Source organism: Pseudomonas sp. JV414 (genome assembly GCF_032424305.1).
In the GTDB taxonomy this organism is placed as follows: Bacteria; Pseudomonadota; Gammaproteobacteria; order Pseudomonadales; family Pseudomonadaceae; genus Aquipseudomonas; species Aquipseudomonas lini.
Window position 1 is genome coordinate 115,343 of the sequence record NZ_VYKC01000020.1, and the last position, 115,343, is coordinate 230,685.

Annotated in this window: 94 protein-coding genes (2 of these 94 running past the window's edge); 60 read left to right on the forward strand and 34 right to left on the reverse strand. The window is 58.7% G+C overall.

All coding sequences use genetic code 11. The features are described 5' to 3' along the window. Positions 1-72: the 5' end (the start) of an inner membrane protein YpjD gene (locus F6R97_RS20255; RefSeq protein WP_030129838.1), read on the reverse strand. The gene continues 741 nt to the left of window position 1, outside the view; 72 of the gene's 813 nt are visible here — the first part of the coding sequence; the start codon lies at positions 70-72; its stop codon lies beyond the left edge, outside the window. Positions 73-282: 210 nt separating this feature from the next. Between F6R97_RS20255 and ffh the strand changes: the two genes are divergently transcribed. From ffh to rplS, 5 genes are all read left to right on the forward strand, one after another. After that, on the forward strand, positions 283-1,659 hold the full coding sequence (gene ffh, locus F6R97_RS20260) for a signal recognition particle protein (protein WP_008014733.1): 1,377 nt from the start codon (positions 283-285) through the stop codon (positions 1,657-1,659). 249 nt (positions 1,660-1,908) lie between these two features. After that, positions 1,909-2,160, forward strand: coding sequence for a 30S ribosomal protein S16 (gene rpsP, locus F6R97_RS20265; RefSeq protein ID WP_003198088.1), 252 nt, complete (start codon positions 1,909-1,911; stop codon positions 2,158-2,160). Positions 2,161-2,165: 5 nt separating this feature from the next. After that, on the forward strand, positions 2,166-2,702 hold the full coding sequence (gene rimM, locus F6R97_RS20270) for a ribosome maturation factor RimM (RefSeq protein ID WP_008014731.1): 537 nt from the start codon (positions 2,166-2,168) through the stop codon (positions 2,700-2,702). Then, complete coding sequence (gene trmD, locus F6R97_RS20275) at positions 2,684-3,457, forward strand: tRNA (guanosine(37)-N1)-methyltransferase TrmD (protein ID WP_173667518.1); 774 nt, start codon at positions 2,684-2,686, stop codon at positions 3,455-3,457. The genes rimM and trmD overlap by 19 nt, the downstream gene beginning before the upstream one ends. Before the next feature lie 45 nt (positions 3,458-3,502). Then, the gene (gene rplS / locus F6R97_RS20280) at positions 3,503-3,853 is read left to right on the forward strand and encodes a 50S ribosomal protein L19 (protein ID WP_003175895.1); all 351 of its coding nucleotides are present in this window, start codon (positions 3,503-3,505) and stop codon (positions 3,851-3,853) included. 330 nt (positions 3,854-4,183) lie between these two features. On the opposite strand, the gene suhB is transcribed toward rplS, so the two are convergent. Continuing rightward, complete coding sequence (gene suhB / locus F6R97_RS20285; protein ID WP_008014726.1) at positions 4,184-5,002, reverse strand: inositol-phosphate phosphatase; 819 nt, start codon at positions 5,000-5,002, stop codon at positions 4,184-4,186. A 145-nt stretch (positions 5,003-5,147) separates the two neighbouring features. On the opposite strand from suhB, the gene trmJ reads away from it, so the two are divergent. From trmJ to F6R97_RS20390, 21 genes are all read left to right on the forward strand, one after another. Further along, positions 5,148-5,918 (forward strand): tRNA (cytosine(32)/uridine(32)-2'-O)-methyltransferase TrmJ, encoded by a 771-nt coding sequence (trmJ, locus tag F6R97_RS20290; protein ID WP_038981726.1) that lies wholly within the window; start codon positions 5,148-5,150, stop codon positions 5,916-5,918. 2 nt (positions 5,919-5,920) lie between these two features. Next, the gene (gene cysE, locus F6R97_RS20295) at positions 5,921-6,697 is read left to right on the forward strand and encodes a serine O-acetyltransferase (protein WP_007903579.1); all 777 of its coding nucleotides are present in this window, start codon (positions 5,921-5,923) and stop codon (positions 6,695-6,697) included. A gap of 239 nt (positions 6,698-6,936) precedes the next feature. Next, complete coding sequence (gene iscR / locus F6R97_RS20300; protein ID WP_007903581.1) at positions 6,937-7,428, forward strand: Fe-S cluster assembly transcriptional regulator IscR; 492 nt, start codon at positions 6,937-6,939, stop codon at positions 7,426-7,428. Between the two features lie 50 nt (positions 7,429-7,478). Further along, a complete protein-coding gene (locus tag F6R97_RS20305; protein WP_030129843.1) occupies positions 7,479-8,693 on the forward strand; it encodes an IscS subfamily cysteine desulfurase in 1,215 nt (404 codons plus the stop codon). An 85-nt stretch (positions 8,694-8,778) separates the two neighbouring features. After that, a complete protein-coding gene (iscU, locus tag F6R97_RS20310) occupies positions 8,779-9,165 on the forward strand; it encodes a Fe-S cluster assembly scaffold IscU (protein WP_003443374.1) in 387 nt (128 codons plus the stop codon). A 34-nt stretch (positions 9,166-9,199) separates the two neighbouring features. After that, positions 9,200-9,523 carry an iron-sulfur cluster assembly protein IscA gene (gene iscA, locus F6R97_RS20315; RefSeq protein WP_007903589.1) on the forward strand — a complete coding sequence of 108 codons (324 nt, stop codon included), beginning with the start codon at positions 9,200-9,202 and terminating at the stop codon, positions 9,521-9,523. An 8-nt stretch (positions 9,524-9,531) separates the two neighbouring features. Beyond that, positions 9,532-10,053 carry a co-chaperone HscB gene (gene hscB, locus F6R97_RS20320; protein ID WP_008070981.1) on the forward strand — a complete coding sequence of 174 codons (522 nt, stop codon included), beginning with the start codon at positions 9,532-9,534 and terminating at the stop codon, positions 10,051-10,053. Between the two features lie 51 nt (positions 10,054-10,104). After that, entirely contained in the window at positions 10,105-11,970 is a 1,866-nt protein-coding gene (gene hscA / locus F6R97_RS20325; RefSeq protein ID WP_038981731.1) for a Fe-S protein assembly chaperone HscA, read from the forward strand. After that, positions 11,970-12,311, forward strand: a complete 342-nt coding sequence (gene fdx, locus F6R97_RS20330) for an ISC system 2Fe-2S type ferredoxin (protein ID WP_048395462.1) — start codon at positions 11,970-11,972, stop codon at positions 12,309-12,311. Before hscA ends, fdx begins: the two co-directional genes overlap by 1 nt. A 14-nt stretch (positions 12,312-12,325) precedes the next feature. After that, on the forward strand, positions 12,326-12,526 hold the full coding sequence (gene iscX, locus F6R97_RS20335; RefSeq protein ID WP_050681789.1) for a Fe-S cluster assembly protein IscX: 201 nt from the start codon (positions 12,326-12,328) through the stop codon (positions 12,524-12,526). A gap of 92 nt (positions 12,527-12,618) precedes the next feature. After that, complete coding sequence (gene ndk, locus F6R97_RS20340; RefSeq protein WP_007916882.1) at positions 12,619-13,044, forward strand: nucleoside-diphosphate kinase; 426 nt, start codon at positions 12,619-12,621, stop codon at positions 13,042-13,044. 28 nt (positions 13,045-13,072) lie between these two features. Further along, positions 13,073-14,221 (forward strand): 23S rRNA (adenine(2503)-C(2))-methyltransferase RlmN, encoded by a 1,149-nt coding sequence (rlmN, locus tag F6R97_RS20345; protein WP_007903600.1) that lies wholly within the window; start codon positions 13,073-13,075, stop codon positions 14,219-14,221. A 12-nt stretch (positions 14,222-14,233) separates the two neighbouring features. Beyond that, a complete protein-coding gene (pilW, locus tag F6R97_RS20350) occupies positions 14,234-14,992 on the forward strand; it encodes a type IV pilus biogenesis/stability protein PilW (protein ID WP_007903601.1) in 759 nt (252 codons plus the stop codon). Beyond that, positions 14,992-16,023: a RodZ family helix-turn-helix domain-containing protein gene (locus tag F6R97_RS20355; RefSeq protein ID WP_315866988.1), complete on the forward strand. Its 1,032-nt coding sequence runs from the start codon at positions 14,992-14,994 to the stop codon at positions 16,021-16,023. Before pilW ends, F6R97_RS20355 begins: the two co-directional genes overlap by 1 nt. A 3-nt stretch (positions 16,024-16,026) precedes the next feature. Beyond that, complete coding sequence (gene ispG / locus F6R97_RS20360; protein ID WP_008070966.1) at positions 16,027-17,136, forward strand: flavodoxin-dependent (E)-4-hydroxy-3-methylbut-2-enyl-diphosphate synthase; 1,110 nt, start codon at positions 16,027-16,029, stop codon at positions 17,134-17,136. Positions 17,137-17,160: 24 nt separating this feature from the next. Next, positions 17,161-18,450, forward strand: a complete 1,290-nt coding sequence (gene hisS, locus F6R97_RS20365) for a histidine--tRNA ligase (protein ID WP_315866989.1) — start codon at positions 17,161-17,163, stop codon at positions 18,448-18,450. Positions 18,451-18,490: 40 nt separating this feature from the next. After that, positions 18,491-19,132, forward strand: coding sequence for a tetratricopeptide repeat protein (locus F6R97_RS20370; protein ID WP_315866990.1), 642 nt, complete (start codon positions 18,491-18,493; stop codon positions 19,130-19,132). Continuing rightward, on the forward strand, positions 19,125-20,276 hold the full coding sequence (gene bamB / locus F6R97_RS20375) for an outer membrane protein assembly factor BamB (protein WP_038981745.1): 1,152 nt from the start codon (positions 19,125-19,127) through the stop codon (positions 20,274-20,276). Before F6R97_RS20370 ends, bamB begins: the two co-directional genes overlap by 8 nt. 135 nt (positions 20,277-20,411) lie before the next feature. Beyond that, positions 20,412-21,881: a ribosome biogenesis GTPase Der gene (der, locus tag F6R97_RS20380; protein WP_038981746.1), complete on the forward strand. Its 1,470-nt coding sequence runs from the start codon at positions 20,412-20,414 to the stop codon at positions 21,879-21,881. Positions 21,882-22,103: 222 nt separating this feature from the next. Continuing rightward, positions 22,104-23,252: a pyridoxal phosphate-dependent aminotransferase gene (locus tag F6R97_RS20385; RefSeq protein ID WP_038981748.1), complete on the forward strand. Its 1,149-nt coding sequence runs from the start codon at positions 22,104-22,106 to the stop codon at positions 23,250-23,252. Beyond that, complete coding sequence (locus tag F6R97_RS20390) at positions 23,240-24,031, forward strand: amidohydrolase (RefSeq protein WP_038983610.1); 792 nt, start codon at positions 23,240-23,242, stop codon at positions 24,029-24,031. Before F6R97_RS20385 ends, F6R97_RS20390 begins: the two co-directional genes overlap by 13 nt. A 205-nt stretch (positions 24,032-24,236) precedes the next feature. Here F6R97_RS20390 and leuA read toward each other — a convergent pair whose 3' ends face one another. Beyond that, a complete protein-coding gene (leuA, locus tag F6R97_RS20395) occupies positions 24,237-25,916 on the reverse strand; it encodes a 2-isopropylmalate synthase (protein ID WP_038981750.1) in 1,680 nt (559 codons plus the stop codon). 396 nt (positions 25,917-26,312) lie between these two features. Between leuA and F6R97_RS20400 the strand changes: the two genes are divergently transcribed. After that, positions 26,313-26,669 (forward strand): hypothetical protein, encoded by a 357-nt coding sequence (locus F6R97_RS20400; RefSeq protein ID WP_050681793.1) that lies wholly within the window; start codon positions 26,313-26,315, stop codon positions 26,667-26,669. A gap of 136 nt (positions 26,670-26,805) precedes the next feature. On the opposite strand, the gene F6R97_RS20405 is transcribed toward F6R97_RS20400, so the two are convergent. Both F6R97_RS20405 and xseA read right to left on the reverse strand, forming a co-directional pair. Beyond that, entirely contained in the window at positions 26,806-27,627 is an 822-nt protein-coding gene (locus F6R97_RS20405; RefSeq protein ID WP_315866991.1) for a peptidoglycan DD-metalloendopeptidase family protein, read from the reverse strand. A 3-nt stretch (positions 27,628-27,630) separates the two neighbouring features. Continuing rightward, entirely contained in the window at positions 27,631-29,010 is a 1,380-nt protein-coding gene (gene xseA / locus F6R97_RS20410; protein ID WP_038981755.1) for an exodeoxyribonuclease VII large subunit, read from the reverse strand. On the opposite strand from xseA, the gene F6R97_RS20415 reads away from it, so the two are divergent. After that, positions 29,009-29,173, forward strand: coding sequence for a hypothetical protein (locus F6R97_RS20415; RefSeq protein WP_156320472.1), 165 nt, complete (start codon positions 29,009-29,011; stop codon positions 29,171-29,173). The two genes, xseA and F6R97_RS20415, sit on opposite strands and share 2 nt — an antisense overlap. A gap of 99 nt (positions 29,174-29,272) precedes the next feature. Here the strand turns inward: F6R97_RS20415 and F6R97_RS20420 are convergent, their stop codons facing one another. Then, positions 29,273-30,169: a LysR family transcriptional regulator gene (locus tag F6R97_RS20420; RefSeq protein WP_038981756.1), complete on the reverse strand. Its 897-nt coding sequence runs from the start codon at positions 30,167-30,169 to the stop codon at positions 29,273-29,275. A 100-nt stretch (positions 30,170-30,269) separates the two neighbouring features. Between F6R97_RS20420 and F6R97_RS20425 the strand changes: the two genes are divergently transcribed. From F6R97_RS20425 to F6R97_RS20450, 6 genes are all read left to right on the forward strand, one after another. Further along, positions 30,270-31,037: a sulfite exporter TauE/SafE family protein gene (locus tag F6R97_RS20425; RefSeq protein ID WP_038981757.1), complete on the forward strand. Its 768-nt coding sequence runs from the start codon at positions 30,270-30,272 to the stop codon at positions 31,035-31,037. 269 nt (positions 31,038-31,306) lie between these two features. Next, entirely contained in the window at positions 31,307-31,855 is a 549-nt protein-coding gene (locus F6R97_RS20430; protein WP_038981758.1) for a hypothetical protein, read from the forward strand. Positions 31,856-32,072: 217 nt separating this feature from the next. After that, positions 32,073-33,542: an IMP dehydrogenase gene (guaB, locus tag F6R97_RS20435; RefSeq protein WP_038981759.1), complete on the forward strand. Its 1,470-nt coding sequence runs from the start codon at positions 32,073-32,075 to the stop codon at positions 33,540-33,542. Positions 33,543-33,635: 93 nt separating this feature from the next. Further along, positions 33,636-35,213, forward strand: a complete 1,578-nt coding sequence (gene guaA, locus F6R97_RS20440) for a glutamine-hydrolyzing GMP synthase (RefSeq protein WP_007903619.1) — start codon at positions 33,636-33,638, stop codon at positions 35,211-35,213. 177 nt (positions 35,214-35,390) lie between these two features. Further along, positions 35,391-36,083, forward strand: a complete 693-nt coding sequence (locus tag F6R97_RS20445; RefSeq protein ID WP_038981760.1) for a hypothetical protein — start codon at positions 35,391-35,393, stop codon at positions 36,081-36,083. Continuing rightward, positions 36,076-36,801, forward strand: coding sequence for a Fic/DOC family protein (locus tag F6R97_RS20450; RefSeq protein WP_038981761.1), 726 nt, complete (start codon positions 36,076-36,078; stop codon positions 36,799-36,801). The genes F6R97_RS20445 and F6R97_RS20450 overlap by 8 nt, the downstream gene beginning before the upstream one ends. A 106-nt stretch (positions 36,802-36,907) precedes the next feature. Here F6R97_RS20450 and treR read toward each other — a convergent pair whose 3' ends face one another. Then, positions 36,908-37,612: a trehalose operon repressor gene (gene treR / locus F6R97_RS20455; protein WP_008014686.1), complete on the reverse strand. Its 705-nt coding sequence runs from the start codon at positions 37,610-37,612 to the stop codon at positions 36,908-36,910. A gap of 237 nt (positions 37,613-37,849) precedes the next feature. Here treR and treP point away from each other — a divergent pair, with 237 nt between their 5' ends. The 5 genes from treP (at position 37,850) to F6R97_RS20480 (ending at position 45,403) form a co-directional block, all read left to right on the forward strand. After that, the gene (gene treP / locus F6R97_RS20460) at positions 37,850-39,292 is read left to right on the forward strand and encodes a PTS system trehalose-specific EIIBC component (protein ID WP_315866992.1); all 1,443 of its coding nucleotides are present in this window, start codon (positions 37,850-37,852) and stop codon (positions 39,290-39,292) included. A 140-nt stretch (positions 39,293-39,432) separates the two neighbouring features. Continuing rightward, on the forward strand, positions 39,433-41,082 hold the full coding sequence (gene treC, locus F6R97_RS20465; protein ID WP_315866993.1) for an alpha,alpha-phosphotrehalase: 1,650 nt from the start codon (positions 39,433-39,435) through the stop codon (positions 41,080-41,082). A 107-nt stretch (positions 41,083-41,189) separates the two neighbouring features. Further along, positions 41,190-42,413 carry a maltoporin gene (locus F6R97_RS20470; protein WP_038981765.1) on the forward strand — a complete coding sequence of 408 codons (1,224 nt, stop codon included), beginning with the start codon at positions 41,190-41,192 and terminating at the stop codon, positions 42,411-42,413. A gap of 162 nt (positions 42,414-42,575) precedes the next feature. Then, positions 42,576-45,110, forward strand: coding sequence for a phosphoenolpyruvate--protein phosphotransferase (ptsP, locus tag F6R97_RS20475; RefSeq protein WP_048395485.1), 2,535 nt, complete (start codon positions 42,576-42,578; stop codon positions 45,108-45,110). Between the two features lie 2 nt (positions 45,111-45,112). Next, positions 45,113-45,403 carry a PTS transporter subunit EIIB gene (locus F6R97_RS20480; RefSeq protein WP_048395486.1) on the forward strand — a complete coding sequence of 97 codons (291 nt, stop codon included), beginning with the start codon at positions 45,113-45,115 and terminating at the stop codon, positions 45,401-45,403. 223 nt (positions 45,404-45,626) lie between these two features. Here the strand turns inward: F6R97_RS20480 and F6R97_RS20485 are convergent, their stop codons facing one another. Further along, positions 45,627-45,953 carry a hypothetical protein gene (locus tag F6R97_RS20485; RefSeq protein WP_315866994.1) on the reverse strand — a complete coding sequence of 109 codons (327 nt, stop codon included), beginning with the start codon at positions 45,951-45,953 and terminating at the stop codon, positions 45,627-45,629. 793 nt (positions 45,954-46,746) lie between these two features. On the opposite strand from F6R97_RS20485, the gene F6R97_RS20490 reads away from it, so the two are divergent. Further along, the gene (locus F6R97_RS20490) at positions 46,747-48,123 is read left to right on the forward strand and encodes a multicopper oxidase family protein (RefSeq protein ID WP_038981775.1); all 1,377 of its coding nucleotides are present in this window, start codon (positions 46,747-46,749) and stop codon (positions 48,121-48,123) included. Further along, complete coding sequence (gene tadA / locus F6R97_RS20495) at positions 48,123-48,620, forward strand: tRNA adenosine(34) deaminase TadA (RefSeq protein ID WP_095631346.1); 498 nt, start codon at positions 48,123-48,125, stop codon at positions 48,618-48,620. The genes F6R97_RS20490 and tadA overlap by 1 nt, the downstream gene beginning before the upstream one ends. A 129-nt stretch (positions 48,621-48,749) precedes the next feature. Here the strand turns inward: tadA and cmoB are convergent, their stop codons facing one another. The 11 genes from cmoB to F6R97_RS20550 form a co-directional block, all read right to left on the reverse strand. Beyond that, a complete protein-coding gene (cmoB, locus tag F6R97_RS20500) occupies positions 48,750-49,706 on the reverse strand; it encodes a tRNA 5-methoxyuridine(34)/uridine 5-oxyacetic acid(34) synthase CmoB (RefSeq protein WP_315866995.1) in 957 nt (318 codons plus the stop codon). After that, on the reverse strand, positions 49,703-50,482 hold the full coding sequence (gene cmoA / locus F6R97_RS20505; protein WP_315866996.1) for a carboxy-S-adenosyl-L-methionine synthase CmoA: 780 nt from the start codon (positions 50,480-50,482) through the stop codon (positions 49,703-49,705). Before cmoA ends, cmoB begins: the two co-directional genes overlap by 4 nt. Before the next feature lie 172 nt (positions 50,483-50,654). Beyond that, complete coding sequence (locus tag F6R97_RS20510) at positions 50,655-51,143, reverse strand: hypothetical protein (protein ID WP_315866997.1); 489 nt, start codon at positions 51,141-51,143, stop codon at positions 50,655-50,657. A 144-nt stretch (positions 51,144-51,287) separates the two neighbouring features. Then, positions 51,288-51,929, reverse strand: coding sequence for a lysoplasmalogenase (locus tag F6R97_RS20515; protein ID WP_315866998.1), 642 nt, complete (start codon positions 51,927-51,929; stop codon positions 51,288-51,290). Between the two features lie 2 nt (positions 51,930-51,931). After that, positions 51,932-52,324: a protease inhibitor I42 family protein gene (locus F6R97_RS20520; RefSeq protein WP_038981782.1), complete on the reverse strand. Its 393-nt coding sequence runs from the start codon at positions 52,322-52,324 to the stop codon at positions 51,932-51,934. A 218-nt stretch (positions 52,325-52,542) separates the two neighbouring features. Continuing rightward, the gene (gene lon / locus F6R97_RS20525; RefSeq protein ID WP_038981784.1) at positions 52,543-54,960 is read right to left on the reverse strand and encodes an endopeptidase La; all 2,418 of its coding nucleotides are present in this window, start codon (positions 54,958-54,960) and stop codon (positions 52,543-52,545) included. Between the two features lie 320 nt (positions 54,961-55,280). Continuing rightward, positions 55,281-55,643 carry a DUF6124 family protein gene (locus F6R97_RS20530; protein ID WP_048395502.1) on the reverse strand — a complete coding sequence of 121 codons (363 nt, stop codon included), beginning with the start codon at positions 55,641-55,643 and terminating at the stop codon, positions 55,281-55,283. 423 nt (positions 55,644-56,066) lie between these two features. After that, complete coding sequence (locus F6R97_RS20535; protein WP_315866999.1) at positions 56,067-58,475, reverse strand: glucose/quinate/shikimate family membrane-bound PQQ-dependent dehydrogenase; 2,409 nt, start codon at positions 58,473-58,475, stop codon at positions 56,067-56,069. A gap of 214 nt (positions 58,476-58,689) precedes the next feature. Continuing rightward, positions 58,690-60,072, reverse strand: a complete 1,383-nt coding sequence (locus F6R97_RS20540; RefSeq protein WP_315867000.1) for a carbohydrate porin — start codon at positions 60,070-60,072, stop codon at positions 58,690-58,692. Between the two features lie 243 nt (positions 60,073-60,315). Continuing rightward, entirely contained in the window at positions 60,316-61,554 is a 1,239-nt protein-coding gene (glyA, locus tag F6R97_RS20545) for a serine hydroxymethyltransferase (protein WP_038981791.1), read from the reverse strand. 103 nt (positions 61,555-61,657) lie between these two features. Beyond that, on the reverse strand, positions 61,658-62,863 hold the full coding sequence (locus F6R97_RS20550; RefSeq protein ID WP_038981792.1) for a benzoate/H(+) symporter BenE family transporter: 1,206 nt from the start codon (positions 62,861-62,863) through the stop codon (positions 61,658-61,660). Between the two features lie 349 nt (positions 62,864-63,212). Between F6R97_RS20550 and F6R97_RS20555 the strand changes: the two genes are divergently transcribed. The 3 genes from F6R97_RS20555 (at position 63,213) to F6R97_RS20565 (ending at position 65,667) form a co-directional block, all read left to right on the forward strand. Continuing rightward, a complete protein-coding gene (locus F6R97_RS20555; RefSeq protein ID WP_038981794.1) occupies positions 63,213-64,601 on the forward strand; it encodes a PLP-dependent aminotransferase family protein in 1,389 nt (462 codons plus the stop codon). A 161-nt stretch (positions 64,602-64,762) separates the two neighbouring features. Beyond that, the gene (locus tag F6R97_RS20560; protein WP_038981795.1) at positions 64,763-64,993 is read left to right on the forward strand and encodes a VF530 family DNA-binding protein; all 231 of its coding nucleotides are present in this window, start codon (positions 64,763-64,765) and stop codon (positions 64,991-64,993) included. A 2-nt stretch (positions 64,994-64,995) separates the two neighbouring features. Further along, positions 64,996-65,667: a Pr6Pr family membrane protein gene (locus F6R97_RS20565; RefSeq protein ID WP_038981797.1), complete on the forward strand. Its 672-nt coding sequence runs from the start codon at positions 64,996-64,998 to the stop codon at positions 65,665-65,667. 128 nt (positions 65,668-65,795) lie between these two features. On the opposite strand, the gene F6R97_RS20570 is transcribed toward F6R97_RS20565, so the two are convergent. After that, positions 65,796-66,581: a siderophore-interacting protein gene (locus F6R97_RS20570; protein ID WP_315867001.1), complete on the reverse strand. Its 786-nt coding sequence runs from the start codon at positions 66,579-66,581 to the stop codon at positions 65,796-65,798. Then, positions 66,574-67,152: a PadR family transcriptional regulator gene (locus tag F6R97_RS20575; protein ID WP_038981800.1), complete on the reverse strand. Its 579-nt coding sequence runs from the start codon at positions 67,150-67,152 to the stop codon at positions 66,574-66,576. Before F6R97_RS20575 ends, F6R97_RS20570 begins: the two co-directional genes overlap by 8 nt. Positions 67,153-67,664: 512 nt before the next feature. Here F6R97_RS20575 and F6R97_RS20580 point away from each other — a divergent pair. The 5 genes from F6R97_RS20580 (at position 67,665) to F6R97_RS20600 (ending at position 73,460) form a co-directional block, all read left to right on the forward strand. Continuing rightward, positions 67,665-68,162 (forward strand): CS1 type fimbrial major subunit, encoded by a 498-nt coding sequence (locus F6R97_RS20580; protein ID WP_048395510.1) that lies wholly within the window; start codon positions 67,665-67,667, stop codon positions 68,160-68,162. Between the two features lie 107 nt (positions 68,163-68,269). Then, on the forward strand, positions 68,270-70,792 hold the full coding sequence (locus tag F6R97_RS20585; protein ID WP_315867002.1) for a CS1-pili formation C-terminal domain-containing protein: 2,523 nt from the start codon (positions 68,270-68,272) through the stop codon (positions 70,790-70,792). A 35-nt stretch (positions 70,793-70,827) separates the two neighbouring features. Continuing rightward, a complete protein-coding gene (locus F6R97_RS20590; protein ID WP_052248647.1) occupies positions 70,828-72,099 on the forward strand; it encodes a hypothetical protein in 1,272 nt (423 codons plus the stop codon). Positions 72,100-72,158: 59 nt separating this feature from the next. Next, a complete protein-coding gene (locus F6R97_RS20595; RefSeq protein ID WP_038983612.1) occupies positions 72,159-72,902 on the forward strand; it encodes a pilus assembly protein in 744 nt (247 codons plus the stop codon). Between the two features lie 63 nt (positions 72,903-72,965). Next, positions 72,966-73,460 (forward strand): CS1 type fimbrial major subunit, encoded by a 495-nt coding sequence (locus F6R97_RS20600; RefSeq protein ID WP_315867003.1) that lies wholly within the window; start codon positions 72,966-72,968, stop codon positions 73,458-73,460. A gap of 39 nt (positions 73,461-73,499) precedes the next feature. On the opposite strand, the gene F6R97_RS20605 is transcribed toward F6R97_RS20600, so the two are convergent. The 3 genes from F6R97_RS20605 to F6R97_RS20615 all read right to left on the reverse strand — a co-directional run bounded on the left by F6R97_RS20605 (position 73,500) and on the right by F6R97_RS20615 (position 82,170). Further along, positions 73,500-78,161: a dermonecrotic toxin domain-containing protein gene (locus tag F6R97_RS20605; protein WP_315867004.1), complete on the reverse strand. Its 4,662-nt coding sequence runs from the start codon at positions 78,159-78,161 to the stop codon at positions 73,500-73,502. Between the two features lie 171 nt (positions 78,162-78,332). After that, on the reverse strand, positions 78,333-81,446 hold the full coding sequence (locus F6R97_RS20610; protein ID WP_315867005.1) for a transglycosylase domain-containing protein: 3,114 nt from the start codon (positions 81,444-81,446) through the stop codon (positions 78,333-78,335). Between the two features lie 265 nt (positions 81,447-81,711). Beyond that, the gene (locus tag F6R97_RS20615) at positions 81,712-82,170 is read right to left on the reverse strand and encodes an REP-associated tyrosine transposase (protein WP_315867006.1); all 459 of its coding nucleotides are present in this window, start codon (positions 82,168-82,170) and stop codon (positions 81,712-81,714) included. A gap of 650 nt (positions 82,171-82,820) precedes the next feature. On the opposite strand from F6R97_RS20615, the gene F6R97_RS20620 reads away from it, so the two are divergent. Beyond that, positions 82,821-84,242 (forward strand): amino acid permease, encoded by a 1,422-nt coding sequence (locus tag F6R97_RS20620; protein WP_038981811.1) that lies wholly within the window; start codon positions 82,821-82,823, stop codon positions 84,240-84,242. A gap of 170 nt (positions 84,243-84,412) precedes the next feature. On the opposite strand, the gene F6R97_RS20625 is transcribed toward F6R97_RS20620, so the two are convergent. Continuing rightward, positions 84,413-85,537: an OpgC domain-containing protein gene (locus F6R97_RS20625; RefSeq protein WP_315867007.1), complete on the reverse strand. Its 1,125-nt coding sequence runs from the start codon at positions 85,535-85,537 to the stop codon at positions 84,413-84,415. A 243-nt stretch (positions 85,538-85,780) separates the two neighbouring features. Here F6R97_RS20625 and F6R97_RS20630 point away from each other — a divergent pair, with 243 nt between their 5' ends. From F6R97_RS20630 to F6R97_RS20640, 3 genes are read left to right on the forward strand one after another with little or no spacing between them, the layout of a single operon-like run. Then, positions 85,781-86,722: a glycosyltransferase family 2 protein gene (locus tag F6R97_RS20630; RefSeq protein ID WP_038981816.1), complete on the forward strand. Its 942-nt coding sequence runs from the start codon at positions 85,781-85,783 to the stop codon at positions 86,720-86,722. A gap of 1 nt (position 86,723) precedes the next feature. Beyond that, the gene (locus F6R97_RS20635; protein WP_038981818.1) at positions 86,724-88,232 is read left to right on the forward strand and encodes a glucosyltransferase domain-containing protein; all 1,509 of its coding nucleotides are present in this window, start codon (positions 86,724-86,726) and stop codon (positions 88,230-88,232) included. A 47-nt stretch (positions 88,233-88,279) separates the two neighbouring features. Beyond that, positions 88,280-89,833 carry a glycosyltransferase family 39 protein gene (locus F6R97_RS20640; RefSeq protein WP_050682189.1) on the forward strand — a complete coding sequence of 518 codons (1,554 nt, stop codon included), beginning with the start codon at positions 88,280-88,282 and terminating at the stop codon, positions 89,831-89,833. Here F6R97_RS20640 and F6R97_RS20645 read toward each other — a convergent pair. The 6 genes from F6R97_RS20645 to F6R97_RS20670 form a co-directional block, all read right to left on the reverse strand. Next, entirely contained in the window at positions 89,811-91,430 is a 1,620-nt protein-coding gene (locus F6R97_RS20645; protein ID WP_315867008.1) for an FMN-binding glutamate synthase family protein, read from the reverse strand. The two genes, F6R97_RS20640 and F6R97_RS20645, sit on opposite strands and share 23 nt — an antisense overlap. Positions 91,431-91,657: 227 nt before the next feature. After that, positions 91,658-93,064, reverse strand: a complete 1,407-nt coding sequence (locus F6R97_RS20650; protein WP_038981823.1) for an ATP-binding protein — start codon at positions 93,062-93,064, stop codon at positions 91,658-91,660. Continuing rightward, positions 93,061-94,872: a DAHL domain-containing protein gene (locus tag F6R97_RS20655; RefSeq protein ID WP_038981825.1), complete on the reverse strand. Its 1,812-nt coding sequence runs from the start codon at positions 94,870-94,872 to the stop codon at positions 93,061-93,063. Before F6R97_RS20655 ends, F6R97_RS20650 begins: the two co-directional genes overlap by 4 nt. Further along, positions 94,869-95,828 (reverse strand): cytochrome-c peroxidase, encoded by a 960-nt coding sequence (locus F6R97_RS20660; protein ID WP_038981827.1) that lies wholly within the window; start codon positions 95,826-95,828, stop codon positions 94,869-94,871. Before F6R97_RS20660 ends, F6R97_RS20655 begins: the two co-directional genes overlap by 4 nt. 45 nt (positions 95,829-95,873) lie before the next feature. Beyond that, positions 95,874-97,748, reverse strand: coding sequence for a putative bifunctional diguanylate cyclase/phosphodiesterase (locus F6R97_RS20665; protein WP_038981829.1), 1,875 nt, complete (start codon positions 97,746-97,748; stop codon positions 95,874-95,876). Beyond that, positions 97,745-100,051, reverse strand: coding sequence for an EAL domain-containing protein (locus F6R97_RS20670; protein ID WP_038981831.1), 2,307 nt, complete (start codon positions 100,049-100,051; stop codon positions 97,745-97,747). Before F6R97_RS20670 ends, F6R97_RS20665 begins: the two co-directional genes overlap by 4 nt. A 254-nt stretch (positions 100,052-100,305) precedes the next feature. Between F6R97_RS20670 and F6R97_RS20675 the strand changes: the two genes are divergently transcribed. The 4 genes from F6R97_RS20675 (at position 100,306) to F6R97_RS20690 (ending at position 103,517) form a co-directional block, all read left to right on the forward strand. After that, positions 100,306-101,664, forward strand: coding sequence for an HD domain-containing phosphohydrolase (locus F6R97_RS20675; protein ID WP_048395533.1), 1,359 nt, complete (start codon positions 100,306-100,308; stop codon positions 101,662-101,664). Between the two features lie 241 nt (positions 101,665-101,905). Next, positions 101,906-102,340: an NUDIX hydrolase gene (locus F6R97_RS20680; RefSeq protein WP_038983615.1), complete on the forward strand. Its 435-nt coding sequence runs from the start codon at positions 101,906-101,908 to the stop codon at positions 102,338-102,340. 23 nt (positions 102,341-102,363) lie between these two features. Then, entirely contained in the window at positions 102,364-103,002 is a 639-nt protein-coding gene (locus F6R97_RS20685; RefSeq protein ID WP_038981833.1) for a LysE family translocator, read from the forward strand. A 2-nt stretch (positions 103,003-103,004) separates the two neighbouring features. After that, positions 103,005-103,517, forward strand: coding sequence for a GNAT family N-acetyltransferase (locus F6R97_RS20690; RefSeq protein WP_038981835.1), 513 nt, complete (start codon positions 103,005-103,007; stop codon positions 103,515-103,517). 100 nt (positions 103,518-103,617) lie between these two features. On the opposite strand, the gene metR is transcribed toward F6R97_RS20690, so the two are convergent. Beyond that, the gene (gene metR / locus F6R97_RS20695) at positions 103,618-104,535 is read right to left on the reverse strand and encodes a transcriptional regulator MetR (protein ID WP_048395534.1); all 918 of its coding nucleotides are present in this window, start codon (positions 104,533-104,535) and stop codon (positions 103,618-103,620) included. Between the two features lie 120 nt (positions 104,536-104,655). Between metR and metE the strand changes: the two genes are divergently transcribed. After that, the gene (gene metE, locus F6R97_RS20700) at positions 104,656-106,968 is read left to right on the forward strand and encodes a 5-methyltetrahydropteroyltriglutamate--homocysteine S-methyltransferase (protein WP_315867009.1); all 2,313 of its coding nucleotides are present in this window, start codon (positions 104,656-104,658) and stop codon (positions 106,966-106,968) included. 46 nt (positions 106,969-107,014) lie between these two features. On the opposite strand, the gene F6R97_RS20705 is transcribed toward metE, so the two are convergent. After that, positions 107,015-112,576 (reverse strand): dermonecrotic toxin domain-containing protein, encoded by a 5,562-nt coding sequence (locus tag F6R97_RS20705; protein ID WP_315867010.1) that lies wholly within the window; start codon positions 112,574-112,576, stop codon positions 107,015-107,017. A gap of 294 nt (positions 112,577-112,870) precedes the next feature. Between F6R97_RS20705 and F6R97_RS20710 the strand changes: the two genes are divergently transcribed. Beyond that, positions 112,871-113,905 carry an alpha/beta fold hydrolase gene (locus F6R97_RS20710; RefSeq protein WP_050682195.1) on the forward strand — a complete coding sequence of 345 codons (1,035 nt, stop codon included), beginning with the start codon at positions 112,871-112,873 and terminating at the stop codon, positions 113,903-113,905. A 152-nt stretch (positions 113,906-114,057) separates the two neighbouring features. Here F6R97_RS20710 and F6R97_RS20715 read toward each other — a convergent pair whose 3' ends face one another. After that, positions 114,058-114,414: a DUF6124 family protein gene (locus F6R97_RS20715; protein ID WP_038981845.1), complete on the reverse strand. Its 357-nt coding sequence runs from the start codon at positions 114,412-114,414 to the stop codon at positions 114,058-114,060. 542 nt (positions 114,415-114,956) lie between these two features. Between F6R97_RS20715 and F6R97_RS20725 the strand changes: the two genes are divergently transcribed. Further along, positions 114,957-115,343, forward strand: the 5' portion of a protein-coding gene (locus tag F6R97_RS20725; RefSeq protein WP_315867011.1) for a DsbA family oxidoreductase. It continues 279 nt past the right edge of the window; only the first 387 of its 666 coding nucleotides appear in the window; its start codon is at positions 114,957-114,959; its stop codon lies beyond the right edge, outside the window.

A 115,343-nucleotide genomic window follows, 5' to 3' on the forward strand; every position in this document is an offset into this window, starting at 1 on the left:
ATAGAGGGTCGCAGCGGCATATAAGCAGGCGGCGGCGAGGGTGGTAAGCAAACTGGGTGACAAGGGGAGCATAAATCCTGTTAGGCAAGCCCGAAAGGCGCTGAGTTTGGCATAGAACCCCCACAGCACGAAAGACCATGCAACCTGACGGCGAGGTGTCCGCCAGACGCAGTCTTCGCTATAATCCGCGACCTGCCCACGCCGCAGGCTCGCCGAGCACATGTTTATTCCGGTCTGGGCCGCCATTATCCCGGTCTACACAGGGCCTGAAAGGATCGCGCAATGTTTGAAAACTTAACCGACCGTCTCTCGCAGACGCTGCGCCATGTCACCGGCAAAGCCAAGCTGACCGAAGACAACATCAAAGACACCCTGCGCGAAGTGCGCATGGCGTTGCTCGAAGCCGATGTCGCCTTGCCGGTGGTCAAAGACTTCGTCAACTCGGTCAAGGAACGCGCTGTTGGCACCGAGGTGTCGCGCAGCCTGACGCCGGGCCAGGCCTTCGTGAAAATCGTCCAGGCCGAACTCGAAAGCCTGATGGGCGCGGCCAACGAAGACTTGAACCTGAGCGCCGTTCCTCCTGCTGTCGTGTTGATGGCCGGTTTGCAGGGTGCGGGTAAAACCACCACCGCCGGCAAACTCGCGCGCTTCCTTAAAGAGCGCAAGAAGAAGTCGGTCATGGTCGTGTCCGCGGACGTTTACCGTCCGGCAGCGATCAAGCAGCTGGAAATGCTCGCGGGTGAAGTTGGCGTTACCTTCTTCCCGTCCGACCTGAGCCAGAAGCCGGTCGACATCGCGCAAGCCGCTATTAAAGAAGCAAAACTGAAATTCATCGACGTGGTTATCGTCGATACCGCCGGTCGTCTGCACATCGACGAAGAGATGATGGGCGAGATCAAGGCGCTGCACGCCGCGATAAACCCGGTCGAAACCCTGTTCGTGGTCGATGCCATGACCGGCCAGGACGCCGCCAACACGGCCAAGGCCTTTGGCGATGCGCTGCCGCTGACCGGTGTGATCCTGACCAAGGTCGACGGCGATGCCCGTGGCGGTGCCGCGCTGTCGGTACGTGCCATCACCGGCAAGCCGATCAAGTTCATCGGTATGGGCGAGAAGAGCGAAGCGCTCGAGCCGTTCCACCCTGAGCGTATTGCTTCGCGCATCCTCGGCATGGGTGACGTGCTCAGCCTGATCGAGCAGGCCGAACAGACCCTCGACAAAGACAAGGCCGATAAACTGGCCAAGAAGCTGAAGAAGGGCAAGGGCTTCGACCTCGAAGACTTCCGCGATCAGCTGCAACAGATGAAGAACATGGGCGGCCTCGGCGGCCTCATGGACAAACTGCCGAACATCGGCGGTGTGAATCTGGCGCAAATGGGCAACGCCCAGGGCGCGGCAGAGAAGCAGTTCAAGCAGATGGAAGCCATCATCAACTCCATGACCCCGGCCGAGCGCCGCGACCCTGAGCTGATCAGTGGTTCGCGCAAGCGCCGGATCGCCATGGGTTCCGGCACTCAGGTGCAGGACATCGGTCGCTTGATCAAGCAGCACAAGCAGATGCAGAAGATGATGAAGAAATTCTCCGCGAAAGGCGGAATGGCCAAAATGATGCGCGGCATGGGCGGTATGTTGCCCGGCGGCGGCATGCCGAAAATGTAAAGTATTCACGCAAGGGCTTGCTCTTGCATCTCCCACATGGAAGTGGGATCTCCAGCAAACCCGCACTTGGCGGGAGCTGACTGGCCGTTTTCAACGACGGCTCTATAGCAAATCTGCATGGCGACCGATAGGCCGCCGGAAAAAGACATTTGCAAAAGTCCGGATATTCCTTAGAATATGCGGCCTTTCGGGCACCTATGCCCGCTGTGCCTTTAGATTTGCAGCACCGACTACAGGAACGATGTTCACATGCTAACAATCCGTCTTGCCCTTGGCGGCTCCAAAAAGCGCCCGTTTTACCACTTGACCGTAACCGACAGCCGCAACCCGCGCGACGGTTCGCACAAGGAACAGGTTGGTTTCTTCAACCCTGTTGCTCGTGGTCAAGAAGTTCGTCTGTCCGTGAACCAAGAGCGCGTAGCCTACTGGCTGAGCGTTGGTGCACAACCTTCTGAGCGCGTTGCTCAGTTGTTGAAGGAATCTGCTAAGGCTGCGGCCTGAGCTATATGAACGCGACGCCAGCTGTTGCCGATGATTTGATCGTTATTGGCAAAATTTATTCTGTTCATGGCGTTCGCGGCGAAGTGAAGGTGTATTCCTTTACTGATCCGACTGAAAACCTGTTGCAGTACAAAACCTGGACGCTCAAGCGCGAAGGCAATGTGAAACAGGTCGAGCTGGTCAGCGGGCGTGGGAACGACAAGTTCCTGGTCGCAAAGCTCAAGGGTCTTGATGATCGTGAAGAAGCACGTCTTCTGGCTGGTTATGAGATCTGTGTGCCGCGCAACCTGTTCCCTGAATTGACCGACGGCGAGTACTACTGGTACCAGCTGGAAGGTCTGAAGGTTATTGACCAACTCGGGCAATTGCTCGGGAAAATCGATCATCTTCTGGAAACCGGCGCCAATGATGTAATGGTGGTCAAGCCTTGCGCTGGCAGCCTGGATGATCGCGAACGCCTGTTGCCCTATACGGAGCAATGCGTGTTGGCTGTCGACCTTGCCGCAGGCGAGATGAAGGTGGAATGGGATGCGGACTTCTAAACGTGGCTAACCTGCGCGTAGAAGTGATCAGTTTGTTTCCCGAGATGTTCTCCGCCATCAGCGAGTACGGCATCACCAGTCGTGCGGTGAAGCAGGGGCTGTTGCAGCTCACCTGTTGGAATCCGCGAGACTACACGACGGATCGACATCACACTGTGGACGATCGCCCATTTGGCGGTGGTCCGGGCATGGTGATGAAGATCAAGCCCCTGGAAGATGCTCTGGTTCAGGCCAAGGCAGCAGCCGGGGAGGCGGCGAAGGTAATTTACCTGTCCCCCCAAGGCCGTCAACTGACTCAGTCGGCGGTACGCGAGTTGGCGAATCTGGATGCATTGATCCTGATTGCTGGCCGCTATGAAGGCATTGACGAGCGTTTTATTGATGCTCATGTCGATGAAGAGTGGTCGATTGGCGACTATGTACTGTCTGGCGGCGAGCTGCCGGCGATGGTCCTGATCGATGCGGTTACACGACTGCTGCCTGGAGCTTTAGGGCATGCGGACTCCGCCGAGGAAGATTCCTTTACGGATGGTTTGCTGGATTGCCCGCACTACACCCGACCGGAGGTGTATGCGGATCAGCGTGTTCCCGACGTATTGCTAAGTGGCAATCACGCGCATATCCGGCGTTGGCGTTTACAGCAGTCCCTTGGTAGGACCTTTGAACGACGCGCCGATCTTCTGGAAAGCCGCTCGCTTTCTGGAGAAGAGAAGAAGCTGCTCGAGGAATACATCCGCGAGCGGGACGATAGTTAACAACGTATCGATGGTAGATCCGACGATTTACCTTAGGAGCACAGCATGACTAACAAAATCATCCTTGCACTCGAAGCAGAGCAGATGACCAAAGAGATCCCTACCTTTGCCCCGGGCGACACCATTGTCGTTCAGGTGAAAGTGAAGGAAGGCGATCGTTCGCGTCTGCAAGCGTTCGAAGGCGTAGTTATCGCCAAGCGTAACCGCGGCGTAAACAGTGCTTTCACCGTTCGTAAAATCTCCAACGGTGTTGGCGTAGAGCGTACTTTCCAGACCTACAGCCCGCAAATCGACAGCATGGCCGTTAAGCGTCGCGGTGACGTACGTAAAGCCAAGCTGTACTACCTGCGTGACCTGTCCGGTAAAGCAGCTCGCATCAAGGAAAAACTGGCTTAAGTCCAGCTTCCGATGCCGAAGCGCCAGCCTGTTCAGGCTGGCGCTTCAAGAAAATGCCTCGTATCGAAAGATGCGGGGCATTTTTCGTTATGGGTGCATCAAAAGGCGGTCGCTCAATGCCGGCCAGTCAGGTGCAATTCCTGTGGGAGCGGGCTTGCTCGCGAAAGCGGTGTCAGTCGACGTTGATGTTGTCTGGCACACCGCTTTCGCGAGCAAGCCCGCTCCCACATGGATCGCGGCGTAAGGGGGGGATTTTGTGCGCGAAAAAGAAAACGCCCCGAACAGGTCGGGGCGTTTTCTTGAGGTGCTGCGGCTTTTTGGGTTTTTGCGTTAGCGCTTCAGCGAAGCTGGCAGGTGCGGCTGGATCGCCGTCAATACTGCCTTGAAGCACTTGGTGTTGCCGGCGACGATGTGGCCTTTCTCAAGGAAGTCGTGACCGCCGGTGAAGTCGCTCACCAAGCCGCCAGCTTCCTGGATCAGCAGGGCGCCTGCAGCCATGTCCCATTCGGACAAGCCCGATTCCCAGAACGCATCGAAACGGCCGGCGGCCACGTAGGCCAGGTCCAGGCTCGCCGAGCCAGCGCGGCGGATGCCGGCGGTCTGGCCAACCAGGGCGCGGAACATGCCCAGGTAGTTGTCGAGGTTGTCCATCTGGTCGTCACGGAACGGGAAGCCGGTACCCAGCAGGGCGCCGTCCAGGCTGGTACGACCGCTGACGCGCAGGCGACGACCGTTCAGTTGGGCGCCGCGACCACGGCTGGCGGTGAATTCTTCCTGGCGAACCGGGTCCAGAACAACAGCGTGCTCCAGGCGACCGCGGTATTTGCAGGCAATGCTGACAGCGAAGTGAGGAATGCCGCGCAGGAAGTTGGTGGTGCCGTCCAGTGGATCGATGATCCACAGGTATTCTTCGCCTTCGATCCCGGTGCCGGCGTGCATGCCGGTTTCTTCACCCATGATCGAGTGATTAGGGTAGGCCTTGCGCAGCGCATCGATGATTTTCTGTTCGGCGGCGCGATCCACCTCGGATACGTAATCCTTGGCGTCTTTTTCGTCGACCTTGATGGTATCCAGGCGCTCGATGGAGCGGAAAATCAATTCACTGGCGCTGCGGGCGGCGCGCAGCGCGATATTCAGCATGGGCTGCATGGATGTGTCACCTAAGGTTGTTAAAGAAAGCCGGGCATTCTATCAGAAAGTTTCTACAGGTGAAGGTCGGCGTTCGCTTTCATAGCTTAACGGTAGGTTGAGCTGTAAGATTCTGCTCCCATTAAAGTGTTCGAGAGCGCCTCCCTTGCTGCAAAACATTCGTGTCGTCCTGGTCAATACCAGTCACCCCGGAAATATCGGCGGGGCTGCGCGTGCCATGAAGAACATGGGCCTGTCGCGGCTGGTGCTGGTCGAACCGCGGTTGTTCCCGCACCACGAGGCTGACGCGCGTGCGTCCGGCGCCGGTGACATCCTTGAAAATGCTCAGGTCGTCGCCACCCTGGAAGATGCCTTGGTCGGTTGCAATCTGGTGCTCGGTACCAGTGCTCGTGATCGTCGCATTCCTTGGCCTTTGCTCGATCCCCGCGAATGCGGCACGAAAGTGGTCGAGGAAGCTGGGCAGGGTGCCGAGATTGCCTTGGTGTTCGGTCGTGAAGATTCCGGCCTGACCAATGAAGAGCTGCAGCGATGTCATTATCACGTGCATATCCCATCAGACCCTGAGTTCAGTTCGCTGAACCTTGGGGCGGCGGTGCAGGTGTTGAGCTATGAAGTGCGCATGTCCTGGTTGGCGGCCGAAGGTCAGCCGAGCAAGGTCGAGAAGGATGAAGTGGCGTCCACCAAGAGTGGTGAGCTGGCGACCATGGATGAGCTGGAGCGATTCTATGAACACCTGGAGCAAACCCTGGTGGCCATCGAGTTCCTCGACCCGGAAAAACCACGGCACTTGATGGCGCGTCTGCGCCGGTTGTACGGACGCAGCTCGGTCAGCCGGGCGGAAATGAATATATTGCGTGGCATCCTCACGGAAACCCAGAAAGCGGCCCGTGGCGAGCTTCTAAAGCGGAAGGATTAATGATGTTCGAGCGTTTGCGTGAAGATATCCAAAGTGTTTTCCATCGTGACCCGGCGGCGCGTAATGCTTTTGAGGTTTTGACGTGCTACCCGGGCATGCACGCCATCTGGATCCATCGCCTGTCATCAGCGTTGTGGGGCATGGGCTGGAAATGGCTGGCGCGACTGGTGTCGAACTTCGGTCGTTGGTTGACCGGGATCGAGATTCATCCGGGGGCCAAGGTCGGTCGTCGCTTCTTTATTGACCACGGCATGGGCATTGTTATCGGTGAAACTGCCGAGATCGGCAACGATGTCACCCTGTATCAGGGCGTGACCCTTGGTGGCACCAGCTGGAACAAGGGCAAGCGTCACCCGACCCTGGAAGACGGCGTAGTGGTCGGGGCGGGCGCCAAGGTGCTCGGCCCGTTCACTGTTGGTGCCGGGGCCAAGGTGGGTTCCAATGCCGTGGTCACCAAGGCGGTTCCGCCCGGGGCGACAGTGGTGGGGATTCCTGGACGGATCATCGTCAAGTCCGATGAAGAACAGGATGCCAAGCGCAAGGCCATGGCCGAGAAGATTGGTTTCGATGCCTACGGTGTCGGTGAGGATATGCCGGACCCGGTGGCCCGAGCCATTAACCAGTTGCTCGATCATCTGCAGGCTGTAGATGGTCGACTTGAAGGGATGTGCGGGGCGCTGAAGGATCTGGGTAGCAATTACTGTGCGAAAGATCTGCCTGAACTGCGCGAAGAAGACTTTGCCTGTGTGAAGGACAAGGATCAGAGCCAGGCCAGCTAGACCGTGTCAGTTTCTTCGCGGGCAAGCCTCGCTCCTACAGGATTCGCGCAACCCATGTAGGAGCGAGGCTTGCCCGCGAAGAACGATAGCGCGCAATTGCTGGCTGTACGCGGTCAGCCTTTGCTATGATGCGCGCGCTCTTTTGCGGGTAAACCTGACTAAAGTACTAGGTCTTATAGTTGACTTAAATACTCGGGAATTGCATACTCGCCCCATTCCGAACTCCGTGGTAATTGTCCATGCGACTGACTACAAAAGGCCGATACGCCGTGACCGCCATGCTTGACCTGGCGTTGCACGCGCAGCACGGGCCGGTGTCCCTGGCCGATATCTCCGAGCGCCAAGGCATCTCCCTGTCCTACCTCGAACAGCTTTTTGCCAAATTGCGCCGCAGCAATCTGGTGTCCAGTGTTCGCGGTCCAGGCGGTGGTTACCAGCTGTCCCGCGACATGCAGGGCATCCAGGTCGCCCAGGTGATCGATGCGGTCAACGAATCGGTCGATGCAACCAAATGCCAGGGCCAGGGCGATTGCCATCAAGGCGACACCTGTCTGACCCACCACTTGTGGTGCGATCTGAGCCTGCAGATTCACGAATTTCTGAGCGGTATCAGCTTGGCTGACCTTGTAACTCGCCGTGAGGTGCAAGAAGTAGCCCAGCGTCAGGACCAGCGTCGTTGCAACAGCAAGGCGCCACGCCTGGACAAGATTGAAGCGTCCGCCGTCGAATGACAGCCAAAGAGCTAGCGGCACGCCAGCCAGCCTGATTTAGGAGATAGTCCATGAAATTGCCGATTTACCTTGATTACTCTGCGACGACCCCGGTTGATCCACGTGTCGCGCAAAAGATGAGTGAATGCCTGCTGGTCGACGGAAACTTCGGTAACCCGGCGTCCCGTTCCCACGTGTTCGGCTGGAAAGCTGAAGAGTCCGTCGAGAACGCTCGCCGTCAGGTCGCTGACCTGGTTAACGCCGACCCGCGTGAAATCGTCTGGACCTCCGGTGCCACCGAGTCCGACAACCTGGCAATCAAGGGTGCGGCGCATTTCTACTCCACCAAAGGCAAGCACCTGATCACCACCAAGATTGAGCACAAGGCTGTCCTCGACACCATGCGCCAACTGGAGCGTGAAGGTTTCGAAGTGACCTACCTCGACCCTCGTGAAGATGGTCTGGTCACTCCAGAGATGGTCGAAGCTGCCCTGCGCGACGACACCATCCTGGTGTCGATCATGCACGTGAACAACGAAATCGGCACCGTCAACGACATCGCAGCCATCGGCGAATTGACCCGCTCCAAGGGGATCCTGTTCCACGTCGACGCTGCTCAGTCTACCGGCAAGGTCGAGATCGACCTGTCGAAACTGAAAGTCGACATGATGTCGTTCTCTGCCCACAAAACCTACGGCCCTAAAGGCATCGGCGCGCTGTACGTCAGCCGCAAGCCGCGTGTTCGCATCGAAGCGACCATGCACGGCGGCGGTCACGAACGTGGCATGCGTTCCGGCACCCTGGCGACCCACCAGATCGTCGGCATGGGCGAAGCTTTCCGTGTAGCCAAGGAAGACATGGCTGCCGAGAACGTACGCATCAAAGCCCTGAGCGACCGTTTCTTCAAGCAGGTCGAAGGCCTGGAAGAGCTGTACGTCAATGGCAGCATGACCGCCCGCGTACCGCACAACCTGAACCTGAGCTTCAACTACGTTGAAGGCGAGTCGCTGATCATGGCGCTCAAGGATCTGGCGGTTTCGTCCGGTTCGGCCTGCACCTCGGCGTCGCTTGAGCCTTCGTACGTACTGCGCGCCCTGGGCCGCAACGACGAACTGGCACACAGCTCGATTCGCTTCACCTTCGGCCGTTTCACCACCGAAGAAGAAATCGACTACGCCGCGCAGAAAGTCTGCGAGGCCGTTACCAAGCTGCGTACTCTCTCGCCGCTGTGGGACATGTACAAAGATGGCGTCGACATTTCGAAAATCGAGTGGGCGGCGCACTGATATTCAAGTCGCCGCAACCGGGCCCTGCGAATCCACGATTGGCAGGGCTTCAAGAGCGACTCCTGATGAGTGAGGATTAAGAATCATGGCTTACAGCGAAAAGGTCATCGACCACTACGAGAACCCGCGCAACGTCGGCAAGATGGACGCGGAAGATCCTGATGTCGGCACCGGCATGGTCGGCGCTCCGGCGTGCGGCGACGTGATGCGCCTGCAGATCAAGGTCAACGAGCAAGGCATCATCGAAGACGCCAAGTTCAAGACCTACGGTTGCGGTTCGGCAATCGCCTCCAGCTCCCTGGCGACCGAGTGGATGAAAGGCAAGACTCTGGATGAAGCAGAGACCATCAAAAACACTCAGCTGGCCGAAGAACTGGCTCTGCCGCCAGTAAAAATTCACTGCTCCGTACTTGCTGAAGACGCTATCAAAGCGGCCGTTCGCGACTACAAGCAGAAGAAAGGCTTGATCTGACTTTCAAGATTTGGCGACGAGTAAGGAGTCACCGATGGCTATCAGCATGACAGAAGCGGCTGCTCAACACGTGCGACGCTCCCTCAACGGGCGCGGCAAAGGTGAAGGGATTCGTCTGGGTGTTCGCACCACAGGCTGTTCCGGCCTTGCCTACGTGCTGGAGTTTGTCGACGAGGTGGTGGCAGAGGATCAGGTGTTCGAAAGTCACGGCGAGAAAGTGATCATCGACCCGAAAAGCCTCGCCTACCTGGACGGCACCGAACTCGATTTCGTCAAGGAGGGGTTGAACGAAGGCTTCAAGTTCAACAATCCCAACGTGCGCGGTGAATGTGGCTGCGGCGAAAGCTTCAACATCTGAGGCTGCGCGTGGGTACTCCTTGTCATTTCGCTTTATTTGAGCTGAAACCGAGCTTCCGTCTGGATCTCGATCAGTTGGCCACGCGCTACCGTGAGTTGGCGCGCGGTGTTCATCCGGACCGCTTTGCAGACGCTTCCGAGCGTGAGCAGCGGCTGGCGCTCGAGCAATCCGCGAGCCTCAACGAGGCCTACCAGACGCTCAAAAGCCCTCCCAAACGCGCGCGCTACCTGCTCGCCATGGGCGGTCGCGAGCTGCCGCTGGAGGTCACGGTGCATGATCCGGAGTTTCTTCTGCAGCAGATGGAGTTGCGTGAAGAGCTCGAAGACCTGCAAGACAGCGCCGATCTGGCGGGTGTTGCAGTGTTCAAGCGTCGCCTGAAGACCGCGCAGGATGAACTGAACGAAAGCTTCGCAGCCTGTTGGGATGATGCAGCGCAACGTGAGCAGGCCGAACGCCTGATGCGGCGCATGCAGTTCCTCGACAAGCTCACCTACGAAGTGCGCCAGTTAGAAGAGCGCCTCGACGATTAACCCAGTGCCGCTCCGGTCGCACGCCTGATATACAGATAAGTCCTGATAACGATGGCCCTACTGCAGATCGCCGAACCCGGCCAAAGTCCTCAACCGCACCAGCGTCGTCTGGCTGTGGGGATCGACTTGGGCACTACCAATTCGCTGGTCGCTGCATTGCGCAGTGGTCTTTCCGAGCCTCTGGCTGACGCGCAAGGGCAGGTCATCCTGCCGTCTGCCGTGCGCTATCACGCCGATCACGTCGAAGTCGGCGAGTCGGCCAAGCTGGCCGCCGCGTCCGATCCTTTGAACACTGTGCTGTCGGTCAAGCGCTTGATGGGTCGTGGTCTGTCCGACGTCAAGCAATTGGGCGATCAGCTGCCGTACCGTTTTGTCGACGGCGAGTCGCACATGCCGTTCATCGACACGGTGCAAGGCCCGAAAAGCCCGGTCGAAGTCTCCGCCGATATCCTCAAGGTGCTGCGTCAGCGCGCTGAAGCGACCTTGGGTGGCGAATTGGTTGGTGCGGTGATCACCGTTCCGGCCTATTTCGATGACGCTCAGCGTCAAGCTACCAAGGATGCTGCCAAGCTGGCCGGTCTGAACGTGCTGCGTTTGCTCAATGAGCCAACCGCCGCCGCGGTCGCTTACGGTCTGGATCAGCACGCCGAAGGCCTGGTCGCGATTTATGACCTGGGCGGCGGCACCTTCGATATTTCGATTCTGCGCCTGACCGGTGGTGTCTTCGAAGTGCTGGCTACCGGCGGCGACAGCGCCCTGGGTGGCGATGACTTCGATCACGCCATTGCAGGCTGGATTATTGAGGGTGCCGGTTTGTCGGCCGACCTCGATCCGGGTACACAGCGCCATCTGCTACAAACCGCCTGTGCGGCCAAAGAAGCCCTGACCAACTGCTCGTCCGTCGAAGTTGCTTATGGCGACTGGAAGGCCGAGCTGACCCGTGAAGCCTTCAATGCGCTGATCGAGCCGATGGTCGCTCGCAGCTTGAAAGCCTGCCGCCGCGCGGTGCGTGATTCCGGCATCGAGCTGGAGGACGTTCACGCTGTGGTCATGGTCGGCGGCTCGACGCGCGTGCCTCGCGTCCGTGAAGCTGTTGCGCACGCCTTCGGTCGCGAACCGCTGACCGAAATCGATCCGGATCAAGTCGTCGCCATCGGTGCCGCGATCCAGGCCGATACCCTGGCCGGCAACAAGCGTGACGGCGGCGAACTGCTGTTGCTCGACGTGATTCCGTTGTCCCTGGGGCTGGAAACCATGGGCGGCCTGATGGAGAAGGTGATTCCGCGCAACACCACCATCCCCGTCGCCCGCGCCCAGGACTTCACCACTTATAAAGATGGCCAGTCGGCCATGGCGATCCATGTATTGCAGGGCGAGCGTGAGTTGATCAGCGACTGCCGCTCCCTGGCACGCTTCGAATTGCGCGGTATTCCGGCGATGGTGGCCGGTGCGGCGAAGATTCGCGTGACCTTCCAGGTCGACGCCGACGGTCTGCTCAGTGTCTCGGCCCGCGAATTGGGTTCGGGCGTCGAAGCCAGCATTCAGGTCAAACCGTCCTACGGCCTGACCGACGGCGAAATCGCCAAAATGCTCAAGGATTCCTTCCAGCACGCCAACGACGACAAAGTCGCCCGCGTATTGCGTGAGCAGCAAGTCGATGCCCAGCGCCTGATCGAGGCGGTGCAGGGCGCTCTGGAGGTTGACGGCGAACGTTTGCTCGACGCCGAAGAGCGCATGGTCATCGAATTGCAGATGCAGGAACTGACCGAATTGATGAAAGGTACCGATGGTTACGCCATCGAGCAGCAGACCAAGCGTCTGTCGCAAGTGACCGATGCCTTTGCTGCCCGCCGCCTGGACTCGACGGTGAAAGCCGCTCTGGCGGGGCGCAACCTGAATGAAATCGAGGATAACTGATGCCGCAGGTCATTTTTCTGCCACACGAGAAGTTCTGCCCGGAAGGCATGGTTGTGGAGGCTGAGCCCGGTATTTCCATTCTCGAACTGGCCCATGAACACCATATCGAGATGGAAAGCGCCTGTGGCGGCGTCTGCGCCTGCACTACCTGCCATTGCATCATCCGCGAAGGTTTTGATTCGCTGGAAGAAGCGGATGAGCTGGAAGAAGACTTTCTTGATCGGGCCTGGGGTCTGGAAGCGCAATCGCGTCTAGGCTGTCAGGCGATCGTCGGAAATGAAGACCTGACCGTCGAAATTCCGAAATACTCGCTCAACCATGCAGCCGAAGCGCCGCACTGATTCAAGGAACCGACATGAGTCTGAAATGGGTTGATGTGCTTGAAATCGCGATCCAGCTGGCTGAAACCAAGCCAGATGTGGACCCGCGTTACGTGAACTTCGTCGATCTGCACAAATGGGTGCTGGCGTTGCCGGAGTTCAGTGATGATCCGACCCGCGGTGGCGAGAAGGTGCTTGAAGCCATTCAGGCCGCCTGGATCGAAGAAGCAGACTGAATCTGCACCGTACGCAGTTAGGCAATACCCAAGAACCCGCGTATAATTCGCGGGTTTAATTTTTCGCAAATTACCGTTTCTGGAGTTACACCATGGCTGTTCAACGTACTTTCTCCATCATCAAGCCTGACGCTGTTGCAAAAAACGTTATCGGCGAGATCACCACTCGTTTCGAAAAAGCTGGCCTGCGCGTTGTAGCTTCGAAACTGAAGCAACTGTCCAAAGCTGAAGCTGAAGGCTTCTACGCTGAGCACAGCGCTCGTGGTTTCTTCGGCGACCTGGTTGCTTTCATGATCTCCGGTCCGGTTGTCGTTCAGGTTCTGGAAGGCGAAAACGCTATCGCTCTGAACCGTGAGCTGATGGGCGCTACCAACCCTAAAGAAGCTGCTGCCGGCACCATCCGCGCTGACTTCGCTGATTCCATCGACGCCAACGCTGTACACGGTTCGGACTCCGAAGCCGCTGCTGCTCGCGAAATCTCGTACTTCTTCGCAGCTACTGAAGTAACCACTCGCTAAGCATTGGCTTAAGAGTGAAGGTGAATCCATGACTACATCGACTGTAAAAACCAACCTGCTGGGTCTGACTCAACAGGAAATGGAAAAATTCTTCGACTCAATCGGGGAGAAGCGTTTCCGTGCCGGTCAGGTAATGAAATGGATTCACCACCTTGGCGTTGATGATTTCGACGCCATGACGAACGTCAGCAAGGCCTTGCGCGACAAGCTCAAGGCCATTGCTGAAGTCCGAGGCCCCGAAGTGGTCAGCGAGGACATCTCCACCGATGGCACCCGTAAGTGGGTGGTGCGCGTGGCGTCCGGTAGCTGCGTCGAGACCGTGTACATTCCCCAGGGCAAACGCGGCACTCTGTGCGTTTCGTCCCAGGCAGGCTGTGCCCTGGATTGCAGTTTCTGCTCCACCGGCAAGCAAGGTTTCAACAGCAACCTCACCGCCGCCGAAGTGATCGGTCAGGTGTGGATTGCCAATAAATCGTTCGGCAGCATCCCGGCGACCGCCGACCGTGCCATCACCAACGTGGTGATGATGGGCATGGGTGAGCCGCTGCTGAACTTCGACAACGTCGTGGCCGCCATGCATCTGATGATGGATGACCTGGGCTACGGGATCTCCAAGCGCCGCGTAACCCTGTCCACTTCGGGCGTGGTGCCGATGATCGATGAGCTGTCCAAGCACATCGATGTGTCCCTGGCGTTGTCGCTGCACGCACCAAACGACGCATTGCGTAACCAATTGGTGCCGATCAACAAGAAATATCCGCTTAAGATGCTGCTTGAGTCGTGCCAGCGCTACATGTCGTCCCTGGGCGAAAAGCGCGTGCTGACCATCGAGTACACCTTGCTCAAGGACATCAACGACAAGGTTGAACATGCCGTTGAGATGATCGAGTTGCTCAAGAACATTCCGTGCAAGATCAACCTGATTCCGTTCAACCCGTTCCCGCATTCCGGTTACGAGCGCCCGAGCAACAACGCGATTCGCCGGTTCCAGGATCAGCTTCACCATGCAGGCTTCAACGTCACCGTACGCACCACCCGCGGTGAAGACATCGATGCCGCGTGTGGCCAATTGGTAGGGCAGGTGCTGGATCGCACCCGTCGCAGCGAACGTTATATCGCCGTGCGCGAGTTGAGCGCCGAAAACGATATCGCAACAAACGCCGCGAACAATAATTAAGAGAGGATCTCTATGTCCCTGCGCTTCGCGCTGCTTGTGCTGTTGGCCAGCCTCTGTGCTGGTTGTGTCCTGTCGGGCGATTTCAACCCGATGAAGACCAGCAAGGGCCGTGATGAAGCGCGTGCCGCTTACGTGCAGCTGGGCCTGGGGTATCTGCAGCAAGGCATGACCGAGCGCGCCAAAGTCCCGTTGAAGAAGGCTTTGGACCTGGATAGCTCGGATCCTGACGCCAACGCGGCGCTGGGGCTGGTGTTCCAGGCCGAGATGGAGCCGGAACTGGCCGATCAGCATTTTCGCAAGGCACTGTCTTCTCGTCCCGCCGATGCGCGAATCCTGAATAACTACGGCAGTTTTCTTTTCGAAGAGAAACGTTACAAAGAGGCATACGAACGCTTCGAACAGGCCGCCGCCGATACCCTGTATCCTGAGCGTTCACGGGTTTTCGAAAACCTGGGCATGACCGCTTCAAAGCTTGGCCAGCGTGATCTGGCCCGCCAGCAACTGGAAAAAGCCCTGCGTTTGAATCGCCAACAACCACGTGCATTGCTGGAAATGGCTGAGTTGTCTTACGAAGACAGGCATTATGTGCCCGCGCGTGACTATTACGACCGTTTTAGCCTGCTCACCGAACAAAATGCACGTAGTCTATTGCTCGGCGTTCGGCTGGCAAAAGTGTTCGAAGATCGCGACAAGGCCGCCAGTTTTGGCCTGCAATTAAAACGACTCTATCCCGGTACGCCGGAATATCAGCAATACCTGTCGGAGCAATGATGAAAGCGGCGCATCCCGAAGTTGTAGCAGCGAATCGCGTTAACCCCGGTGAGACTTTGCGCCAGGCCCGCGAAAGCAATGGCTGGTCGCTGGCCGAAGTGGCCCTCAAGCTCAACCTCACCGTCAATTCCCTGAGTAATCTGGAAGCCGGCGCTTTCGACAAGCTGCCTGGGCACACCTTTGCCCGTGGCTATATTCGCGCGTATGCCAAATTGCTCGGCATGGACCAAACCGTTCTGGTCCAGCAGTTCGACCAATCCACCGGCACCGACTCCCAGGGCAGCAACGTCCACAGCCTGGGACGTATCGAAGAGCCGGTTCGGGTTTCCCACACCATTTTGCGAATTGTCAGCCTGCTGTTGCTGCTCGCGGTGATTGGCGGTGGTTTTATCTGGTGGCAGGATCAAACTTCATTGCGCACCAAGGACCTGACCGGCCTGGCTCCGGAACACGTTGAAGTCGAAGGCGCCGACGGCACCACCCAGATCCATCCTCTGGACGAGCCGGAAGATCAGGCCGTTGCGCAAGGTCAGGCTGAAGGTGAAACGCCTCTTGCGCTGCCTCAGGCCGAGACTTCGACCGAGGAGCCAGTCAGTGCCGAAACGAGCGCTCCGGTTCCCGCGTCAGCGGCTCCAGCAGTAACGCCTGCGGCTGCGGCCCACAGCACTGCTCCGGTTGTCGCGACACCAGCGACGCCAGCCCCGGCTGTTCCCGCTGTACCTGCACCGGTTATCACAGCTCCGATTGCTCCGCCCGCTCCGGCTCCGGCTCCGGCAGCTCCGGTGGCTGGCCAAGGCCAGGTTCAACTGCAATTCACCGCCGATTGCTGGACGCAAGTGACCGATGGCACGGGTAAGGTGCTGTTGAGTGGTCTCAAGCGTAAAGGCGAAAATGTTACTGTCAGCGGCAAACCGCCTTTTTCCGTGCGTCTGGGCTTCGCCCGTGGCGCGCAGGTCAGCTACAACGGGCAGGTGGTTGATGTCGCTCCGTTCACCAGTGGCGAGACTGCTCGCCTGAAGTTGGGTCAATAAGTCATGCACGGCGAATCTCCAATCAAACGTCGCGAATCCCGCAAGATCTGGGTCGGCAACGTGCCCGTGGGCGGCGATGCGCCTATCGCTGTGCAGAGCATGACCAACAGCGATACCAATGACGTGGCCGCCACCGTGGCCCAGATCAACCGTCTGGAAGCCGCAGGTGTCGATATCGTGCGGGTTTCCGTGCCGGACATGGACGCCGCCGAAGCCTTCGGCAAGATCAAGCAGTTGGTCAAAGTGCCGTTGGTGGCTGATATCCACTTCGACTACAAGATCGCTTTGCGCGTCGCTGAACTGGGCGTCGATTGCCTGCGAATCAACCCGGGCAACATCGGTCGTGAAGACCGCGTGCGCGCGGTGGTCGATGCTGCCCGTGATCGCGGGATTCCGATCCGCATCGGCGTCAACGCCGGTTCCCTGGAAAAAGACCTGCAAAAGAAATATGGCGAGCCGACTCCAGCCGCGCTGGTCGAGTCTGCCTTGCGTCACGTCGAGCACCTCGAGCGCCTGAACTTCCAGGATTTCAAGGTCAGCGTGAAAGCTTCCGACGTGTTCATGGCCGTCGCCGCCTACCGCTTGCTGGCCAAGGAAATCGTCCAGCCGCTGCACTTGGGCATCACCGAAGCCGGTGGTTTGCGTTCAGGCACGGTGAAATCCGCCGTGGGCCTCGGTATGCTGCTCGCCGAAGGGATTGGCGATACTATTCGCATCTCGTTGGCGGCCGACCCGGTCGAGGAAGTGAAAGTCGGCTACGACATTCTCAAATCCCTGCACCTGCGTTCCCGTGGCATCAACTTCATCGCCTGCCCGAGCTGCTCGCGGCAGAACTTCGATGTGGTCAAAACCATGAACGAGCTGGAAGGGCGTCTCGAAGACCTGCTGGTGCCGCTGGATGTCGCGGTGATCGGTTGCGTGGTCAACGGACCGGGCGAAGCCAAGGAAGCCCATATCGGCTTGACCGGCGGCACGCCAAACCTGATTTACATCGACGGCAAGCCGGCGCAGAAACTGACTAATGACAATCTGGTGGATGAGCTTGAACGCTTGATCCGCCAGAAAGCGGCCGAAAAGGTCGAAGCTGACGCAGCAGTCATTGCGCGCGGCTAAGTCGAACGAATTTAAGGATTTAAAGTGAGCAAGTCTCTGCAAGCCATTCGTGGCATGAACGACATCCTGCCCGAACAGACTCCCCTGTGGCGTCATTTCGAGGGCACCGTCTCGCGTTTGCTGGATAACTACGGTTACAAGCAGATTCGCATGCCGATCGTCGAGTTCACCGAGCTGTTCAAACGCTCCATCGGTGAAGTGACCGACATCGTCGAAAAGGAGATGTACACCTTCGACGACCGCAACGGCGATTCCCTGACCCTGCGCCCTGAAGGCACAGCGGCCTGCGTGCGTGCGGTGCTCGAGCACGGCATCACCGGCGGCGGCCAGGTGCAGAAGCTCTGGTACATCGGCCCGATGTTCCGTCACGAACGTCCACAGAAAGGTCGTTATCGCCAGTTCCACCAGATCGGTTGCGAAGTCTTCAACCTCGACGGTCCGGACATCGACGCCGAGCTGATCGTGCTGACCTGGCGCCTGTGGGGAGAGCTGGGTATCCGCAATGCGGTCAAGCTCGAACTCAATAGCCTGGGCACCAGCGAGTCCCGTGGTCGTTATCGTGAAGCACTGGTCGAATACCTGTCCGCTCGCCTGGATCAACTGGACGAAGACAGCCAGCGCCGTCTGAAGACCAACCCGCTGCGGGTTCTGGATACCAAGAATCCCGACACTCAAGCGGCGTTGGCCGACGCGCCAAAAATGGCCGACTACCTCGACGAAGAATCCCGCGTGCACTTCGAGGGCCTCAAGGCTCGTCTGGACGCCGCCGGCATTCCTTATGTGATCAACCCGAAGCTGGTTCGCGGGCTGGATTACTACAGCAAGACCGTTTTCGAATGGGTCACCGACAAGTTGGGCGCTCAGGGCACCGTGTGTGCCGGTGGTCGCTACGACGGTCTGGTGGAGCAGATGGGCGGCAAGCCGACCACGGGCGTTGGTTTTGCCATGGGTATCGAGCGCTTGGTGCTATTGCTTGAAACCCTGGAGCAGATTCCCGAAGAAATCTCCCGTCAGGTCGATGTCTACCTCTGCGCCTTCGGTGAAGCCGCCGAGCTGGCCGGTCTGGTCCTGAGCGAGCGCGTTCGTGATCAATTGCCCAACCTGCGCCTGCAAGTCAATGCCGGCGCCGGCAGCTTCAAAAGCCAGTTCAAGAAAGCCGACAAGAGCGGTGCGCTGTACGCATTGATCCTCGGTGACGACGAAATGGCCCAGCAAGTGGTAGGTTTCAAACCCCTGCGTGGCCAGGGCGAACAACAAAGCATTGCCTGGGATGCGCTTGCTGCACACCTGGCCACCTGCGTCGTGCAGGGTTGAAGCTGTCAAACAGCCGATTTAGCGATTAAGGAGTATTGGGGTGTCGAGTACCGAAGACGAACATCTGGCGGAGTTGAAGGACTGGTGGACACGCAACGGCAAGCCCCTGGTCACTGGCGGCCTGTTGGCGCTGGTCATCGTGTTCGGCTGGCAGGCCTTTCAGAAGTATCAGAGCAATCAGTCGCAAGGCGCCTCGATTCTCTATCAGCAATTGCTCGAAACCACGCTGACGCCTGATGGCAAGCCTGATGCTGCACGTGTTTCGGATCTGGCTAGCAAGCTCAACAGCGAGTTCGGCGGCACCGCTTACGCGCAATACGGCAGCCTGTTCGTGGCGAAAGTCGCGGTCGATAGCGGCAAGCTGGACGACGCAGTCAGCGAGCTGAAAGCCATTGTCGACAAACCGGCCAATCCGGCACTCGGCGAAATTGCCCGTCAGCGCCTGGCGCAGGTACTGGCCGCGCAGAACAAGGTCGATGAAGCCCTGAAACTGCTCGAAGGCGATGCCGACAAAGCCTTCCTGGCTACTCGCGAAGAACTCAAAGGCGACCTGCTGGTGCAGTTGGGTCGTACCGACGAAGCGAACACGGCGTATCAAAAAGCCAAGGCGGCACTGTCGGATGAAGCGGCGGTCGGTGGCCTACAAATCAAGCTGGACGACCTGGCCAAAGGGGATGCGTGACGTGATCCGTTGGAAACATGCAGCATTGCTGGCTCTGGCCATATTGGCCGCGGGTTGCAGCAGCAACAGCAAAAAAGAATTGCCACCGGCCGAGTTGACCGACTTCAAAGAAGAAGTGGTTCTGCAAAAGCAGTGGAGTCGTTCGATCGGTGACGGTCAGGGCGAAACCTACAACATGCTGGTTCCGGCGATCGATGGCGATACCATCTATGCCGGCGACGTCACCGGTGTGGTGATGGCGATGGATCGCAGCAATGGCGACGTCAAATGGAAGAAAGATCTCGAACTGCCTGTTTCCGGCGCCGTTGGCGTGGGTTACGGTCTGGTCATGATCGGCACGCTGAAGGGCGAAATCGTTGCCCTGGACGCCAGCAGCGGTGAAGAGAAATGGCGCGCTCGCGTGACCAGTGAAGTGCTCGCGCCGCCGGCCACCAACGGTGACGTTGTTGTGGTTCAGACCCAGGATGACCGTCTGATCGGTCTGGATGCCGCTACCGGTAACCAGCGCTGGTTGTACGACAGCACGCCAGCGGTTCTGACCCTGCGCGGCACCAGCGCACCGATCGTCACCAACCGCCTCGCGGTGGCTGGCCTGTCGACCGGTAAAGTGGTCGCTCTGGATGTTTCCAACGGCGTGCCGGTATGGGAACAACGCGTAGCGATTCCACAAGGTCGTTCGGAGCTGGAGCGTGTGGTCGATATCGACGGTGGCTTGCTGCTGTCCGGCGGTACACTGTATGTCGCCAGCTACCAGGGTCGTGTCGCGGCACTGGACCTGGAAAGCGGTCGTCAACTCTGGCAGCGTGATGCTTCCAGCTATGCCGGCGTTGCTCAGGGTTTTGGCAGCGTCTACGTGAGCCTGTCTGCAGGCACCGTTGAAGGCGTCGACGAACGTTCTACCACTGCTTTGTGGAGCAACGATTCGCTGGCCCGCCGTCAACTGTCGGCTCCGGAAGTGTTCTCCAGCTATGTTGCAGTCGGTGATATGGAAGGTTACCTGCACCTGCTGAGTCAGGTGGACGGTCGTTTCGTCGGCCGCGAGCGCATTGACAGCGACGGCCTGCGTGCCCGTCCGCTGGTGGTGGGTGACACGATTTATCTGTATGGCAACAGTGGCAAACTGGAAGCCCTGACCATTAAGTAAAGACTATGCTTGGGGTTTAACCCCCAAGCGGCCCCGTTTTGCGGGGCTCGCAGTGCTTACAGGCGCTGCCCCGAGCACCAGCCGCTGCCTCGCAGCGGCTTTTGTATTTTCTGAAATAACGAAGTGGAGAGCCGCATGGTTCCCGTAATCGCCCTGGTGGGCCGACCGAACGTCGGCAAGTCCACCTTGTTCAACCGCCTGACCAGGACTCGCGACGCCATCGTCGGCGACTTGTCCGGTCTGACCCGTGATCGCCAGTACGGTGAGGCCAAGTGGCAAGGGCGTTCCTACATTCTGGTCGACACCGGCGGTATCTCCGGTGACGAGCACGGTATGGACGAAAAAATGGCCGAGCAGTCGCTGCTGGCCATTGAAGAAGCGGATGTCGTTCTATTCCTGGTAGATGCCAAGGCCGGTTTCACCGCGGCCGACCAGATGATCGCCGAGCACTTGCGCAAGCGTAACAAGCGTTCTTACGTGGTTGCCAACAAGGTCGACAACATCGACCCTGAAATGGCCCGCGCCGAATTCGCCCCGTTGGGCATGGGCCACGCGATCCCGATCGCCGGTGCTCATGGTCGTGGCATCACCCAGATGCTGGAAATCGCCCTCAGCGACTTCCCGAAAGACGAAGAAGAACCGGAAGAAGGCGAGGAAGAGATCGTTGCCGAAGGCGAGGAAGCCAAGCGCATTCCTGGCCCAAGCGAAAAAGACGGTATCAAGATCGCCATCATCGGCCGTCCGAACGTTGGCAAATCGACCTTGGTCAACCGCATGCTCGGTGAAGACCGGGTAATCGTTTATGACCAGCCCGGCACCACCCGCGACAGTATCTACATCCCGTTCGAGCGTAACGACGAGAAGTACACGCTGATCGACACCGCCGGTGTGCGCAAGCGCGGCAAGATCCACGAAGAAGTCGAAAAGTTCTCCGTGGTCAAAACCCTGCAAGCGATCAAAGACGCCAACGTGGTGATCTTCGTGATGGATGCCCGCGAAGGCGTGGTGGACCACGACCTCAACCTGCTGGGCTTCGCCATTGAATCGGGTCGTGCGCTGGTCATCGCGATCAACAAGTGGGACGGCATGACGCCGAGCGAGCGCGACTTCGTGAAGGTCGAGCTGCAACGTCGACTGTTCTTCGTTGACTACGCCGACATCCACTTCATCTCGGCGCTGCACGGCACCGGCGTAGGCAACCTCTACGCCTCGGTACAGAACTCGTTCAAGTCCGCGGTCACCCGCTGGCCGACCAACCGCCTGACCCAGATTCTGGAAGATGCGGTTGGCGAGCACGCGCCACCGATGGTCAACAACCGCCGGATCAAGCTGCGTTATGCCCACTTGGGTGGTGCCAACCCGCCGATCATCGTGATCCACGGTAACCAGATCGAGAAGGTGCCGAAGTCTTACGTTCGTTACCTGGAAAACACTTACCGTCGTGTCTTGAAGCTGGTCGGTACGCCGATCCGCATCGAGTTCAAGGGCGGCGAGAACCCGTATGAAGGCAACAAGAATTCGCTCACCGACCGTCAGGTCAACAAGAAGCGTCGCATGATGTCGCACCACAAGAAGGCCGACAAAAAGCGCCGCGACAAGCGCTGATTTATGGCTAACCCGGTTCCTGTGGGAGCGGGCTTGCCCGCGATGAACGATAACGCGGTGTACCTGTAACACCGCGGCGTGACTATCGCGGGCAAGCCACGCTCCCACAGGATCGGGTTACAGAAAGGGCGCTTTATGCGCCTTTTTTTATGGGCGCCGTTTGGGCTATTCTCGAGCTCTCCCGTGCCGTCGTAGAGCCGGGTGTAGCGCAGGGAATCACCGATGATCACCAGTAAGCTGCCGAATGTCGGCATCACTATCTTCACGCAGATGTCTCAGCTCGCGGCGCAAACCGGGGCGATCAATCTGTCCCAGGGTTTTCCCGATTTCGACGGCCCGCAGGCCCTGCGCGATGCAGTCGGTCGGCATATCGCCAGTGGCCACAACCAGTATTCACCGATGACTGGCCTGCCGGTGTTGCGTCAGCAGATTGCGGCGAAGATCGCTCGCAGCTACGGCGCCCATGTCGATGCCGACAGCGAAGTGACGGTCACCCCTGGCGCGACTCAGGCGATCTTCTGCGCCATTCAGACGGTGATCCATAGCGGTGACGAAGTCATCGTGTTTGACCCGGCCTACGACAGTTATGAACCTTCGGTGGAGCTGGCGGGTGGCCGTTGCGTGCATGTGCAACTGGGCCTTAACGATTTCAGCATCGACTTCCAGAAGCTTGCTGAAGCCATTACGCCGCGTACGCGGATGATTATCCTCAATACCCCGCACAACCCCAGCGGCGCGTTGATCAATCGTGCCGAGCTGGATCAGTTAGCAGCGTTGATCCGCGACCGCGATATCTATGTAATCAGCGACGAAGTCTACGAACACCTGGTATTCGACGGCGTGCCTCACGTCAGCGTATTGGCCCACGAAGAACTCTATCAACGCGCATTTGTGGTCAGCTCGTTCGGTAAGACGTACCACGTCACCGGTTGGAAAACCGGTTATGTAGTGGCACCGCCAGCCCTCACCGCCGAGCTGCGCAAGGTTCACCAATACGTCAGTTTCTGCGGCGTGACGCCCCTGCAATACGCGTTGGCCGATTACATGGCCGAGCACCCGGAACACGTCGAAGAGTTGCCGGATTTCTATCAGGCCAAGCGCGATCTGTTCTGTGATCTGCTGGCGCCGTCACGCTTCAGTTTCAGCCGCGTGGCCGGTACTTATTTCCAATTGGTCGATTACTCGCAGATTCGCCCGGACCTCAATGACGTCGAGATGGCGCTATGGATGACCCGCGAACATGGCGTCGCGAGCATCCCGATCTCGGTGTTCTACCAGACGCCACCGGTCGGCCAGCGCCTGGTGCGCCTGTGCTTTGCCAAACGCGAGGAGACCCTGCGTGAAGCAGCGGCAAAACTATGCGTGATCTGAGTGCTCTGCCCAATCTGAATGTTGCGCTGATCCAGACCACCCTGGCCTGGCATGATCGTCAGGCCAATCTGGAGCATTTCGAGCCCTTGCTGGAACAGGCTCGCGGCGCTGACCTGATCATCCTGCCGGAGATGTTCACCACCGGTTTCTCCATGGAATCGGAAACCCTCGCCGAGCCGGAAAATGGCCCCACCAGTAAATGGCTGCGGGTTCAGGCGGCGAAACTGGATGCGGTGATCACCGGCAGCATCATCGTCCAGGTGCCTGACGGCAGTCATCGCAATCGTCTGTTATGGGCGCGCCCGGACGGGGAGGTGTGGCATTACGACAAGCGTCACCTGTTCCGCATGGCGGGTGAGCACAACCATTTCACCCCGGGCGAGCGTCAGGTGCAGTTCGAATTGAAGGGCTGGCGAGTGCGGCCGCTGATTTGCTACGACCTGCGTTTCCCGGTCTGGAGCCGCGACCCTCAAGACACCGATCTATTGTTGTACACCGCCAATTGGCCAGGCGCACGACGTCAGCACTGGAACCGTTTGCTACCGGCACGGGCGATTGAAAACCTCTGCTATGTGGCGGCGGTGAACCGCATCGGTACCGATGGCAAAGGCTTTGCGTATACCGGTGACAGTCAGGTCCTGGATTTTCAGGGTGAGACGTTGCTCAGCGCAGGTGATGCCGATGGGGTCTTCAAGGTTGTTCTGGATGCGGCGGAGCTGGCTGCTTATCGCACGCGGTTTCCGGCGAATCTGGATGCGGATACCTTCGAGTTCACCTGAGACTTTCGCTGCCTGACCGTCCGTCTTCGCGAGCAAGCCCGCTCCCACACTTGATCGGTGTGAACACAGATTTTGTGTACACCAAAAATCCACTGTGGGAGCGGGCTTGCTCGCGAAGAAGCCAGAACAGGCAACACAAAAATCCCAGGCAAACAAAAAGGCCCCGAGGTTCACACCCCGGGGCCTTTTGCGTTGCAGCGCAAACTTACGCCGCTTTCGCTTCCGGCTGGCTCAGGGAGCGGTTCAGCGCGCTGAACAGGGCCTTGAAGCTGGCGGTGGTGATGTTTTCATCGATGCCGACGCCGTGCACCGCACGTTCACCGTTTACGCGCAGTTCAATGTAGGCCGCAGCCTTGGCATTGGTGCCCGCGCCGATGGCGTGTTCGTTGTAGTCCATGATTTCCACCGGGATCGGCAGACCGGCCACCAGTGCTTCCAGCGCGCCGTTGCCTTTGCCACGCCAGTGCAGGTTGGTTTCGCCCTGACCTTTGCTGGAGACTTCCACTTCCACGGCGCTGTGACCGTTTTCTTCCTGCAAGCGATGGCTGACCAGCGCGTACGGGGTGTTGGCCTGCAAGTACTCGCTGTGCAGCAGCGCGTGGATCTGCTGGGCTGTCATTTCAAGACCCAGACGATCGGTTTCACGCTGCACGACCTGGCTGAACTCGATCTGCATGCGGCGCGGCAAGTTGATGCCGTATTCCTGTTCCAGCAGGTAAGCGATACCGCCCTTGCCCGACTGGCTGTTGACGCGAATCACTGCCTCGTAGCTACGGCCGATGTCGGCCGGGTCGATCGGCAAGTACGGCACTTCCCACAGGGCGTCCGGTTTCTGCTGGGAGAAGCCCTTGCGGATCGCATCCTGGTGGGAACCGGAGAACGCGGTGTGAACCAGGTCGCCGACATAGGGGTGACGTGGGTGCACCTGGATCTGGTTGCATTCTTCGACGACTTTGCGCACGCCGTCGATATCGGAAAAGTCCAGTTCAGGGTGGATGCCCTGGGTGTAGAGGTTCAATGCCACGGTCACCAGATCGACGTTACCGGTACGCTCGCCGTTGCCGAACAGGCAACCTTCGACACGGTCGGCGCCGGCCATCAGGCCCAGCTCGGTGGCGGCTACGCCAGTGCCACGGTCGTTGTGGGTGTGCAGGCTGATGATCACGCTGTCACGACGGTTGATGTGGCGACCGAACCATTCGATCTGGTCGGCATAGATGTTCGGGGTGGCGCATTCGACGGTGGCAGGCAGGTTGAGGATCACCTTGTGCTCAGGCGTCGGGTTCCACACTTCGATGACCGCGTCGCAGACTTCCTTGGCGAACTCCAGCTCGGTGGCGCTGAAGGTTTCTGGCGAGTACTCGAAGGTCCACTCGGTGTCTGGCTGCTGGGCGGCGTATTTGACGAACAGCTTGGCGGCGTTCACGGCGATGGCCTTGATCCCGTCCTTGTCCTGATTGAAGACAATGCGGCGGAAGGAAGGGGAGGTCGCGTTGTACAGGTGAACGATGGCTTTCTTGGCACCGCGCAGGGATTCGAAGGTGCGTGCGATCAAGTCTTCACGGCCCTGGGTCAGCACCTGAATGGTGGTGTCGTCCGGGATGTGGCCGTCTTCGATCAGCGTACGCACGAAGTCAAAGTCGGTTTGCGAAGCGGCCGGGAACGAGGCTTCGATTTCTTTCACACCGACTTGCACCAGCGTTTTCCAGAAGCGCAGCTTTTTGACCGCGTCCATGGGCTCGATCAGCGACTGGTTACCGTCACGAAGGTCCGAGCTGCACCAGATCGGCGCTGCGGTGATGGTCTTCGATGGCCAGGTGCGGTCCGGGATGTCGATGGTCGGGAACGCGCGGTATTTCGAAGACGGGTCTTTGAGCATGCTCATCGGGAAATCCTTATTGTGTGGGCCGAAAAAAGGCGGCCTGCCGGTGGATCAAATGTTCTGGGGATAAAGCGTAAGACGAGGCACCGCGATTCAGCCTGGCAGTCGTGCGCTGACGAGGCACAGGCTGCGGTGCTGGCGAAGCTGAATGAGGGTGTGAGAGGTTTTCATGCCTTCAACCCTAACCGCGGGGGTGAAGGATGGCAAGCAGTCGAAAAAAATTGAGAGGAATACTCGAAAAGTCGAGTTTATTGAGATTTTGTTGCGGTGAATGGCAGAGATTGTATTGATGTTTGCGCGAGGTTTGAGCGATGCGCAATTGAAGGTTGGCGATTGCAGTTCGGTCGACGCAGCTATTCTTAAAGCCTCAACCAGGCGACCAGGAAGCAGGAGTTGGCAATGAACGAGTCGGATTGGAAGCTCTATAGCGCATTGCGTCCGGTAGCCCATGAGCGGATGTGTATCCGGATCATGGAGGAGGTCGAGCGCACGGTGCTGGATAAAAGCCTGGCGCCTTATGAGCGTATTGAAGCCAGTGAAGAAAGGCTGAAGGCCGGCCAGCAGGAGCTGTATTGGGCGTTTGGCGTTTTCAGACACTCACGCAATGAGGCGCCTGCTCACTTGCTGGGGCTGTGTACTCATGAGCTGATCAGATCTGAAGAATTGGCTGGTTTCTCGGAGGAAACTCAAGTCTGGATCAAAGAGCGTCTGGCGCATAGGGAGGTCCACGGGATTGAGGACCTTGAGGCGGAATAAGCGGTGCCAATGAGGTCGCCTTCGCGAGCAAGCCCGCTCCCACATTTGATCGGCGTGAACACATATTCTGTGCACGCCGAAAATCTAATGTGGGAGCGGGCTTGCTCGCGAAGGGGCCATCAGCCTCAACAACTATTTACGGCTGAAACGCCCCAATAAAAATCGCCGGATCCACCCGCGCATCGTTCAGGCTGATGTTCCAGTGCATATGCGGCCCGGTCGCGCGCCCCGTGGCGCCGACTTTCCCGACCACGCCACCACGCGCCAATTGCTGCCCAACTTTTACGTCGATCTTCGACATGTGACAGAACATGCTGATGAAGCCTTGGCCGTGGTCGACGAACACCGTATTGCCGTTGAAGAAGTAGTTACCGATCAGAATCACCTTGCCGGCGGCCGGGGTTTTGATCGGCGTGCCGGCAGGCACCGCGAAGTCGAGGCCCGCGTGGGGATTGCGCTCTTCGCCATTGAAAAAGCGGCGCACGCCGAACTTGCTCGACAGCGGCCCGTTGACCGGTTTGTCCAGCAGCAGATTGCTCGGGGTGTTCGGGCTGAAGCTGCGGTAGGCCTGGATCTGCTCCGCCAGCTCACCCTCGATGCGCTTGAGATTCTCCGGGTTCGGATTGACCTGCTGAGTGTTTTTCAGGGTGATGTGCTGTTCCGGGTATTTCTTGCCGCCGACGGTGAAGTTCAGGTTGCGACCACCGCTGCTAAGCGACTGGCTGCCCGGTTTGACGGTCAGCGGCACGCCGACGATGGCCAGCCAGTTGTTCTGTTCCTTGACCACCAATACCGGTTTGCCTTGATAGCTGGCTTTGGGGTCCTGGGCGGAGCTGCCCAGGTCCACCACCGCCACGCCACCCGGCACCGGTTTGTTCAACAGGCGGGTGATGTAACTGTCGGCGTGGGCGTTGAAGGTCAGGCACAGCAACAGCAGCGGAGCTAAAAAACGCGGCATGGATCAATCCAGTAGAGAAAGGGTGACGGGCGTCAGGTGATTGTCTTCGACGCGCACTTGCAGCTCGCCTTCGCCGAGTTTGGCTTTCAGGCGCTGGCCGGTATGGGTCTGCGCGGCGCTACGAATCGCGTTGCCGCGCTCGTCCAGCAGAATGCTGTAGCCACGTGCGAGGGTCGCCAAAGGGCTGACCACATGCAGCGTCTGCATCTGACTTTGCAGTTGCAAGCGGCGGGATTTAAGCCCTTCACGCATGGCCCGGGGCAGGCGCTCGGCGAGGCTGTCGAGGCGCTGGCGAAGCATCGCCAGTTGTCGCCCTGGATGTTGCCCGGCGAGGCGGGTTTCCAGACGGATCAAGCGTTCGCGACGGGTATTGAGGCTGCGTTCGAAAGCGCGGCGCATGCGCATGTCCAGATCATCCAGACGTTGTGCTTGCTGGCGCAGTCGTTCGCCGGGATGACGCAGGCGCCGGGCCATGCCTTCCAGACGCAGCCGGTCGCGCATCAAGCGGTCGCGGATGCGCATCACCAGGCGTCGGTGCAGACTTTCGACACGACGCACCAGATCGCTGGAATCCGGCGCGAGCAGTTCGGCCGCGGCGGACGGTGTCGGGGCGCGGACGTCGGCGACGAAGTCACTGATCGACACGTCGGTTTCGTGGCCGACGGCGCTGACAATCGGCGTCACGCAGGCATCTACGGCGCGAGCCACGGCTTCTTCGTTGAAACACCAGAGGTCTTCCAGAGAGCCGCCGCCACGGGCCAGGATCAACGCGTCGAAACCGCGGGCATCCGCCAGTTTCAGCGCGCGGACAATCTGCGCGGTGGCTTCGCGGCCTTGCACGGCGGTGGGGATCAGCGTCAGTTGGATCTGCGGCGCGCGGCGGCGGAACACACTGATGATGTCGCGGATCACCGCGCCGGTGGGCGAGCTGATGATGCCGATGCGTTGCGGGTGCGCCGGCAGCGGCACTTTGCGCTCGGCACTGAACAGGCCTTCGGCACTGAGCTTTTCCTTCAACGCATCGAAGGCCAGGCGCAGGGCGCCATCACCGGCCGGTTCCACGGTGTCGAGAATCAGCTGGTAATCGCCACGGCCTTCAAACAGCGAAACCTTGCCGCGAACCTTGACCGCCAAGCCGTCCTTCAACGCCTGGCGAACCCGCGCGGCGTTCTGCCGGAACAGCGCGCAACGCACTTGGGCGCCGCTGTCCTTGAGGGTGAAATACACATGGCCGGACGCCGGGCGGGCGAGGTTGGAGATTTCGCCTTCGACCCAGATGTTGCTGAACACGTCTTCGAGCAACACCCGCGCGCGGCCGTTGAGCTGGCTGACAGTCAGGACTTCCCGGTCCAGGCCGAGTCTTGCAAAGGGATCTTTAATCATGGGGCGCATGATAAAGGCAATCTCCTGCGCAATGCACGATCCCCCTGTAGGAGCTGCCGCAGGCTGCGATCTTTTGATCTTGATTTTCGGCGAGGCTGAAATTGCTGAAGATCAAAAGATCGCAGCCTTCGGCAGCTCCTACATTGACCGAGTACACCGCTGATTGAGCGGATGCACTCAAAGCCCCGTAGGAGCTGGCGCAGCCTGCGATCTTTTGATCTGCTGGTCGGTCAGCCGAAAAAATCGCAGCCTGCGGCAGCTCCTATAGGGATTGGGTGAAATGCTGAATGAATTGCTGAACCAGCGCAGTGGGACTCTGCCGACAGGCGAGGGCGACAGTGCTGTGGCAATCCGGGTCGTCCAAGGACAGAAAGTGGATATCCGGCGGCGCAATGTCTTGCATCGATTCGGGCAACAGCGCAATGCCGAACCCGGCCTGGATCAGTTGCAGTTGCGTGGTTTTGCGCGACACCACTCGAGCCGCCCGGGGAAAGAACCCTTGGCGCATGCACAACTCGGCGGACAGATAGCTCAGGCCGCCACGCTGTGGATGAGGGATAGAAATAAACGCTTCATTCTTCAACTGCGCCAGATCGATGCCTTGCGCGGACTTATCCACAGCCAGCCGATGATTTGGCGGCACCGCCAGCAACAGGCGCTCGCTGTACAGCGGAACAATTTGCACCCCTTCACGCTGACGCAGCACCGGCAGGCGCAACAGGCCCACATCGAGGCGACCTTCGACCAATTCTTCCAGTTGCGCCTCGGAGGACAGCTTGACAATGTCCATCGACACACCAGCGTGCCGATCCAGGTAGACGCTGATTCCTCGCAGTAGCCGACCGCTCATGGGCACGGTGCTGGAGTGACTGAGGCGCAAAACGCCCAGTTGACCGGTGCCCACCTGGGTGGCCATCTCGCTGGCCTTGGTCAGTTCGTTCAATAGGTTTCTGGCCCGAGGCAAAAAGGCTTCACCCGCCGCCGTCAAACGGGGCTGGCGCGCGGTGCGTTCGAACAGCGGCGTTTGCAGCCGGGTTTCCATGTCCTTGATCTGCCGGCTCAAGGCCGATTGAGCAATGAACAGTCGTTCGGCTGCAGCACTGAAGCTGCCGCTCTCGGCGATTTCCACGAAGTAACGCAATTGGCGGGTTGAAAGCACGAGGTATGCCTTTTCGAGATGGGTAGTCGACGTTGAAGATATTAGTCGCAACGCTCGGCGCTGGCTAAAGTCATCGCAGGAATAAAAGGAAGCCGTGTCGATGAATGTGCTGGAGTTATTAAACCAATGGCCGTGGGGTGCGGTGGATTGGCTGGTGATCGGGTTGGGCGTCGCCCTGGCCTACATCGTGTTCGGCATCGCCGGTTTTGGCACCGCGCTGGTGGCCGGGCCGATTCTGATCCTGTTCATGCCGCTGTCGAAAATCGTGCCGCTGCTGGTGTTGCTGGATTTCGTCGCGGCGTTCGGCAATCTGCTGCCCTCACGACGGAATGTGGCGAGGCCCGAATTGCTGCGATTGCTGCCGTGCATGGCAGTGGGCTGCACGTTGGGGGTGATTTTTCTGCTGAACCTGAAATCCGATGTATTGCTGCTGTTGATGGGGCTGTTTATCAGTGCCTATGCGATTTACAGCCTGTGGATTAAAACCCGTCCGGCGCGATTGTCCGCCGGGTGGGCGGTGCCGATGGGCACGGTGGGCGGGATGTTCGGGGCGCTGTTTGGCAGTGGCGGCTTTTTATATGCGATCTATTTGAACAGTCGGCTGCCCAAGGACGCGGCCCGGGCGACCCAGAGTGCGCTGATCAGTTGCAGCACCGTGGTGCGTTTGAGCCTGTTTGCCGTCGCCGGTGTGTATGCCGAGCTACCCTTGTTGGTGTTGGCGCTGTGTTTGTTGCCAGCGATGGCGCTGGGGTTGTGGATCGGCCGGCGGTTGACCATGAAATTGTCCCGCGAGGCATTCGTGCGGCTGGTCACCTGGCTGGTGCTGGCCAGCGGGATTGCCTTGATCGGGCGCTATTTGAGTACTTGACCGGATTTCGTCAGGGATTAAGCTGCCGGCCGCCCTGACGCCTTCGCGGGCAAGCCCAGATTCCAGTCAGTTAAGCGCAATCCATGTGGGAGCGGGCTTGCTCGCGAAGACGGCGGCACAGTAAACATTGATGTTGCCTGCCCCACCGCTTTCGCGAGCAAGCACGCTCCCACAGGTTTCGCACCTTAACTGACTGGAATCTGGGCTTGCCCGCGATGGCGTCAGGACGAACACCGCAGAACTTCCTTTTGACGCAGTAGGCTTGCACCATGAATTCCCAAAGCATCATCGTCCCGAAAATCTCCACCCTGCCGGTACACGAACCCCGGGCCCGGGCGGTCGTGCGTTGGCTGGTGCGCAAGAACATCATCAAAGAAGAACTGACCACCTGTGGTCGCACCGGCAATCGCATGGCCCACGCCATCGCCGACGGTGCCCGCGCCGTGGTCCTGCACCCTGAAGCGCTGCCGTTCGGCGAGCCGGTCAATGGCCTGGAAATCATCACCAAGCGCTGCATCTATACACCGGCCAAGGGATTCCTCGAAGAAGCCGGCTGCGCCGAGTGCCGCAAGGAGATCGGCGAAGCGCTGTTCGAAAGCCTGGAAGAGTGGATGCCGGGGCGCACCGATAACTTCACGTGCCCTGAATGCGGGCATGAAGATGACATCAACGGGTTTCTGTTCTTGCAGGAATGCGGCTTTTCCAATCTGGGCTTCATCTTCAACAACTGGCTTGAGGCCGGGTTCAAGCAGAGCTTCATCGACGAATTTGCCGATTGGCTGGATCAACCCGTGAGCTGGGTCAAAGTCGAACTCTGAACGCGGGCGCCTTTGTAGGAGCTGCCGCAGGCTGCGATCTTTTGATCTTGTTTTTTGAAAATCAAAGTCAAAAGATCGCAGCCTTCGGCAGCTCCTACAGAGGCGTCGTTTTTCCGTATGTCAGTAATGCCAATAATAGACAGAGTTTTACATTGAACCCGAGGGGGTGTCTGACTATAATGGCGCGCTTCCATTTTCCCGCTCGGGAGCCCCCGCGATGCTGCGTATCAGCCAAGAAGCTCTGACCTTCGACGACATTCTTTTAGTGCCCGGTTATTCCGAGGTTCTTCCTAACGAAGTCAGTCTCAAGACCCGCCTTACCCGTGGCATCGAGCTGAATATTCCACTGGTTTCTGCTGCCATGGACACCGTTACTGAAGCCCGTTTGGCAATTGCCATGGCTCAGGAAGGTGGCATCGGTATCATCCACAAGAACATGACCATCGAGCAGCAAGCTGCCGAAGTGCGTAAGGTCAAGCGTTACGAAGCCGGCGTGGTCAAGGACCCGATCACCATCGAGGCTGACGCCACGGTTCGTGAACTGTTCGAATTGACTCGCCAGCACAACATCTCCGGCGTTCCGGTACTGCACGATGGCGACCTGGTCGGCATCGTCACTTCCCGTGACGTGCGTTTCGAGAACCGTTTGGACGCCAGCGTCCGTGAAGTGATGACGCCTAAAGAGCGTCTGGTCACGGTCAAGGAAGGCGCCGACAAGAACGACGTCCGTGAGCTGTTGCACAAGCACCGTATCGAACGCGTGCTGATCGTCGACGACAAATTCGCCCTCAAAGGCATGATGACCGTCAACGACATCGAAAAAGCCAAGGCTTACCCGCTGGCCAGCAAGGACGATCAAGGTCGTCTGCGTGTTGGCGCTGCAGTCGGTACCGGTAAAGACACCGGTGACCGCGTAGCCGCCCTGGTTCACGCTGGTGTTGACGTAGTAGTGGTCGACACTGCTCACGGCCACTCCAAAGGTGTGATCGACCGCGTTCGCTGGGTCAAGCAGAACTTCCCTGAAGTGCAGGTCATCGGCGGCAACATCGCCACCGGCGCTGCCGCCAAGGCCCTGGCCGAAGCTGGCGCTGACGCAGTCAAGGTCGGTATCGGCCCTGGCTCGATCTGCACCACCCGTATCGTCGCCGGTGTCGGCGTCCCGCAAATCAGTGCCATCGCCAACGTCGCCGCTGCCCTTGAAGGCACTGGCGTTCCGTTGATCGCCGACGGCGGCATCCGTTTCTCCGGTGACCTGTCCAAGGCCATCGTAGCCGGTGCCTCCTGCGTGATGATGGGCTCGATGTTTGCCGGTACTGAAGAAGCGCCGGGCGAGATCGAACTGTTCCAGGGCCGTTCGTACAAGGCTTACCGCGGCATGGGTTCGCTGGGCGCCATGTCCCAGGCTCAAGGTTCCTCCGACCGTTACTTCCAGGACTCCTCGGCAGGCGCCGAGAAACTGGTTCCGGAAGGCATTGAAGGGCGTGTTCCGTACAAGGGCACCCTGAGCGCCATCATCCATCAACTGATGGGTGGCCTGCGTTCTTCCATGGGCTACACCGGTAGCGCCGATATCGAAGAAATGCGCACCAAGCCTGAGTTCGTGCGGATCACCGGCGCTGGCATGGCCGAGTCCCACGTTCACGACGTGCAAATCACCAAAGAAGCGCCAAACTACCGCGTAGGTTGAGGCTTCCAGCAATAAGTTAAGTAACCGGGGCTGTTTTCAGCCCCGAGTTGTTTCTGATTCTCTTCACCGAACTGCATAGACGAGACTGACCACATGGCCCTCGACATTCACGCCCACCGCATCCTGATCCTCGACTTCGGTTCCCAGTACACCCAGCTGATTGCCCGCCGCGTGCGTGAAATCGGCGTGTACTGCGAACTGCATCCGTTCGACATGGACGACGAAGCGATTCGCGAATTCGCTCCAAAAGGCGTCATTCTCGCCGGCGGCCCCGAGTCCGTGCACGTAGCCGACAGTCCGCGCTGCCCGCAAGCGGTGTTTGACCTGGGCGTACCGGTCTTCGGTATCTGCTACGGCATGCAGACCATGGCTGAACAGCTGGGCGGCAAGGTCGAAGGTTCCGAGCTGCGTGAATTCGGTTATGCCCGCGTTGACGTGGTCGGCAAGAGCCGTCTGCTCGATGGCATCGAAGACCATATTGACGCCGATGGCCTGTTCGGCCTCGACGTGTGGATGAGCCACGGTGACAAGGTCACCAAGATGCCGGAAGACTTCCACATCCTGGCCAGCACCCCGAGCTGCCCGATTGCCGGCATGTTCAACGATGCTCGCGGCTACTACGGCGTGCAGTTCCACCCGGAAGTGACCCACACCAAGCAGGGCGGTCGCATCCTCTCGCGCTTCATCCTCGACATCTGCGGCTGCGAAGCCCTGTGGACGCCTTCGAAGATTGCCGAAGACGCCATCGCCCAGGTCCGCGCCCAGGTGGGCACCGACAACGTATTGCTCGGCTTGTCCGGCGGCGTTGACTCCTCGGTGGTTGCCGCGCTGCTGCACAAGGCTATCGGCGACCAGTTGACCTGCGTCTTCGTCGACAACGGCCTGCTGCGCTTGCACGAAGGCGAGCAAGTGATGGCCATGTTCGCCGAGAACATGGGCGTCAAAGTGATTCGCGCCAACGCCGAGGACCAGTTCCTCGACAATCTGGCAGGCGAAAGCGACCCAGAGAAGAAGCGCAAGATCATCGGCCGTACCTTCATCGACGTTTTCGATGCCCAGTCCAACAAACTGGATAACATCAAATACCTCGCCCAAGGCACCATCTACCCGGACGTGATCGAGTCGGCTGGCGCCAAAAGCGGCAAGGCGCACGTGATCAAGTCGCACCACAACGTGGGCGGTCTGCCGGAAGAAATGAACCTCAAGCTGGTTGAACCCCTGCGCGAGCTGTTCAAGGATGAAGTCCGTCGTCTGGGCCTGGAACTGGGCCTGCCGTACGACATGGTCTACCGTCACCCGTTCCCGGGCCCGGGCCTGGGCGTGCGCATTCTCGGTGAAGTGAAGAAGGAATACGCCGACCTGCTGCGTCGCGCCGACCACATCTTCATCGAAGAACTGCGCAAGGCCGACTGGTACCACAAGGTCAGCCAGGCATTCGTGGTGTTCCAGCCGGTGAAGTCGGTTGGCGTTGTCGGCGATGGCCGTCGTTACGCATGGGTCGTTGCCCTGCGTGCCGTGGAAACCATCGACTTCATGACCGCGCGTTGGGCACACCTGCCTTACGAACTGCTGGAAACCGTCAGCGGCCGGATCATCAATGAAATCGAAGGCATCTCCCGCGTTACTTACGACGTGTCGAGCAAGCCGCCGGCGACGATCGAGTGGGAGTGATCCCGCACTAGAGTCATCGTTGCGAAAGCCCCTGAACCGGTCTCGGTCAGGGGCTTTTTTATGCCTAACTGCTTTTGAAACGTCTGTTTCTGTAACGTATAAAGTGAGCGACATGGCCAGCAGAAGTTTTGCTTCGACAGGTGGTAAAGTATTCGCTCGCTGTCGGGAGGATTGAACATGAAGCTTGAAGAACGCATGCGGATGGCCATCCAGCGCACGTCGGGTAATGTGATCCTGCGCGCGGATGTTGCATCGCTGGGTGGTCACTCTCAAGTTTCCGTCGCTCTCGATGAGCTGCAGAAAAAGGGCGTAATTGTTCGGATGGGCATTGGAGTTTATGCCAAAGCGTTCAGAAATCCTGACACCGGACTCATTACGCCTGTCGAGGATCTTGAAACACTGGCGGTCGAAGCATTTAGACGGTTAGGCATGAGCGCTTCAGTGCAAATGACGCCTTCAGAACAGCGCCGTTCGGTCGCCCGCAAGGAAGCGAAAATATGCGTGCAGGGCAATCGCCGAATCCGCCGCAAATTGTCGTTGGGCGGAAGGTCGGTGGTTTACATCAATGAACGGGCGCCCTCCCGGAAAGCGAAAAATACAGTGAGGCGTCACCCACAAACCGGTGGCTTGATCATCCCGACTGTTGGACTCAAACGATACGTGCTGGATCTCGCCGAGCTCAACAAGGTTTCGTACGTCAAAACATTTGCCGATGAATGGGCAGAAAATGTCTCGAGATTGGCCGGGGATGATGTTCGTACCGACTCAATTGAGCAGTTGGTCATTGCGTTGAAAAAAGAGAAAAAGGTTACCGGCACAGAAGCGGTTCATTTGCTCGCCAACTACTTGAGAGAAAGACAGCGTGTTTGATCCGTTCAAGGATTTCGAAGCGAAAGGGTATCTCAGGAATGTTGTGGGTGAAAAAGACCTCAACATCGTCAAACACCTTGAGCACGACTTGTTTACCGCGAACCTGTTGGATGCAATGGCTTTCCTGGCCAAGAAGAGAACGATCACTTACGGTGATTTTTTACACGTTCACAAACTTCTTTTTGGGGATCTTTATCCTTGGGCGGGCAAGGACAGATTGAGCACTTCTCCTGATTTGGCCATTTCCAAGGCCGATATATTCTTCTGTCCTCCGTTTGAGGCTAAAAGGGCTGTAGAAGAAGGGCTTCGTCTCGGTCAGAACAAAGACTTGCTCAGAAAATCCCCCGGTGTAGTGATGGGTTTTTTTGCCTATGGTCATCCGTTCCTGGATGGCAATGGCCGAACGATGCTCGTGGTTCACTCGGTGTTGTGTGATCGAGCAGGGTTTTCAATCAACTGGAGCAGGACGACAAAGTCCGCTTACCTGTCGGCGTTAAGTAGCGAGATCGAGACGCCCGACAAGGGAATCCTGGATGATTACTTGAAAGACTTTATCGAGCCGCCTCTGGAACCGGGCGAATGGGAAGCCGCCATTCAGTCAGTTAAGGGGCTTAATGGACTCGTTTCGGTGGACACTATTGAAGGAACCTTCGATGACCCGGCCATTTCGCAGAAGTATCAGGAGTTCGATAAGCGCAGGGGTTACAAGATCGATTGATTGTTAGCTGCCAGTGTCAGGCAGCTAACACATCCCATCCTATTTGTTCGTGCAAGTTAAACGCACGCGACCGCCTTCATTTCCCTTTATCCGGCCGTAGCGCATCTCAGCGCCGGGCCACATCCGAAAAGTAAAACTTGTCCAGGGTATGTCGCGATTCGGTGTACTCGAACTGCCTGCCATCCTGCAAAAACGTCTGGTTACTAACCACGATCACATGGCTTTGCCCATCGAGGTCCAGATGTTGCTGGTCGTCCTTGCTGCGGGGCACTGCTTCGATGGTGCGCTGGGCGTAGGCGATTTGCAGTTGCAGGGTCTGCTCGATGAAGGCGTAGATCGATTGTTCGGCGATATCGCGGGACAAACCGGGAATCACGTCGCTGACGAAATGGTTGATGTCGAGGATCACCCGTTTGCCGTCGATCCGCCGTACTCGCTTGATCCGCGTGATCAGGCTGCCTTCTGCAGCTTTGATGTGTTCAAGCAACGGGCCTTCGAGGGGGATTTGTGTGAACTCGACCACCTCGGTGCTGACGTCATTGCCCAGTCGCGGGTAGGTTTCCTGGAAGCTGACGATGCCGCCGAGCTGAAACTCGATCGGGTTGGTCGACAGCACGAAGGTGCCTTTGCCGTGGACTTTCTGGGCGAAACCGCGCTCCTGCAATTGCTCGATGGCCTTGCGCACAGTGCCGCGACTGGCCTGATAGCTGTCCATCAGTTCGGTTTCGGAAGGCAGTCGTGCGCCGCGTTCCAGACGTTCGGTCGTAATGCTGGCAAGCAGATCGCTGTAGATCTGGTTGTATTTACTCATGGGGATGGCTCTGTGCCGCGCTGTGCTCAAGGTTTTGAACCTTAAGGGCAGGGTAGGGGTTTGTCCATGCGGCTTTGGGTTTCTTTGACTTCGGAGGTAGGAAATGTCGCCGCCTGTCGGGTTCGGGGGAAACAAAATCAAACTCGTCTGTACGAGTTGTTGCAATAACTCGTACAGACGAGTACTTTTCGCTTCGGCGTGCTGCCAATAACAAAAAACTACAGTGGAAGAACGAGCATGAGCCACGACTACCCGAATATCGCCTCTGAGCTGCTGCACAGCCTCGGTGGCAGCGACAACCTCGAGCAAGCCGCGCATTGCGTCACACGCCTGCGCCTGGCCCTCAAGGACCCGAAACTGGTCAACAGCGCCACGCTGAACCAGATCGATCTGGTCAAAGGTTCGTTCTTTACCGGCGGCCTGTTCCAGGTGGTGATCGGCCCCGGCGAAGTGGAAAAGGTCTACGCCGAACTGCGCCGGCAAACCGGGCTCGCCGCCTCGACCATCGCCGACGTCAAACAGAAAAGCGCCGACAAGATCCACCCGATGCAGCGATTGGTGCGGGTGTTTTCCGACGTGTTCATGCCGATCCTCCCGGCACTGATCATTGCCGGCCTGTTGATGGGCATCAACAACCTGATCGGCGCCAAGGGCATGTTCATTGAGGGCAAGACCCTGCTGGACGCCTACCCTAAGCTTGACGGGCTCTGGAGTCTGATCAACCTGATGGCCAACACCTCGTTCGTGTTTCTCCCGGCCCTGGTGGGCTGGTCGGCGGCCAAGCGCTTTGGCGGCAGCGAAATCCTCGGCATCGTGCTCGGCCTGATGCTGGTGCACCCGGATCTGCTCAATGCCTGGAACTACGGCAAAGCGGTGGCGGGGTTGGAGGGCCAGAGCCTGCCGTACTTCGACATCCTCGGTATATTTCAGATCGAGAAGGTCGGTTACCAGGGGCAAATCCTGCCGATCCTAATGGCGGCCTATGTGATGAGCGTCATCGAAAAGTGGTTGCGGGCGCGAGTGCCTAACGCGGTGCAATTGCTGGTGGTGCCGATCACCACCATCGTCGTCACCGGCGTGCTGGCGCTGGCAGTGATTGGCCCGGTGACCCGCCATCTGGGGATTCTCATCACTGAAGGTGTGGTCGCCCTGTTCGACCTGGCGCCCATGGTCGGCGGCGCGATTTTCGGCCTGCTCTACGCACCGCTGGTGATCACCGGCATGCACCACATGTTTCTCGCGGTCGACCTGCAACTGATCTCCACCCAGGGCGGCACCTTCATCTGGCCGATGATCGTCATGTCCAACCTTGCCCAGGGCAGCGCGGCGTTGGCGGTGTTCTACATGACCCGCAGTGTGCGGGACAAAAGCATGGCCTCGACCTCGGCGATTTCTGCGTACTTCGGCATCACCGAACCGGCCATGTTCGGGGTCAACCTGCGCTACAAATTTCCGTTCTATGCGGCCCTGATCGGCTCTGCGCTGGGCTGCATTTTCCTGTCGCTGAACAAGGTCCAGGCCTCGGCGATTGGCGTCGGCGGCTTGCCCGGTTTTATCTCGATCATTCCCCAGTTCATTCCGATGTTCGTGGTCGGGATGGTGATTGCCATGGTCGTGCCGTTTGTTCTGACCTGCGGGTTGAGCATGAGGATTGTCCGGCCCGGGTATCGGGTCGCTTGATAGATCGCATTCGCCCGTAGGAGCTGCCGAAGGCTGCGATCTTTTGATCTTCGGCGGTGTTGTTGAAAGACCAAGATCAAAAGATCGCAGCCTTCGGCAGCTCCTACGGGGCCAGTACATATTTAAGAGGGAACCCCGCCATGCAAGACTGGCAACGTTCGGTGATCTACCAGATCTACCCGAAGAGTTTTCACAGCCACGCCGGCAACCCCACGGGGGATTTGCTCGGCGTCGTGGCCAAGCTCGACTACCTGCACTGGCTGGGTGTCGACTGCCTGTGGATCACGCCGTTCCTGCGTTCGCCCCAGCGCGACAATGGTTACGACATCAGCGATTACTACGCCATCGACCCAAGCTACGGGACCATGGCCGACTGTGAATTGTTGATCGCCGAGGCCGGCAAGCGCGGGATCAAATTGATGCTCGACATCGTGGTCAATCACACCTCGATCGAACACATCTGGTTCCAGCAGGCCCGCAGCAGCCTCGACAACCCTTACCGCGATTTCTACATCTGGCGCGACCAGCCGAACAACTGGGAATCCAAGTTCGGCGGTTCGGCCTGGGAGTACGAGGCCCAGACCGGTCAGTACTACCTGCACTTGTTCGACCACACTCAGGCCGACCTGAACTGGGACAACCCCCAGGTGCGTGCCGAAGTGTTCAAGATGATGCGTTTCTGGCGCGACAAAGGCGTGGGCGGTTTCCGTCTGGACGTGATCAACCTGATTTCCAAACCGGTGGATTTTCCCGAGGACAACAGCGACGGTCGGCGCTTCTACACCGACGGCCCGAACGTCCATGAATACTTGCAGCAAATGCACCGCGAAGTGTTCGAAGGCCATGACCTGATCAACGTCGGCGAGATGTCATCCACCAGCCTGGAACACTGCATTCGCTACTCGCGACCGGAGTCGAAAGAGCTGTCGATGACCTTCAACTTTCATCACTTGAAGGTGGATTACCCGAACCTGCAAAAGTGGGTTCGCGCCGATTTCGATTTCCTCGCACTCAAGCGCATCCTCTCCGACTGGCAGACCGGGATGCAGGCCGGCGGCGGCTGGAACGCGCTGTTCTGGTGTAACCACGATCAACCACGGGTGGTCTCGCGTTTTGGTCATGACGGCGAGCATCGGGTGGTGTCGGCGAAGATGCTCGGCACGGCGCTGCATTTCCTTCAGGGCACGCCGTTCGTGTACCAGGGTGAAGAACTGGGCATGACCAATCCGGGCTTCGATCACATCGATCAATACCGCGATGTCGAAACCCTGAACATCTTCCGGCTCAAGCGCGAAGCCGGTAGCAGCGACGCCGACAACATGGCGGCGATCATGCAGAAGTCCCGCGACAACGGTCGCACGCCGATGCACTGGAACGCCGAGCCGAACGCCGGTTTCAGTGCGGTCGAGCCCTGGATCGGCGTGCCGGCCAACGCGGCGCAGATCAACGTCGAGCATCAACTCGACGACCCGGATTCGGTGCTGCATCACTACCGTCAACTGATTGCCCTGCGCCGCAGTGAAGCGCTGATGTCCGATGGCGTTTATCGGCAGTTATTGCCTGAGCACACGAAAATCTGGGTGTATGTGCGTGAAGGCCATGGCGAGCGTTTGCTGGTGCTGAACAACTTCTACGGCGCGCCGTGCGAAGTCGAACTACCGCCAGACGTGATCAATGAAGCGATGGCTCAACGTCTGGTGATCAGCAACTACCCGGACTGTCCGCTGCGCAATCAGCAGGTGTTTTTACGGCCGTTTGAATCGTTCGTGCTGCACCTGACTAACCACTAGCCCTTAACCAACAAAAATACCGTTTCAAAAAACACGCAGAACGCTGCGCGGGGGAGTTTGCGCGCCGATTTTTGCTGCATCACACAATAAAAATAATGAGGTGGTTCTTGAAAACAACAATAAATCGCAGCCTTGTAGCGGCGGGCGTGTGCCTGGCATTACCACTGTCGGCCCAGGCGCTGGAATTCGCCGGTTACTTGCGCAGCGGTGTCGGCACCTCGGTTAACAGCGGTAAACAGCAGTGTTTCCAGCTGCCGGGAGCGCAGACCAAATACCGCTTGGGTAACGAATGCGAACAGTATGCGGAGTTGGAGTTGCGCCAGGATCTGTTCACCCTGGACGACGGTTCGGTGCTCAGTGTCGATGGCATGGCCTCGCTGTATAACCAGTACGACAAGGACCTGACATTCAACGGTGACAACGGCTCGGTGCGCCTGCCGCAGCTGTATGCGCAGTGGTCGAACATGCCCAGTCTCAACGGCGGTTCGCTGTGGGCCGGTCGGCGTTACTACAAACGGAACGATATCCACATTTCCGACTTCTACTACTGGAACCAGAGCGCCACCGGTGGCGGTATCGAAGATGTGCTGATCGGAGATCTGAAGTACAGCTACGCCTTCTCGCGCAAGGACAACCTGTACCAGAAGGACTACATCAACCGTCACGATTTCAACGTCGCCGGCTTCAACACTAACCCTGGTGGTGAGCTGGAATTCGGCCTGAGCTACATCGACAAACCCGACAGCCGCGACGCTCATCGCGGTTGGGCGATCACCACCCAGCATGTGCAAAAGGGCTTTCTGGGCGGCAAGAATAAACTGGCCTTTCAGTACGGCGAAGGCCCCGGCACCGGGTTGGGCTATACCGGTAACGTGAGGCTGGATGACAGCAGCAAAAGCTACCGGGTAGTGGAGTTCTTCGACTGGCAAGTGACGCCGCGTTTCGGCGGGCAAGTCGAAGCGGTCTACCAGAAAGACATTCGCCCGGACGGCGCCGACCAGAACTGGATTTCCCTCGGGATTCGCCCGGCCTATGCGATCACCGAGCAGTTCAAACTGGTGACCGAACTGGGCCACGATCAGGTTGAAGCCACGGGCGGGACGCGCAAGCTGAGCAAGTTCACCTTCGCCCCGACGTGGTCGCCCAAGGGCCCGGAATTCTGGGCGCGCCCCGAGGTGCGTCTGTATTACACCTATGCCAGCTGGAACGAGGCGGCCAAACGGGCGGCCAATGAACTGGCGGCAGGTTCGGCGTTGTCCGACACCGGCGCCTTCGGCACAGCGCGACACGGTGCGAACGTCGGATTGCAGGTCGAGTATTGGTGGAAATGAACGCCGCATAACCCCGTAGGAGCTGCCGAAGGCTGCGATCTTTTCTCTTGGGCTCACTTGAATCTCAAGCGGAAGATCAAAAGATCGCAGCCTTCGGCAGCTCCTACGGGTATCGCGAGATCGCAAGCGTCTTTTATAAAGAACAAAACAGCAGGTGACGTCATGGCCACACCCCAACAATTGCAACTGCTGGCACCCTTGTCCGGCGTGCTGATGCCGCTGGACCAAGTGCCCGATCAGGTGTTTTCCAGTCGCGTGATCGGCGACGGTCTGTGCATCGATCCGACCTCGCAAACCTTGTGCGCACCGCTGGCCGGGGTGATCAGTAATGTGCAGGTCAGTGGGCATGCCGTCAGCATCACCGACGACAATGGCGTGCAGGTGCTGATGCACATCGGCCTCGATACCGTGAACCTGGCTGGAAAGGGTTTCACCCGGTTGGTGGAGGAAGGTCAGCGGGTAGTAGTGGGGCAGGCGCTGATCGAGTTCGACGCCGATTACATCGCCTTGAACGCCCGCAGTTTGTTGACCTTGATGCTGGTGGTCAGCGGCGAGCCGTTCACCTGGCTGACGCCCGAAACGGGTGTAGTGGAAAGCGGTCAGCCGCTGCTGAGTCTGAATCCATCCGAAGTGGCGGCCGATGAGGGGATTGCGCAGGAGGGCGAAGCGTTGTTCTCCAAACCGGTGACGCTGCCCAATGCCAACGGCTTGCACGCGCGCCCTGCGGCCGTGTTTGCCCAAGCGGCGAAAGGCTTTTCGGCGAGCATTTGCCTGCATAAACAGCAGGACAGCGCGAACGCCAAATCCTTGGTGGCGATCATGGCGTTGCAGACCGCCCAGGGTGACGTCCTGCAAGTCAGCGCAGCGGGCGCGGATGCCGAAGTGGCGATCAAGACGCTGGCCGAGTTGCTGGCCGCCGGTTGCGGGGAAGCCGTGACGGTGATGGCAGAGGTTGAGACGGTTGCTGCTGAGGCCTCATCGCTGAAGGTGCTGCGCGGCGTCTGTGCATCGCCGGGGTCGGCGTTTGGCCAAGTGGTGCAGATTGCCGAGCAAACCCTGGAGGTGAATGAGTTCGGCGTGAGTCCACAAGTTGAGCGCGAGCACTTGTCCCGGGCATTGGCGGCGGCGGTTCTGGCCTTGCAGCAGTTGCGTGACAACGCCACGGGTGACGCTCAGGCAGACATCTTCAAGGCTCATCAGGAACTGCTCGAAGACCCTGGCCTGCTGGATCAGGCCCTGGCACTGATCGATGCAGGCAAAAGCGCTGCTTTCGCCTGGCGTGCGGCCACCGAGTCGACGGCAACCTTGTTCAAAAGCCTGGGCAATGCCTTGCTGGCTGAACGGGCGGCGGATTTGGCCGACGTCGGTCAACGGGTACTCAAGCTGATTCTCGGCGTAGAAGATCGTGCGATGGAGTTGCCGGACGGGGCGATTCTGATTGCCGAGCAACTGACGCCCTCCCAAACGGCTGGCCTGGACACGCGCAAGGTGCTGGGGTTCGCGACGGTCGGCGGTGGCGCCACCAGCCACGTGGCAATTCTTGCGCGGGCCTTTGGTTTGCCGGCGATCTGCGGCTTGCCGGTTCAGGTGCTGACATTGATCAATGGCACCCGGGTTTTGCTCGATGCCGACAAGGGTGAGTTGCAGCTGGATCCCGAGCTGGCCGCCATTGAGCAGCTGCAAGCCAATCGTCAGCGACAAAAGAAGCGCCAACAATACGAGTTGGAAAATGCAGGACTGGCCGCCTGTACCCGTGATGGGCATCACTTTGAAATCACCGCCAATATCGCTTCGCTGGCCGAAGCCGAACAGGCCATGACGCTGGGCGGTGAGGGCGTCGGTCTGTTGCGTTCGGAGTTTCTTTATCTGGATCGCAATCACGCGCCAAGCCATGACGAGCAGGCATCCACCTACAGTGCCATCGCCCGCGCCTTGGGGCCGGCGCGCAATCTGGTGGTGCGCACCCTGGATGTCGGCGGTGACAAACCGTTGGCCTATGTGCCGATGGAGCGCGAAACCAACCCGTTTTTGGGTATGCGCGGGATTCGTTTGTGCCTGGAGCGTCCGCAGCTGTTGCGCGATCAGTTCAAGGCGATTCTGAGCAGCGCCGGGTCGGCGCGCCTGCACATCATGCTGCCGATGGTCGCGCAGCTGTCGGAGTTGCGGCTGGCTCGTCAGCTGCTTGAAGAAGAGGCGCTGGCATTAGGGCTTACCGAACTGCCGAAACTGGGAATCATGATCGAAGTACCGGCGGCGGCGCTGATGGCTGATCTGTTTGCACCCGAGGTGGATTTCTTCTCCATCGGCACCAACGACCTGACCCAATACACCCTGGCCATGGACCGCGATCACCCACGGCTGGCCAGTCAAGCCGACAGTTTTCATCCGGCGGTTCTGCGGCTGATCGCCAATACCGTGAAAGCCGCTCATGCCCATGGCAAATGGGTCGGTGTGTGCGGCGCCATGGCTTCGGAAAAACTGGCGGTGCCGCTGTTGCTGGGGCTTGGCGTGGATGAGCTGTCGGTGAGCGTGCCGTTGATTCCAGCGATCAAAGCGGCGGTTCGTGAAGTGGATCTGCTGGACTGCCAAGCCATCGCCCAGCAAGTGCTGGGGCTGGAAAGTGCCGAGCAGGTACGCGAGGCATTGCGGCTGCACCATGAGGCGACGGTCGATACTTCATTGATTCTGGAGAACTGAGCATGTTCGAGAAAATGCAGCGGGCGTTCTGGAAAGCGTTGACGCCGGATTTGGTGATGGATGAGCCGAAAGTGGAGGCTCAGCCTGTTTTCGGTTTGGCCGCGAATGTCGTGGCCGCGCTGGGCGGTGTGGATAACCTCAAGTCGCAACAGCCGGTGGCGCTGACCCGGGTGCGGGTGGAATTGCGGGATATGACGCGAATGGATCGGCAGGCGTTGACGGTGGCTGGGGTGCCGGGAGTGATGATGCTGGAGGATGGAGTGGTTCATCTGATCACCGGTCTTCAGCCATAACCGGACCTTTGTGGTGAGGGGGCTTGCCCTAATGCCGGTAAGTTAAGACGCAGAACCTGTGGGAGCGTGGCTTGCCCGCGAAGACGGCGGCACAGTCAACATTGATGTTGCCTGATACAACGCTTTCGCGAGCAAGCCCGCTCCCACAGGTTCCGCGGCTTAACTGGATGGCATTAAGGCTTGCCTGCGAAGACGCCGGATCAGAAGCCCGAAATCTCTGAAACTAATCCGCTGCTGACCGAGCCCGCAACCGCCGTCCAATCACATCCAGCACATCACACCCATCGCGCAATGGAATGGCGCAGAGCAAGGCAAAGTCACTGAGAATGAAGGATTCGCACTCGACTGAACCGCGCATCGACATGTTCTCCAGCACCTGGGTGACGGCGCGAATTCGATAGCTGGCAGCGTCATACAAAACATCGAGCGGCGCGTGGGTATCGACGAACAGTGTGGGCATGTCGTTGCAGTTGCCGGTGAGCGCCATGAAGCGGCTTTTGGGGTGGGGCATTGGTTCTTCGTAGGGTGGGGCTGGCGTTAGCGTCGTCATTTGTAATTTCCATGAGTATGAATATGAACTGCCAACGCACCCTCCTACAGGTTTGGGTGGCAGCCATGCGCAGGAGTAGGAGTACCGAGCACTCATGAACCTCGGCCACGCCGAAGCGTGTCCCGCGCACAGCCGCCGCGAACGATCTTACGGACACGAATTAAGCGCCGCAATCAAACGACAAAGCTGTTGCACCATGAGAGAGGGCTCCTACACCCTGTCACTGCATTCGCAGTGACAGCCAAAGACTATCGATGGAGCGCATTTCACACCAGTTCATGGAAACCGCTACGAGTTGAAGGAAACTTCCGATGACCTTGCCCAGAAATTTCACCGTCTGTAAGACCGCCTTCGCGGGCAAGCCTCGCTCCTACGGAATCGAGGCAGACCGCCAAATATGGGAAGACTTCAATCCTGTAGGCAGAAAATTAGGCGCGGGGACTTTGCGGGGGATCGATCAGGAAAGAAGTCGGGAAAGGTGGAAATGGATGTAGGGGGATTCGCTGATTAGCAGCGACTCAATAACGTTCAGCGAAGCGGTCCCAAAACCTGCAATCGCATTTCATCAGGACATACCTGTGTGGGCCTTAAAAGATCGCAGCCTTCGGCAGCTCCTACATTTGATCGGTATACACCCCGTAGGAGCTGCCGAAGGCTGCGATCTTTTAAAGGGCCTCGCCACAGCCTGTGACCATCCGCCGCGCTGCCCTTACTGTTTCTCAACCGCAGGTGTATCGTATTCGCCTTTTGCAGGCCCTCGTGCCTGTCGCTGATACGTGAGGTAGTTGAGTTCATGTCCTTTACCCGTCGACAAATACTCGGTGGTCTGGCCGGTCTTGTGGTGGTTGGCGTGGGGGCCGGTGGCGCGTCGCGTTACTGGCTGGGCAAAATGGCCGACGCTGACGCCGGCCACGACTATGAGTTGATCGCCGCACCGCTGGACGTCGAACTGGTGGCCGGGCACAAGACTCAGGCTTGGGCGTTCGGCCCATCGGCGCCGGGCACTGAATTGCGCGTGCGTCAGGGTGAATGGCTGCGGGTGCGCTTCATCAACCACTTGCCGGTGGCGACCACCATTCACTGGCACGGCATCCGCCTGCCGCTGGAAATGGACGGCGTGCCGTATGTCTCGCAATTGCCAGTGCTGCCGGGCGAGTACTTCGACTATAAATTCCGCGTGCCCGATGCCGGCAGCTACTGGTATCACCCGCACGTGAACAGCAGCGAAGAACTGGGTCGCGGATTGGTCGGCCCGTTGATTATCGAAGAGCGCGAGCCCACCGGTTTCAAATACGAAAAGACCTTGAGCCTCAAGAGCTGGCACGTCGATGAAGAGGGTGCTTTCGTAGCGTTCAGCATTCCTCGTGAAGCGGCCCGTGGCGGCACGGCGGGGGGCTTGTCGACCATCAACGGCGTCTCACAAGCGGTGATCGATTTGCCCGCCGGGCAGATCACTCGCGTACGGTTGCTCAACCTCGACAACACGCTGACGTACCGCCTCAACATTCCTGGCGTCGAAGCGCAGATCTACGCGTTGGACGGCAATCCGATTGAACCGCGCCCATTGGGCAAGGAATACTGGCTGGGTCCTGGCATGCGCATTTGCCTGGCGATCAAGGCACCGCCGGCCGGCGAAGAATTATCCCTGCGCAATGGCCCGGTACGCCTGGGCACCTTCCGCTCAGTAGCGAACACCGATGCGCCGACCGAGTGGCCGCCGGCGCTGCCCGCCAACCCGGTGGCCGAGCCGGACCTGGCCAATGCCGAGAAACTCAACTTCAATTTTGAATGGGTAGGCTCGGTGTCGGTCAATGTCGAAAACGGCAAGCCGCCAAGCCTGTGGCAGATCAACGGCAAGGCCTGGGACATCACCGACAAGACCTGCGCCGATCGGCCGATTGCCAAGCTCGAAAAGGGCAAAAGCTATATTTTCGAATTGAAGAACATGACTCAGTATCAACACCCGATCCACCTGCATGGCATGAGCTTTAAGGTCATTGCCTCGAACCGGCACAAGGTCATCCCGTACTTCACCGACACGTATCTGTTGGGCAAGAACGAGCGTGCGCAAGTGGCGCTGGTGGCGGATAACCCTGGGGTCTGGATGTTTCACTGCCATGTGATCGACCACATGGAAACCGGCCTGATGGCCGCCATCGAGGTGGCGTGATGCGTCAGATTCGCCCCGCAGCGATTATCGACCGCAGCCGTGATCGCGACTTCATGCGCGAAGCCCTGGCCCTCGCTGCTCAAGGCGCGGCCCTTGGCGAAGTGCCGGTGGGCGCGGTGCTGGTGCAGGACGGTGAGATCATCGGTCGCGGTTTCAATTGCCCGATCAGCGGCAACGACCCCAGTGCCCACGCCGAGATGGTCGCGATCCGCGCTGCGGCCCAGGCCGCCAGCAACTATCGCCTGCCGGGCAGCACGCTCTACGTGACCCTGGAGCCGTGCAGCATGTGCGCCGGGCTGATCGTGCATTCGCGGATCGCGCGGGTGGTGTATGGCGCGCTGGAGCCCAAGGCCGGAATTGTGCAGAGCCAGGGGCAGTTCTTTACCCAGGGCTTTTTGAATCATCGGGTGTTGTATGAGGGTGGGGTATTGGCGGAGGAGTGTGGCGCGGTGTTGAGCGAGTTTTTCAAGGCTCGCCGAGCAAAACCTTCAGAGTAAACACCGATACCTGTGGGAGCGGGCTTGCCCGCGATAGCGGTGGTTCAGTCGACATCAATGTTTGATTTGCCAACGCCATCGCGGGCAAGCCCGCTCCCACAGGTTTTTCTGGTGTCTGGGAGATTGAGACTACTTGCGGGCGACGATGACGGCACGCATCGGCGCCGGCAGCCCTTCGATCGTTTTGCTGTGATCTTGCGGGTCAAGGAAGTCGCTCAACGACTGATACTTCATCCACTCCGTCCCGCGCTGTTCCTCGACCGTGGTCACGCTCACATCCACGCAACGCACATCGCTGAAGCCGGCGCGGCGCAGCCACAGTTCCAGCGCGGGCACTGATGGCAGGAACCACACGTTACGCATCTGCGCGTAGCGGTCTTCCGGCACCAACACCTGCTGTTGATCGCCTTCGATCACCAGCGTCTCCAGCACCAGTTCTCCGCCCTTGACAAGGCAATCCTTCAACGCCAGCAAATGCTCGATCGGCGAGCGGCGGTGATAGAACACGCCCATGGAGAACACCGTGTCGAAGCCTTCCAGATTGGGAGGGAGATCCTCAAAGGGAAACGGCAAGTGCCAGGCATTGGGCTCGGACAGGTAACGCTGCACGGCCTGGAACTGGCAGAAGAACAGCCAGTTGGGGTCGACGCCGATCACGCTGTCGGCACCGGCACCGAGCATGCGCCACATGTAATAACCGTTGCCGCAGCCGACATCGAGGATGCGTTTGCCTTTCAGGTCCAGGTGCGGAGCCACCCGGGACCACTTCCAGTCCGAACGCCATTCAGTGTCGACATGCACGCCGAACAAGTCGAAGGGCCCTTTGCGCCACGGCGACAAACCCATCAGCGCAGTACGCATTTGCGCACGGGTTTCGTCGTCGCAATCGGTGTCCAGTGTCAGGCCGTTGAGCAAGTCGACTTCGCTCGGCTGAATCTTCGGCAGCGCGTCCAGCGCGCTCTGCCAGCGTTCCAGGTCGCCGTGACCTTTTTCCATTTTCTGGTCGAGTTGTGCTTGCAGGGTATTGGCCCATTCGGCCAGCGGTGTACCGGCCAGACGGCGGGCGAGGGGAGACAGATCAATCATGGCAAGGCAATCAACGAGGCAAAGTTAAGACACTGGAACCACGGCACGACTTTCGAGAACCCGGCGGCCAGCAGGCGCTCGCGGTGTTCTTCGAGGCTGTCGGGCTTCATGACATTTTCGATGGCGCTGCGCTTCTGGGCGATTTCCAGTTCGCTGTAGCCGTTGGCGCGTTTGAAGGCCACGTGCAGGTCAGTGAGCAGCGCGTGTTCATCGGGGTCGTTGAAGCGCAGCTTCTCCGAGAGAATCAGCGCGCCACCGGGCAACAACGATTGGCGGATGCGCGAGAGCAGCGCGGTGCGCTGGTCCGGGGCGATGAATTGCAGGGTGAAGTTCAGCGCCACCACCGAGGCCGGCTGGAAGTTGAGAGCGAGGATGTCGCCTTCGATCACTTCCACCGGCAGCAACTCCTGGAACATTGAGTCCTGGCCGTTGAGGTATTCGCGGCAACGCTCGACCATGGCTGCGGAGTTATCCACAGCGATGACGCGGCAGCCGTCGGTGCGCACGTGACGGCGCAACGCTTGAGTCACGGCGCCCAGGGACGAACCGAGGTCGTAGAGAACGCTGTTGGGCTGGGCGAACTGCGCGGCGAGCACGCCGAGGTTTTCCACGATGGTCGGATAACCCGGCACCGAGCGCTTGATCATGTCCGGGAACACCCGAACCACGTCCTCGTTAAAGGCGAAGTCAGGCACCTGGGTCAAAGGCTGGGCGAAAAGGCGATCGGATTCTTTGCTCACGGCGGTTCCAGCGGCGTAGGTGGAAAAGGCCGGCATTTTAGCCAAATTGACGGGGGGATGCGCGGGTTGTTCGATAAACCGTGACAAAGGTACGTACAAGCCTCTGCCCTGTAAATATTCAGGGCGATTAGCTCGATAGAAAGTTGTGAAGTTCAGATGAATGGCCAAGTCTCACATGAGGCTTGGCCATTCATTGCTCAGCGCTTGATTACATGGCTCGCATCAGTACGATAAAAGTCGATTTGCCCACAACTTTCAGCTCCTCATTACGGTTGTCCACACATTTTAAATCAAAGCGAATTTCATAATGAAGCCTTTCGGGTGTGTTCTGAACAACTTCTACGTTGATAGAGCCGCTTACAGGTTTATATTGAAAGGATGTAGTGAAACCAGGGATTGTTCCTGTTTCAAAATAGTAAGCGCTGTCGAAGGGGAAGTCTTGATCGGTAACCGAATATGTACCGGAGTTGATGTTTTTATCAAATACAAGCACTAGCCCTTTTTTGCTTCTGTGCGAGTAGTCTTGGGTGTTGGCCCGACTGACCAAGGCGATCAAGCTGCTGCTCGGATCGGCCTCAAATTCAACGATTTGGGTGTCGATATCTACGCGATTGGAAACTGTGGCCACAGTTTTCGCGCTGACGGTAATAATTGGTTCTACACCAGCAATAGTATTTTTGCTTTTAAAGAAACTCATGATGTTCTTCCTTGGATAATATTCGTGGTGGGGTGACGCCACTGAAATATTAAGTAGGTGGAAAGAACTCGGCTACTGTCAGATCTGACAGGTTTTTATCACTTTTTGAAATAAATAAGCGATTCTACTGTAATGGTCTTTCGTTTAATTGTTATTTGTTTTACTGGTAAATGCTGATGCGGCGATGCCCCACTGTCCCAGCCAGTAGCTGAGGATGATGATGTAAGGCGCAGCATTGAACGGCGAGACGAAACGGTTGATGCCAATCACACTGTCAGAAAACACAAACGCCACCGCGCCCGCCGCCGCCAGCAACGCCGAGCGTTTGGGTACGTCGGTGCCGAGTCGGGCCAGGGCGCGCCAGAGCATGGCGCTGATGGCCAGCCCGTAGACGATCACCGGGATCAGCAGCGGTCCCAAGCCATTGGAAATCAGAATCCCCAGCAGCACCGCGCCCACGCTCAACGCGAGGATCAACGGCAACAGCGCCAGATGCCGGCAATCGCTCAAATAAGCCTTCAGATATGCCAAATGCGCGACCAGAAACGCACCGAGCCCAAACACAAACAAATCCCCCGGCCATGCCAGCAACACATCGCCGATCAGGGAGAAAATCAAACCCAGGCTGATCCAGCGCCGATAGTCACTGGGCGGCGCGTCGTGCAGCCAGCCGAGCAGGGCCAGCACCGGCATCGGTTTGACCAGCAAGCATAGCAACGCGGCATGCACGCTCAGGCCATACAGAAAGGTCACCGCGCCCATCAGCGCCAGAATCAGCCAACCCACGATCAGTTAACCGCGATGGCGCAGTCGAAGGTTTTTACCGCCGGTACTTCCGGTGCCCACGGCTGTGAATACGTCAGCCGCAAGCGGCCAGTACCGGTGGCAAAGGCTTGGAAGCGCCAGGTCGAAAGGCCGGCACTGCCGACGACACCGGCGTCTTCCGGGTTGCTGTAAACCTCGGGGCTGAGCCCGCGCAACACGCCACCGGCCGAATCCTGAATCGTCCAGCGGTAACCCGTGGTCGGGTTGCTGGGCAGGGTCAGGATCAGGTTTTGCCCGTTATGCAGCTTCGCCGGGCATTCGCTTTGTTTTTCCACGGTCACGTTCTGTTTCGATTGCGTGGCGCAAGCGCTCAGCAGGGCGAGGGCGAGGGGGATCAACAGGCGGGTGGGGGACATAAGATCAGTGGCTCCGGCATTCACGACGAACGGCGAGCATAACTGAAGATGAGACAAAGTGTGACAGCCAGACCGGGATGGTGTCGTCAGTGCCGCCGTCATCGCGGGCAAGCCCGCTCCCACAGGGTTTTGTGGTGAACACAAGATTTGTGAACACCCCGGACCACTGTGGGAGCGGGCTTGCCCGCGATGGCGGCGGTGCAGGCGCTACATGACTATCAGAACAATATCTTCGCCACATCCGCAAAGCGCTTGGCGAAGTGCACGGTAATCCCTTCCTTCAGATAATCCGGCAACTCTTCAAAGCTTCCACGGTTTGGTTCCGGCAGAATCAACTCGAAAATCTTCTGCCGACGCGCCGCGATGACTTTCTCTCGCACCCCGCCAATCGGCAGTACATGCCCGGTCAGCGTCAGTTCACCGGTCATGGCCACGCCTTTTTTCGGCGACTGGTTGCGGGCGAGCGAGAGCAGGGCGCTGGCCATGGTCACGCCGGCGCTCGGGCCGTCTTTCGGCGTGGCGCCTTCCGGTACGTGGAGGTGGACGAAGGCTTCGTCGAAGAACGTCGGATCGCCGCCAAATTGCTTCAGATTGGAGCTGACGTAGCTGTAGGCAATTTCTGCCGACTCCTTCATCACTTCTCCCAATTGCCCGGTGAGTTTGAAGCCACGGTTGAGGGTGTGAATACGGGTTGCTTCGATCGGCAGGGTCGCGCCGCCCATGCTGGTCCAGGCCAGCCCGGTGATCACACCGATGCCGGACAATACTTGCTCATTGCGGAATACCGGTCGGCCGAGTGAGGCTTCCAGGTCTTTCGGGCCGAGTTTGATTACTGCTTTCGGCTCGTCAAGCAGCTTCATCACGGCCTTGCGCACCAGTTTGCCGAGGTTTTTTTCCAGCTGCCGCACCCCGGCTTCACGGGCGTAGCCGTCGATCAAGGCTTTCAATGCGTTGTCGCTGATGCTCAGGCTGCCCTTGGACACGCCAGCTTTCTCAAGCTGCTTCGGCCACAGGTGACGCTTGGCGATCGCGACTTTCTCTTCGGTGATATAGCCCGACAGACGAATCACTTCCATCCGGTCCAGCAACGGGCCGGGAATCGAATCCAGGGTGTTGGCGGTGCAGACGAACAGCACTTTCGACAGGTCCAGACGCAAATCCAGGTAATGGTCGAGGAATTCGACGTTCTGTTCCGGGTCGAGGGTTTCCAGCAGCGCCGAGGCGGGGTCGCCCTGGTAGCTCTGGCCCATTTTGTCGATCTCGTCGAGCATGATCACCGGGTTCATCACTTCGACGTCTTTCAACGCGTGGACGAGTTTGCCCGGTTGCGCGCCGATGTAAGTGCGGCGATGGCCCTTGATCTCGGCTTCGTCGCGCATGCCGCCGACGCTGAAGCGATAGAACGGCCGGCCCAGGGTTTCGGCGATGGATTTACCGACACTGGTCTTGCCCACGCCCGGCGGGCCTACCAGCAACACGATGGAGCCGCTGATCTCGCCTTTATAAGCGCCGACCGCGAGGAATTCGAGGATGCGGTCCTTGATGTCATCGAGGCCGGCATGGTGTTTGTCCAGCACCTTGCGCGCGTGTTTGAGGTCGAGTTTGTCCTCGCCATACACGCCCCACGGTACCGAAGTCGCCCAGTCGAGGTAGTTGCGGGTCACCGCGTATTCCGGTGAGCCGGTCTCGAGGATCGACAGCTTGTTCATTTCCTCTTCGATGCGTTTCTGCGCCTGAGGCGGCAACACCTTGCCCGTCAGACGTTGCTCGAACTGCTCGATGTCGGCGCTGCGGTCATCCTTGGTCAGGCCCAGCTCTTGCTGGATGACCTTGAGCTGTTCCTTGAGGAAGAACTCGCGCTGATGCTCGCCGATCTTGCGGTTAACTTCGGCGGAGATTTCTTTCTGCAGGCGCGCGACTTCGACTTCCTTGCGCAGCATCGGCAGGACTTTTTCCATGCGTTTGAGCATCGGCACGCAGTCGAGCACTTCTTGCAGCTCACTGCCCGTGGCCGAGGTCAGCGCGGCGGCGAAGTCGGTCAGCGGCGACGGGTCGTTGGGGCTGAAGCGGTTGAGGTAGTTCTTCAGCTCTTCGCTGTACAGGGGGTTGAGCGGCAGCAGTTCCTTGATCGCATTGATCAGCGCCATGCCGTAGGCCTTGACCTCGTCGGTCGGCTCGGTGGGCTGGTGCGGGTATTCGACTTCCACCAGATACGGCGGGCGATGGTGTTTGAGCCAGGTTTTGATACGCACCCGGGTCAGGCCCTGGGCGACGAATTGCAGTTTGCCGTTTTCGCGACTGGCGTGGTGGACTTTGACCAGGGTGCCGTATTCCGGCAGGGCTTTGGTATCGAAGTGGCGCGGGTCTTCCTGGGGAGCGTCCATGAAGAACAGGGCCAGGGAGTGATGATCGGATTGGCTGACCAGTTCGAGGGTTTCGGCCCACGGCTCTTCGTTGACGATCACCGGCAGTACTTGCGCCGGGAAGAAGGGCCGGTTGTGGATCGGGATGATGTAGACCTTGTCCGGCAGGTTCTGGCCAGGCAGGGCGAGGCCTTTGCCGGTGGAGTGGTGTTCGACGTTGTCTGTTTCGGCGTATTCGCTCGTGTCTTCGGGGAATTCTTGCTGGTCGGTCATGGGGCACCTGCGCAATAGGGTATGGGTCTTAGATGGGGCAGGTGGGGGGTGGTTTCAATGGGCCTGGATATTTCAGCTTGTGTGTTCAGGGTTTTGACAGGTCTTGGCGGCCTGACAGCCGACCAATCTCTTTCAGACATACGCCGACCCACTTGTAGGAGCGAGGCTTGCCCGCGAAGGCGGCCTGATAGCCGACCAATCTCTTGCAGATGTACCCGGTTCAACTGTGGGAGCGAGCCTGCTCGCGATGGCGGCGTGTCAGGCGACATCAATGTTGAATGTCAGGCCGTCTTCGCGGGCAAGCCTCGCTCCTACAGGGACTAGCTGTGTGGCGCAGTTTTTGGGATGGCAACGTTATCCAGCATCCGGTTCACCGCCAGTTCGGCCAGCATGACGATCTGTTGAATCGCCATCGCCGTGTGCCGGTGCGGCCCTTCCAGATACCCTGCAAAATCACTCGCCATCACACTGGCCTGGGCCAACGATTCACAGGTGTGGGCCAGCAGGTCTTCGTCTTTGATATCCGGCGCGATCATATACATCGTGCTCGGCTTGCGGGCCACGGGGGCTTTGAGGGCGGATGGGTTGAGGTAGTGATCGAGCGCGCGGTTAGCGGCTTCGTGGAATTTCTTTGAATCGTTGGATTCGTAGGGCGAAACGTTGTCGGTTTCTGGTGTAGACATGGCGATGCTCCAAATAGGAAATGGAAAAGCACCAAGTAAAAATTCAGGCCGCGACGCCCGATCGCTGATTTGCAGCAACTCCCAAAGCCTATCCACCCCACTTCCGAGCGACAACCGTCAAAACATGTCGGAAAGTTCTCAAAAATTCACCACGTCTGTAGGACATGCGCCGATATTTCTGACGACCACAATCAACTGTAGGAGCGAGGCTTGCCCGCGAAGGCGGTGTGTCAGTCGATATCCATGTTGAATGTGAGAAATCCTTCGCGGGCAAGCCTCGCTCCTACAGGGATTTTGGATATGGCGGGGATTGCACGCTGTCTAGTCCTGAAACAGGTGTAAACCTTATTCAGGACGGGACACGCCCACAAAAAAAGGCGACCCCCTCTCAGGAGTCGCCTTTCGTTTTACTGCCGCTACCGCTTATTCCGACAGTTTGTACGCAATCACATAGTCACCTTGCTTGGTGCCCAGCGATCCGTGACCACCCGCAACAACGAGCACGTATTGCTTGCCGTCTTTGCCGGTGTAGGTCATCGGTGTGGTTTGCGCGCCGGCTGGCAGGCGACCTTCCCACAGTTGCTTGCCGTTTTTCACGTCGTAGGCGCGCAGGTACTGGTCGAGGGTGCCGCTCAGGAAGGCCACGCCACTGGCAGTGGTGAAGGCCCCGCCCAGGCTCGGTACGCCCATGCTCAGAGGGATCGGAACCGGCGCGCTGTCGCGCACGGTGCCGTTCTTGTGCATCCAGATGGTTTTGTTGGTGGTCAAATCGACCGCCGCGACGTAACCCCAGGCTGGTGCCTGGCACGGCAGGCCCATTGGCGACAGCAGGGCTTCGAGGATCACGCCGTATGGCGCGCCTTTGTTGGGTTGCACGCCTTCGGTTTCGCTCACGCGTGGGCCTTGTTTGGCGATTTCGGCGGCCGGGATCAGTTTCGATTTGAACGCCATGTAGCTCGGGTTCACGAACGCAATCTGACGCACCGGGTCAACCGAGATACCGCCCCAGTCGAACACGCCGAAGTTACCGGGATAAACGAGCGAGCCTTGCAGCGACGGCGGGGTGAACATGCCGTCGTAACGCAGGGATTTGAAGTCGATCCGGCAGAGCATCTGATCGAACGGGGTCACGCCCCACATGTCGCGTTCCTTGAGGGTCGGCGGCACGAAGTTCAGGTCGGACATCGGTTGGGTCGGCGAAGTGTGGTCGCCTTCCACTGCGCCTTGCGGCACCGGGATTTCCTTGATCGGCACGATCGGCTGACCATTGCTGCGGTCCAGTACGTAGATGCTGCCTTGCTTGGTGGACGCGAGCACCGCCGGTTTCACACCGTCTGGGGTTTTCAGGTCCATCAGGGTTGGCTGGCCACCGACGTCCATGTCCCACAGGTCATGGTGGGTGAACTGGAAGTGCCAGCGCACCTTGCCGGTGGCGATGTCCAGCGCGGTCAGGCCGGCGGCGTGCAGTTCCGATTCAGGGGTGCGCGCGCCACCGAACTGGTCCGGGGTCTGGTTGCCCATCGGCAGGTAAATCATGCCGAGTTTTTCGTCGACGCTGAAGATGGACCACATGTTCGGCGAGTTGCGGGTGTAGACCTTGCCTTCGGCAATCGGCGTGGTGTCGTCCGGGTTGCCGCTGTCCCAGTTCCATACCAGTTTGCCGGTGTGCACGTCGAACGCACGGATGACACCGCTTGGCTCGTCGATGGAAACGTTGTCGGTGACGTGGCCGCCAATCACCACCAGGTCTTTGGTGACCGCCGGTGGCGAAGTGGAGTAATAACCGCCGGCGGTGAATTCACCGATGTTAGTCGTCAGGTCAACCTGGCCACCGTTGCCGAAGTCTTCGCACATTTTGCCGGTGTCGGCGTTCAGGGCGATCAGACGAGTGTCGGCGGTCGGCAGGAAGATCCGGCGCGGGCAGACGCTGGCCACTGGCGCATTGGCCGTGCCGGTCGGGCTCTGCTCGGACGCGTAGGCGGCGTCATCGTGATAGGTCACGCCACGGCAGGTCATGTGTGCCCAACCCTTGAAGTTCGCCGCGTTTTGCGTGGAGAGCTTCGGATCGAAACGCCAGAGTTCCTTGCCGGTGTCCGGGTCCAGCGCGATCACCTGGCTGTGCGGCGTGCAGACATAAAGCATGCCGTTGGCTTTGAGCGGGGTGTTTTCGGCGGTGGTTTCGCCCGGGTCGTTCGGGCCAGGCAGGTCGCCGGTGCGGTAGGTCCAGGCGGGCACCAGTTTGCTGACGTTCTGCGGCGTGATCTGCGCCAGTGGCGAGTAGCGATCGCCATGGGCGCTGCGGCCGTAGGAGTTCCAGTCGCCATCGGGCATGGCCGGGGCAGTGTTGGTCATGCCAGGCACGGTGTCGCGATCCAGTTCGCCTTTGATTTCACCGGGGTTGGTGAACAGGCTGGCCAGCGCGGCGATACCGGCGATGACCACGGCAGCGCTCAGCACGCCGGTGCCGACCGGGTTGAATTCGCCGGTACGCAATGGGCGACGAAACCATGGAAGCAGCATGACGATACCGAGGGCAAAGAGCAGCGCCAGACGTGGCACCAGTTGCCACCAGTCCAGACCGACTTCCCACAGTGCCCAGACGGTACTGGCAAACAGCACCACCGCGTACAGGCTCAGCGCCGCATAACGGTCGGCCAGCAGCAGCCCCCCAGTCAGCATCAGGCCGATGCCGGCCAGCAGGTAATACAGCGAGCCGCCGAGCATGCTCAGCTTGATCCCCCCGGCCAGCAAGGCCAGGCCCATTAGTAGAAGCACGATACCGAGCAGGCTCGGTAGCAGACGGCTTCGACTGAAAGCACCATCAGCGCTCATAGTGTGGTTCTCCGTGACGTTTTAAGTAGTCCCGCGCAAGTTCACTGTAGATGACGATCCTGTGCGGGCAGGGTTCAGTTAAGAAAGGTGTGCGGTTAATGCAATCCCTGTGGGAGCTGGCTTGCCTGCGATGACGGTGTGTCAGTTGGCAAAGGTGTCGGCTGACACACCGCCATCGCAGGCAAGCCAGCTCCCACAGGTCTTGTGGTTTTAATTAGAAAGACGACTGGATCTTGATTCCGCCAATCAGCGCGTCATCGACCTTGTCCACGCCACCGGGGTGGCGGATGTATTGCAGGTTCGGGCGCACGGTCAGCCAGTTGGTGACGTGCACGCCGTAATAGAGTTCGGCGCTGTATTCGGTGTCTTGCGGCGGCAGGAACGATGGGTCGTCGTAGTCGAAGACTTCACGGGCCTGATTGGTGGCCTCGGCGTTCTTGCGGTAGGCCGGATTGACGTGCACACGGGCCAGGGCAAAACCGATATCGTCTCTGGCGCGAGCATCGAACAAGCCTTTGTAGACGACGCCGGCCTGGACATAGTTGTCGATGGCGTTGGTCTTTTTGTCGTGCATCGTGCCGTTAGCGAACACACTCAACCCGCGTGAGTTGTCACTGGCGCGGCTGGTCAACTGCTGCTGAATACCGAGCCACACGCCGTGCTTGCTCGATGCGCTGCGGTAAGCCTCGCCACTCAGGGCTGCCGGCTGACCATGGCTGTCCTTGTAGACATCGGTGGCCTTGGCATTGCTGTAGTAATAACCGGCACGGTATTCACCCGGCAGGCTATTGAGTTTTGGACTCCAGACCAGTTCCACCGGCAGGATCGCGCCCTGAGTGCCGCTGCCGCTGAGTTTGAAGCCGTTGTCGCGATCCAGATTGGACGGGTTTTGCTCGTAAGCGCCGACTTGCGCGTACAGTTCCGGCGTCAGGTGATATTTGACGCGCATCGCCCACTGGCTGACCGGCCAGTTGTACCAGATGTCGCCCACCCAGTTGCCGACCTGGGAGCCGCAGAACGCCAGGTTCTGGAAGTCGCAGGGGAAGCTGTTGAAGTCTTCGCCCTCGCCGAAGCGGCCGACTTTGATATCGAGCTTCTGATCGAAAAATTTCTGCTGATACCACATCTGCGTCAGGCGCCAGGTCTGGCCACGGCCCCAGACTTCCTGAGCCGAGGTGAAACCGCCGACCCGCGGATCGTTGATCCGGTCGTTGCTGATGTTGTTGCCGTTGCGCTCGGTGATGGTCAGCTGAAATTCAGCGTCGTCCCAGCCAAGAATCTTCTGCAAGTCCAGGTGGGTGCCAAAGCCGAACTGGTCGCTGTAGCGAGCAGTGCGGTCATGGTCGTAGCCGCCGTGCAGGTTGCTGCCCATTTCACCGGTGTAATCGACCTTGAAGTCGTAGCCTTTTTCCGAAAGTTCGGTGCGCGTGCCGTTCCAGTCGCCCAGCATCCACGGCGAATCGCTATCGAAGGCCGGTGCAGCCTGGGTGCAGGTGGCGAGGCTCAACGCAGTGAAACCGCCGATCAGGTTCAGGGCTTTTCGACTGGCCACAGGGAGTAAGACAGCGCTGTCTCGCGGAGTATGAAAATCAGGCATAGAGAAGAAGTTCTTGGTCTTTTTTCTTAAAGGGGGGGGGCTGAACACTGCGGGATGAAGCAGAGGAGAAGCGTTTCAGCAGGACGGGCGTAAGGATAATGTCCTGTAACACATAGAGAAAGGGCTTTTATTGACATGGATCATTTCGGATTTGGTAACAGTCGGCTGCGACCTGTCGCCGCAGTATCTGGCCGTGCAAAAAAAGGGCGGACTAAAGCGTCCGCCCCGCCTGTTTCAGTGCCGTCAAGTCAATAGATAGACCGGAAAGCATTCACACAAATGCATCACCCGTCGGCGGACTTTTTCCAGCAGTACCGCATTGGTCGGTTGCTCAAGCAGATCGGCAATCAGGTTGGCCACTTCGGCGCATTCGGCTTCACCGAAGCCCCGTGTGGTCAGGGCAGGTGTGCCAATGCGAATGCCGCTGGTGATCGCAGGTTTTTGCGGATCGTCGGGAATCGCGTTCTTGTTCAAGGTGATGTGGGCACTTTCCAACAACGCCTCGGCCTCTTTGCCGGTGATGTTCTTCGCGCGCAGATCGAGCAGGAACATGTGGCAGTCGGTGCCCCCTGACACCACCCGCAGGCCTCGCCGCGTAAGGATGTCCGCCATGATCCTGGCATTGTCGATGACGCGTTGCTGATAGTGCTTGAACTCATCACCGAGGGCTTCGTTGAACGCCACGGCCTTGGCGGCGATGACGTGCATCAGAGGCCCGCCCTGATAAACCGGGAATATCGTCTTGTCGAGCAGCGCCGCGTATTCGCGTTTGGCCAAAATCAGGCCACCCCGAGGCCCGCGCAGGGTTTTGTGCGTGGTCGAAGTGACGAAGTCGGCGATGCCAACCGGCGAGGGGTACAGGCCGGCTGCGACTAGCCCGGCGTAGTGCGCCATGTCGACCATCAGGTAGGCCCCGATTTCATCGCAGATGTTGCGAAAACGCTGGAAGTCGATGGTCCTGGAATACGCCGAGGCACCCGCAATGATCATCTTCGGTCGGTGTTCCCGGGCCAGGGCTTCCATCTGGGCGTAGTCGAGGGTTTCGCTGGATTTTTCCAGACCGTAAGTGTGCGCGGTGTAGAACTTGCCGGAGAAGTTCACCGAGGCGCCATGGGTCAGGTGCCCGCCATGGGCCAGGGACATGCCCAAGAGGGTGTCACCGGGGTTGAGCACCGCAAGAAACACCGCCTGATTGGCTTGCGAGCCAGAGTGCGGCTGGACGTTGGCGTAGTCGCATCCAAACAGTTTGCAGGCGCGTTCGATGGCGAGGCTTTCAATTTCGTCGACCACTTTACAACCACCGTAATAGCGCTTGCCCGGGTAGCCTTCGGCGTACTTGTTGGTCAGCACCGAACCCTGGGCTTCCAGCACTTCTTCGCTGACGTAGTTTTCCGAAGCGATCAGCTCCAGATGGGTTTCCTGACGGTTGCGTTCACTGCTGATCAGGCGGGCGATGACAGGGTCGAAATTGTGCAGGCTCATGGAGTCATTCCTTGGATAAGTGCTTCGGCCACGCAGGCTGGCGCGAGATGCGGTGATGCGTGTGACAGTCCGCCGCCGACCACAATGGAGTCGTAACGAACGATCATGGTCGACTGCCCTCGGTGACGGCGGTGGCTTTGCTTTGCCTGGTATAGGTCAGTACGAAATGCGCCACGAGTCCGAAGATCAGCCCCCAGAATGCAGCGGCCAGCCCCAGGAAACTCATGCCCGAGGCGGTGACCAGGAAGGTGATCAGCGCCGCTTCACGTTGCTTCTCGTCAGCCATGGCGCCGGTCAGCCCGGCGCTGATCGCCCCGAATAGGGCCAGGCCGGCGAGGGAGGCAATCAGCTCTTTGGGCAAGGCAGAAAACACCGAGGCCAAGGTCGCGCCGAAGGTGCCCATCAGAATGTAGAACACCGCGCAGGCGATCCCGGCGATGTAACGCTTGTCGCGATCTTCATGGGCTTCGCGGCCGGTGCAGATCGCGGCGGTGATGGCCGCGAGATTGAGACCATGGGAGCCGAATGGCGCCATCAAGATTGAACCGATGGCCGTGACCGAAATAATCGAGCGCGCCGGGGTGTTGTAGCCCGAGGTGCGCATCACCGCCATGCCCGGCACGTATTGCCCGGTCAGGGTGACCAGGGCCAGCGGCAGGCCGATATTGATGATCGCGTGCCAACTCCACTCAGGGGCAATGAAAATCGGGTGTGCGACATCGATGCTGATTGATCCGCTGTTGAGTTCACCGAACGAGGCCGCCACGGCGCAGCCGACAATCAATACCGACAGAATGGCGTAGCGCGGTGAAAAGCGTTTGAAGATCAGGTACGCCGCGATCATCGACAGCACCAGCGCCGGCTGCAGCTTGATCGAGGTGAAGAGTTCGGCGCCGAAACGAAACAGGATGCCGGCGAGCATGGCGGCGGCGATGGCTTTGGGCAGGCGGCTCATCAGTTTATCGAACGCGCCGGACAGGCCGATCACCGCGATAATCACCGAAGCCACCACATAGGCACCGATGGCTTGGGGCAGGGAGACCGTGGGCAACATCGACACCAGCAACGCTGCGCCCGGTGTCGACCAAGCCGTAATCACCGGAACCCGCAGACGCCAGCTCAACAACAGGCCGGTCACGCCGCTGCCGATGGAAATGGCCCAGATCCAGGACGACACTTGATCATCGGGCAGGTGCGCTTCCCGAGCCGCCTGAAACACGATGATCAGCGGGCCGGCATAGGAAATGATCACGGCAATGAGGCCTGCGATGATCGCTGATAGGGATAGATCCTTTCTGAGTGTGTCCATGATGTCTCGACTTGGCGTGGCTGGCACGTGGTGATTCAGGCGTGGGATTGAGTCGATTGATTCGATTCGAGATGAGTGTATTTGAATGAATTGAGTTGATTCAATAGCGCGAGAGGTTGTGAGGAAATGTTTTTTTGCTGGTCGTGTTTATAACATCAGCTTTTTTAAGCTAACTATTTGTCTGTTAAGGAAATAATATTCGTGTGAAAAATTTTGTCCAAAAAGTGTTGCTCGATTCAATCGTCGCATCAATCGACTCAATTCGTCGATTGGGTCGATTTATAAGTTGCCTAACTTCCCTGTGATATGCTCGGATATTCATCATTTCTACGATGGGCAGCGATCATTCATGTGGGTTCCTCAGCTAAACGAGTTCGGCCAGCCGATGTATTTGTCGATTGCCGACGCGTTGGCGCGCGATATCAGCAATGGCGTGTTGAACGAAGGTGATCGTCTGCCGACCTTGCGGGAACTGGCCACCACGCTGAATGTCACGCCGGGTACCATCAGCCGGGCCTATAGTGAAGCCCAACGGCGGCGTCTGGTGCAGGGGGAAGTGGGGCGTGGCACTTATGTGCTCAACCAGAAGCAACTGGAGTTGCCGGCCAGCAACAATGCCGCCCCGCTGAATCTGGGGCAGTCCGAATTATTGGATCTTTCGATCATCAAGCCTTACAGCGAAACCCTGGAATACTGGTTGCGCGACGCATTGGTGGGCATGGCCAAGAGCACGGATTTTGCCCGTGCCCTCGATTACGCCCCCGATGGCGGGCATCCGGCTCATCGCGAGGCGGGTGCGCAATGGCTGCGCCATTCATTGCCCGATGCGCAATGGCAGCAAGTGGTGATCACCGCAGGCGCGCAGCATGGTTTGATGGTCGCGATGAGTGCGTTGACCAATGCCGGTGATCTGGTGCTCTGCGAGGCGCTTTGTTACCCCGGCATCATTTCCCTGGCCCATGGTCTGGAACGACGTCTGCGTGGCGTGCCAATGGACGATGAAGGCATCATTCCCGAAGCGCTGCGCGAACTGTGCCAACGTGAGAAACCGGCGATGCTGGTCTGTGTGGCGACCTGCCAGAACCCGACGGCCGCGATCATGTCGCAAAAGCGTCGGGCGCAAATCGCGGCGTTGGCCGAGGAGTTCGACTTCATCATCCTGGACGATGACATCTACGGTTTTCTGGCCACCGACCCATCGATCAAACCGCTGTCGGCGTTCGCGCCGGATCGTTCGGTGTACCTCACCAGCCTGTCGAAGTCGATCATGCCGGCCTTGCGGATCGGCTATCTCTATAGCCCGCCGAAACTGTTGTCGCGCCTGACCTCGATGGTGCGCAGCAGCGTCTGGATGCCGTCGCCGTTGACCGCCCAGTTGGCCAGCAACGTGATCACCGAGGGGTTGGATAAAAAGCTGATCCGTATTCAGCGCAACGAAGCCGCCGGGCGGCAGGCGATCGCTCAGGAAATATTCGCCAATTTCGAACTCAAGACTCAGCCGTACTCCTACCACATCTGGTTGACGCTGCCCGAGCCTTGGACCAGCGATGAATTCACCATGCTGGCCCGTGCCAATGGCGTGTTGGTCCTCAGTGGTACCCAGTTCCAGGCCGAACGTAGCGCAATGACCCGCTGCGTGCGTTTGGTATTGATGTCGCCCACCAGTCAGGACGAATTAAGATTTGCCCTGACCAAGCTGGCCAGCCTGATCGATTCGGACCCGCGACGTTACTACTGAGTCGACGGCGCTATCGCCTGACGTTTGTCCTCAGAGGCTGTCCAACTCGCCTACAGTTAATTCAGCCTATGACGAATGCCCTTGTCCGGGGCCCTTCCACTGCACGAAGGCCTCCGCTAAGGTGCGCGGCTTCCAATCCTTTCATCGCTCGAAGGCCCGGCATGACCGAACAGAACCCCAACCCGCTGCATGGCGTGACGCTGGAACAGATCCTCAACGCCCTGGTTGAACACTACGAATGGTCGGGGCTGGCCGAGCGTATCGACATCCGCTGCTTCAAGAGTGACCCGAGCATCAAGTCGAGCCTGACATTCCTGCGTAAAACCCCATGGGCGCGGGAGAAGGTCGAACGCCTGTATGTGAAGCTGATGCGCACCAAGCGCCCGGTCTGAGCATGGTCATACCCTCGACGCCAGGTTCTGCCGCGAGGCGTCGTTGTGTTGCCGTGGCTGCGGTTTTGGGCTGGACGGGCTTAACCATTCAGCTGTACCTGATTCTTTACTTACGCTGGACTGTCGCGGCCAGTCTGCTGGGCGGGCTGGTGAGTTTTTTCAGTTTTTTCACTGTGCTGACCAATACGCTGGTGGCGGTGGTGCTGACCTGCGAACTGACGTCCCGAGAGTCGGCGGCGCGGCGCTGGTTTTTGCAGCCATGGGTGAGCAGTGGGATTGCGGTGAGCATCGCTGTGGTCGGTGTGGCGTACAGCCTGCTGTTGCGCCATTTGTGGCATCCCGAAGGCTGGCAATGGCTGGCTGATGAGCTGATGCATGACGTCATGCCATTGTTGTTTCTGGCTTATTGGTGGTGCTGCGTGCCCAAAGGTACGTTGCGCCTGCGGCATATTGCGTTGTGGGTGATCTACCCGCTGGGGTACTTCGGCTATGCGTTATGGCGCGGGCATCTGCTGGCGGTTTATCCCTATCCGTTCATTGATGTCGACAAGCTGGGTTATCCACAGGTGTTCATCAATGCCGGCGGGTTATTGGTGGGGTTTGTGGTGATTGCGCTGCTGGTGATTGGACTGGATCGGTGGAAGGGGCGACTTGGCACAGGCTTGGACCGGTAGCGAGTCTGAAATAGCTTTCGCGAGCAAGCCCGCTCCCACATTTGATCTCCGGTGGACACATTTTTTGTGTGCAACTCGATTCAGTGTGGGAGCGGGCTTGCTCGCGAAGGGGCCCGAGAGAGAGACGGTTATTCCTCGTCGCTGTCATTCAGCCGCCAATAGCCAACGGCTTTTACAAACTGCTCGTCCAGCCCGTGCTCATCAAGCAATACCCGACGGATCTGCCGCGACACCTTGGACTCCGTCGCCACCCACGCATACAGACTGCCACCGGGCACCTTGATGTGCTGCACGGTGGTCAGCAGGTTATTTTTGCCACCTTCACGCAGCACCCAGATCACATCGATCTGCGCGGCGCTTTCCAGGCGTTGCTGTTCCTTGCCGTTTTCCACTTCCACAATCACCAGCGCACGGCGGTTGGCTGCAAGGCCTTCCAGGCGGCGGGCGATGGCGGGCAGGGCGGTCTCGTCGCCGATCAACAGATAGCTGTCGAAGATGTCCGGCACGATCATCGAACCCCGTGGCCCGCCGATGTGCAGGAACTGCCCGGGTTTGGCCTGCTCGGCCCAGGTCGCGGCAGGGCCATCGCCGTGCAATACGAAATCGATGTCCAGCTCAAGTGAATCCAGATCGTAGCGGCGCGGGGTGTAGTCGCGCATGGCCGGCATTGGTCCGTTGTCCTTGCCAGCACCGAGCACCAGTGTTTCCAGTGCGGCCTGTTCTGCGGCGTTCTGTGGGAACAGCAGTTTGACGTGATCGTCGGTGCCGAGACTGACGAAGCCCGCCAATTCAGCCCCGCCCAAGGTAATTCGGCGCATCCGCGGAGTCAGGTCGACCACCCGCAATACTTCCAGACGACGGCGTTTGATCTCGTGCATGACGCGGTGAATGGTTTGCGCGATCACTTCAGTCATTCGCTTTCTCCTGGGCAGCTTGAACGGCGGGGCCGTCGACAATGGCTTTGGCGGTGTTGTTGAGCAGGGTGGCCACGCGATGGATTTCCTCCGGGCTCCAGCGACCATGGTGCATATGCAAGGCATGGCGCAGGTTGTGTACCGCTTCGTGAATTTCGGCCGGGCGATCATGGCCGCGCAGCGAACGCTTGCTGACTTCGATACGCATGCGTACGCCGTCCAGGGCAATCGCTTGTTCACTTAAAGACAGACGTCCGGCGTCGGTGATGCTGTAGCGTTTTTTTCCCCCCTCGGCGTCGCCCTGGATCATTTCACTCTCTTCCAGAAACGTCAGGGTCGGATAAATCACGCCGGGGCTGGGACTGTAAGCCCCGTCGAACATGCCTTCGATCTGGCGGATCAAGTCGTAACCATGGCAGGGCTGTTCGGCGATCAGCGCCAGCAGCAGTAATTTGAGATCGCCGGGGGCGAATACTCGAGGCCCGCGACCACCGCGTTCGCGGGCGGGGCGTTTTTCAAAACCGTCGCGACCGTCGCCGTGTTCGCGGTGGGGGGAATGATGGTCTCTCATTTTTTCCTTCTCTTGTCGTGTTTAGATACAACTTAAGATATATCTTATCGACAAGGCAAGACCTTCTGACCAACGGCAGATCCGAGGTTCGCGACTGGTCGTCGCGACTAAAGCGCCAAAATCCTAAAAAAAGTGGTCATTAGTGCAGGTGAAAACGCAGAAATTAGTGTTAATTCTCTAATATCATGTTTTCGTCTATTGTTTATGGGGAGTGTGGTATTAGTCTTACAGAAGTTACTTTTTTAGAAACTTAACCTACAGTGCAGGGAAACGCTGCTTGTAGTCTCTCTCTTACATCCATACATCAATTTTATAGTTATTTCCGGTTTTTTCTTTCTGGTGTCGTAGCACTTCAGCTACGCATTTGCAGGAATTTGCCTGCTTACTTTCCAGATAAATTGATCGATCATCTCTCGGCGTTGAAAGTTCAGCTGGGCAAATAGCTGCTCGTGACAGTTTTACTCAGTATGAGCTTTCAGCACTTCATCCTTTTAAAAAACAGGTACTGAAAGATGTTCAAGAAAATCGCGTTCGCTGCTCCTTTGGCTGTTTTGGCTCTGAGTTCTTCCGCCGTATTTGCCGCGGGTGAAGCCCGTCATTCCATCAACCTTGTCGCGCATGTACCGACCAACGGTTTCTACGTGGTTCCGGTCGATCCGGACCTGGTCAATAAGGATCAGAGAATGGACTACGCGCCAAGCAAGGGCACCATGGATGAGGTCAACGGTTTCTTTGATGTACGCAACAACAATGGCTCGGTGCACGCCAGCCTTGAAAGTGTGCCGAAGCTGATCTCAGGTGCCACCCAGATTGGCCTGCAAGTAGCGCTCAACAATGTAGTCCTCACGACGACTCCGCAAATGGTGGTTGGCGAAACCGAATCGAACGCCAACTACCGTGCCCCACTCAACATCAAGGCGCTTGGCACCACCTTTGCGCCAGGTGATTACACCGGTGCCGTCACTATGATGTTCGACGCTGTTCCTCCTGTTACTCCTGTTATTCCTTGAACTGTTCAAGAGTCATAAGCGCTGACTTGCTTAAGTGACGTGACCGGCCGGCAACGCTGAAAGTTGTCGGTCGGGATTTAACTTATTTGTAAATAGAGTATCCGTTCATGTTCCCGATGACGCCCATCGCGGCGGCGCTTGCGCTGCTGTTATGTAGCAGTGCATTTGCGGCGCCCACGTCTGTTGATAATACGCCGCGAAGTTTGCTGGCTCAGGCCAAGGGCCTGCCGGCAGAGTTCGAGGAGCATTTCTTCGATGTTCCCCTGGCGGTCCGGATTGAACTCGATCAACAACCGCTCGGTGAGGCGATGATTGTGTTGTCCCGTGATGATCGGGTGACGTTGCTCGATTTCACCGATACCAGCGAAAGCCGCTATGGCGCGAGTGAACGCGATACCTGGGCCGATATTCTCAAGCCCGGCGTGACGCTGGGCACCTGCACCAGTCAATGCCCGGAGCAGATGCTGGCGGTTCACTACAACCTTGAAAATTCACTGCTGTCGGTCATCACCGAAAATGCCGAGCGCGACAGCGAAGCCAAGCGCTTCTACGATCAACCCGAGGGCGGCAGCAGCGGCCTGATGGTGCGTAACCAGCTCAATCTCAACGGCGGCCAGGACCAGGATCTGGGCGGTCGTTTTGGCCTGGAGGCCAGCGGCAGCCTGGGCAACTGGAGCCAGACGTTCAACATGCAACTGGCGCGTCTGGGCGGACCGGATGACAAGACCTATCACGCGGTGCATGAGCTCTATACCCAGCGTGAGCTGGAGGGCAGCTTTTTCCGGTTGGGTTATTTCACTCCCAACTCCGAAGGCCTGACCCGACAACCCCGTTCATTCGGCACCAGTCCCGATACCGCGGTCGGAGTGATGTACGGCAGTTCCGACAGCCTGGCGATCGACAGCCCGAAACCCAGCGTTTATCCGATTTATGTCACGGCGAACCGTCAGGGTTCCGTGGAAATTTTCCGCGACGGTCTGCTGATCAATACCCAGTCGGTTCCGGCGGGTTTGCAAACCCTCGACACCCGCCCGTTGCCCGGTGGCATTTACGAAGTGGAAGTGCGGTTGATCGAAGATGGCCAGGCCACATCGACCACCCAGGAGTTGATTTACAAGCCGAACAATTGGCGCAACCACGATGAACGCTGGCGCTACAACCTGTTTGCCGGACAAGAAAGCAAATTGCTGAGTAATTGGGATGAGCAGAACAGCGGCGATGCGACGGTGGGGGCGTCATTCAATTACTTGCTGCACCCGCGAGTGATTCTCGGGCTGTCGACGCGCCAGGTGAGCGACAAGCTGCAGTACGGCAGCTCCATCGACTGGAGCCTGGCCAACAGCGTCAGCCTCTACGCCAACCTGTACCAGACTGAAGACCACGGCACCGGTGCCGATTTTCAAGGCTTGTACAACTATGGCGCCGGCAGCCTGGTGATCAGCCACAATCGCAGCTGGCTCGACACCACCAACACCTACGACACATTGCCCGACGGCACCCGCGTCCGTCAGCGCAATGTGTTCACCGGCCAGACCAGCAATTCTTCACTGGCGCTTAACCACCGGGTCAGTCGCAAAAGCTCGCTCAATGCCCGGGTGTCCCACAGCGACGGCAACGTAGAGGGCGTCGGCGTGGATCTGGGGTGGACCCAACGCACCGTTCTGTTCGGCAGCGATGCCAACTGGCGGCTCTCGCTGTTCGATCGTCCCGGCAGCTACAGCAGTGGTGACGCGCGCAATCGCGGGGTCGACCTGAGCATCAACATGGCGCTGGGCAGTCCGGGGCAGCAGATTTCCGGCAGCATCGGCAGCCGCACCGCCCGTGATGGCAGCCGTGACAATAACGCCTCCCTGGGTTTCCGAAAGGACCTGCAAGACCATGTGCTACAGAGCGTATCGGTGACTGCGCTCACCGATACCTACGGTGTCGGTTTGTCGAGTCTGGCGAACTTTCGCACCGATGCCATCAATGGTGACGGGTTCATTCAGCGTTCATCCTTCAACAACAATTTCACCGGCGGCGTGAACCTCGACAGCACGCTTGTCGTTGGAGCGCAGCGCATGGCGTTGACCAGTCAACATCAAGGACGCGGCGCCGGGATGATTGTCGATGTCGAGTCCGACATCGACGGCATCGCGCTGCGTGCCGACGACCTCAGCGGCGGCAGCGCGGCCTTGAGGCCCGGACGCAATTTCATCCCGCTCACCGCTTACAAGAACAGCTCGGTGAGCTTCGACTTCGAAGGCAATGACGTCCCGGCAGCGAGCATCGAACCGGCGCGCACGCGCTATCACCTGAACAAGGGCGGCGTGGAGTACCGCAAGGTCCGGGTGATGAAAACCCTGACCGTGCTCGGACGCTTGCTCGACCCGCAAGGACAGCCGCTCAAAGGCCATCACGTCATCAACCACGCCAGCCGTGGAGTCAGCGAAGTCGATGGCTTTTTCTCAATGGAAATGAATGCCGGCTCGCCCACCCTGCAAGTGCGTCACGCCGACCAGTTGCTGTGCCAGTTCCGCCTCGATGTCGACAAGCACCGCAGCGAAAACAACGTGCTGATGATCGGTGATCTGCGGTGTTCGCCAGACACGTTGGCGGATGCCACTTCCAACCGGCGCACCGCAGGTTGAACGGTGCGGATTCCGATGTTCAAGAGAGTGTGATCATGAATCTAACGACTATATGTTTGCGGCCGATGCTACGGCATGGTCGCTGGCTGGGGATGCTGGCCGTCGTAGCGGCGTCTTCCGCACAGGCGGTGAATCAGGAGATACGGGCGCTGTTCACTCCGGATTCTGCCAACCCGCAACGCAATCTGTTCGTTAATAAAACACCGGTCAGTGGCTATTGTGCCGACTATCCCAGTGAATGCCGGGACAACGAGACCTTCAGCATTCGCCTGCCCATGAGTTTCGAGTCGGCGAGCCCCATGCAACCCAATGCGTCGCCGCGCAATAGTGCGATGTTCAGCATTCCGACCCTGTGGCGTCCGTTAACGGTGACGAACAGGGAAACGGGTGAAACGGAAACTGTCGAGGTGCGTATTGCCGGCTTCGGTTCCCGGTACATCCTCAGTGATACCGCGGTCAATCTGACAGGTGCCGCGACGGCCATTGAAGGGCACCGCGCCTTGTGGGGCGGTCCGGGGGGAGGCTGGGTAAACGCGGCTCCTCCGTGTGCCTACAGTGGTGTCGGAATGTATTCGGACAATTACTACCGATTCTTCTGGAAGACCCCTGTCCAAGGGACTTGCGTCAAGACTGCCAGTTTTCCGATACCGGCCATGACTTATGACTACCTGGACTTCTCCTATGAACTTAAAACCCCCAATCCGCTGACGATGTCATCCGGGCTCTATACGGGAGACGTGAGTTATCGCATTGGTCCCGGTGGTGATTTCGATATGGGCGATGTGATGCTGCCGAGCGACCCCGACCTGACCCTGAATTTTGTGTTGGATGTTCAGCACACCCTTAAAGTCGACATCCCTCCCGGAGGCGAGAAAGTCCAACTGGTCCCGGCGGGCGGCTGGCAAAGCTGGTTGCACGCGGGGCGCAAACCCGTGCGTTTGTTTCGGGACCAGACATTCAATATCTCCGCATCGTCGCGCTTCAAGATGCTGCTGGAGTGTGAAATCAATGCTTTCCCCTATGACTGCGTGATTCTTGATCCGGTGTCGAGACGCTCGGTCGAATTGCAAGTCAGCGTCAGTCTGCCAAACGGTTTGTCCGATCTTTCGGGGCAACCGGTCAAGCGCCGGCGACTCAGGGCTGGACCGGCCAATGCGCAGCAATTTCAACCTGGTTTTTATGTAGATCGAGCGCCGGGAATTCTGCACTTCGAGATCCCGCAACATCAGATGGAATTCATGCTGCAACCCGGTGTGGCGTCGACCTATCGCGGCAATGTCACCGTGATCTGGGATTCGGAAGTCTGATGGCCCACGTATCGATGGCGCGTGTCCGATTTGTGTTCTATGTGATGAGGTTCAAGAGTATGAAACGTTTGTGGGTACTGCTGGGTTTGAGCGGTTTTTCCCTGGCGGTTTGCGCCGGACCGCAAATCAACGTCGGAACGGTGTACGACTATCTGGACAGCGACAAGAGCACTTACCTCAAGCGCGTGTTCAACAGCGGCGACAGCACGGCGTTCGTCAAGGTCAACATTCTGGAAATCGTCTACGACGCCGATGGCAGTCATCGTGAAATACCGCTCAAGACGCAAGCGGACGGCAGCGGTCGGGATGGCTTGATGGCCAGCCCTGCACGACTGATCGTCCCGGCCAAGGGCATGCAGGGCACGCGCCTGTTGCACATGGGCGAGCGTGATACCGAGCGTTACTTCCGTGTGCGCTTCGTGCCGGTGGTGCCGGAGAAGGAAGACGAATTCGCCGTGTCGAGTGAAGAGCGCGATGCCTACAAAGAGAACCTGTCGGCGGGGGTCAACGTGATGACAGGTTTCGGTACGGTATTTTTTGTCCGGCCGAAAAACAGTCGCTTCGACAGTGTGATCGATGACAGTGCCGGTGTTTATCGACTGCGCAATAACGGCAATACCGTGGTGCTGATCGATGAGTTTCGCAACTGCTCACTGAAAATCGAAACCGAGTGTGAGCCGACCACCAAGCACCACATTCTGGCGGGCAAAACCTTTGAATTCGAGAAAAAGCCCGGCCGCGAGTATCGCTTCAACCTGGTGGAAGGCTCATCGAAAAAGGCGCTGCGCATCGCCAGCCAGTAATACCGGCAGGGGCGAGTCGCCTTGGCGGGCTCGCGGTATTTTTTGACGCAACAGGTAACTGACATGATCAAGCAATCGACCATCGCCGTGTGGATGAGCGTGTTGGCGCTGATGAGTGCCCAGGCTTTTGCGGCCCGGGAAGAGCACACGTTCGAGGTGTCGGTGGATATTCCGACGCTGGGGTTTTACGTCATTCCGGCCGAGTCGAACTGGATACACCTCGAACAGACGTTACCGTGGAACATCCACACCAAGACGCTGGAGGGGCTGCGCAAGAATTTCGACGTCAAGCACGACACCAGTGCGATCGAAGCACGGTTGGAAGCAGAACCCTATCTGTCCAACGGGCGTGACGACCAGAATATTTATTTGCGCGTCAGCTTCAATGGCAAGGAGCTGAGCCATGACCCACGACCGCGGGAAGTGCTGACCACCGCGCAAGCTGTCGCCGGTGGCCGCTTTCCCTTGGATATCGTGCCGAAAGTGCCTGTCGGCGGATACAAGCCGGGCGATTACTACGGCAATGTGCAGCTGATATTCATCGCCGCAGCGCCTTGATGTGCGGCAGCCTGACGCGCCAGGCTGCCTTGGGTTGCCTTATGGCTTCAATTGGCCTGCTTTGCGCAGTGCGTCGCGGGTCAAGCGTCTCAACAGTTGTTTTTCCGCATCGCCCAGGTCGACGAGCAGGCGGTCGAAGGTGCTGTCGGTGATGGGGTCAACGTCAAAAACCACTGACTCGGCAACGGGCAGATCGTTGATCAGCTCCAGGAGTTTGTTTCGCAGCCCGGCTTTCTCAAGGCCAGTCGACTTGAGCCACTTAAGCTGGGTGGCTGGCAGTGTCTCCAGCTTCTCGTATTTGCTTTGGAAGAGTTGTTTGTTCGTCTCTATCTGGATTGGCCAGGTTTCACGCAAGTAACGCTCCCAGAAGTCCTGTTCAAGCATCGTGTTGATCAGACCATCGCCTTCGCCCAGGGCTAGCACCGTGTCGTACGCCTCATCAATCATGGTGTCGGTTACGCCTGCAACCGTTCGGTACAACATGCGTTCCGATTGCCACGGCAGGTTCAACCGCGAAGCGAGCCCCGTCTGGTACGCCAGGTAGATTTCGACCTCATCAGGGTTGCCTCCACGACTGGCGACGTCGGCCCGGGCAATTTCGTTGACGTGATCCAATCGTGCGGCGCCTTTGGCCAGGGTCACCAGTTTGCGCTGAAGTTCTGTACGGTCGATGGTGTACGAATAGGCCTCGGAGGCGAGCACGCGAATGCCCATGCTGTTGAACAACTGCGCACCGGCATCGGCACAATCGACGGGAGCGATAGCCATGGTGTAGAGCTGCTCGCGCAGCTGAGTGTCGATGTACACGGCATCAACCATGCGCGCGATACGCTGTAACAATTGGTGGCGAATCGGACCCGCAGTGGCAAAGTCCGCCGAGCTTTCCTGTTTGAGCACGATTTCGACAAACGCATGGGACCGGGGGTCGTCGGTCAGTTCCCTGAAAGTGCCGATCCTTTCTATCCCAAGCCCGGGCACGTCGATCCAATCATCCGCAGTGCCCTCAAATACCGTCGGGTTAGAAATCACCAGAGGCTCGGGAGGCAACTCCACTGAGCGACGAATCTCCTGGTATTGCAGTTGGTTGATCTCCGACAAATCACCAACGTTGAGTCGAGTGCGGGCGATCACCCAGGCTTCTGGCCTGCCGGGCACCACCTCGGGAATAACGCTGAGGGGATTGTCCCGCATGTCCAGGAGAAAACCCCTTGGGCGGGTTTTGGCCAGGGTACCGTCGGGCCAGGTGGTCAGGCCGGTGTTTTTCAAGGCTACGACCTTGAGTCTCGGCATGCGGCCAATGTCCGGCAACAGCGTCAGTGGGTTGTCATCGAGCCTGAGTATTTCCAGGTAGGTCAGTTGCTTGAGTCGCAGGACTGCGTTGGCATCGAACACAATCTGGTTATCACTCAACTGCAAGCGTTCCATCCTGTGCATGTCCCCGATGTTCTCGGGTAGCCGCTTGAGTTCGCACCCTCGCGCACTGAGTTCGCGAAGGTTCGGGAAGGCTTTCAACAAGCCATTGCGTTCGCTGGAAAAGAAAGTGTTGTCGAGTTTCAGTACATTGACTTTGTCGAGGAACTTTCTCAGCTCGGGAGGACGCTTTGACCACCAAGTCTCCAGATCCAGTGGCAGCATTTCTCTGGACAGGTCCAGGGCATAGTTGTCCGGGTCGATACGACTGCCGAGTCCGGTTTTTTTGCGCTCGAAACAATCGATAAGGCGCTCGACGATATGCCGTCCGCCGCCGTCACGAAACGCGTTACTGCCAGGCCCCCACGTTTCCGGTTGCTGGTATTCCCAGCGGTTGAGGATGACGCGCAGTTCATCGAGTTCATCTTCCCGCTGCTCAATGGCTCTTAGTGCGTCGCCTCTTGCGATCAGGGCGTCGGCAAACGTGTCGACCTCGTCGTCGCTGAAGTCCGAGTGCAGGTCCTGAATGCGCTCTTGCAGAGTTTCGCCGGCTCTGCTGGCGAAGGCGCCTCGCACCAGCAACAGTGTCTCGTGCTCGGCCACGGCCCGAATCGGTGGCGTGGCCAGAACCGCCCGGCGCTCGCTCGCTGGCTCGGTTTTGGCGATGATCCACTGCTTGAAGAATCCGGCATCGCCCGGTCGATATCCCAACGCTCTCTGCCCGTTCCTGCCCATGGCCTGGAGCAGGGCTGGAAGAAAATCATCGGCCGCATGGATCTGCTTACTCTCGGCGTCACGCACTTCATATTTTCCGGATTCGTCGCGAACCATGACCCGCACTTGTGCTGCATCTTCCGGCCCGGCGCTGCATCGCAGCTCGCCATCGAGTGCGCCTTGGCGGATTTCGATGCGCAGGTTGCCGAAGGTATCGGTTTGCATCCGCAAGGTGCCCAGAACCAGGTGTTCGGTATGACGACTGACCAACGCGTCGTCATACAGGCCGTGGGCGGCGCGGACCGCCTGGGTCTCGAACTGAAGTTCCCGAGCCTGGCTTTTCAGGCGCAATGACAGGCGCTTGTGCCGGGCAATCTGCTGGCGCTCTGACTGGGTGGCGCCGTTGAAGATTTTTTCCGCGACGGTTTCTGGCAGCTCGGGAAATTCGCTGAAAAGTGCGGCCATTTCGGGGGACAACGCGGCAGGTGGACTCACCGGTGCCCCCAGGCGTTGCAGGGTGTCGGTCAGCAAGGGCGGCGGCGGGGCGTGCTCGATGTGCATCCTGCGCAGGGCGGCTTCTTCGGTGCTGCTGATCTGACGGATCTGTTCCAGTTGTGTGTCGCTGAAGTTGTCGGTGGTATGTCCGATACGACGCATCAGCGTCGAGCCTTCCCACTCGCGCGGGTTTTCCGTTTCACTGACCCAGGCGCCTTGGTCGTTGTGCCGCAAGGTCGGTGCATACGCGTCGGGGCGTTGTGGATGCATGATTCGGTGTTGCCCGGTGGCCGGGTCTTTTTGCACTTCGAAGAGTTTATTGTCGAGTCGCAGAAGTTGCTGGCCTTGGTGCTGGTAAACACCTGTTCCATCGGGCTTGGCGTCTATTGGCAATGACCAGCCGGATTTTTCATAAGGGGTAAGGTCAGGATTCCATAACCGTGTCTGACCCTCGGCCGTTTGCACCGGTTTGAGTCCTTCGAAGAATGGCGAGAGTTTCGCCCGCGCGACATTACCGATTGCGCCTCCCGCCGCGAATGCGCCCAACTGGACGATGCTTTCCAGCACGCTGATGGTCTGTTCTGCAGCCTCGGCAAAATGACCTTCGGCCAGATCGACGATACCCTCGACCACTTCATCGGTCAGTTGATAGGCGGTGTAGGCCAGCATCAGCGTGCCCAGGCCAGGGACAAGCGGCGTCGCCACCAGCAGCGCGACGTTGAGAATGTCTGAAAGCATTTTTTCCAGATTATCCCACCAGGCCCAGCGGGCCATACGATCGGCGTACTCGGTGGAAATCGCGATTTCCCGCGCATCGTTGAGAATCTTGTTGAGCTTCTGTCGGTAGTAGTAGCCCCAAAGATCATTCTTGAAAACAGTCTCTCTGTCGGTCTTGACGCTCGATAGGCTGAACTTCAAGTCGGGGTTGGTCACGGGGGTTTCACGCCAACTGGGCAAGTTGGAGCCTGGTGGGGCCGGATGCCATTTGATTTTGCTCAGGCGGTCATTCAGCCCGGCAAAAAAATGTCCGCGTTGCTGATGAGGCACGAACTGGCTGAAGTACTCTTGATAACTTTTGGTGGCGGCGCCATCGCGTAACTGGCGTGTCAGTTCCTCCATGAATTCGAGCGACGACGGGTATCGCTTGAGCGGATGCTCCGGGTCATGGGGAACATACGCCATGACCGGGACGGGGCCCGTGGCGGCGGATACATCGGGGGCGATCAGCACAATGCCAACCAGGCGCGTGTCCATCATTGTCAGGTTGTAATAGCCGACGGGCTGACCGTTCCATTTCAACTGTGAACGATCGTCGAGCATGCCTTGCACTACGTCATAGGCCTCCTGGTCGATGTCCTTTTTCATCAGAGCGATTTGGGCCGCAACATTCAGCGCACTTTTCTGACTGCGAATGACGATGTAACGCAGGTAATTGCTCGCCACTCTGTTGGTCGACAGCAAAAACTCCTTCAGATGCTGTTGGTATTTGGCACCGATGTTCAGTTCGCGGCACAGTGATTTGAACTGATCGATGCTCAGTTTGTGTTTGAGGCGTTTGACCCCGAAGTGCCCACGCGCGTCGGGGCGGGTGATGAACTCGGAGTCTTGGTGAAACGACTCGTTGTGCGAAAAGTTATGCAGGGCGGCGTCCAGCAGCGAGATGGTTCGGCTGGTGGTACCGCCTGAAAAGTCATGAACCCACCAGGATGTTTTCACCGGTGCATACAATCGTAGCCAGGTCTCCTCGACATCGTCATCGACGCCGAAGCGGTCCTTCAGCGCCTGTTGCAGGATGGGCCGGGCAAAAGCGTAAACATCCTGTAGCTCGCTGAGTGCGCGATCTACATCGTTTTGCGCAGTCCAGCTGAGCTTGATGCCATTTTTCAGACGTTGCTGCAGCGCCTGTGTGGCGTCCCGCAGCGGGTCTGGGATGAACACTCTGTCGGCCTTCAGCTCATTGACACGATCGATGGAAGTACCTGCCAGCCAGGAAGGAATGGCCTTTTTGATCAAATCAAAATGAACACTTTTATCGGCCAGGTCATTGGCGAGCTGGTCTGGAATTTTATACGGGTTGAGCATTGCCTGATCGTCCGTTGATCAATAGTGGAGCGATCAGACTAGGTACGTGTGCTGCCCAAAAAAAGCTCAAAGATTAGTTTGAAACAACGCCGTTTTTGAACCGAACCTCCCGAAATCAAAGAATGAAAAATACAGGGTTACCGCCAACCCGCCCCCGCTTGTTGATAGTGACTAGCGGATTGCCGTTGTCACTGTTGGCTGACACATCGTATGGGTGCCGGGTTGCAGATAAGGTGAAAGAATCGGCGCCATGCCCTTGAGCACTTGCGTAGGTAACGCCGAAGTGAATTTGAAATTCTCGGCCGTGCGCCCGGGGACATAGGCGGTGAGGGTACCGAAATGCCGGTCGCCAATGTAGAACACGAAAGTCGCTGTGCGGTTGATCGATTTCGAGCTGAGAATCCGCCCGCCGGAACCGATGGCCTCAATGCGGTTGTCGCCGGTACCGGTTTTGCCGCCCATGGCCAAGGGGCTACCGTCAGCCAGTTTGAAACTGCCCGCCACGCGTTTGGCCGTGCCGGCATCCACCACTTGCGACAAAGCCTCGCGCATGGCCGTTGCCACTTCGGAAGGCATCACTCGTTTGCCGACGACCGGGTCATTGATCAGGCGGGTTTCATAGGGCGTATCGGCCGCAAAGTGCAGGCTGTCGATACGCAGCGTCGGCATGCGCACACCGTCATTGAGGATAGTGCCGATCAGCTCTGCCAATGCCGCCGGGCGGTCTCCGGAGCTACCGATGGCGGTGGCCAGCGAGGGCACCAGATGATCGAACGGATAGCCGACTTTCTGCCAGCGCTGGTGAATGTCGAGAAACGCCTCGATCTCCAGCATGGTACGGATTCGGCTGTCGCGGGCGCCCTTGTGCCGGCTCTTGAACAGCCAGCTATAGACTTCCTGACGCTCGAACTGGCTGGCTTTGACGATCTGGCTGAACTTGGCGTCGGGGTTGTTCAGCAAGTAGCCGATCAACCACAGATCCAGCGGGTGGACCTTGGCGATGAAGCCCTGGTCCGGCAGGTCATAGCTGCCAGGGCCGTAACTCAGGTAGAGGCGTTCAAGGCGTTCATCAGTCAGTTTTTCATTGAGCTTGGCGCCTTTGAGGTGCGAGCGTACGAAGGTGTTGAAGCTTTCCTGGTCGGCCTGGGGGAATAGATAACGATGCACGGCGGACATGCGAATCGGCGTCGGGCGCATGCTGTCGAGAAAGGTCTCGAGCCGCGCCTTGGTGTCCTTGTTGCGGTATTTCTTCCAGAACTTCAGCAGGAACGAGGTGCCTTCTTTGTCGGCGAATGAGGCCAGGTATTCCTGACGCCGAGGGTCGCGATCGTCCTTGAGCAATTCGGCGCTGTTGTTGGGACCGGAATAGGTGGTGTAGCGCACAAGGTCACGCATCAGCCGAATGAACGGCAGGTTGATCGACTCACGAATGGCATCACGCAGGGTCGGCAGGCGGCCGTTGTCTTCCTTGCGAAAGTTATTGAAGGTATGCAGCCCGCCACCCGTGAAAAAGGCCTCGCCAGGGCTGGCGGAGTATTTGCGATCCAGCGCGGTATTCAGCATGTTCGGCAGGTTGCGGTCTTTGTTCTGAATCAGGTAATCGACGGCCCAGCGGCTCAGACGGTCCTGGTCCGGGACCTCGACTTTTTTCAATTCAGGGACGGTCATCGCTGCGTACTTATCGTGCAGCTCGGCGATGATTTGCAGGTAGGTGGTGAGCACGCGCATTTTTGCCGTGGAGCCCAGTTCCAGCTTGCTGCCTTCATTGATGTCGAACGGCTGATCGGTGCTGTCGGTCTGCACCCGTACCCGCGAGCCGTCCGGTGTCAGTTCGAACAGGGTGAAGCTGTAGCGCACCTGCGCGGTGCTGGTGGGTGTGAGCAGACGTTCGCCAATCAGGCCGATTTCCGCTGCATAAGTGGGGTCTGCCAAATGCTTGAGGTACGCAGTGGCCTGGGTTTGCAACTCGCCCTGCAGCGTACTGGTGGCTGACAGGTCGAGGCGGTCGAGGTCATACAGCGGACGGTTGAGCAACCCGCCCAGACGGCTGCGCGCCACACTGATGCCCTTGTTGGTTTCGATTGGCTGAATGGTGGGCTGGGTGGCCCAGTCGCGGTAAGTCACTTTACTGGCCAATGCTGCTGTCGCGAGTGGCGCATCAATCACGCCATTCTGAGCCAGCAGGCGAATATGGCTGTCGGTGAGGCTGGCCAATTCGTCACGGCCCTTGGTCAAGTAATGGGAAGGGCGACGCTGAGCGATCATCAGTGACAGCATTTCACGCAGGGCCAAGCCTTTTTCTGACAGGCTTTTCGGATCGGTGTTGGTGCTGGCCAGCCGTTCGTTGGCCTGGTTGAAATCGGCGCCGTACCAGACGCGTAAACCTTCGGCCATGCCATGCACTTCACCGTGGCCCGGTACGGCCGACAGCGGAACACTGTTGAGATAGTCGCGAATCACATTTTGCCGGGCCTGGAGGGTTTCCGGGCCCGCCTGATAAGCCCGCACACTGGCGGAAATCATTTGCCGGATCTTTTCCGCGCCCGACATCGTCAAGCCATCGGGCGAGTGTCGATATTTCTCCAGCTGCGTCGCCAGCGTACTGCCGCCCGCCGACTGGCCGGGCAGGCGCAACAACTTGGCCACCTGGGACCACGCCGCCATGCCGAACCGAGGCCAGTCCACGGCAGGGTTGGCCAAAGGTTGACGGGGATCGAGCAAAAAGCGGTTTTCGATGAACAGCAAGCTGCTGACCACTACCGGAGGGATCGCCGCAAAGCTTGAATAGAGTTGTTGTGGATATTTGTACTGGTACAGCGGGGCCGCGCGGCAATCGGTGATCGACAGCCCGGCCTGGATTTTCTCTGCATAGGGCACGAAAAAGCCCTTGTCGCTGTACTTCATCAGCGCCGGGGAAAAGCGGGTTTGTGCCGACACCACGTAGTTGCGCTTGAGCAGGCGCGGCAGCAATTCATCCAGGGCGCTGTAACCCAACCGCTGATCGAACGGGCCTGCGCCGGGGTAGCGAATTGCATCGCTGGGGCCAGGTTGCAGCTCGTACTTCAGTGAGGCTGCATATTTGCTGATTTCCCGGGCCTGAAACTTGGAGGTGCGCATTTCCTTGGCCGCGGCGAGGCCCAGGACAATCAGGATAATCAGCAGCAACAACCAGAACGCCCCCCAGCCGTGCCGGGAACGACGGGGTTTCTCAGGTAAAGGCGCTTCATCCACTCGTTCAGTCGGAACCACAGTTTCACTCGAATCGGTTTGCCACAAAGCGCCCATAGTCGACTGATCCATTCACGCAGATTGATCGGACTTCTTTGAAGCTTAGACGGTGGTTGGCGTTGGTGAAAAAATTGTGAAGTAGTAAGTGATGCATGGATGTGGCGAGGGGGCTTGCCCCCGTTGGACTGCGCAGCAGTCCCAAAAACCTAGGCATACCGCGTGCAATGGATTTGCGACTGCTGCGCAGCCGAACGGGGGCAAGCCCCCTCGCCACAACAGCCTCCTTGCCACAGGAATGCCATAACAGATGTGCTGTTCAGCGTTATAGCCAGCAGGCATCCCACAGTGGGTAATCGCCAATTTTTTGCACCAACCCTGCGCGTAACGGATTGGCAACAATGTAACGAGCGAACGGCAGGAGCTCTTCGCCATCACGGATTGCTCTGTCGTGGTAGCCGGTTTGCCATAGTGGACCACGCCGACCGGTCATTTTGTTCACTGCCTGGGTGCAGCGTGACTTGGTAGAGCCGACAACACTGCCCAGATTGTTGTCCCGCAGCTGCATTAGCCAATGGAAATGATCGGGCATCACAACCCAGGCGATTGAATCCACTAAACCCGCGTCGTGAACTCGGCGCAGTTCTGCGACCAGCAGACGTCCTAATTGCCAGTCAGAAAATATGGGTTGGCGTTCGTGAGTAACTGCGGTGATGAGGTAAGCGCGGCCGTTTTCGGAGGCTCTGCCAAAGCGCAGACGATGAGAGTTTGGTTGGGTAGGCAATCCATTGCTTCCTTGCGTAAGTAGTCAACTTGACGCTTCTCAGGCTAGTTCCCGACTTCCTGGATCGGGTCCGTAATTATTGAGTGAATATTCTGATTCTTGCGAAGGATTCACTGCGCTGAGGAGGCAGTTATGCCCAGTTGTGGCGAGGGGGCTTGCCCCCGTTGGACTGCGCAGCAGTCCCAAAAAACCTAGGTACACCGCGTGTAACGGATTTGCGACTGCTGCGCAGCCGAACGGGGGCAAGCCCCCTCGCCACAACAGCTCCCCCTCACCACAGGGCGGATGTTGTCTGTAATAGCTGAACTAGACGCATCAAAGAGGTAAATGCTGCCAAGGTAGGGGCATGGCGATGCACCATTGCTGTGCAATACTAGGCGCCGTTTCAGCGGCGAATAATCCTACATAAGTCAGGTAATGCCCCTCCGAAAACCGCGCTTTTGCCGAGAGTTCTGGCTGAATGTTGTGGTTTATAGAGTGAAAAACCCTGCTGGAAGCTTTTTATACTGCATGCCCGCTGATCTTGCAGGTTTTGGTCCTGCAAGACGTGTCTGCCCATGAAGCAGGCCCGGTTTCGCAGAAGCGCTGGCTTATCGGTCGGTGCTTCGACACTCGGTGGTCACATCCAATAACAAGACGAGGTTGTACCTATGCCAGTCGGCAATCACCTGCCTCACGGCGAGACCGCTCAGGGCGGCCCGCTTAAACGCGAACTCGGCGAACGGCATATTCGCTTGATGGCGCTCGGTGCCTGTATCGGCGTCGGCCTGTTCCTGGGTTCGGCCAAGGCCATTGAAATGGCCGGCCCGGCCATCATGCTCTCCTACATCATTGGCGGCTTGGCGATCCTGGTGATCATGCGCGCCCTCGGCGAGATGGCCGTGCATAACCCGGTCGCCGGTTCGTTCAGCCGTTATGCACAAGACTATCTCGGTCCATTGGCAGGCTTTCTGACCGGCTGGAACTACTGGTTCTTGTGGCTGGTGACTTGCGTCGCGGAAATCACCGCGGTGGCGGTGTACATGGGCGTCTGGTTCCCCGACGTGCCGCGCTGGATCTGGGCACTGGCGGCGTTGATCAGCATGGGCTCGATCAACTTGATCGCGGTGAAAGCCTTCGGTGAGTTCGAATTCTGGTTCGCCTTGATCAAGATCGTCACCATCATTGCGATGGTGGTCGGTGGCATCGGCATCATCGCTTTCGGTTTCGGCAATGACGGCGTGGCGTTGGGGATTTCCAATCTCTGGGCCCACGGCGGTTTCATGCCCAACGGCGTGCAAGGCGTGTTGATGTCCCTGCAAATGGTGATGTTCGCCTACCTCGGCGTCGAGATGATCGGCCTGACCGCCGGTGAAGCCAAGAACCCGCAGAAGACCATCCCCAATGCGATCGGCTCGGTGTTCTGGCGGATTCTGCTGTTCTACGTCGGCGCCTTGTTCGTGATCCTGTCGATCTACCCGTGGAACGAAATCGGCACTCAGGGCAGCCCGTTCGTGATGACCTTCGAGCGTCTGGGCATCAAGACCGCTGCCGGCATCATCAACTTCGTGGTGATCACCGCTGCGCTGTCGTCTTGCAACGGGGGGATCTTCAGCACCGGGCGCATGCTCTACAGCCTGGCGCAGAACGGCCAGGCCCCGGCCGGTTTCGCCAAGACCTCGAACAACGGCGTGCCGCGTCGTGCGCTGCTGCTGTCGATCGGTGCCTTGCTGCTGGGCGTGTTGCTTAACTATCTGGTGCCGGAGAAAGTCTTCGTCTGGGTCACCGCGATTGCCACCTTCGGCGCGATCTGGACCTGGGTGATGATCCTGCTGGCCCAGCTCAAGTTCCGCAAAGGCCTGAGCGCCAGCGAACGTGCCGGCCTGAAATACCGCATGTGGCTGTACCCGGTCAGTTCTTACCTGGCACTGGCCTTTTTGGTGCTGGTGGTCGGCCTGATGGCGTACTTCCCGGACACTCGCGTGGCGCTGTATGTCGGGCCTGCTTTCCTGGTGCTGCTGACGGTGTTGTTCTACGTGTTCAAGCTGCAACCGACTAATGTGTCGCAAGGTGTGGTGCGTTCGGCGTCGTAAGTCGTCACGCCAGAAATGCACAAGCCCCGGTCTGAACGATCGGGATTTGTGCATTTGGAAGATCAAAAGATCGCAGCCTGCGGCAGCTCCTACGGGATTTGTGTACATCCGCGATATTGCGGGTGTACTCGGTCGGCGTAGGAGCTGCCGCAGGCTGCGATCTTTTGACGTTAAATGGCTGTGACGGATATCGGCCGATTCAACCGCTTGTTGAAATCCAGCCAGGCCCCCAGCAATGCCATCAACCCGACCCCCAACAGTGCGCTGAATATCTGCATCGCCAGTACGTTCCCGCCCAAGGCATTGAGCATGTCTGCCAATGGCGCCAGCAACACGCCAAAGCAGAACACCTCCAACGAATAACGACCCATGCGACAGCTTTGTTGCACCAGCCAGTGCTGCGTCCAGCCCGTGTCCGGCAACAACCTGGCGGTGACGTAGGCGAGGGCGAGGAAGTGCAGCAGGCGCGCCGGCGAGAGGTTGGTCTTGCTGATTGGATAGAGCCATTCGCCGAGCCGTTGGGGCATGAAGGTGTCATGCACGGTTGGCCATTTCCATGACACTGCGATCAACCCGGTCAGCAGCAAATAGGTCAGCGCTGCGATAAAAACCGGCTGCCGAGTCAGTGGTCGAGGTTGCTGCACCCGAGGCCGTTGCCCGTGAATCGCCGCCGCGCCACCGAGAATAAACAACAGCTGCCAGGCCAGCGGATTGAAAAACCACACGCCACCGTCGGTGCCCGCCAGGTTCCACTGGAGCCATGGCGCCAGCAGGTACAAGACCACCGACAACCCCACCACGTATTCAGCCTTGCGCAGCAGCATCGGTAGCACCAGCGGCAGGCCGAGCAGCAACAAAATATACAGCGGCAACGGGTCCATCAGGTTTGGCTTGAAGCGCAGCAACAACTCATCCATCAACGCCTGCTGCGGATTGCTGAGGAAATACTGCAAGCCCATTTCCTGCACCAGGTCTCGGGTTTCCACGTGGCTGTTGGCGAAAAACACGATGCCCATCAACAGCGCCAGCAAAAAGATATGCACCACATAAAGCACCCAGGCGCGTCGCAGGATTTTCACCGCGGCGACCATGAAGCCGTCGCGCCGGGCTATTTTGCCGTAGGCCAGCACGGCCGCGTACCCGGCCAGGAACACGAAAATCTCCGCCGCGTCGCTGAAACCGAAATTGCGCACCGTGAACTGCGCCAGCGGGTTTTGCGGCACGTGATCCCAGAAGATGAAGATCAGGGCTAGACCGCGAAAAAAGTCGATTCGGTGATCGCGTTCAAACGTCATGACGGCGGGCTCTTGAACGGGGTTGTTGGGTAGGAGCGGGCAAGCCTCGCTCCTACAGCGGCGCGCAGGGTGGCGTGATTCGCAGGTAATTGCAAAAGGCTGGATATTACCGAATGTCTCAGCTGCCTATAGCGAACGAATTGAGCCCATGTCCGTCGGTCTGCCGGGCAGTTCGCGCACCAGAACGACCCCTGATGGGCGTCTGTCGAGCATCTACACTTCGTTTTCTCAGGAGTGTGAAATGTGAAAGTTTCGCTGATTGTCCCGGTATTCAATGAAGAGCAGGCGATCACTCTGTTCTATCAGGCAGTGCGCCGCGAATTGAAACTTGACTCGTGTGAAGTCGAGATCGTGTTCATCAACGATGGCAGCACCGATCGGACAGCTGAGCAAGCCAAGGCGCTGGCACAGGTCGATGAACAGGTATTGCTGATCAACTTCTCGCGTAACTTCGGCAAGGAGCCGGCGTTGTTTGCCGGGCTGGAATACGCCACCGGCGATGCGGTGATCCCCATGGACGTGGACCTGCAAGATCCGATCAGCGTCATCCCGCGGTTGATTGCCGAGTGGCAAAAGGGCGCTGACGTGGTGCTCGCCAAACGCCGAAATCGCGACAGTGACAGCTATCTGAAACGCCACAGCGCATCGCTCTTCTATCATTTGCTGAACAGGATTTCTTACACTCGGATCGAAGAAAACGTCGGGGATTTCCGCCTTATGGACCGCAAGGTGGTCAATGTGATTCGTGCGCTTCCCGAGCATCAGTTGTTCATGAAGGGCGTTCTGTCCTGGGCCGGGTTCACCACGGCGGTGGTGGAATACGAGCGGGCCGGGCGAGTGGCGGGAAGCAGCAAGTTCAATGGCTGGAAGCTATGGAACCTGGCGCTGGAAGGCATTACTTCGTTCAGCACGGTGCCGTTGCGGTTGTGGACTTACATCGGTGGCGGCATTTCGATTTTCGCGGTGCTGTACGCGGTGTACATGGTGCTGGACAAGATTTTCTTCGGTAACAGTGTCCCCGGTTACCCCTCGCTGATGACGGCCATTCTGTTTCTCGGCGGCGTCCAATTGATTGGCATCGGCATCCTCGGTGAGTACGTTGGCCGCATCTACATCGAAGCCAAGCACCGGCCCCGTTATGTGGTCAAAGACGTCATTGGCGGCAAAGACCGGATCGGGCTTTAGCATGGGCAGACTGGGCGACTTTTTCAGCAAAGAACTCGGGCGTCGTCGGGTCTGGCTGTTTTTCCTGATCGCGACCCTGATTTATGTCATTCCGCTGATCCTCGCGGACTATCCCTACATCGATGACAACTGGCGCTCGCTGTCGGCCGGTACTGCCTGGGCGGGGCAGGGGCGGTTGTTCACCGAGCTGTTCTACAACCTTCTGACCTTCAGTGATGCCGCGCCAAACATCTTTCCGTTGCCGCTGTTGATCGCCACGCTGGCCATGGCCTTTGCGTTGACCAGCCTGACGTTCCATTACTACCCGCAGCCAACGATGCCCTGCTGCCTGGTGCTGTTACCGCTCTGGTACAACCCGTTCTTCCTGCAGAACCTGTCTTATCAATATGACGGGGCGACCATTGCCTTGAGCCTGGTGGCGGTGATTTTCGCGATCACGTTTCGTCATTCCTCGCGCATTCTGCAATGGCTGGTGCCGGCTTTCCTGATTGCGCTGGCGCTGGGGCTCTATCAGGTGAGCCTGAATGTGTTTCTGGGCTTGTGTTGCCTGGAACTGCTCAGGGGCGCGAATGACAAGTGGGCCTGGCGGCAATGGTACGAATTGATTGGCTGGAAAATCGCGCAGGCAGGGCTCGGCGGGTTGATCTACAGCGTCACGGCTTATCCGTACATGAATCAGAATCGCGCTCTGTTGTTGAACTGGGCGGCGGCGCCCTGGCTGCAACTTGAAATCAACATCGGCCGCGTGCTGGAAAAAGTCGTGCTGCTGTTTCACGGTGGATTCACCTGGGTGTTCGCCGCACTGCTGCTGTGTGCCCTTGTAGGCAGCGCACGGCTGGCCCGCAACGTGATGGAACGCCATGACACCGGGCTGAGAAAAATCGTGATGGGCCTGGTGTGTCTGCTGGCAGTGCCGGTCGTGACCTTGTTGGTGTCAGGGACCGCGCTGTTTTTTCGCGACTTCAATGAAGGTGCCAGAACCTTGATGGGTTTTGCGGTCCTGTTGGTGCTGTTGTTCTATTTGAGCCATCTGGCATTGGCGTCCATTCATGAGCGGTTGCCAATGCTGTTGGCGGTGCCTCTGTTGGCCATGCTTTCACTGTCCTTCGCCTATGGCCGCGTGCTGACGATGCAGAACACCTTTGCGTCCAGCGCGTTGTTTTCCCTGGGGCACGACATTGCGTCCAATAGGCAACTGCGCGAGGCCAAGCGCATTTACATGGCGGTGAGTGACTCCGATCACTGGCTGGTGGCGGCCTCGGGCTCGTTCAAGCAGATGCCGGTCTTGCGTTATCTGCTGAACATCGACTTTTTCATGCTGGCTGAAAACCTGCCCAAGGCGGGCATCACCAATGTGGTCGCGGAGAGGGAGCGGCGCAACGCGACCCTTGTCGGTTACCAAGGTTATCCACCGCTGGTGGAGAGCCAGTTCTACCGCCTCTATCTGCTGGGCGATTACGGTTTTATCGTCATGAAAGAACCGACCCCGATCACCACGCTGCAGTGGTGAGCCTGGTGATTACCTCTTCGATCCCTCACGAAAGTTTTCCATCCCGGATGGCCGACAGGGCAGGTCTAGTGGCGGTGATCGTCCTCGCGTTGTTCGCAAGGTTTCACTCCATCACTGTGCCGGTCATCTGGTACGACGAGGCCTACAGCCTGCTGCTGGCTGAGGGCTCGCCGTCATACATCTGGGCTACGACAGCGCGGGATGTGCATCCACCGCTTTACTATGTCTTGCTGCATTTCTGGATGGTGTTGTTCGGCAATGGTGTCTTGGCGACGCGATCCCTGAGTGCTCTGGCCGATGTCGGCACGCTGCTGCTGTGCATTAAATTGATGAGCCTGGTGACATCGCGAAAGGCGACCTGGATAGCGGCAGTGTTGTTGGCATTGCTACCGATATCGGTGCGTTACAGCCAGGAAGTGCGAATGTACACCTTGCTCGGCTTTTGGCTGATGGGCGCGACCGTGGCGCTGGTGTGCTGGATCAAGGCACCGGATCAAAAACGTTATCCGGTTTTTTACGTGCTGTTGATGACGGCTGCTTTCTACACGCATTACTTCGCCGCGCTGTGCGTTTTGGTGCATTGGATTTGTGCGTGGCGAGTGCGAGATGACAGTCGGTCCACGGCAATACCGATTCGTGCGTGGGTCTTGGCCAACAGCGCGATCGTTGTGCTGTACCTGCCGTGGGTACCTCACTTCATCGATCAATTGCTGCGAATGGACGGGCTTGAGTGGATACCGCCGCTCACCTGGCAGACAGCGCCGACCTTCGTTTGGCAACTGGTGATGATGGAGGGCGCGGTCAGTCATTCATCCTTATGGCGTGTGTTGCCCTCGGTGTTGATCGTTGTTTGCGCCGCTGCGGTGCTGCTCAAGGCACGCAGTGAGCGACCTTTCAGCATCTTGTTGGTGGGCTATTTCTTTGTGCCGGTGCTGACCATTTTCTTGGTGTCGTTGATCGTGCCGGTTTTCAATGCCCGATACCTGGTGTTTGCTGCCGCCGCGTTGCCCCTTATCGTTGCACTCGCGCTGGACGCATGGAGTCAACGCCATGCTGTTCTTGCCGCTGTCGCCATGGCTTTGGTTTTATTGGCAGAAGTACACGGGCTTTCGGCGGTCTACGCGCAAACGGATGAGATGAACGGGACAAGCATTCGCAAAGACGCAAGGCTGGATGCCGTGGTCGCGGGTCTCGGTCGCGCAGTCCGTCCGGGTGACGAGATCGTCGTAGATAACCTGTATTGGTACTTGCCGTTCATGTACTACAACTCGACAGGTATTCAGCCGAGGTTATACGTGGTCAAAACACCGACTGGCGCCCTTTGGGGAACCGGCGAATACGGTGGTTGGGCACTCATTCCCCGTCCTCTGCACTCGATACTGTTCAACGATTTTTCGGCCCTGAAACTGAATGGCAGGCGGATCTGGTGGGTAACGGGCCAAGCGCGTCCTGAACATGACGCCTTGTTTCCCAAACACTGGAAACAGGCGTTGACGCTAAAGGCGGGGGACAGTGAGGCCCGCTTGTTCGTTCTTGATGTAACGCCAGCCTTCCTTGAGGCTGGCGCGCAAACACGGCCTATGCAGCCGCCGCTTCATTAGGCTCAAAACTATCCGCCCGCGCCATCTGCCACATCCGCGAATAAAACTCGCCATTCACTTCGCCGGTCAGCAATTCCCCCGGTTTCAGGAACACATGCAACTGCGAGAACAGTTTGATCTCGGTCGCCGACATGCGTCGCACCAGATGCTTGGCCGACAGCTGTGAAGGATGATCGAGGCCCGCGGCGGCAAGCATTTCGGCCAGGGCTTTGAGCGTATTGCGGTGGAAGTTGAACACCCGTTGGGCCTTGTCCGGAACCACCAGGGCGCGTTGGCGCAGGGTGTCCTGGGTGGCGACGCCGGTCGGGCATTTGTTGGTGTGGCAGCTTTGCGACTGGATGCAGCCGATGGCGAACATGAAGCCGCGCGCCGAGTTGGCCCAGTCGGCGCCGATGGCCAGGACGCTGGCGATGTCGAAGGCACTGACGATCTTGCCGCTGGCGCCGAGTTTGATTTTGTCCCGCAGGTTCAGGCCCACCAGCGTGTTGTGCACGAACAGTAGACCTTCGCGCATCGGCACGCCGATGTGGTCGGTGAACTCCACAGGCGCGGCGCCGGTACCGCCTTCCTTGCCGTCGACCACGATGAAGTCCGGGAGGATGCCGGTTTCCAGCATGGCCTTGGCGATGCCCATGAATTCCCACGGGTGGCCCAGGCAGAACTTGAAGCCCACCGGTTTGCCGCCGGACAGTTCACGCAGTTGCGCAATGAAGTGCATCAGTTCGATCGGCGTGGAAAACGCGCTGTGGCGTGACGGCGAGATGCAGTCTTCGCCCATCAGGATGCCGCGGGTTTCGGCGATTTCCTTGGTGACTTTGTGCTTGGGCAGGATGCCGCCATGACCGGGCTTGGCGCCTTGGCTCATCTTGATTTCGATCATCCGCACCTGGGGCGTCTGCGCTTGTGCCGCGAAGCGTTCCGGGTCGAAGCGGCCATCGGCGGTGCGGCAGCCGAAGTAGCCGCTGCCGAGTTCCCAAGTCAGGTCGCCGCCGTTTTCCCGGTGATAGGCGCTGATGCTGCCTTCGCCCGTGTCATGGGCGAAGTTGCCGAGTTTGGCACCCTGGTTCAATGCGCGAATGGCGTTGGCGCTGAGGGAGCCGAAGCTCATGGCCGAGATGTTGAATACCGACGCCGAGTACGGCTGGGAGCACTGCGGGCCACCGACCATTACCCGGAAACTGCTCGGGTCGCTCAATGGCGCCGGACGCATGGAATGGCCAATGAATTCGAAGCCCGACTGATAGACGTCGATCAGTGTGCCGAAGGGTTTGTCGGCACTTTCATTCTTGGCTCGTGAATAGACCAGCGAACGCTGAGCCCGGGAGAAGGGCAGGGCGTCGCTGTCGGACTCGAGCAGGTACTGGCGGATTTCCGGTCGAATACCCTCCACCAGATAGCGGATGTTGCCCAGGATCGGATAATTACGGCGCACCGCGTGTGGGCTTTGCAGCAGATCGAACAGCCCTACCAGGCTGAGGATGCCGGTGACGGCGGTGATCGGCCAGAGCCAGTCGTGCTCCAGAAAGGGCAGGCTGGCGAGGGTGAATATCACACAGACGGCAAAGAAGGCGTAGCGGCTCAGGAGGGACAGGCTCATACGGTTTCCTTGGGTTCGGACTCGGTTGTTTGCAGCCTGGGTACACTCATCCCTGTAGGAGCAGAGCTTGCTCGCGAAAGCGGTGTGTCAGCCACCATCAATGTTGAATATGATGACCTCTTCGCGAGCAAGCTCTGCTCCTACAGAAAAGCGCTGCGTCAGGCATTCTGCGCCTGGAGAAAAAACGAAAACAGCCCGGATTTAGATTTGATCCCTTGCTCGGCTGGTCAGACAGCCGCTTTCGATTGCCGCACCGGTAACTCGACCCGAAACGTGCTGCCCACCCCGACTTCGCTACGTACCGAAATATCGCCCTGATGTTTTTTCACGATGCCATAGGACAGAGACAACCCGAGCCCCGTCCCCTGGCCTACCGGTTTGGTGGTGTAGAACGGATCGAATATTTTCTGCAGGTTGTCTGGCTCGATGCCGATTCCCGTGTCCGCGACCTCGATCGACACCGTTTCACCTTCAAGGCCGGTGCGCAGCGTGATGGTGCCCCGCTCCGGCCCCATCGCCTGAGACGCGTTGACGATCAGGTTCATGATTACCTGATTGATTTGCGACGGCAGGCATTCGATATCGGGCAGCTTTTGAAACTCCTTCACCACATCGGCCTTGTACTTGAGTTCATTGGCGACGATGTTCAGGGTCGACTCGATGCCTTGTTGCAGATTGGTCCACTGCCATTCCTGATTGGAGTCCACGCGGGAGAAGTCCTTCAGGTCTTTGACGATCCGCCCGACTCGGTCGATGCCCTCCTTGGACTCCTTGATCAGCAGTGGAATGTCTTCGCGCAGAAAGTCCAGTTCCACCCGTTCACGTAACTGACCGAGACGGTCGATGACCTCGCTTGAACCAATGGCGTTTTCCGCTTCCCGATAGGCATCGAGCATTTCCTGCAGTTGCTTGAAGTAGCCATCGAGGGCGCCGAGGTTGGAGGAAATAAAGCCGATGGGATTATTGATCTCATGGGCGACGCCCGCCGCCAGTTGCCCCAGCGAGGCGAGCTTTTCCGACTGCACCAGTTGGCTTTCCAGTTGTTTGCGCTCGTCGATTTCCCGCTGCAACGCCTCGCTGGCCTGCTTGAACTGGGCCGTGCGCTGATCCACCAGATGCTCCAGATGGCTCATCTGAATGGACGCCCGCTCGGTCATTTCCCATTTGGTGAGCAGGGTGTTGGCCATCTGCTGAACTTCAATGTTGTCGAACGGCTTTTTCAGAATCAGCAGGCGATCGTGGGCGTGCAAGCGTTCCAGCAGTTCATCCCAGGAATAGTCGGAATAGGCGGTACACACTACAACTTGTAGCTGCGGATCTTCCTGCCACAGGTGTTCGATGGTCTGCGCACCGTCCCAACCTTCAGGCATGCGCATGTCGACGAAGGCCAGGGCGTAGGGGCGGTTTTCCTGTATTGCCTGGATGAGTTTGCCCAGACCCTCCTGACCGCCATAGGCTGAATCCAGCTCGAACAGCAGGTTGGTGGATTTCACTTCGCTGCCGAACAGCGTGGCCTCCATTTCGTCCAGTTCTACATGCTGCGCCGATGTCGGGGTGAGGATCTTGCGAAAGTCTTCATGGATGGACGGCGTGTCGTCGATCAGCAGAATGCGTCGGTTCGAAAGGTCGCTCATGCTTCCTCCATGACGGGTTTCAACGGGATCTGCAACGTGAACAGTGCACCTTTGCCCGGCCCGTCGCTGTGGGCGGTGAGATGGCCGTTCATCTCGATCGCGGCCAAGGCACAGCTGTGCAGGCCGAAGCCGTGACCTTCTTTGCGGGTGGTAAAACCGTGGGCAAAGATCCGCGTCATGTTCTCCGGCTCAATGCCTTCGCCGTCATCCTTGACGCTGATTTGCAGAATCGTGTCTTCGACGACTTTCACCCCAAGGATCATTTGCCGCGGGCGGTTACTGAGGTCGGTCATGGCGTATTTGGCGTTGCTGATCAGGTTGATCAGGATCAGCAACAATCGGTGTTTGTCGCCCATGATTTGCGGTACGTCGCCATACTCCTTGACCACCGTAACGTGATGCCGGGACAGGGCGCCAGCGTTCATTCGCAAGGCGTCTTCCAGCAATTCGCTGATGTGCAGCGGTTCCATCAGGCTGTTGGCGCCTGCGTAGGACTGCTGGGTGGCGACGATGTCCTTGATGTGGTCGACGCTTTTGCTCAGTTGCGCGAGTTCGTCGGCCATGCCTTGTTGTTCAAGGGCAATGGCCTCCACCAATTGATTCAGGTAGCCGGGCAGTAGTTTTCCTTTTTCGTCCTGGGTCAGAAAGACGCCCAGGTTGTCTTGATGCGCGTTGATCAACTGCATCGCCTTGCCCAACCCTTGGGCCTTGCTGCTACGCAGCTTGCGGGTGACCAGGTCGGCCGAGATGTTCACGCTGTTGAGCACGTTGCCGACGTTGTGCAACACGTTAGTGGCGATTTCAGCCATGCCGGCCTGACGCGCGGTGTCGAGCAATTCGCTCTGGGTATTCTTGAGTTCTCGGGTGCGCTCTTCGACCCGTTGTTCGAGGATGTCGTTGGCAGTTTGCAGTTCCTTGTTGACCCGGTTGATCTCGCCGAAGCTGCGCATAAGGCGAGTTGCCAGGTACACCAGCACCATCACCAGTAGCGTCGAAAACACCAGCATGTAGAAGTGGTAGCGCCGGTTGGCTGCATCGGTTTGCTGCTGATCCTTGTTCAGCAGAGCCGTAATGTCGTCCAGCCGTTCGGCCACGGGAATGGCTTCGATGTTTTCCAGCAACCGATTGACCGCCGGTTGTTCACGCAGGATCAGCGCGATGTGACTACTCAAAATATCGATCGGGCTATGGAACTGCTCCGGTAATCGTTGTTTGTTCACCCCCAGTTTGTTTAGTCCCACCAGAATATCGGCCGCTTTGTCATCGGAGGCAACTTGGGCGAACTCCAGGCTGCTGAGCAGCAAGTCGTAGGTATCGGTGGCAATGTTTTGTAATTGCAGTTTGTCTTCGTCGACCAGTTGGGCAAGTGGTTCCTGGATGTCGTCTTCGGCAGTGGGCAAAAACGCCAGTGAGTTGCGCAGCACCGCGTTGTGGGATTTGAACTGCTCCACCAGCCGGGTTTTTTCCTGAATGGCGGCATGATAAGCATCATGGCTGGCACGCCAGATCGGCGAGTCGTTGCGGCCGTGATTGGACTCCATGCTCTCGAACCGCTCCCACAGGTGGGTCATCTCGGTCAGCGGTGCCACCAGCGGATCGTAGTTGTTACTGATAGCAATCCTGGCCTTGAGAATCTCGGTTTCCCACTGCGCGTTGAACTGTTTGATCCGGCCGATCAGATCCCGGGACTCGGCATAAGTCGAGGTCTGGTCGGAGCTTGATTTGAGGTACAGAAACAGCAGAGTCGAGGCCAACAACAAGGCCACGCCACTGAGCAATACCAGGTTGCGACGGTGGTACGTTTTCATAAAGGTTTGCCTCCCCACTCACCGGTCAGGGTCTTGAGGAATTTGATGATCAAGGTCTTGTCCTTGTCAGAGGGCACGCGACCGAGCTGGAACTTGAACATCACGTCTACCGCTTCTTCGAGGGTCTTGGCCGAGCCGTCGTGAAAGTACGGCGCGGTCACGGCGACGTTGCGCAGGCTCGGAACCTTGAACACGTTGCGATCTTCTTCAGCCTTGGTGACCAGATAACGGCCCAGATCGGCTTCGGTGGGGTTGCCCCGGACCTGGAAGTAATCGCCCATGACCCCGAATTTCTGGAACATGTTGCCGCCGATGTTCACCCCCTGATGGCAGGCGATGCAGCCGTAGTCCTTGAAGCGTTGGTAACCGTACTTCTCCTCGGTCGTCAGAATCTCGGTATTGCCCAGCAGGTATTGGTCGAAACGCGAGTTGCCGCTGATCAGCGTGCGCTCATAGGTGGCCAGGGCATTTTGCACATTGTTCATAGTCACGCCGTCCGGGTAGGCCTTGGCGAAAGCGCTTTTGTAAGCCGGGTCGGCGGCCAGTGTCTGAACGACATGCTCCCAATGACTGCCCATTTCGCTGGGGCTCTGCACCACTTCGTGGGCCTGTGTTTCCAGGGTGTCGGCGCGGCCGTTCCAGAATTGCCGGAAATTCAGACTTGAGTTGAAGACGCTGGGGGTGTTGATCGTCAGGGGATCGCCTTTGAAGCCGATAGACAATGCTTTGTCGTCGGCGCCTCCGATTTCCAGACGATGGCAACTGGCGCAGGACAGGCTGTTGTTGACCGACAGGCGTGGCTCGTTGAACAACCGACGACCGAGTTCGACTTGCAAGGGGTTCTGCTGGGGCACCGCGGGCAAGGGTTTGAGTGGTTCGTCCAGCGGTGCGCCGCTGGCTATCAGACAACATCCGAGTAGAGGCGCAAGAAGCAGGTAGTAGAAGGGGCTCGACATCTTGTGATTCCTTGGCGCAGGGCCCTGGGTGTCGTTGCACATCATTCATGTGGCGGCGGATGGAGCGGGGGGCACGGACGTCAGGTATTGCACGAAGGCGTCCGGCTCCACGGCTTTGCTGAAGTAGTAACCCTGGCCTTCCTCGCACTGGAGGGCCTTGAGAAAATTCAATTGTTCGAGGGTTTCCACCCCTTCGGCAATGACGGTCAGTTTGAGGCTCTTGCCCAGGCTGATGATGGCGCTGACCAGGGCCGCGTCATTGCTGTCACTGCTCAGGCCACGAATGAATGACTGGTCGATTTTCAACACGTCGATGGGAAACCGTTGCAGGTAACTCAGGCTGGAATAGCCGGTGCCGAAGTCATCGATGGCCAGCCGTACGCCCAATGCCTTGAGCCGATTCAGCGCGACCATCGTGGCCTCGACATTCTGCATCAATACGCCTTCGGTGATTTCCAGTTCCAGCAAGGTGGGATCCATACCGGTTTGCTTGAGTATCTGTTCAATACCCTCGACAAAATCCCGCTGGCGGAAATCAATGGCCGACACGTTCACCGACATGTAGAGCTTCGGCAGGCCTTTCTCCTGCCAGGCACGGGCTTGTCGACAGGCCTGGGCGAGCACCCATTTGCTCAACGGTACGATCAGGCCGCTGTCTTCGGCCACACCGATGAAGTCTGTCGGGTAAACCCAGCCTTGTCCCGGTTTTTGCCAGCGGATCAACGCCTCGGCGCCGACCACCTTACCGCTGCCCAGGTCGAGTTTAGGCTGGTAGTGCAGGACAAATTCGTTGCGTTCCAGCGCCAGACGAATACCCGACTCGATGCTCTGCTGTTCCCGGGCGCGCTGGTTCATCTCATCGATGAAAAAGCTGAAATCGTTCGGGCCGCTTTCCTTGACGTTGCGCATGGCGGTTTCGGCTTTCTTGATCAGTGCGATGGCATCGAAACCGTCCTCGGGATAGATGCTGATGCCCAGGCTGGCCGTCACGCTCAGGTCGTGGCCGGCGATGTGTTGAGGCGCGCGTATGGCGTTCAAGAGCTTTTCGGCGATGCCCTTGGTCTGTTGGGGGTGATGGATGTCAGCCAGGATCACCACAAATTCATCGGAGCCGTAGCGAAACACCGAATCGGACGCGCGCACGCAAGCCACCAGGTTTTGTCCGACACGTTTGAGCATCTCGTCACCGGTCGGGTGACCCAAGGCATTGTTGATGCGCTTGAAGCGATCGAGCCCCAGAAACATCACGGCCAGTTGTTTGTCATGGCGTCGTGACAGGGCCAGTGACTGGTTCAGCCGGTCGCCCAGCAAGGTGCTGTTGGGCAATTCGGTCAATACGTCGTACTGCAACAAGTGCGATACCTTGAGCAGCTCGTGGACCCGGGCCTCGATGGTTTGCTCCAGGGTCAGCACTTTCATGGCCGCGTCCTGCGCCATCTGCCACTTCCAGGTCAGGGCGCTGGCCATCTGGCGGATTTCCAGGCTGTCGAAAGGTTTTTTCAGCACCAGCAGCTGATCGCCGAACTCCAGTCGTTCGGCCATGGCTTCCCAGGTGTAATCGGAGAAGGCCGTGCACAGCGCGATTTGCAGGTGAGGATCAGCCTTCCAGAGCCGTTCGATGGTTTCCAGTCCGTCCCAGCCCGGGGGCATGCGCATGTCGGTGAATGCCATGGCGTAAGGGCGACCTTGTGCCTGGGCACGCTTGACCAGTTCGAGCGCTTCCTGGCCCTGGTAGGCGGAGTCGAGCTGGAATATCAGCCGAGTAGATTGCTGGCTGCCGAACAGCGCTGCTTCAGTGCCGGCGATGGTTTGTTCGTCGGCGGTATCCGGGCCGAGAATCTTGCGAAAGTCCTGATGGATCGAAGGCGTGTCGTCGATGATCAGAATGCGCCGGTTAGCCTGGGCGAACGGAGTTTTCATTCCTTGTCCTCCGTGGCACGCCGCGGGTCGTCGGGCATCGCTCCGGTTCCGTGGTTGGTGTGCACGATGCTCCCGGCCTTCAGCAATTCGGCGGCCTGTTGGCTGTTGACCGCTTGGCTGAAGTAGTGACCCTGGGCGTTCATCGGTGAGCCGGTGGCCATCAGCGAACTGCGTTGCTCCTGGGTTTCGACGCCTTCGGCGATGATGCCGATCCCAACGTCGCGGGCGAAATTGATGATTGCCCGCAAGGTAGTGGCACTGGCCGTGTCGTGGGCGGCGGTGTCGATGAACGCCTGAGCGAGTTTCAGGTGATTGACCTGGTAAGTCTTGAGGTAGTCGAACGAAGAGTATTCGGTGCCGAAGTCATCGATGGCGATCTTCACCCCCAGCTCATGCAGGCGCGGCAGGATATCGTTGTGCGTCCACTTGGTCTGGGCCAGGGTCGCTTCGGTGACGTCGAAACGCAGGTCCCACGGGCACAGTTCCCAGCGGGCGGTGGTGCGCAACACGTCATAGATCAGCTCGGGACCACTCTTGAGTTGGGCCAGGGACAGTTTTATCGCCACCACCGGTGGCGCCATGCCTTCGTCTCGCCACTGGCGCATTTGCCGACAGGCGCGCTCCAGCACCCAGTGACCGAGGGCGATGATGATGCCGGTTTTTTCCGCGGCGGGCAGAAACGCCGGGGCCTCCAGTAACCCGCGCTGGGGGTGGTTCCAGCTGACCTGTGCTTCCATGCCGAGGATTTTGCCACTGCTCAGGTCTACTTCCGGCCAGTAACGCAGTTCGAGTTCGTCGTGCTCGATGGCCTTTTTCAGGTCGTTGGCGATGGTCATGCGCTCGACCACTTCCTGATTGATTTCCTCTGAGTGGAAGTGGTACTGGTTGCGGCCCTTTTCCTTGGAGCGATACAGCGCCATGTCGGCCTGGGTCAACAGGCTGTCGGCGCTGAGGCAGACCGGGACGTAGCTGCTGATGCCGATGCTGACCGAGACCCGCACATCATTGCCGGCCAGGGAGTAGGGCAGCACCAGTGCATCGCGGACCTTGGCGGCCAGGGACGCTGATTGGGTCGGATCGCCGACATCCAGTTGCAGTATCGCGAACTCGTCGCCACCCAGGCGGGCAACCACGTCGTTTTCGCGCACGCAGTTTTTGATGCGCCTGGCGACCTCCTGCAACAACAAGTCGCCCACCGGGTGGCCCAGGGTGTCGTTGATGCGTTTGAAGTGATCCAGATCCAGGTAAAACATGGCGAACGGTGTGGCCCCGCGCCGTGCGGCGGCGAACGCCTGGTGCAGCCGCTCGATCAGCGTCGCGCGGTTGGCCAGCCCGGTCAGCCCATCGGTGCGGGCCAACAGGGCAATCTTTTCCTCGGCCAGTTTGCGTTCGGTGACGTCGATGATGATGCCTTCGACCTCCAGCAAGCGGCCTTCATCGTCGCGCACCGGGATATAGCGGTTTTCGACCCAGCGCCAGTCGCCGTCGCCGGTGCGCATCCGGAATTCGATGGAAGCACCTGCCGCATGGCGGTCCAGCACCCGGGCCATGGCGGTGTCGACTTTCGCTTGATCGTCGGGATGGATCAGCTCCTGCGCCCAGTTGGACGAAGCCACCAAGGCCGCCGCGATATGGCCGTATTTGGTGATGTTGTGGGAGATGTACATCAACGGAAACGACGGTTCGCCCCGCAGCCGATACAGAATGGTCGGGCTGTTCTGCACGATGATGTTGGCGTCGGACAGCTCCCGGGTGCGCTCCTCGACCGCATGCTCCAGCAGCGACATCTTCAGCGCTGCGTCTTCGGTCATTTGCCACTTGGCGGTCAATGCGCTGGCCATCTGGCGAATTTCGATGGCATCGAAGGGCTTTTTCAGGATAAGCAGGCGATCGCCCAGTTCCAGGCGCTCGGCGATGTCTTCCCAGGAATAGTCGGAATACGCGGTGCAGAGCGCCACCTGCAACTTGGGATCGACCTGCCATAGGCGTTCGATGGTTTCCAGGCCGTCCCAGCCCGGCGGCATGCGCATGTCGATGAAGGCCATCGCGTAGGGCGAGTCATTCGCCAGCGCGCTTTCGACCTTGTCCAGCGCTTCGCGGCCCTGAAACGCGGAATCGATGACGAAACTTTGCAACGATAACGACGCGGGGGTACCGAACAGGGCGTTTTCGGCGCTGGTCAGGCTGTCATCTTCGATCGATGGCGGGCTGAGAATCTTGGCGAAATCCTCATGGATCGACGCCGTGTCATCAACGATGAGAATCCGACGATTAATGCGCGCAAGCAGCGTGTTCACTGACATGCGCCTGTACTGACAGCAGGTTGGTGCAATGGGCTCATAGAGGGTATCCCTTCCCTGATCGCTGGATGGAGCGGGTATCGTTCTGGATCCGAGTGATCTGAGCATAGTCGCCCGGCCAGCACTTCGCCCGGTTGACTGAAACGAATCATTTCCGGGGTCGGACTGAAAATCATCTAGCCTGTAGGTCAGGCTCGGGAACGCCAGGATGTTCGCCCCGCGCGCGATAAAGACACACGTTTTCTTGAGGTAATGCCATGGAAGAGCAACTCCCCACGACTGTGACCTATAAACCCAAGTTACTGCTGGTCGACGATGAGGAGTCGATTCTCAACAGCCTGCGCCGCCTGCTGCGCGGCCAACCCTACGAGGTGCTGCTGGCCACCAGCGGTGCCCAGGCGCTGGAGATCATGGCGCGGCAGCCGATCGATCTGGTGATGAGCGACGCGCGTATGCCCAATATGGATGGCTCGACGCTGCTGGCGCACATCCATCAGCGTTACCCCGACACCCTCCGGATCATGCTGACCGGTTATGCCGATCCGTCGGCCATTATCAAAGCCATCAATGAAGGGCAGATTCATCGTTACATCAGCAAACCCTGGCACGATGAGGAAATGCTGCTGATGTTGCGACAATCACTCGCCTATCAGCATTCCGAGCGTGAGCGCTTGCGTCTGGTGCAGGAGACATGGGATCGGAACGAGGAATTGAAGCTGCTCAACGCCACCCTGGAAAAACACGTCGCGGCCCGCACCAGCGAGCTGCAACAGACCGCCGACATGCTGGACCTGGCCTACGAAGAGCTCAAACGCAGCTATGTCACCGGCACCGAAGTGTTTTCGTTGCTGGCCAACCTGCGCCTGCCGCCCGCCAAACAGACCAACCGGCAGATCATCGAACTGGTGCGGGTGTACTGCAAACTCCATGGCCTGGATGAAGGCTCCAGTCGTGACCTGACCATGGCAGCGGCGCTCTACAACATCGGTAAGTTGAGCTGGACCGACAGCATGATGAGCACGCCCTCGGACCTGCTGCATCACAGTGACCGCGAGCGCTATCGGGGTTATCCGAAGCAGAGTGAGTCGCTACTGATGACGCTCGATCCGATGAAGGATGCCGCCCGGCTGATCCTGCATCACCAGGAGCGTTGGGACGGCAGCGGTTTTCCTGATCGGCTCAAAAGCGAAGCGATTCCGTTCGGTTCGCGGTTGCTGAAACTGGCGGTGGATTTCATCGAGTTGCAGCGCGGGCTGATTCTCGAACGGCAGATGAACAGCGATGAAGCCCTGGTGTATATCCGCCAATACGCCGGTCGCCTCTACGACCCGGAACTGGTGGAGGATTTCATTCAGGTCTGCGCCACTTATCTGAGCGACGTGACGCTGGCCGATCCGACGGTCAAGGTGCTGACCACCCGGGATCTGGTGGCGGGCATGATCCTGGCGCGCAATCTCAATGCCGACAACGGCATGCTGTTGCTCAATGCCGGCAAGGTATTGAATGGGGCGCTGGTGGAGAAGTTGATCGCCTTCGAGGCGATGGAAGGTGCCAAGTACAGCATTTTTGTGAAAGTGCCGGAGGAAGTGGAGGGCGCGCTGCTCGAGACGGGGTGAGCTTTCCAGACTTAGCACTGTGGGCCCCCTGTGGCGAGGGGGCTTGCCCCCGTTTGAGTGCGTAGCACTCACAAGATCTTTGGTGCATTAGAGATTTTGGGGCCGCTTCGCAGCCCAACGGGGGCAAGCCCTCTCGCCACAGTCGCTCCCACAGGGGGTTCTGCAGATGCTTTTTTCGGCGTGACGAAGAACCGGCATGCATGTGATCCTTGCTGCCTTTACCCAAGGCCAATCCAGACCCATGACGCTTTCATCCGCCGCTTCGCCCCGTCTCATCCGCATTGCCGCTGCCCTGCTGATCGGCCCCGACGGTCGCACCCTGTTGGTGCGCAAGCGCGGCACCCAGGCGTTCATGCAGCCGGGGGGCAAGATCGAGGCCCATGAGCAACCGGTCCATGCTCTTGCCCGTGAACTGGAGGAGGAGCTGGGGCTGGTCATCGATCCGGCGCATGCCGTCTATCTGGGGCAATTCTCGGCACCGGCCGCCAATGAGCCGGGTTATGTCGTACAGGCCGAACTCTTTCAACTGACCATCGATTCGCACGTTTCCCCGGCGGCGGAGATCGAAGAGGTGCGCTGGATCGATCCGGCCACTGACGGCGATGTCACGCTGGCGCCATTGACACGAGACCTGATCTTGCCGTTTTATCGAGCCTCACTGATCGAAACTGCCTGATCGTCCAAGGACGGAGGATGCCCATGATCCCGCTTCAAGACTTGTTGATTTTCGCCGCCGCGGCGTTGCTGATGGTGCTCACGCCCGGGCCGAACATGATCTACCTGATCTCTCGTTCAATCTGCCAGGGGCGTAAGGCCGGGGTGACTTCGTTGCTGGGCGTGGTCGCGGGGTTTTTAGTGCACCTGTTCGCGGCCGCCGCGGGTTTGACCGCGGTGTTCGTGGCAGTGCCGATGGCTTATGAAGTGTTGAAATGGGCCGGCGCTTTGTACCTGTTGTGGCTGGCCTGGCAGGCGGTCAAGCCCGGTGCGCGTTCGCCGTTCGAGGCGCAGCAGTTGCCGGCGGATTCGTCGCGCAAGTTGATCACCATGGGCTTTCTCACCAGCGCTCTGAACCCGAAGATTGCGGTGTTTTACCTGTCGGTGTTTCCGCAGTTCATTACCCCTGAGCACGGTTCGGTGTTCACCCAGAGCATCCTCCTCGGCCTGACCCAGATCAGCGTGAGCTTCAGCGTCAACCTGCTGATCGCGTTGTTTGCCGCGGGCATCGCGTCCTGGTTCGTCAATAACCCGAACTGGCTGGCGATGCAGCGTTACTTCATGGGCTTCGTGCTGTCCGGGCTGGCAGTGCGGTTGATGCTTGAGCAGCGGCGAGTGGCCTGAAGATGTGGATTGGACGGCTTGATGCCAGCCATGCCCTGGATTACCGGGCGCTGATGCTTGAGGCCTATGACTTGCATCCCCAGGCGTTCACTTCCAGCGTGCGCGAGCGCGCCGTGATGCCGCTGAGTTGGTGGGAATCGCGCCTGACCAGCAAGCTGGACCGGGTACTTGGGGCGTTTGAGGAAGGGAAACTGGCGGGCATCGTCGGCCTGGCCTTCGAGTCTCGGGAAAAGGCCCGGCACAAGGCGACATTGTTTGGCATGTATGTTTCGAAGGAGGTTCGGCAGCGCGGTCTCGGTTATCAACTGGTTCAGGCAGCGTTGGCCGAAGCGCAGACCCATCAGGGCCTGCGGCTGATCCAGTTGACCGTCACCGCCGGCAATGAAGCTGCGTTCAAACTGTATCAGCGTTGCGGCTTCGTGCAGTTCGGCCTGGAACCCTTGGCGGTGCGAGTCGGCGAAGATTACTTCGACAAGATCCATATGTGGCGCGAGCTCACCACTGAGCCTTTGTAGGAGCGAGGCTTGCCCGCGAAGGCGGTTTCATATTCAGCATTGATGTCGGCTGACACACCGCTTTCGCGGGCAAGCCTCGCTCCTACAGGGGGGTGGTGTTCTATCGGACGGCACTAACCCCATCCAGCGTCGAAAACGACGTGTCCTTGGCCGTCAGCAAGAAGTCGCGCATGTATGGCGCGTCCAGCATGTCGGCGCGAATCCCGGCGTAGAGCGTCGCGAACAAGCCTTTCTCGCCCAGTCGCTTGGCCTTCACATAACCCCGTGAACTGTATTCATGCAGCGCCCAATGAGGCATGCCGCAGACACCGCGACCGCTGGCCACCAGTTGCATCATCATCACCGTCAGTTCCGACGTGCGCACCTGGGCCGGTTCGATGTCAGCCGGTTCCAGGAAGCGGGTGAAGATGTCCAGCCGATCGCGCTCCACCGGGTAGGTGATCAAGGTTTCCGTCAGCAAATCTTCGGGCACGATGTACGGCTTGCTCGCCAAGCGGTGCTGATTTGCCACCGCAAGCATGGCTTCGTAGGTGAACAACGGCACGTAAGTGATCCCGACCAGTTCCAGCGGGTCGGAGGTCACCACCAGGTCCAGATCGCCCCGGGCCAGCGCCGGCAGAGGGGCGAAGGAGAACCCCGAGGCCAGGTCCAGCTCGACTTCCGGCCAGGCATCGCGGAACTGGTCGATGGTCGGCATCAGCCACTGAAAGCAACTGTGGCACTCGATCGCCATGTGTAAACGCCCCGCAGTGCCGCCGGCCAGCCGTGCAATGTCTCGCTCGGCGCCGCGCAGCAACGGCAGGGTGGCGTCGGCCAGTTGCAGCAGGCGCAAGCCGGCACTGGTGAAGCGCACCGGTTTGGTCTTGCGCACGAACAGCTGCATACCCATGCGCTCTTCCAGTTCCTTGAACTGGTGGGACAGCGCCGACTGGGTCAGGTGCAGGCGGTCGGCCGCATCCACCAGGCTGTCGGCTTCGCGCAAAGCGTGCAGGGTTTTCAGGTGACGGATTTCAAGCACCGGGGGCTCCATGAGGAAAACTTGTGATCAACACGAAAAGGTTGAGTTTGTCTCATGTTGGGTGGGCTGTCGACAATAGCACCATCTTTTACAGCATCTTTTATAGAGAGAAATTTCACCATGGCTAAGGCCCACACGCTTGGTTTCCCGCGCATCGGCGCAGACCGCGAATTGAAAAAAGCCCTCGAATCTTACTGGAAGGGCGATCTTGACCAGGACGCATTGAAAAGTGTCGGCCGCCAACTGCGCGCCACCCACTGGCAATTGCAGAAAGACGCCGGCATCGACCTGCTGCCCGTGGGCGACTTCGCCTGGTACGACCAGGTACTGACTCATTCCCTGACCTTCGGTGTCATCCCCGAGCGCTTCGACAGTGCCAAAGATTCCCGCGGCCTACCGACGCTGGACACGCTGTTCGCCATGGCCCGTGGCGCTAGCGCGGCCTGCTGCGGCGGTGAACATGGCAAGGCGCAATATGCTCAGGAACTGACCAAGTGGTTCGACACCAACTACCACTATCTGGTCCCGGAGTTCACCGCAGACCAACAATTCAAACTGAGCTGGGAACAGCTGTTCGATGAAGTCGACGAAGCCAAAGCCCTGGGCCACAACGTCAAACCGGTAATCATTGGCCCGTTGACCTATCTGTGGCTGGGCAAGGCAAAGGGTGATGGCTTCGACAAACTCGACCTGCTGGAGCGCCTGCTGCCGATCTACGGTGAAATCCTCGGTCGCCTCGCCGCCCAAGGTGTGGAGTGGGTGCAGATCGACGAACCGATCCTCACCCTCGACCTGCCACAGGCCTGGAAAAATGCCTTCGAGCGCGCCTATCACATCCTCCAATACTCGCCGCTGAAAAAGCTCGTGGCGACCTACTTCAGTGGTCTGGAAGACAACCTCGGCCTGGCTGTCAGCCTGCCGGTGCAAGGCTTGCACATCGACGCGGTGCGCGCGCCGGATCAACTTGGCCAAGTACTGGATCGCCTGCCGACCTACAAGATTCTCTCGGTGGGTCTGGTCAACGGCCGCAACGTCTGGCGCTGCGAGCTGGAGCAAGTCCTCGCGCAACTGCAGCCGGCCCAAGAGCGCTTCGGCGATAACTTGTGGGTCAGCAGTTCCTGCTCGCTGCTGCACAGCCCGGTGGACCTGGACCGTGAAGAAAAACTCGACCCGGAACTGAAAAGCTGGCTGGCGTTTGCTGTGCAGAAGTGCGGTGAAATTGCCGTGCTGCGTGATGCCCTGAATGATCCGCAAGCGCCGAAGGTACAAGCCGCACTGGCTGAAAGCCGCGCCATTGCGGCCAGTCGCGCCCAATCTCCGCGTATCCACAAAGCGGATGTTCAGGCCCGAATCAACGCCATTGGCGCGGCGGACAGCCAACGTCACTCGCCGTTTGCCAAACGCATCGCACAACAACAGGCACGGCTGAAACTGCCGGCGTTCCCGACCACTACCATTGGCTCGTTCCCGCAGACGGGTTCGATCCGTCTGGCGCGCCAGGCCTTCAAGCAAGGCAAGCTGTCGGCCAACGATTACACCGATGCCATGCACAGTGAAATCCGCCACGCCGTGCAAATCCAGGAACGCCTGGGCCTGGACGTGCTGGTTCACGGTGAAGCCGAGCGCAACGACATGGTCGAGTACTTTGCCGAACAGCTTGAAGGTTATGCCTTCACCCGTTTCGGCTGGGTTCAGAGCTACGGTTCGCGCTGCGTCAAACCGGCGATCATTTATGGCGACCTGAGCCGTCCGAAGCCGATGACGGTCGACTGGATCACCTATGCCCAAAGCCTGACCGACAAGGTCATGAAAGGCATGCTCACCGGTCCTGTGACCATGCTGATGTGGTCGTTCCCGCGCGAAGACGTCTCGCGCAAAGTTCAGGCGCAGCAACTGGCCCTGGCCTTGCGCGATGAAGTGGTGGATCTGGAAAACGCCGGCATCAAGATTGTGCAGATCGACGAAGCCGCGTTCCGGGAAGGGCTGCCGCTACGCCGGGCGCAATGGCAGGAATACCTCGACTGGGCGGTGGAAGCTTTCCGCCTGAGTGCATCGGGCGTGCGCGACGAAACCCAGATTCACACTCACATGTGCTACAGCGAATTCAATGACGTAATTGAGTCCATAGCAGCCATGGACGCCGATGTGATCACCATCGAAACCTCGCGCTCGGACATGGAGCTGCTGGAGGCCTTCGAAGCGTTCGACTACCCGAACGACATCGGCCCGGGCGTCTATGACATCCACTCGCCACGGGTGCCGGACACGGCCGAGATGGTGACGTTGATGAGCAAAGCGGTGAAGCGGATTCCGGCCGAGCGGTTGTGGGTCAATCCCGATTGTGGGTTGAAGACCCGCGCATGGCCGGAAACAGAAGCCGCGTTGGTAAACATGGTCGCGGCGGCACGCCTGCTGCGCAGTCAACTGGCCTGACAGCTGACTGACAACGGAGCGCTTTCGGGCGCTCCGTTGTTGTTCTTCACAGCTGTGGAAAATGTTTGTGCGCCAGCGGTTTGCCGATGTCGCCCCGCCAGATTGATTCCACCTGAGCACCGCTGCTGGCTTGAGCCTGCTGCCATTGCAGGCCCAGATTGCGTTGCTCAGGCAATTTCAGATGACCTTTGACGAAGTCGTTGAACGGCGACTTCGCCGAGGGGTAATGAAAGTGCGCATACCACAGCGTTTGCGGCGGCTGGCGGGTCAAATCGCGAACTTCATACTCCTGCAGAAAATCCCGTCGACCGTCCGGGCGCTTGCCAATATCGCGCAATGCGCCTTCCTTGCGGATGTCCACCACCCGTTGCTCCAGCAGGTAGTCCAGATAACCCTCGGTCGGGGTTTTGCTGTTCATGGACTGTTCGATGCGCAGGGTACGCCCGGCACGCGCCAGGTCTCGGGCCTGATCGGACAATTGCAGCACCAGCGGATCATGAGGTGAGAGACGTTCGATGGCTTGGGCGCGCATCGATAATTCGGCAGCCTCCAAGCTCATCATGTGTTCCAGATCCACTGGCAGCATGTCTTGCCGGGCATAACCGTCGACTTTGTTTTTATAGGTGGGCACCGTCGCGAGTCTTTTTCTGGCTTCCGCCAGCAACGGTTGAACATCCGAGGGCAGAGGTGATTGCGCCGGCACGGCGGGCTCACTGAGGTGGTATTTGCCACTGGAGCGCGGTAGCCAGGTTTCCGTACGTCCGTCGATACCGTCAATGGTGAAGCGCTTTTGCCGAGTAGCTGTGTCCGTGTGCTCGACACCGACGAACAGGCGATTGTCTTCGGTTTCAAAGAGCTTCTTGCCGGTTGTGCCCTCCGTTGGTGTGATCGAGGCTCGATGCCCGAGGGCGTTTCGCGCGTACTCTTCGACCTTTGCCAGACTGTCCAGAAACGGCGTGATCTGCTCCAGATCCAGGTGTTGCGGGTAGCCCAGTGTCCACGCCTTCAGGTTGCGGCGGAACTCGGCGTAGGTCGCCAGGCAGTCCTCGAATACCCGGTTGCGCTGGGTCAGGCTGGCACGTACTTCCGACAGGTTGTGCTGGGTGAAGAGTGCACGCCCGACCTGAGTACGGGCCTGTTTCAGTTGAACGTGAAAATAAACCCAGGTGGTGTCATCGATGGCATCGACACGGGTGATGATCTCCAGAAGGTGAGCCGCTTTCAGGTAACGGTAGTTGGTCTCGCTTAACATCGTGTTCACTGTCGCTACGTCAGCCGCCATCCTGGCTTTGTGCTCACGGTAGGTGATTCGACGATTCCACAGATTGACCTGCTCCACGGCGGCATGCGCTTGATCAAATTCCTGGAGGAAGGCTTTGCGCACGTTCTTGCGTTGTTCCATCAGGCGCAAGTGGGCGCCGGTATCGTTGACGGGGGTGGTGTCTGAACGAGTGACCAGTTCATCGATCCGGTCGAGGTGTTCCAGCAGGCGTTCTTTGCCGAACTGTATCCGGTGCACCGTCCGATCGACCACGACCCAGGCGTTACTGCTTTGCAATTCCTTTATCTGAGTGCGTTTTCTTCCATGGCTTAGTGGCAACAGGTCAGCCAGGTTTTGGTAACAGTTTTGGGCGGCATCGATGTCAGCGGCACAGGCGCTTTCCAGAGGTGCGCGCAAGGCCTGACGCTGGCTCGGTGTGCTGGCGTAATAGCTGTCGATGGCAACATTGGTGCGGCGGGTCTGGGTATCGAGCCGCCGAATGTAGGCGTCGGCGGTATTGGTCAGAGTCAGTTGACGGCGCAAGTTGCGATCAGTCCACCAGCGGGGTAGCCAACGCCTGATGGCGGCTGGCCAGAGCGGATCCATGCCGTCGGCCAGATGCCCGAGCGCCGCACCGCCGCCCACGCCGCCGCCCTCCATCAATGTGCCATACACCGCATAGTGGGTGTTCCAGTTGCCGGCCTCATCGAGGGCGATCGGCTGTTTATAGGCGCGGGCCCAGGTGCCGTGCAAACGCCAGCCACGAGGGGCATCACTCAGCTCGATCCGGTAGATACGCCCTTGGCTGATCATGAAATCGCCGTCGGCATGCCGATAGACATTGCGATAGATGCCGTGTGTGGCAGGTTGCAATCCAGCCAGAGAAATTTGGTGTTCGTATTCGTAGCCGTGAAAGTAATCCAGGACGCGGCGGGCCTGTCGACGCGAAGACGCCTGCAAGGCACCGGCCGTTCTGGCCATTGTGCGTAACTGACGATGGCGCGTTATCGCGCGGGCAGCACCAGGAGCCGCATTGGCCCCCGGAAGAATATCCATGGCGGCGTCGATCAACGACAACAGCACCGCCTCCACCTCGGCCAGACCATGACCGACATCGCCACGCAGGAAAGCAGCGACCGCCAGATTGGCGCTGCCCCAGGCGTCATACAAGGCAATGGCGGTGCCCACGAATGGCACCATGCCCAGGGCCATTTTCAGATAATTGAACATCGCGCCGGACTTCAGTGCGCAGTGCTCCAGGTACAAGGCGTCATTGGAGCGTGAGGTACTTCGATGGGCTTGCAGCAAACGCCCCATATGCGCATTGAGCAGATGCGCCGCCAGTGAGGTGGTGGCCGGCCATGCCATGCCGACGCCGATCAGCGCATCGAAGTTTCGCAGCAAGGCCTGATTGATCCGACTGACGTGAAGGGCGAAGTCGCCATGCAAGGCACGCCCGGCCAGATAGTTGACCATGTTGGTGTGCAGGCACAGGTTGAACAGGTTTTGGCGTGCCTGCTCAAGAGTGTCGTATTGGCGCAGGTGGAGACCGTCCGGGCTGTCCGGCAGGTAGAGCAGCGTCAGGCCGCTGACCTGTTCCTCGATGAAGGTGACCCCAGACAAAGTGCTCGGGCCCTGATGCGGCGTGTCTTCACCGCCCACTGTCAGATGGGCTGGCAGCAGCACGATACGCGTGCTTTGGGCAGCAAAGGCTTGTGAGGTATTGGTGTCAATCGCGATATTCAGCACTTGCCGTCCATGGGCGTCGATCTGTTGTTGCAACAGGGCAAACTCGCCTTGCAGTTTCAGCATCTGGCGCCATGGCTCGGTCAGGCTTTCACGGCGATATTCAAGGTCGAAGGCCGAAGCGGTGGGGGCGCCCAGAAAAGCGTGGCGGATCTGTGTCTCGTAATGTCCGGCCAGATCCATCTCGGTGATCAGTTTGCGCAGATAGGGTTGTGTGATGCCGGTTTTCAGCTTCTGGCGTTCTGCCTCGTCATCCGTAGAGATCTCGACCTGCATGAGCGACAGTCGCCACCACATCGCCTGATCGATATTGGTTTGGGCCAGTTCGGTGAGGGACAGCTTGCTGCGGTTTTTACTGGCTATCAGCACATTCTTCTGAGGCGTTCCCGGTGCTGCGCCATCGGTCACGACCTTCTGCCAGGTAGTTGAATCGGGCAGATCCAGCATTACCTCAAAACCTTGCTTGAGGGCGAAGTCCTTACGCAGGCGAACGTCGATGCGTTTCTGGCTGAAATCATCCCGTGGCGGCAGATCCCGTTCGAGTAACTCATGGGAGCGTTTCATCGCCGCAATGTAAGTCTTGAACAGTTGCTTGAACTGCAAGCGTCGAGCATCGGACAGTGTGCCGAGCCACTGTGGCAGTGCTTGAGCCAGGACGCTGCTGTGGTTTTGCTCGAGGAGTTGCGCGAAGGCCAGTTCCCGCGCGGCGGGCATTGGCACGGTCAGACGGGCGAGGGTGTGTTCGCGCAGTTTCTCCAACGCCACGGTACGTTGCTGGGTTTTGGCTGGTACGGGGTTGTCGGCAATCAGTCGTGTCGCCTGCTGTACACAGCGGTAAAGCTGATTTTGCAGGGCATATTCGAACGGGTCGCCGCTCAACTCGCTCAGGTGCAAGGCCAATACCTCGTCGTTGGCGCTCAGTTTGAACAGTGCTTGTTCCAGTGCTTGTCGAGAGGCGAAACGCTGCAAGCCACCGAACCGGCCGGGCCAGTACAACAACAGACTGTGAGACGCGACACCGCGCAGCACGGACGGGGGCGTGATCAGCAGCACGCCGTCCAGTTCCTCGGTTTGAGTGTTGCCGTCGTCGTCTTTGGTGGCCGACAGGGTCAGCCGTGCGACCGCGACATCTGCATTGCGCGGCGCGGCTGGAGCATCGAGAACCGCTTGAACCCAGCGGTGTTCTTCAGGGCTGAGCTGGTTCAGGGTCAATTGAATCTCTGCCTCGCTGCGCAACCCCGCTAGCCGCGCCTGATACAGCGCGGTGTAATGCGCATTCGATGCGTGGCGCAGTTCCAGCATCTTCAGCGCGTCGCGGGTGTCCAGCAATGCAGATGCGGCGGTGTGGCTGGCCTGTTCGGCTGCCGCCAAGGCGTCGAGGTGTTTTTTCAGGTTCTGCAGGCGTGGATCATTCAGATCCCCCGCGAAGTCTTTGCCAAGCAGGGTTTCGAGGGCTGCGCAGTGATATGCCAGGGCTTTCCGGCGGGTGTCCAGCGCAATGTCGGGGGTGAGTAAGCCGAACTGCGGAACACTGTCGCCGGTCTCTCCCTCGCTGATGATGTCCGCCGGCAATTCGGCAGGTTCGGCAAAAACAGCTTCCTGGCGGTATTGCCGATCCAGTCGGTCGGCGGCGTCCATCGCGGCGGCGCCATGCTCGGCGATATCACTGCCGTTGCCCTGACGAATACTGTTCATCCAGTCGACCGATACCCGTGCAATCAGCTGTTCGGCGGCTACCTCCAGCGGCGTGGTTACGATGCGGGTGTATTCGAGACTGACGCCGTCGAGCCGGGGCATTCCGATAGCGTTTTGCGGGTGTGCGATCAGCCAGTTTTCCATCTCAGGACGGTGCTGGAAGTGCCTCCATGCCGGTTGCTGCTCTGGCAGGTACAGCAACTGTGCGGCTGGTTGTTCGGTGCTGATGAGTAAAACCCCGGGCAACTCGACACGGTGACTGTCAGTCCTGAGCGCCAGCTGATTGATAGCCATCCGGGGGGAACCGCTGGGGGGATCGATCAGTGCCAGCAGGGGTTTCATCTGCTCGGCCGTCAAGGTGCGCTGGGCATGGGCCACCTGGCTGGAGGCTTCGATGTGCTGGCGATACAACTGGATAGCCAGCGCTCTGCGCGATACCGCGGTCCCGGGCGCCCGGGCACTCCACCAGCGCTCCCAGTCGTGATTGAGCAGGCGCTCCGGGTTCAGGGTTTTCAGCTGTTCGAGCAGTTCGAAAGGGGACTTGCCGTAGAGGCGGTGTTCCCGTGCAAGACCGATCACCACGCAACGCGCGTTGAGTGAAACCTCGACCGCAGGCTGTTGCAGCACAAAGGCGCAGGCGTGGGTCAGGCTGACAAAGTGTTCCGGCCGGGTGCTGGTGGTGAAGAACCCCAGACCGACCCGATTTCCGTCCAGGTCCCAGTGTTCCTTGAGCAAACGGGTAATCGAGGCACGTGCGCCCGGACTTTGCGCCATGAGTTCGAGCCACTGTCGGCGACAGTCGCGCCAGCGTTCCGAGGCTGTCAGTAACAGGCTTTGATCGGGGTTGGGTGCAAGCGGGTGGGAAAAGCCGAAATCGGCCAGTAAGGGCTTGGGGGCGTCGGGCATGGCGACTGGTCTCCAAAGGGCAAGAGGGCCGGGTTGTACCGGCGTCGAGGCCATTAGAGGTCAGTTGCGAGGGGGGCTGGTGGTACATAGTTATAGGGTTGTGCGCTTATCAAACGCCACGTCCACGCCACGGCCCATTTTAAATAGCGATGGCCGACGGTCGAACGCGTTCGGCCGTGTGGGTCGATGACCGCTCGGCAATCTTCATCAAACTGTCACGTAACTGTGGCAGCGCGCTTGAACAAACTTCATCAGACTCGCGCTCTACTGGAGTTCTGCGTTTCGGTGTTTTTCATGCGTGCCTTATTTTTATCGGTGGCCACCTTTCTGGCCGCTTTATTGTTCAGCCTGTCGTCCCTGGCGGCTTCGCGGTGCGATGTCAATGTTCCGACCGAGCGGGTCGATCTGGAGCAGGTGAGCCTGGCCTACCAGAGCATTGGACGTGCCTCGGATCCGGCGTTGTTGCTGGTGATGGGCCTGGGCGGGCAGTTGATTCACTGGCCGGATGAGGTGGTGGTTGCGCTGTGTCAGCAGGGTTTTCGGGTGATTCGCTATGACAATCGCGATGTGGGTCTCTCGACTTGGCGGCAGACGCCTGTCGAGGCCAACCTGACCTTCGAAGTGCTGCGCTACAAACTCGGTTTGCCGGTATCGGCGCCGTACACCCTGACCGACATGGCTGACGATGCCTTTGGACTGATGGATGCCTTGCACGTCAAACAATTCCACGTACTGGGCGCCAGCATGGGCGGGATGATCGCCCAGCATATGGCGGCCATGGCACCGCAGCGTGTCGAGAGCCTGACGCTGCTGATGACCAGCTCGGGTGCCGAAGGCTTGCCGGCGCCGAGTGCGGCGCTGGTGCAGTTACTCGCGCGACGCGGCGCGCCGAATCGCGAAGTGGCGCTGGAGCAACAAGCCGATTTGCTGGCGGCATTGGGTAGCCCGACGGTGAGCGATGACCGGCAGGCGTTGTTGCAGCAGGCGGCGCAGTCCTATGACCGGGCGTTCAACCCGGAGGGCGTGAAGCGTCAGATCATGGCCATCCTCGCCGAACGGAGCCGCGTGGCGCTGCTCAACCAATTGCGGGTGCCGACGCTGGTGGTTCACGGCACCGCCGATCCGTTGTTGCCGGTGATGCATGGCGTGCACCTGGCGGCGCATATCCGTGGCAGTCAGTTGAAGCTGATCCCGGGGTTGGCGCATCGTTTTCAAGAGGCGTTCAAGGTGCCTTTGTTGGCGGCGGTGTTGCCGTATTTGCAGGCCCATCGAGAAGACACCTCGCATTGGGCGCAGATTGATCCGGTGACCGAACGCAATCTTCTATAACACCCAAATCCAATTGTGGGAGCGGGCTTGCTCGCGAAGGCGGTGTATCAGTCAAGGCAGATGTCGACTGACACACCGCCTTCGCGAGCAAGCCCGCTCCCACATTTGATCTTCTGTGTTAGTGGAACCTCATCGGTCAGTCAGGTCGCCAATTACGTTGGAACGAAGTTATCAAGCACCCGGTTCACCGCCAGTTCACCCAACATGACGGAGTTCTGGATGCCGAGCACGGTGTTGCGCTGCGGGCCGTCCACCAGCCCCGCGAAATCACTCAACATCACGCTCGCCGCTGCCAGGGATTCGCAGGCGTTGACCAGCAGGGATTCGTTATCGGCGCCGGGGGCGACGGAGTAAAGGGTGCTGGGTTTGCGTGGGATGTCTTTGGGAATGACCGGTTTGAGGTAGTAATCGAGGGCGCGGTCGGCGGCTTCGTTGAGCTTTTTGGAGCCTGGGGTTTCGTATGGGGAAACGTCGTCGGTTTCCGGTGGGTTTGGAGTGATTTTGAACATGAACTGGAACTCCTGTTAGTAGAGCTGCAACTCATCTCGCTACTAAACGGAATGGGGAGGCAGCTGTGCGCAAGTTAGTAGACCGGCCTCCAGTCAAAACCGGCGCGCCCGAGGGCACCATGCGCACAGCCACCATCAAGTGCAGGCGAATGCCTGACTGGATGACACTTATGCGACCGGAAAGAAATGCCGGGCTACTAAACCCGATCACTGGGAATCAGTGACAGGAACCAAGTTACCGACGGGCCTCCAGGCGCACAAGCCGGCGGATTCTGACGTGGTTGTAGGCGACGGCGCAAGGCGCTGTAGCTTTCAGGAAGTAACGCTAAACAGAACTAAACACACCCTTCCAAACACCCCAAAACCTGTGGGAGCGGGCTTGATCGCGAATGCGGTGCTTCAGTCAAAGCAGATATCGACTGACACGACGCCTTCGCGAGCAAGCCCGCTCCCACAGGTGGAATAGTGGAATGGCTGCCACTTCGGACTGTCAGGTGTATCGTTCAAACTTTCCGGCGCGACCCAAGCCTGCGAGGTGTGTGATGAGTACCCCCCTGAAAATCGATTTCGTCAGCGACGTGTCCTGCCCCTGGTGCGTCGTCGGTCTGTATAGCCTGACCCGCGCCCTGGATTTGCTCGGCGACGAAGTCCAGGCCGAGATCCGTTTCCAGCCGTTCGAACTGAACCCGAAGATGGGCCCCGAAGGCCAGAACATCACCGAACACATCAGCGAAAAGTACGGCTCGACGCCTGAGCAATCGCAGAAGAACCGCGAAATGATCCGCGCGCGCGGCGCCGAGGTCGGGTTTGCCTTTCGCACGGACGGCAACAGCCGTATCTACAACACTTTCGATGCTCATCGCTTGCTGCATTGGGCGGGGCTGGAAGGGTTGCAGTTCAACCTGAAAGACGCACTGTTCAAGGCGTAT

Bases quoted from the DNA above. Each gene is read 5' to 3' on its own strand.
- ffh (WP_008014733.1), top strand. From the start codon at position 283: ATGTTTGAAAACTTAACCGACCGTCTCTCGCAGACGCTGCGCCATGTC.
- rpsP (WP_003198088.1), top strand. From the start codon at position 1,909: ATGCTAACAATCCGTCTTGCCCTTGGCGGCTCCAAAAAGCGCCCGTTT.
- rimM (WP_008014731.1), top strand. From the start codon at position 2,166: ATGAACGCGACGCCAGCTGTTGCCGATGATTTGATCGTTATTGGCAAA.
- trmD (WP_173667518.1), top strand. From the start codon at position 2,684: ATGGGATGCGGACTTCTAAACGTGGCTAACCTGCGCGTAGAAGTGATC.
- rplS (WP_003175895.1), top strand. From the start codon at position 3,503: ATGACTAACAAAATCATCCTTGCACTCGAAGCAGAGCAGATGACCAAA.
- suhB (WP_008014726.1), bottom strand. From the start codon at position 5,002: ATGCAGCCCATGCTGAATATCGCGCTGCGCGCCGCCCGCAGCGCCAGT.
- cysE (WP_007903579.1), top strand. From the start codon at position 5,921: ATGTTCGAGCGTTTGCGTGAAGATATCCAAAGTGTTTTCCATCGTGAC.
- iscR (WP_007903581.1), top strand. From the start codon at position 6,937: ATGCGACTGACTACAAAAGGCCGATACGCCGTGACCGCCATGCTTGAC.
- F6R97_RS20305 (WP_030129843.1), top strand. From the start codon at position 7,479: ATGAAATTGCCGATTTACCTTGATTACTCTGCGACGACCCCGGTTGAT.
- iscU (WP_003443374.1), top strand. From the start codon at position 8,779: ATGGCTTACAGCGAAAAGGTCATCGACCACTACGAGAACCCGCGCAAC.
- iscA (WP_007903589.1), top strand. From the start codon at position 9,200: ATGGCTATCAGCATGACAGAAGCGGCTGCTCAACACGTGCGACGCTCC.
- hscA (WP_038981731.1), top strand. From the start codon at position 10,105: ATGGCCCTACTGCAGATCGCCGAACCCGGCCAAAGTCCTCAACCGCAC.
- fdx (WP_048395462.1), top strand. From the start codon at position 11,970: ATGCCGCAGGTCATTTTTCTGCCACACGAGAAGTTCTGCCCGGAAGGC.
- iscX (WP_050681789.1), top strand. From the start codon at position 12,326: ATGAGTCTGAAATGGGTTGATGTGCTTGAAATCGCGATCCAGCTGGCT.
- ndk (WP_007916882.1), top strand. From the start codon at position 12,619: ATGGCTGTTCAACGTACTTTCTCCATCATCAAGCCTGACGCTGTTGCA.
- rlmN (WP_007903600.1), top strand. From the start codon at position 13,073: ATGACTACATCGACTGTAAAAACCAACCTGCTGGGTCTGACTCAACAG.
- pilW (WP_007903601.1), top strand. From the start codon at position 14,234: ATGTCCCTGCGCTTCGCGCTGCTTGTGCTGTTGGCCAGCCTCTGTGCT.
- F6R97_RS20355 (WP_315866988.1), top strand. From the start codon at position 14,992: ATGAAAGCGGCGCATCCCGAAGTTGTAGCAGCGAATCGCGTTAACCCC.
- ispG (WP_008070966.1), top strand. From the start codon at position 16,027: ATGCACGGCGAATCTCCAATCAAACGTCGCGAATCCCGCAAGATCTGG.
- bamB (WP_038981745.1), top strand. From the start codon at position 19,125: ATGCGTGACGTGATCCGTTGGAAACATGCAGCATTGCTGGCTCTGGCC.
- der (WP_038981746.1), top strand. From the start codon at position 20,412: ATGGTTCCCGTAATCGCCCTGGTGGGCCGACCGAACGTCGGCAAGTCC.
- F6R97_RS20385 (WP_038981748.1), top strand. From the start codon at position 22,104: ATGATCACCAGTAAGCTGCCGAATGTCGGCATCACTATCTTCACGCAG.
- F6R97_RS20390 (WP_038983610.1), top strand. From the start codon at position 23,240: ATGCGTGATCTGAGTGCTCTGCCCAATCTGAATGTTGCGCTGATCCAG.
- leuA (WP_038981750.1), bottom strand. From the start codon at position 25,916: ATGAGCATGCTCAAAGACCCGTCTTCGAAATACCGCGCGTTCCCGACC.
- F6R97_RS20400 (WP_050681793.1), top strand. From the start codon at position 26,313: ATGAACGAGTCGGATTGGAAGCTCTATAGCGCATTGCGTCCGGTAGCC.
- F6R97_RS20405 (WP_315866991.1), bottom strand. From the start codon at position 27,627: ATGCCGCGTTTTTTAGCTCCGCTGCTGTTGCTGTGCCTGACCTTCAAC.
- F6R97_RS20415 (WP_156320472.1), top strand. From the start codon at position 29,009: ATGGGGCGCATGATAAAGGCAATCTCCTGCGCAATGCACGATCCCCCT.
- xseA (WP_038981755.1), bottom strand. From the start codon at position 29,010: ATGATTAAAGATCCCTTTGCAAGACTCGGCCTGGACCGGGAAGTCCTG.
- F6R97_RS20425 (WP_038981757.1), top strand. From the start codon at position 30,270: ATGAATGTGCTGGAGTTATTAAACCAATGGCCGTGGGGTGCGGTGGAT.
- F6R97_RS20430 (WP_038981758.1), top strand. From the start codon at position 31,307: ATGAATTCCCAAAGCATCATCGTCCCGAAAATCTCCACCCTGCCGGTA.
- guaB (WP_038981759.1), top strand. From the start codon at position 32,073: ATGCTGCGTATCAGCCAAGAAGCTCTGACCTTCGACGACATTCTTTTA.
- guaA (WP_007903619.1), top strand. From the start codon at position 33,636: ATGGCCCTCGACATTCACGCCCACCGCATCCTGATCCTCGACTTCGGT.
- F6R97_RS20445 (WP_038981760.1), top strand. From the start codon at position 35,391: ATGAAGCTTGAAGAACGCATGCGGATGGCCATCCAGCGCACGTCGGGT.
- treR (WP_008014686.1), bottom strand. From the start codon at position 37,612: ATGAGTAAATACAACCAGATCTACAGCGATCTGCTTGCCAGCATTACG.
- treP (WP_315866992.1), top strand. From the start codon at position 37,850: ATGAGCCACGACTACCCGAATATCGCCTCTGAGCTGCTGCACAGCCTC.
- treC (WP_315866993.1), top strand. From the start codon at position 39,433: ATGCAAGACTGGCAACGTTCGGTGATCTACCAGATCTACCCGAAGAGT.
- ptsP (WP_048395485.1), top strand. From the start codon at position 42,576: ATGGCCACACCCCAACAATTGCAACTGCTGGCACCCTTGTCCGGCGTG.
- F6R97_RS20480 (WP_048395486.1), top strand. From the start codon at position 45,113: ATGTTCGAGAAAATGCAGCGGGCGTTCTGGAAAGCGTTGACGCCGGAT.
- F6R97_RS20485 (WP_315866994.1), bottom strand. From the start codon at position 45,953: ATGACGACGCTAACGCCAGCCCCACCCTACGAAGAACCAATGCCCCAC.
- F6R97_RS20490 (WP_038981775.1), top strand. From the start codon at position 46,747: ATGTCCTTTACCCGTCGACAAATACTCGGTGGTCTGGCCGGTCTTGTG.
- tadA (WP_095631346.1), top strand. From the start codon at position 48,123: ATGCGTCAGATTCGCCCCGCAGCGATTATCGACCGCAGCCGTGATCGC.
- cmoB (WP_315866995.1), bottom strand. From the start codon at position 49,706: ATGATTGATCTGTCTCCCCTCGCCCGCCGTCTGGCCGGTACACCGCTG.
- cmoA (WP_315866996.1), bottom strand. From the start codon at position 50,482: ATGCCGGCCTTTTCCACCTACGCCGCTGGAACCGCCGTGAGCAAAGAA.
- F6R97_RS20510 (WP_315866997.1), bottom strand. From the start codon at position 51,143: ATGAGTTTCTTTAAAAGCAAAAATACTATTGCTGGTGTAGAACCAATT.
- F6R97_RS20520 (WP_038981782.1), bottom strand. From the start codon at position 52,324: ATGTCCCCCACCCGCCTGTTGATCCCCCTCGCCCTCGCCCTGCTGAGC.
- lon (WP_038981784.1), bottom strand. From the start codon at position 54,960: ATGACCGACCAGCAAGAATTCCCCGAAGACACGAGCGAATACGCCGAA.
- F6R97_RS20530 (WP_048395502.1), bottom strand. From the start codon at position 55,643: ATGTCTACACCAGAAACCGACAACGTTTCGCCCTACGAATCCAACGAT.
- F6R97_RS20535 (WP_315866999.1), bottom strand. From the start codon at position 58,475: ATGAGCGCTGATGGTGCTTTCAGTCGAAGCCGTCTGCTACCGAGCCTG.
- F6R97_RS20540 (WP_315867000.1), bottom strand. From the start codon at position 60,072: ATGCCTGATTTTCATACTCCGCGAGACAGCGCTGTCTTACTCCCTGTG.
- glyA (WP_038981791.1), bottom strand. From the start codon at position 61,554: ATGAGCCTGCACAATTTCGACCCTGTCATCGCCCGCCTGATCAGCAGT.
- F6R97_RS20550 (WP_038981792.1), bottom strand. From the start codon at position 62,863: ATGGACACACTCAGAAAGGATCTATCCCTATCAGCGATCATCGCAGGC.
- F6R97_RS20555 (WP_038981794.1), top strand. From the start codon at position 63,213: ATGTGGGTTCCTCAGCTAAACGAGTTCGGCCAGCCGATGTATTTGTCG.
- F6R97_RS20560 (WP_038981795.1), top strand. From the start codon at position 64,763: ATGACCGAACAGAACCCCAACCCGCTGCATGGCGTGACGCTGGAACAG.
- F6R97_RS20565 (WP_038981797.1), top strand. From the start codon at position 64,996: ATGGTCATACCCTCGACGCCAGGTTCTGCCGCGAGGCGTCGTTGTGTT.
- F6R97_RS20570 (WP_315867001.1), bottom strand. From the start codon at position 66,581: ATGACTGAAGTGATCGCGCAAACCATTCACCGCGTCATGCACGAGATC.
- F6R97_RS20575 (WP_038981800.1), bottom strand. From the start codon at position 67,152: ATGAGAGACCATCATTCCCCCCACCGCGAACACGGCGACGGTCGCGAC.
- F6R97_RS20580 (WP_048395510.1), top strand. From the start codon at position 67,665: ATGTTCAAGAAAATCGCGTTCGCTGCTCCTTTGGCTGTTTTGGCTCTG.
- F6R97_RS20585 (WP_315867002.1), top strand. From the start codon at position 68,270: ATGTTCCCGATGACGCCCATCGCGGCGGCGCTTGCGCTGCTGTTATGT.
- F6R97_RS20590 (WP_052248647.1), top strand. From the start codon at position 70,828: ATGAATCTAACGACTATATGTTTGCGGCCGATGCTACGGCATGGTCGC.
- F6R97_RS20595 (WP_038983612.1), top strand. From the start codon at position 72,159: ATGAAACGTTTGTGGGTACTGCTGGGTTTGAGCGGTTTTTCCCTGGCG.
- F6R97_RS20600 (WP_315867003.1), top strand. From the start codon at position 72,966: ATGATCAAGCAATCGACCATCGCCGTGTGGATGAGCGTGTTGGCGCTG.
- F6R97_RS20605 (WP_315867004.1), bottom strand. From the start codon at position 78,161: ATGCTCAACCCGTATAAAATTCCAGACCAGCTCGCCAATGACCTGGCC.
- F6R97_RS20610 (WP_315867005.1), bottom strand. From the start codon at position 81,446: ATGGGCGCTTTGTGGCAAACCGATTCGAGTGAAACTGTGGTTCCGACT.
- F6R97_RS20620 (WP_038981811.1), top strand. From the start codon at position 82,821: ATGCCAGTCGGCAATCACCTGCCTCACGGCGAGACCGCTCAGGGCGGC.
- F6R97_RS20625 (WP_315867007.1), bottom strand. From the start codon at position 85,537: ATGACGTTTGAACGCGATCACCGAATCGACTTTTTTCGCGGTCTAGCC.
- F6R97_RS20635 (WP_038981818.1), top strand. From the start codon at position 86,724: ATGGGCAGACTGGGCGACTTTTTCAGCAAAGAACTCGGGCGTCGTCGG.
- F6R97_RS20640 (WP_050682189.1), top strand. From the start codon at position 88,280: ATGGCCGACAGGGCAGGTCTAGTGGCGGTGATCGTCCTCGCGTTGTTC.
- F6R97_RS20645 (WP_315867008.1), bottom strand. From the start codon at position 91,430: ATGAGCCTGTCCCTCCTGAGCCGCTACGCCTTCTTTGCCGTCTGTGTG.
- F6R97_RS20650 (WP_038981823.1), bottom strand. From the start codon at position 93,064: ATGAGCGACCTTTCGAACCGACGCATTCTGCTGATCGACGACACGCCG.
- F6R97_RS20655 (WP_038981825.1), bottom strand. From the start codon at position 94,872: ATGAAAACGTACCACCGTCGCAACCTGGTATTGCTCAGTGGCGTGGCC.
- F6R97_RS20660 (WP_038981827.1), bottom strand. From the start codon at position 95,828: ATGTCGAGCCCCTTCTACTACCTGCTTCTTGCGCCTCTACTCGGATGT.
- F6R97_RS20665 (WP_038981829.1), bottom strand. From the start codon at position 97,748: ATGAAAACTCCGTTCGCCCAGGCTAACCGGCGCATTCTGATCATCGAC.
- F6R97_RS20670 (WP_038981831.1), bottom strand. From the start codon at position 100,051: ATGTCAGTGAACACGCTGCTTGCGCGCATTAATCGTCGGATTCTCATC.
- F6R97_RS20675 (WP_048395533.1), top strand. From the start codon at position 100,306: ATGGAAGAGCAACTCCCCACGACTGTGACCTATAAACCCAAGTTACTG.
- F6R97_RS20680 (WP_038983615.1), top strand. From the start codon at position 101,906: ATGACGCTTTCATCCGCCGCTTCGCCCCGTCTCATCCGCATTGCCGCT.
- F6R97_RS20685 (WP_038981833.1), top strand. From the start codon at position 102,364: ATGATCCCGCTTCAAGACTTGTTGATTTTCGCCGCCGCGGCGTTGCTG.
- F6R97_RS20690 (WP_038981835.1), top strand. From the start codon at position 103,005: ATGTGGATTGGACGGCTTGATGCCAGCCATGCCCTGGATTACCGGGCG.
- metE (WP_315867009.1), top strand. From the start codon at position 104,656: ATGGCTAAGGCCCACACGCTTGGTTTCCCGCGCATCGGCGCAGACCGC.
- F6R97_RS20705 (WP_315867010.1), bottom strand. From the start codon at position 112,576: ATGCCCGACGCCCCCAAGCCCTTACTGGCCGATTTCGGCTTTTCCCAC.
- F6R97_RS20710 (WP_050682195.1), top strand. From the start codon at position 112,871: ATGCGTGCCTTATTTTTATCGGTGGCCACCTTTCTGGCCGCTTTATTG.
- F6R97_RS20715 (WP_038981845.1), bottom strand. From the start codon at position 114,414: ATGTTCAAAATCACTCCAAACCCACCGGAAACCGACGACGTTTCCCCA.